This window comes from Pseudomonas shirazica, from assembly GCF_015168335.1.
Lineage (GTDB): Bacteria > Pseudomonadota > Gammaproteobacteria > Pseudomonadales > Pseudomonadaceae > Aquipseudomonas > Aquipseudomonas asiatica.
In genome coordinates, this window is the sequence record NZ_CP063456.1 from 3131078 (window position 1) to 3238175 (window position 107098).

At 62.9% G+C, this 107098-nt stretch carries 127 protein-coding genes, 3 tRNA genes and 2 riboswitches (2 of these 132 cut by a window edge); of the genes, 69 read left to right on the forward strand and 61 right to left on the reverse strand.

Going from position 1 to position 107098, the window contains the following annotated elements:
* The 16 genes from IMX18_RS14310 to IMX18_RS14385 form a co-directional block, all read right to left on the reverse strand.
* On the reverse strand, window positions 1–188 hold the 5' portion of the coding sequence (locus IMX18_RS14310) for a response regulator transcription factor (protein WP_096010387.1). 112 nt of this gene lie to the left of the window's left edge; 188 of the gene's 300 nt are visible here — the first part of the coding sequence; it begins with the start codon at window positions 186–188; its stop codon lies beyond the left edge, outside the window.
* Window positions 185–655 carry a NinB/YbcN family protein gene (locus IMX18_RS14315; RefSeq protein WP_217190649.1) on the reverse strand — a complete coding sequence of 157 codons (471 nt, stop codon included), beginning with the start codon at window positions 653–655 and terminating at the stop codon, window positions 185–187. Before IMX18_RS14315 ends, IMX18_RS14310 begins: the two co-directional genes overlap by 4 nt.
* The gene (locus IMX18_RS14320) at window positions 652–846 is read right to left on the reverse strand and encodes a hypothetical protein (protein WP_217190646.1); all 195 of its coding nucleotides are present in this window, start codon (window positions 844–846) and stop codon (window positions 652–654) included. Before IMX18_RS14320 ends, IMX18_RS14315 begins: the two co-directional genes overlap by 4 nt.
* The gene (locus IMX18_RS14325; RefSeq protein WP_024086965.1) at window positions 843–1052 is read right to left on the reverse strand and encodes a MarR family transcriptional regulator; all 210 of its coding nucleotides are present in this window, start codon (window positions 1050–1052) and stop codon (window positions 843–845) included. The genes IMX18_RS14320 and IMX18_RS14325 overlap by 4 nt, the downstream gene beginning before the upstream one ends.
* Window positions 1049–1360, reverse strand: coding sequence for a phiTE_015 family protein (locus tag IMX18_RS14330; RefSeq protein ID WP_217190644.1), 312 nt, complete (start codon window positions 1358–1360; stop codon window positions 1049–1051). The genes IMX18_RS14325 and IMX18_RS14330 overlap by 4 nt, the downstream gene beginning before the upstream one ends.
* Entirely contained in the window at window positions 1360–1593 is a 234-nt protein-coding gene (locus tag IMX18_RS14335) for a hypothetical protein (RefSeq protein ID WP_217190642.1), read from the reverse strand. The genes IMX18_RS14330 and IMX18_RS14335 overlap by 1 nt, the downstream gene beginning before the upstream one ends.
* Window positions 1590–1781 carry a hypothetical protein gene (locus IMX18_RS14340; RefSeq protein WP_217190641.1) on the reverse strand — a complete coding sequence of 64 codons (192 nt, stop codon included), beginning with the start codon at window positions 1779–1781 and terminating at the stop codon, window positions 1590–1592. Before IMX18_RS14340 ends, IMX18_RS14335 begins: the two co-directional genes overlap by 4 nt.
* Window positions 1778–2149 carry a DUF2493 domain-containing protein gene (locus IMX18_RS14345; protein ID WP_217190640.1) on the reverse strand — a complete coding sequence of 124 codons (372 nt, stop codon included), beginning with the start codon at window positions 2147–2149 and terminating at the stop codon, window positions 1778–1780. Before IMX18_RS14345 ends, IMX18_RS14340 begins: the two co-directional genes overlap by 4 nt.
* Window positions 2149–2955, reverse strand: coding sequence for an ATP-binding protein (locus IMX18_RS14350; RefSeq protein WP_217190638.1), 807 nt, complete (start codon window positions 2953–2955; stop codon window positions 2149–2151). Before IMX18_RS14350 ends, IMX18_RS14345 begins: the two co-directional genes overlap by 1 nt.
* On the reverse strand, window positions 2945–3709 hold the full coding sequence (locus tag IMX18_RS28075; RefSeq protein ID WP_225903896.1) for a helix-turn-helix domain-containing protein: 765 nt from the start codon (window positions 3707–3709) through the stop codon (window positions 2945–2947). The genes IMX18_RS14350 and IMX18_RS28075 overlap by 11 nt, the downstream gene beginning before the upstream one ends.
* The gene (locus IMX18_RS14360) at window positions 3706–4266 is read right to left on the reverse strand and encodes a DnaJ-like cysteine-rich domain-containing protein (protein WP_217190636.1); all 561 of its coding nucleotides are present in this window, start codon (window positions 4264–4266) and stop codon (window positions 3706–3708) included. The genes IMX18_RS28075 and IMX18_RS14360 overlap by 4 nt, the downstream gene beginning before the upstream one ends.
* The gene (locus tag IMX18_RS14365; RefSeq protein WP_217190634.1) at window positions 4263–5111 is read right to left on the reverse strand and encodes a Rha family transcriptional regulator; all 849 of its coding nucleotides are present in this window, start codon (window positions 5109–5111) and stop codon (window positions 4263–4265) included. The genes IMX18_RS14360 and IMX18_RS14365 overlap by 4 nt, the downstream gene beginning before the upstream one ends.
* A gap of 129 nt (window positions 5112–5240) precedes the next feature.
* Window positions 5241–5450: a hypothetical protein gene (locus IMX18_RS14370; RefSeq protein ID WP_217190632.1), complete on the reverse strand. Its 210-nt coding sequence runs from the start codon at window positions 5448–5450 to the stop codon at window positions 5241–5243.
* Window positions 5451–5469: 19 nt separating this feature from the next.
* A complete protein-coding gene (locus tag IMX18_RS14375) occupies window positions 5470–5676 on the reverse strand; it encodes a hypothetical protein (RefSeq protein WP_019097751.1) in 207 nt (68 codons plus the stop codon).
* Between the two features lie 290 nt (window positions 5677–5966).
* Window positions 5967–6170 carry a hypothetical protein gene (locus tag IMX18_RS14380; RefSeq protein ID WP_027907145.1) on the reverse strand — a complete coding sequence of 68 codons (204 nt, stop codon included), beginning with the start codon at window positions 6168–6170 and terminating at the stop codon, window positions 5967–5969.
* Window positions 6171–6202: 32 nt separating this feature from the next.
* Window positions 6203–6412 (reverse strand): transcriptional regulator, encoded by a 210-nt coding sequence (locus tag IMX18_RS14385; RefSeq protein ID WP_061302598.1) that lies wholly within the window; start codon window positions 6410–6412, stop codon window positions 6203–6205.
* Window positions 6413–6500: 88 nt separating this feature from the next.
* Between IMX18_RS14385 and IMX18_RS14390 the strand changes: the two genes are divergently transcribed.
* The 5 genes from IMX18_RS14390 (at window position 6501) to IMX18_RS14405 (ending at window position 8892) form a co-directional block, all read left to right on the forward strand.
* Window positions 6501–7166, forward strand: a complete 666-nt coding sequence (locus tag IMX18_RS14390; RefSeq protein WP_061302606.1) for a LexA family protein — start codon at window positions 6501–6503, stop codon at window positions 7164–7166.
* Window positions 7167–7174: 8 nt separating this feature from the next.
* The gene (locus IMX18_RS28080; protein ID WP_225903898.1) at window positions 7175–7414 is read left to right on the forward strand and encodes a hypothetical protein; all 240 of its coding nucleotides are present in this window, start codon (window positions 7175–7177) and stop codon (window positions 7412–7414) included.
* Between the two features lie 227 nt (window positions 7415–7641).
* On the forward strand, window positions 7642–7968 hold the full coding sequence (locus tag IMX18_RS14395; protein WP_061302600.1) for a type II toxin-antitoxin system HicB family antitoxin: 327 nt from the start codon (window positions 7642–7644) through the stop codon (window positions 7966–7968).
* A 9-nt stretch (window positions 7969–7977) separates the two neighbouring features.
* Complete coding sequence (locus tag IMX18_RS28510; RefSeq protein WP_061302602.1) at window positions 7978–8214, forward strand: type II toxin-antitoxin system HicA family toxin; 237 nt, start codon at window positions 7978–7980, stop codon at window positions 8212–8214.
* Window positions 8215–8400: 186 nt separating this feature from the next.
* The gene (locus tag IMX18_RS14405; RefSeq protein WP_059395562.1) at window positions 8401–8892 is read left to right on the forward strand and encodes a hypothetical protein; all 492 of its coding nucleotides are present in this window, start codon (window positions 8401–8403) and stop codon (window positions 8890–8892) included.
* A 51-nt stretch (window positions 8893–8943) separates the two neighbouring features.
* Here IMX18_RS14405 and IMX18_RS14410 read toward each other — a convergent pair whose 3' ends face one another.
* On the reverse strand, window positions 8944–9552 hold the full coding sequence (locus IMX18_RS14410; protein ID WP_064590645.1) for a hypothetical protein: 609 nt from the start codon (window positions 9550–9552) through the stop codon (window positions 8944–8946).
* A gap of 746 nt (window positions 9553–10298) precedes the next feature.
* Here IMX18_RS14410 and IMX18_RS14415 point away from each other — a divergent pair.
* On the forward strand, window positions 10299–10511 hold the full coding sequence (locus IMX18_RS14415; protein WP_061302610.1) for a hypothetical protein: 213 nt from the start codon (window positions 10299–10301) through the stop codon (window positions 10509–10511).
* A 64-nt stretch (window positions 10512–10575) separates the two neighbouring features.
* A complete protein-coding gene (locus IMX18_RS14420) occupies window positions 10576–10785 on the forward strand; it encodes a hypothetical protein (RefSeq protein ID WP_061302611.1) in 210 nt (69 codons plus the stop codon).
* A 132-nt stretch (window positions 10786–10917) separates the two neighbouring features.
* Here the strand turns inward: IMX18_RS14420 and IMX18_RS14425 are convergent, their stop codons facing one another.
* On the reverse strand, window positions 10918–11259 hold the full coding sequence (locus IMX18_RS14425) for a hypothetical protein (RefSeq protein WP_060498333.1): 342 nt from the start codon (window positions 11257–11259) through the stop codon (window positions 10918–10920).
* Window positions 11260–12010: 751 nt separating this feature from the next.
* On the opposite strand from IMX18_RS14425, the gene IMX18_RS14430 reads away from it, so the two are divergent.
* The 12 genes from IMX18_RS14430 (at window position 12011) to IMX18_RS14485 (ending at window position 17427) form a co-directional block, all read left to right on the forward strand.
* Window positions 12011–12412 carry a hypothetical protein gene (locus IMX18_RS14430; RefSeq protein WP_150124374.1) on the forward strand — a complete coding sequence of 134 codons (402 nt, stop codon included), beginning with the start codon at window positions 12011–12013 and terminating at the stop codon, window positions 12410–12412.
* Window positions 12413–12432: 20 nt separating this feature from the next.
* On the forward strand, window positions 12433–12678 hold the full coding sequence (locus tag IMX18_RS14435) for a hypothetical protein (RefSeq protein WP_061302615.1): 246 nt from the start codon (window positions 12433–12435) through the stop codon (window positions 12676–12678).
* Window positions 12679–12690: 12 nt separating this feature from the next.
* Window positions 12691–13110, forward strand: a complete 420-nt coding sequence (locus tag IMX18_RS14440) for a hypothetical protein (protein WP_217190630.1) — start codon at window positions 12691–12693, stop codon at window positions 13108–13110.
* Window positions 13107–13310, forward strand: coding sequence for a hypothetical protein (locus IMX18_RS14445; protein ID WP_060489037.1), 204 nt, complete (start codon window positions 13107–13109; stop codon window positions 13308–13310). The genes IMX18_RS14440 and IMX18_RS14445 overlap by 4 nt, the downstream gene beginning before the upstream one ends.
* A complete protein-coding gene (locus IMX18_RS14450; protein WP_217190627.1) occupies window positions 13307–13522 on the forward strand; it encodes a hypothetical protein in 216 nt (71 codons plus the stop codon). The genes IMX18_RS14445 and IMX18_RS14450 overlap by 4 nt, the downstream gene beginning before the upstream one ends.
* Window positions 13519–13785: a hypothetical protein gene (locus tag IMX18_RS14455; protein WP_196143455.1), complete on the forward strand. Its 267-nt coding sequence runs from the start codon at window positions 13519–13521 to the stop codon at window positions 13783–13785. The genes IMX18_RS14450 and IMX18_RS14455 overlap by 4 nt, the downstream gene beginning before the upstream one ends.
* A 122-nt stretch (window positions 13786–13907) precedes the next feature.
* Window positions 13908–14213 (forward strand): hypothetical protein, encoded by a 306-nt coding sequence (locus IMX18_RS14460; protein WP_217190625.1) that lies wholly within the window; start codon window positions 13908–13910, stop codon window positions 14211–14213.
* Between the two features lie 186 nt (window positions 14214–14399).
* Window positions 14400–15212, forward strand: coding sequence for a PD-(D/E)XK nuclease-like domain-containing protein (locus tag IMX18_RS14465; RefSeq protein ID WP_217190623.1), 813 nt, complete (start codon window positions 14400–14402; stop codon window positions 15210–15212).
* A complete protein-coding gene (locus IMX18_RS14470) occupies window positions 15209–16036 on the forward strand; it encodes a hypothetical protein (RefSeq protein ID WP_060489032.1) in 828 nt (275 codons plus the stop codon). Before IMX18_RS14465 ends, IMX18_RS14470 begins: the two co-directional genes overlap by 4 nt.
* Complete coding sequence (locus IMX18_RS14475) at window positions 16033–16539, forward strand: hypothetical protein (protein ID WP_100413186.1); 507 nt, start codon at window positions 16033–16035, stop codon at window positions 16537–16539. The genes IMX18_RS14470 and IMX18_RS14475 overlap by 4 nt, the downstream gene beginning before the upstream one ends.
* A gap of 256 nt (window positions 16540–16795) precedes the next feature.
* On the forward strand, window positions 16796–16984 hold the full coding sequence (locus tag IMX18_RS14480; protein WP_060489025.1) for a hypothetical protein: 189 nt from the start codon (window positions 16796–16798) through the stop codon (window positions 16982–16984).
* A gap of 59 nt (window positions 16985–17043) precedes the next feature.
* A complete protein-coding gene (locus tag IMX18_RS14485; protein WP_217190621.1) occupies window positions 17044–17427 on the forward strand; it encodes a hypothetical protein in 384 nt (127 codons plus the stop codon).
* Window positions 17428–17465: 38 nt separating this feature from the next.
* On the opposite strand, the gene IMX18_RS14490 is transcribed toward IMX18_RS14485, so the two are convergent.
* On the reverse strand, window positions 17466–18254 hold the full coding sequence (locus IMX18_RS14490) for a hypothetical protein (RefSeq protein WP_217190619.1): 789 nt from the start codon (window positions 18252–18254) through the stop codon (window positions 17466–17468).
* 43 nt (window positions 18255–18297) lie between these two features.
* Between IMX18_RS14490 and IMX18_RS14495 the strand changes: the two genes are divergently transcribed.
* From IMX18_RS14495 to IMX18_RS14550, 13 genes are all read left to right on the forward strand, one after another.
* Window positions 18298–19221, forward strand: a complete 924-nt coding sequence (locus tag IMX18_RS14495) for a DNA cytosine methyltransferase (protein WP_217190618.1) — start codon at window positions 18298–18300, stop codon at window positions 19219–19221.
* 13 nt (window positions 19222–19234) lie between these two features.
* Window positions 19235–20125, forward strand: coding sequence for a hypothetical protein (locus tag IMX18_RS14500; RefSeq protein WP_217190710.1), 891 nt, complete (start codon window positions 19235–19237; stop codon window positions 20123–20125).
* Window positions 20122–20346, forward strand: coding sequence for a hypothetical protein (locus tag IMX18_RS14505; RefSeq protein WP_217190616.1), 225 nt, complete (start codon window positions 20122–20124; stop codon window positions 20344–20346). The genes IMX18_RS14500 and IMX18_RS14505 overlap by 4 nt, the downstream gene beginning before the upstream one ends.
* An 83-nt stretch (window positions 20347–20429) precedes the next feature.
* Window positions 20430–20996 (forward strand): hypothetical protein, encoded by a 567-nt coding sequence (locus tag IMX18_RS14510; protein WP_217190614.1) that lies wholly within the window; start codon window positions 20430–20432, stop codon window positions 20994–20996.
* Entirely contained in the window at window positions 20993–21244 is a 252-nt protein-coding gene (locus IMX18_RS14515) for a hypothetical protein (protein WP_217190612.1), read from the forward strand. The genes IMX18_RS14510 and IMX18_RS14515 overlap by 4 nt, the downstream gene beginning before the upstream one ends.
* 274 nt (window positions 21245–21518) lie before the next feature.
* Window positions 21519–21914 carry a DUF2591 domain-containing protein gene (locus IMX18_RS14520; protein ID WP_217190611.1) on the forward strand — a complete coding sequence of 132 codons (396 nt, stop codon included), beginning with the start codon at window positions 21519–21521 and terminating at the stop codon, window positions 21912–21914.
* Window positions 21911–22066, forward strand: coding sequence for a hypothetical protein (locus tag IMX18_RS14525; RefSeq protein WP_217190610.1), 156 nt, complete (start codon window positions 21911–21913; stop codon window positions 22064–22066). Before IMX18_RS14520 ends, IMX18_RS14525 begins: the two co-directional genes overlap by 4 nt.
* 49 nt (window positions 22067–22115) lie before the next feature.
* Complete coding sequence (locus IMX18_RS14530) at window positions 22116–22289, forward strand: hypothetical protein (protein ID WP_217190609.1); 174 nt, start codon at window positions 22116–22118, stop codon at window positions 22287–22289.
* A 128-nt stretch (window positions 22290–22417) separates the two neighbouring features.
* Window positions 22418–22894: a hypothetical protein gene (locus IMX18_RS14535; protein ID WP_217190608.1), complete on the forward strand. Its 477-nt coding sequence runs from the start codon at window positions 22418–22420 to the stop codon at window positions 22892–22894.
* Between the two features lie 37 nt (window positions 22895–22931).
* Window positions 22932–23669 carry a metallophosphoesterase gene (locus tag IMX18_RS14540; RefSeq protein WP_217190607.1) on the forward strand — a complete coding sequence of 246 codons (738 nt, stop codon included), beginning with the start codon at window positions 22932–22934 and terminating at the stop codon, window positions 23667–23669.
* A gap of 15 nt (window positions 23670–23684) precedes the next feature.
* A complete protein-coding gene (locus tag IMX18_RS14545; protein WP_217190604.1) occupies window positions 23685–23861 on the forward strand; it encodes a hypothetical protein in 177 nt (58 codons plus the stop codon).
* Window positions 23862–23880: 19 nt separating this feature from the next.
* Window positions 23881–24285 (forward strand): helix-turn-helix transcriptional regulator, encoded by a 405-nt coding sequence (locus IMX18_RS28085; RefSeq protein ID WP_225903899.1) that lies wholly within the window; start codon window positions 23881–23883, stop codon window positions 24283–24285.
* Window positions 24171–25334, forward strand: a complete 1164-nt coding sequence (locus tag IMX18_RS14550) for a tyrosine-type recombinase/integrase (RefSeq protein WP_225903943.1) — start codon at window positions 24171–24173, stop codon at window positions 25332–25334. The genes IMX18_RS28085 and IMX18_RS14550 overlap by 115 nt, the downstream gene beginning before the upstream one ends.
* A gap of 79 nt (window positions 25335–25413) precedes the next feature.
* On the opposite strand, the gene IMX18_RS14555 is transcribed toward IMX18_RS14550, so the two are convergent.
* From IMX18_RS14555 to thrS, 9 genes are all read right to left on the reverse strand, one after another.
* Window positions 25414–25490 (reverse strand) — tRNA-Pro (locus IMX18_RS14555).
* A gap of 113 nt (window positions 25491–25603) precedes the next feature.
* The gene (locus IMX18_RS14560; protein ID WP_003250681.1) at window positions 25604–25960 is read right to left on the reverse strand and encodes a MerR family transcriptional regulator; all 357 of its coding nucleotides are present in this window, start codon (window positions 25958–25960) and stop codon (window positions 25604–25606) included.
* Window positions 25941–26243, reverse strand: a complete 303-nt coding sequence (ihfA, locus tag IMX18_RS14565; RefSeq protein ID WP_003250679.1) for an integration host factor subunit alpha — start codon at window positions 26241–26243, stop codon at window positions 25941–25943. The genes IMX18_RS14560 and ihfA overlap by 20 nt, the downstream gene beginning before the upstream one ends.
* A gap of 4 nt (window positions 26244–26247) precedes the next feature.
* Window positions 26248–28629: a phenylalanine--tRNA ligase subunit beta gene (pheT, locus tag IMX18_RS14570; RefSeq protein WP_217190601.1), complete on the reverse strand. Its 2382-nt coding sequence runs from the start codon at window positions 28627–28629 to the stop codon at window positions 26248–26250.
* Window positions 28630–28660: 31 nt separating this feature from the next.
* A complete protein-coding gene (gene pheS / locus IMX18_RS14575; protein WP_013972006.1) occupies window positions 28661–29677 on the reverse strand; it encodes a phenylalanine--tRNA ligase subunit alpha in 1017 nt (338 codons plus the stop codon).
* Between the two features lie 109 nt (window positions 29678–29786).
* The gene (rplT, locus tag IMX18_RS14580) at window positions 29787–30143 is read right to left on the reverse strand and encodes a 50S ribosomal protein L20 (protein ID WP_003250671.1); all 357 of its coding nucleotides are present in this window, start codon (window positions 30141–30143) and stop codon (window positions 29787–29789) included.
* A gap of 27 nt (window positions 30144–30170) precedes the next feature.
* A complete protein-coding gene (rpmI, locus tag IMX18_RS14585; protein WP_003250667.1) occupies window positions 30171–30365 on the reverse strand; it encodes a 50S ribosomal protein L35 in 195 nt (64 codons plus the stop codon).
* Window positions 30366–30426: 61 nt separating this feature from the next.
* The gene (gene infC / locus IMX18_RS14590; protein ID WP_013972005.1) at window positions 30427–30978 is read right to left on the reverse strand and encodes a translation initiation factor IF-3; all 552 of its coding nucleotides are present in this window, start codon (window positions 30976–30978) and stop codon (window positions 30427–30429) included.
* On the reverse strand, window positions 30978–32900 hold the full coding sequence (gene thrS, locus IMX18_RS14595) for a threonine--tRNA ligase (protein WP_054572421.1): 1923 nt from the start codon (window positions 32898–32900) through the stop codon (window positions 30978–30980). Before thrS ends, infC begins: the two co-directional genes overlap by 1 nt.
* A 338-nt stretch (window positions 32901–33238) precedes the next feature.
* On the opposite strand from thrS, the gene IMX18_RS14600 reads away from it, so the two are divergent.
* Complete coding sequence (locus IMX18_RS14600; RefSeq protein WP_013972003.1) at window positions 33239–33544, forward strand: hypothetical protein; 306 nt, start codon at window positions 33239–33241, stop codon at window positions 33542–33544.
* 162 nt (window positions 33545–33706) lie between these two features.
* Window positions 33707–33919 carry a cold-shock protein gene (locus IMX18_RS14605; protein ID WP_003250656.1) on the forward strand — a complete coding sequence of 71 codons (213 nt, stop codon included), beginning with the start codon at window positions 33707–33709 and terminating at the stop codon, window positions 33917–33919.
* Window positions 33920–34126: 207 nt separating this feature from the next.
* Here the strand turns inward: IMX18_RS14605 and IMX18_RS14610 are convergent, their stop codons facing one another.
* Complete coding sequence (locus IMX18_RS14610; protein ID WP_023660761.1) at window positions 34127–34447, reverse strand: I78 family peptidase inhibitor; 321 nt, start codon at window positions 34445–34447, stop codon at window positions 34127–34129.
* A 276-nt stretch (window positions 34448–34723) separates the two neighbouring features.
* Between IMX18_RS14610 and IMX18_RS14615 the strand changes: the two genes are divergently transcribed.
* Window positions 34724–34936, forward strand: a complete 213-nt coding sequence (locus IMX18_RS14615; RefSeq protein WP_003260960.1) for a hypothetical protein — start codon at window positions 34724–34726, stop codon at window positions 34934–34936.
* On the opposite strand, the gene IMX18_RS14620 is transcribed toward IMX18_RS14615, so the two are convergent.
* The 7 genes from IMX18_RS14620 to IMX18_RS14650 form a co-directional block, all read right to left on the reverse strand.
* Window positions 34908–35909, reverse strand: a complete 1002-nt coding sequence (locus IMX18_RS14620) for a nucleoside hydrolase (protein ID WP_217190599.1) — start codon at window positions 35907–35909, stop codon at window positions 34908–34910. The genes IMX18_RS14615 and IMX18_RS14620 overlap by 29 nt on opposite strands.
* Before the next feature lie 156 nt (window positions 35910–36065).
* A complete protein-coding gene (gene rbsD, locus IMX18_RS14625; RefSeq protein ID WP_100413114.1) occupies window positions 36066–36464 on the reverse strand; it encodes a D-ribose pyranase in 399 nt (132 codons plus the stop codon).
* Entirely contained in the window at window positions 36461–37369 is a 909-nt protein-coding gene (gene rbsK / locus IMX18_RS14630) for a ribokinase (protein WP_015269788.1), read from the reverse strand. The genes rbsD and rbsK overlap by 4 nt, the downstream gene beginning before the upstream one ends.
* A gap of 15 nt (window positions 37370–37384) precedes the next feature.
* Window positions 37385–38407, reverse strand: coding sequence for a LacI family DNA-binding transcriptional regulator (locus IMX18_RS14635; protein ID WP_015269787.1), 1023 nt, complete (start codon window positions 38405–38407; stop codon window positions 37385–37387).
* 4 nt (window positions 38408–38411) lie between these two features.
* On the reverse strand, window positions 38412–39407 hold the full coding sequence (locus IMX18_RS14640) for an ABC transporter permease (protein WP_015269786.1): 996 nt from the start codon (window positions 39405–39407) through the stop codon (window positions 38412–38414).
* Entirely contained in the window at window positions 39404–40957 is a 1554-nt protein-coding gene (locus IMX18_RS14645) for a sugar ABC transporter ATP-binding protein (RefSeq protein WP_217190597.1), read from the reverse strand. The genes IMX18_RS14640 and IMX18_RS14645 overlap by 4 nt, the downstream gene beginning before the upstream one ends.
* A gap of 21 nt (window positions 40958–40978) precedes the next feature.
* Window positions 40979–41935: a sugar ABC transporter substrate-binding protein gene (locus IMX18_RS14650; protein WP_013971996.1), complete on the reverse strand. Its 957-nt coding sequence runs from the start codon at window positions 41933–41935 to the stop codon at window positions 40979–40981.
* A 404-nt stretch (window positions 41936–42339) separates the two neighbouring features.
* Here IMX18_RS14650 and IMX18_RS14655 point away from each other — a divergent pair, with 404 nt between their 5' ends.
* Both IMX18_RS14655 and IMX18_RS14660 read left to right on the forward strand, forming a co-directional pair.
* Window positions 42340–43428, forward strand: a complete 1089-nt coding sequence (locus IMX18_RS14655) for an asparaginase (RefSeq protein WP_015269784.1) — start codon at window positions 42340–42342, stop codon at window positions 43426–43428.
* 125 nt (window positions 43429–43553) lie between these two features.
* The gene (locus tag IMX18_RS14660; protein WP_003260955.1) at window positions 43554–43796 is read left to right on the forward strand and encodes a DUF1654 domain-containing protein; all 243 of its coding nucleotides are present in this window, start codon (window positions 43554–43556) and stop codon (window positions 43794–43796) included.
* Window positions 43797–43808: 12 nt separating this feature from the next.
* Here the strand turns inward: IMX18_RS14660 and IMX18_RS14665 are convergent, their stop codons facing one another.
* From IMX18_RS14665 to IMX18_RS14680, 4 genes are all read right to left on the reverse strand, one after another.
* Window positions 43809–44234 (reverse strand): HD domain-containing protein, encoded by a 426-nt coding sequence (locus tag IMX18_RS14665; RefSeq protein WP_061302673.1) that lies wholly within the window; start codon window positions 44232–44234, stop codon window positions 43809–43811.
* Between the two features lie 240 nt (window positions 44235–44474).
* Window positions 44475–45044, reverse strand: a complete 570-nt coding sequence (locus IMX18_RS14670; protein ID WP_003260952.1) for an SPOR domain-containing protein — start codon at window positions 45042–45044, stop codon at window positions 44475–44477.
* A gap of 131 nt (window positions 45045–45175) precedes the next feature.
* Window positions 45176–45252, reverse strand: a tRNA-Val gene (locus IMX18_RS14675).
* 166 nt (window positions 45253–45418) lie between these two features.
* Window positions 45419–45495: transfer RNA gene (locus tag IMX18_RS14680), tRNA-Val, on the reverse strand.
* 203 nt (window positions 45496–45698) lie between these two features.
* Here IMX18_RS14680 and IMX18_RS14685 point away from each other — a divergent pair.
* Window positions 45699–46982 carry an NAD(P)/FAD-dependent oxidoreductase gene (locus IMX18_RS14685; protein WP_013971994.1) on the forward strand — a complete coding sequence of 428 codons (1284 nt, stop codon included), beginning with the start codon at window positions 45699–45701 and terminating at the stop codon, window positions 46980–46982.
* A 111-nt stretch (window positions 46983–47093) separates the two neighbouring features.
* Here IMX18_RS14685 and IMX18_RS14690 read toward each other — a convergent pair whose 3' ends face one another.
* Window positions 47094–47828 carry a peptidase C39 family protein gene (locus tag IMX18_RS14690; protein ID WP_013971993.1) on the reverse strand — a complete coding sequence of 245 codons (735 nt, stop codon included), beginning with the start codon at window positions 47826–47828 and terminating at the stop codon, window positions 47094–47096.
* 165 nt (window positions 47829–47993) lie between these two features.
* Here IMX18_RS14690 and IMX18_RS14695 point away from each other — a divergent pair, with 165 nt between their 5' ends.
* Window positions 47994–48170 (forward strand): hypothetical protein, encoded by a 177-nt coding sequence (locus tag IMX18_RS14695; RefSeq protein ID WP_015269782.1) that lies wholly within the window; start codon window positions 47994–47996, stop codon window positions 48168–48170.
* Between the two features lie 132 nt (window positions 48171–48302).
* On the opposite strand, the gene IMX18_RS14700 is transcribed toward IMX18_RS14695, so the two are convergent.
* Window positions 48303–49055 carry a TerC family protein gene (locus tag IMX18_RS14700; protein ID WP_003260907.1) on the reverse strand — a complete coding sequence of 251 codons (753 nt, stop codon included), beginning with the start codon at window positions 49053–49055 and terminating at the stop codon, window positions 48303–48305.
* Window positions 49056–49084: 29 nt separating this feature from the next.
* Complete coding sequence (locus IMX18_RS14705; protein ID WP_085663444.1) at window positions 49085–49324, reverse strand: hypothetical protein; 240 nt, start codon at window positions 49322–49324, stop codon at window positions 49085–49087.
* A gap of 134 nt (window positions 49325–49458) precedes the next feature.
* Here IMX18_RS14705 and nhaR point away from each other — a divergent pair, with 134 nt between their 5' ends.
* The 13 genes from nhaR to IMX18_RS14770 all read left to right on the forward strand — a co-directional run bounded on the left by nhaR (window position 49459) and on the right by IMX18_RS14770 (window position 66516).
* On the forward strand, window positions 49459–50352 hold the full coding sequence (gene nhaR / locus IMX18_RS14710) for a transcriptional activator NhaR (protein WP_054572694.1): 894 nt from the start codon (window positions 49459–49461) through the stop codon (window positions 50350–50352).
* A 34-nt stretch (window positions 50353–50386) separates the two neighbouring features.
* A riboswitch (cobalamin riboswitch) is annotated at window positions 50387–50594 on the forward strand.
* Window positions 50595–50703: 109 nt separating this feature from the next.
* On the forward strand, window positions 50704–52830 hold the full coding sequence (locus IMX18_RS14715) for a TonB-dependent receptor (RefSeq protein WP_191472912.1): 2127 nt from the start codon (window positions 50704–50706) through the stop codon (window positions 52828–52830).
* Window positions 52831–53120: 290 nt separating this feature from the next.
* On the forward strand, window positions 53121–54287 hold the full coding sequence (locus tag IMX18_RS14720; RefSeq protein ID WP_137137329.1) for an acetyltransferase domain-containing protein: 1167 nt from the start codon (window positions 53121–53123) through the stop codon (window positions 54285–54287).
* Between the two features lie 28 nt (window positions 54288–54315).
* Window positions 54316–54513, forward strand: a riboswitch (cobalamin riboswitch).
* 111 nt (window positions 54514–54624) lie between these two features.
* Window positions 54625–55635 carry an ABC transporter substrate-binding protein gene (locus IMX18_RS14725; protein WP_015269777.1) on the forward strand — a complete coding sequence of 337 codons (1011 nt, stop codon included), beginning with the start codon at window positions 54625–54627 and terminating at the stop codon, window positions 55633–55635.
* Window positions 55635–56651 carry a FecCD family ABC transporter permease gene (locus IMX18_RS14730; RefSeq protein ID WP_054572697.1) on the forward strand — a complete coding sequence of 339 codons (1017 nt, stop codon included), beginning with the start codon at window positions 55635–55637 and terminating at the stop codon, window positions 56649–56651. Before IMX18_RS14725 ends, IMX18_RS14730 begins: the two co-directional genes overlap by 1 nt.
* Window positions 56648–57436: an ABC transporter ATP-binding protein gene (locus IMX18_RS14735; protein WP_191472914.1), complete on the forward strand. Its 789-nt coding sequence runs from the start codon at window positions 56648–56650 to the stop codon at window positions 57434–57436. The genes IMX18_RS14730 and IMX18_RS14735 overlap by 4 nt, the downstream gene beginning before the upstream one ends.
* A gap of 16 nt (window positions 57437–57452) precedes the next feature.
* On the forward strand, window positions 57453–58790 hold the full coding sequence (locus tag IMX18_RS14740; protein ID WP_217190595.1) for an OprD family porin: 1338 nt from the start codon (window positions 57453–57455) through the stop codon (window positions 58788–58790).
* Window positions 58791–58998: 208 nt separating this feature from the next.
* Complete coding sequence (locus tag IMX18_RS14745; protein WP_217190593.1) at window positions 58999–59478, forward strand: hypothetical protein; 480 nt, start codon at window positions 58999–59001, stop codon at window positions 59476–59478.
* A gap of 78 nt (window positions 59479–59556) precedes the next feature.
* Entirely contained in the window at window positions 59557–61128 is a 1572-nt protein-coding gene (locus IMX18_RS14750) for a sensor domain-containing diguanylate cyclase (protein ID WP_054572701.1), read from the forward strand.
* A gap of 228 nt (window positions 61129–61356) precedes the next feature.
* Complete coding sequence (locus tag IMX18_RS14755; protein WP_217190590.1) at window positions 61357–62133, forward strand: ParA family protein; 777 nt, start codon at window positions 61357–61359, stop codon at window positions 62131–62133.
* 84 nt (window positions 62134–62217) lie between these two features.
* Window positions 62218–62628, forward strand: a complete 411-nt coding sequence (locus tag IMX18_RS14760; RefSeq protein WP_013971980.1) for a DUF2946 family protein — start codon at window positions 62218–62220, stop codon at window positions 62626–62628.
* Window positions 62629–62698: 70 nt separating this feature from the next.
* Complete coding sequence (locus IMX18_RS14765; RefSeq protein WP_217190588.1) at window positions 62699–64849, forward strand: TonB-dependent receptor; 2151 nt, start codon at window positions 62699–62701, stop codon at window positions 64847–64849.
* 329 nt (window positions 64850–65178) lie between these two features.
* Window positions 65179–66516, forward strand: a complete 1338-nt coding sequence (locus IMX18_RS14770) for an MFS transporter (RefSeq protein WP_015269770.1) — start codon at window positions 65179–65181, stop codon at window positions 66514–66516.
* A gap of 134 nt (window positions 66517–66650) precedes the next feature.
* On the opposite strand, the gene IMX18_RS14775 is transcribed toward IMX18_RS14770, so the two are convergent.
* From IMX18_RS14775 to IMX18_RS14785, 3 genes are read right to left on the reverse strand one after another with little or no spacing between them, the layout of a single operon-like run.
* Window positions 66651–69797 carry an efflux RND transporter permease subunit gene (locus IMX18_RS14775; protein ID WP_054572703.1) on the reverse strand — a complete coding sequence of 1049 codons (3147 nt, stop codon included), beginning with the start codon at window positions 69795–69797 and terminating at the stop codon, window positions 66651–66653.
* A gap of 16 nt (window positions 69798–69813) precedes the next feature.
* Window positions 69814–71013: an efflux RND transporter periplasmic adaptor subunit gene (locus IMX18_RS14780; protein WP_015269768.1), complete on the reverse strand. Its 1200-nt coding sequence runs from the start codon at window positions 71011–71013 to the stop codon at window positions 69814–69816.
* Entirely contained in the window at window positions 71006–72259 is a 1254-nt protein-coding gene (locus tag IMX18_RS14785; RefSeq protein ID WP_015269767.1) for a TolC family protein, read from the reverse strand. Before IMX18_RS14785 ends, IMX18_RS14780 begins: the two co-directional genes overlap by 8 nt.
* A 215-nt stretch (window positions 72260–72474) precedes the next feature.
* On the opposite strand from IMX18_RS14785, the gene aroQ reads away from it, so the two are divergent.
* Entirely contained in the window at window positions 72475–72924 is a 450-nt protein-coding gene (aroQ, locus tag IMX18_RS14790) for a type II 3-dehydroquinate dehydratase (RefSeq protein ID WP_013971975.1), read from the forward strand.
* A complete protein-coding gene (locus tag IMX18_RS14795) occupies window positions 72921–73769 on the forward strand; it encodes a shikimate dehydrogenase (protein ID WP_015269766.1) in 849 nt (282 codons plus the stop codon). Before aroQ ends, IMX18_RS14795 begins: the two co-directional genes overlap by 4 nt.
* A gap of 115 nt (window positions 73770–73884) precedes the next feature.
* Here the strand turns inward: IMX18_RS14795 and IMX18_RS14800 are convergent, their stop codons facing one another.
* A complete protein-coding gene (locus tag IMX18_RS14800; protein ID WP_225903900.1) occupies window positions 73885–74421 on the reverse strand; it encodes a thioredoxin family protein in 537 nt (178 codons plus the stop codon).
* Window positions 74411–74686, reverse strand: a complete 276-nt coding sequence (locus tag IMX18_RS14805) for a DUF2790 domain-containing protein (protein WP_054572704.1) — start codon at window positions 74684–74686, stop codon at window positions 74411–74413. The genes IMX18_RS14800 and IMX18_RS14805 overlap by 11 nt, the downstream gene beginning before the upstream one ends.
* A 220-nt stretch (window positions 74687–74906) precedes the next feature.
* On the opposite strand from IMX18_RS14805, the gene IMX18_RS14810 reads away from it, so the two are divergent.
* The 4 genes from IMX18_RS14810 (at window position 74907) to IMX18_RS14825 (ending at window position 78299) form a co-directional block, all read left to right on the forward strand.
* On the forward strand, window positions 74907–75647 hold the full coding sequence (locus IMX18_RS14810) for a response regulator (protein WP_003250463.1): 741 nt from the start codon (window positions 74907–74909) through the stop codon (window positions 75645–75647).
* Window positions 75644–76930, forward strand: coding sequence for a sensor histidine kinase (locus IMX18_RS14815; RefSeq protein WP_015269763.1), 1287 nt, complete (start codon window positions 75644–75646; stop codon window positions 76928–76930). The genes IMX18_RS14810 and IMX18_RS14815 overlap by 4 nt, the downstream gene beginning before the upstream one ends.
* 248 nt (window positions 76931–77178) lie before the next feature.
* Window positions 77179–77796, forward strand: a complete 618-nt coding sequence (locus tag IMX18_RS14820; RefSeq protein WP_015269762.1) for a ferric reductase-like transmembrane domain-containing protein — start codon at window positions 77179–77181, stop codon at window positions 77794–77796.
* A gap of 14 nt (window positions 77797–77810) precedes the next feature.
* Window positions 77811–78299, forward strand: coding sequence for an HvfX family Cu-binding RiPP maturation protein (locus IMX18_RS14825; protein ID WP_054572705.1), 489 nt, complete (start codon window positions 77811–77813; stop codon window positions 78297–78299).
* Window positions 78300–78449: 150 nt separating this feature from the next.
* Here IMX18_RS14825 and IMX18_RS14830 read toward each other — a convergent pair whose 3' ends face one another.
* The 7 genes from IMX18_RS14830 to IMX18_RS14860 form a co-directional block, all read right to left on the reverse strand.
* Window positions 78450–79148 (reverse strand): HvfC family RiPP maturation protein, encoded by a 699-nt coding sequence (locus IMX18_RS14830; RefSeq protein WP_015269760.1) that lies wholly within the window; start codon window positions 79146–79148, stop codon window positions 78450–78452.
* Window positions 79141–79989 carry an HvfB family MNIO-type RiPP peptide maturase gene (locus IMX18_RS14835; protein ID WP_015269759.1) on the reverse strand — a complete coding sequence of 283 codons (849 nt, stop codon included), beginning with the start codon at window positions 79987–79989 and terminating at the stop codon, window positions 79141–79143. The genes IMX18_RS14830 and IMX18_RS14835 overlap by 8 nt, the downstream gene beginning before the upstream one ends.
* A gap of 76 nt (window positions 79990–80065) precedes the next feature.
* Complete coding sequence (locus IMX18_RS14840; protein WP_013971966.1) at window positions 80066–80557, reverse strand: HvfA family oxazolone/thioamide-modified RiPP metallophore; 492 nt, start codon at window positions 80555–80557, stop codon at window positions 80066–80068.
* Window positions 80558–80720: 163 nt separating this feature from the next.
* Window positions 80721–81275 (reverse strand): DUF4174 domain-containing protein, encoded by a 555-nt coding sequence (locus tag IMX18_RS14845; protein WP_015269758.1) that lies wholly within the window; start codon window positions 81273–81275, stop codon window positions 80721–80723.
* A 199-nt stretch (window positions 81276–81474) separates the two neighbouring features.
* Complete coding sequence (locus IMX18_RS14850) at window positions 81475–85962, reverse strand: NEL-type E3 ubiquitin ligase domain-containing protein (protein ID WP_217190586.1); 4488 nt, start codon at window positions 85960–85962, stop codon at window positions 81475–81477.
* Window positions 85963–86043: 81 nt separating this feature from the next.
* Window positions 86044–88404, reverse strand: a complete 2361-nt coding sequence (locus IMX18_RS14855; RefSeq protein ID WP_191472929.1) for a DNA polymerase II — start codon at window positions 88402–88404, stop codon at window positions 86044–86046.
* 154 nt (window positions 88405–88558) lie between these two features.
* The gene (locus IMX18_RS14860; protein WP_003260436.1) at window positions 88559–89479 is read right to left on the reverse strand and encodes a LysR substrate-binding domain-containing protein; all 921 of its coding nucleotides are present in this window, start codon (window positions 89477–89479) and stop codon (window positions 88559–88561) included.
* 159 nt (window positions 89480–89638) lie between these two features.
* Here IMX18_RS14860 and IMX18_RS14865 point away from each other — a divergent pair, with 159 nt between their 5' ends.
* The 8 genes from IMX18_RS14865 (at window position 89639) to IMX18_RS14900 (ending at window position 95370) form a co-directional block, all read left to right on the forward strand.
* A complete protein-coding gene (locus IMX18_RS14865) occupies window positions 89639–90427 on the forward strand; it encodes a YqcI/YcgG family protein (RefSeq protein WP_015269755.1) in 789 nt (262 codons plus the stop codon).
* Between the two features lie 2 nt (window positions 90428–90429).
* Window positions 90430–91056 carry a LysE family translocator gene (locus IMX18_RS14870; protein ID WP_015269754.1) on the forward strand — a complete coding sequence of 209 codons (627 nt, stop codon included), beginning with the start codon at window positions 90430–90432 and terminating at the stop codon, window positions 91054–91056.
* Window positions 91057–91095: 39 nt separating this feature from the next.
* On the forward strand, window positions 91096–92178 hold the full coding sequence (locus IMX18_RS14875; protein WP_137137323.1) for a hypothetical protein: 1083 nt from the start codon (window positions 91096–91098) through the stop codon (window positions 92176–92178).
* 138 nt (window positions 92179–92316) lie between these two features.
* Entirely contained in the window at window positions 92317–93012 is a 696-nt protein-coding gene (locus IMX18_RS14880) for an SEL1-like repeat protein (RefSeq protein ID WP_015269752.1), read from the forward strand.
* A gap of 224 nt (window positions 93013–93236) precedes the next feature.
* Window positions 93237–93929, forward strand: a complete 693-nt coding sequence (locus tag IMX18_RS14885) for an AzlC family ABC transporter permease (RefSeq protein WP_013971958.1) — start codon at window positions 93237–93239, stop codon at window positions 93927–93929.
* Window positions 93926–94240, forward strand: coding sequence for an AzlD domain-containing protein (locus IMX18_RS14890; RefSeq protein ID WP_046615691.1), 315 nt, complete (start codon window positions 93926–93928; stop codon window positions 94238–94240). Before IMX18_RS14885 ends, IMX18_RS14890 begins: the two co-directional genes overlap by 4 nt.
* Window positions 94237–95070 carry an AraC family transcriptional regulator gene (locus IMX18_RS14895; protein ID WP_015269750.1) on the forward strand — a complete coding sequence of 278 codons (834 nt, stop codon included), beginning with the start codon at window positions 94237–94239 and terminating at the stop codon, window positions 95068–95070. Before IMX18_RS14890 ends, IMX18_RS14895 begins: the two co-directional genes overlap by 4 nt.
* A 72-nt stretch (window positions 95071–95142) precedes the next feature.
* Window positions 95143–95370: a hypothetical protein gene (locus IMX18_RS14900; protein ID WP_003260451.1), complete on the forward strand. Its 228-nt coding sequence runs from the start codon at window positions 95143–95145 to the stop codon at window positions 95368–95370.
* Between the two features lie 44 nt (window positions 95371–95414).
* On the opposite strand, the gene IMX18_RS14905 is transcribed toward IMX18_RS14900, so the two are convergent.
* From IMX18_RS14905 to IMX18_RS14925, 5 genes are all read right to left on the reverse strand, one after another.
* Entirely contained in the window at window positions 95415–95897 is a 483-nt protein-coding gene (locus IMX18_RS14905; RefSeq protein WP_015269749.1) for a copper chaperone PCu(A)C, read from the reverse strand.
* Window positions 95898–96506, reverse strand: a complete 609-nt coding sequence (locus tag IMX18_RS14910; RefSeq protein ID WP_024086651.1) for an SCO family protein — start codon at window positions 96504–96506, stop codon at window positions 95898–95900.
* A 221-nt stretch (window positions 96507–96727) separates the two neighbouring features.
* Window positions 96728–97312 carry a Fe-S biogenesis protein NfuA gene (gene nfuA, locus IMX18_RS14915; protein ID WP_003250416.1) on the reverse strand — a complete coding sequence of 195 codons (585 nt, stop codon included), beginning with the start codon at window positions 97310–97312 and terminating at the stop codon, window positions 96728–96730.
* A 58-nt stretch (window positions 97313–97370) separates the two neighbouring features.
* Window positions 97371–98405 carry an acyltransferase family protein gene (locus tag IMX18_RS14920; protein ID WP_217190583.1) on the reverse strand — a complete coding sequence of 345 codons (1035 nt, stop codon included), beginning with the start codon at window positions 98403–98405 and terminating at the stop codon, window positions 97371–97373.
* Window positions 98406–98614: 209 nt separating this feature from the next.
* On the reverse strand, window positions 98615–100915 hold the full coding sequence (locus IMX18_RS14925) for a fatty acid cis/trans isomerase (RefSeq protein ID WP_217190704.1): 2301 nt from the start codon (window positions 100913–100915) through the stop codon (window positions 98615–98617).
* A gap of 183 nt (window positions 100916–101098) precedes the next feature.
* On the opposite strand from IMX18_RS14925, the gene metH reads away from it, so the two are divergent.
* Together metH and IMX18_RS14935 are read left to right on the forward strand one after the other, a co-directional pair.
* Complete coding sequence (gene metH / locus IMX18_RS14930) at window positions 101099–104806, forward strand: methionine synthase (RefSeq protein ID WP_100413125.1); 3708 nt, start codon at window positions 101099–101101, stop codon at window positions 104804–104806.
* Window positions 104807–104966: 160 nt separating this feature from the next.
* Window positions 104967–105182, forward strand: coding sequence for a DUF2970 domain-containing protein (locus tag IMX18_RS14935; protein ID WP_003256398.1), 216 nt, complete (start codon window positions 104967–104969; stop codon window positions 105180–105182).
* Window positions 105183–105445: 263 nt separating this feature from the next.
* Here the strand turns inward: IMX18_RS14935 and IMX18_RS14940 are convergent, their stop codons facing one another.
* A complete protein-coding gene (locus IMX18_RS14940; protein WP_015269746.1) occupies window positions 105446–106522 on the reverse strand; it encodes an ABC transporter substrate-binding protein in 1077 nt (358 codons plus the stop codon).
* 213 nt (window positions 106523–106735) lie between these two features.
* On the opposite strand from IMX18_RS14940, the gene IMX18_RS14945 reads away from it, so the two are divergent.
* Window positions 106736–107098, forward strand: partial view of a nitrite/sulfite reductase gene (locus IMX18_RS14945; protein WP_013971944.1) — the 5' portion only. It continues 1290 nt past the right edge of the window; only the first 363 of its 1653 coding nucleotides appear in the window; its start codon is at window positions 106736–106738; its stop codon lies off the right edge, out of view.

Consider the following 107098-nt stretch of genomic DNA (forward strand, 5'->3'; position numbering starts at 1 on the left):
CTGGTGACCGTTCCCGGCGAAATGCCGAGCTCGCGAGCGATCTGCTTTCCGCTCTTTCCTGTTGCGGCGAGAACCACGCACTGCACCCCGCGCCGCGTCAGGCCATGGCCATACAGCCCTCGCCAGCCGGGCGCTGCGAAAACGCCTTGGTCCTTGTTGCGCTTGAGATTTGCTTCCTGGCTCTTCATGCCGCCTCCTCGCTCAGCAGATCACTGAACACCACGCCCTGCGGCGCGAACTCGGCCACGATGCGGTCCGTGTACTGGCAGCCCTGGGCCCGGTCGAACAACCGAGTGACCGGGAACCCATCTGGCCCGAACATGGCGCACGGCCCCATCAGGCGCAGCTTCACCTCATACGGCAGGTGGATGAACGACTCGGCCCAGCCGGTGCGGAACTCATCGCAGCCAGCGCGCATGATCGGAACGCCGAAGTGCAGCTTGCAGTACCGGCGCACATCCTCGATGTCGCCCATCTCGGTGCTCTTGGCGATGCGGTCGTACATGGCGAACCACAGGGCGTTCTGGTCCAGGGTGCGGTCCTTGCCCGGGCGCATGGTGACCACGACGAACTTCTTGTCGCGGAACAGGCGGGTGAGCATGGTTACGGCCTCGGAGAGCTTGGCCTGGCAGTTGACGCTGATCTTCTCGCTCATGCGAACCTCCCGTGAGCACCATGCCCGCGCAGCCATTCGCCGCGCTCATAACCCTGATTCGCGCCGGTGTAAGGGCATTGTGTCCAAGCGGTACCGGATGAAGCGGCCTCAAGACCCTCTGCAAATGGCGATTTGTACGGCTGATCTTTGCCAGTTAGCGCCTTGATGATTTCGGCTTTGTCGATGGTCATGGCGCCACCTTCCAATAGCTTCCCTCAGCTACCACCAGTCCGCGCCGCTTAAGACGCTGAAGCGACTTGCTGATAAGGCTTCTGTCGAGCCCTAAGTGCGTGGCGCAGTAATGGGCGCATGCGCCATCTCTGCCTCGGTAGTAATCCAAAACGGCGTTGTCGATTCGCTCGCGGCTGATTTCGCGCATCTTTTTCGTGTCAGTCATGGCTTCACCTCGACCTTCAGGCCCTGGGCCTCGATGGCCGCGCGCACAGCCTTCATCAGCTCGACATCGTCCACGTGCAGGAAATCGCTGTGGTCGTTGTACACCTCATAATTCGCAGGATTCGGCAGTTCCACCACCACGGACTCGCGGGAGGCCTGCCAGAACACCCAGGCTTCACCCGTGGAGCCCCAGTAGTAGGACTTGCCATCAGATGCCAGACGAAACTCATCGTCTGACCAATCCAGGACATCGCGGGCGAAGCTCTCGAACTGCTCGCGGCTGATGTCGCGCATCTTGTTGGTGTCCATCAGTGCTTCTCCTTGCTGCAGTCGTTGCAACCTGGGCGGCAGATCCATTCGAGATGAGGGTCACCTTCGTGGCGCTCGATGCGCTCCACCGTGTCACCCCGGCGTACGCACTTGGCCACGAATTTGGCGGTGTCCTTCTCCTGGCCCTCGTCATCCCAGCAGGAAGCCGACACCTTTCCGCAGGCGCGGCGGGCGATGTACTGGTGACCCAGGAATTTGCGCTGCTCGGTCATACGCCCTCCCCGGCCGGCTGACCGGCGCGCTCAAACTCAACGTGATACCCGCGCTTCTGGGTGCCATCGGCCATCACGACACGGCGGTCTGCGCCCTTGGTCATGCGGACAATTTCCCGGCCTTCCACAACCTGTGCAAAGCCCTCGCTCTTGAGCTGGGCAACTGTGATTTCTTGTGCAGGGGTCATTGGACTGGCTCCCAAACTTTCACGCTGGCTTTCTGGCTCTGGCGCTTCATGTCCGCAGTTCCGGCGCCGCCGGCAAAGGCAACAACCCCTACCGTTTCGCCAAGTTGTGCGCCGATACTGATCGCCGCTTTAAGCATCTCGGCATTTCTCCTCGGGCCAGCCGCCCTACCGTGCTTCTTCCAGTTGGCGTGATAGGTGATGTGATCAACCCCAGCAGAGGCTGCCCATACCAAGGCGTGGCGATCAGCACCAGGGGCTCCTCCGTTGAGCAATACGCTGATCGGGGTTTTACGGTGCAAAGCGTCCAGCACACTTACAACGAACGCGCCATCAGCGAAATCTCGGCCACCACATGCGATAACGATCATCAGACTCCCTCCTTGCCGCGGTGCGATTCCCACTCGAACGGGACAACGATCATTCCGCCCTCGCGCAAGCGGTCGACACAGCGCTCGCCCATGGCCATTGGAAGCTGGCTGCCATCCAGGTTGGAGATCACCACGGTGGGCTTCACCTGCTCGTACCGACCGTTGATGATCGCGAACAGGGTCGTCAGCTCGAAGTCGCTCGGCTGCTCCTTGCTCACGCCGACTTCGTCCAGCACCAGCAGGGATGGCTCGATGAGGCTGGCCAGGATGCTCGCCTCGGTCGCCTCGCTGGAGCGGTCGTAGGTGGCGCGGATGGCCTGCAGGATCGAACCTACCGTGCGGTACACGGCTGAATGCGAGGTGTTGCGCATCAGGTCGTTGGCCATGCCGGCGCCCAGGTGGGTCTTGCCGGTGCCTGGCTTGCCCAGCAGCACCATGCAGCGCCCGTTCTCGGCGATCTGGTCGAAGGTCTTCACATAGTGGCGGCAGAAGCGCAGGGCCTCAGCCTGGCCCTTGTGCTCGGCCTTGTAGTTCGCCAGCGAGCGATCAGCGAACCGCTTCGGGATCAGCGAGTCGCCCAGCTTGCGGGAGATCGCCAGGCGCACGTTCAGGGCCTGCTCGGCCTCTGCGCGGGCTTCGCGCTCCTCCTTGGCGATTCGGGCGCACTCAGGGCAGTGGCTTCGCAGTGCCTTGCCCAGCAGCATGGTGACCTTCTGCTCGAAGGCGCCGTGCTTCTCGCACTCGGCTGGCTGGATGCGATCAACAAGGGATGACTGGTTGATCGGGGTGACTTTCTCAGAGCGCATAGCTGCCATCCTCCCGGCGCTTGAGGCCGCTGGTGTAGTCCTTGTCGTTGAAGCCGTGGTGGCGGCTACTGCCATTCGCCTGAGCACCCGGCAGCACCTTCTCCGGGAACAGGCCGGTCCAGCCGTTGCTGATCGACTGGTTGATCACGGCGTCAGGTGCGTGGTGGCCGGCCAGGGTCTTGGCTTGGCGGTCGCAGGTGGTCTTGGTCAGGCGCTTGCCGATCTCGCGGCGGTGCTGGCACCAGTCGGCCCATACGGAGGGGGTAACGTTGGTCGGGCAGGCAGTCAGAGGGTCGAACTTCGAAGCCTTGCGCGAAGCGGTCGAGGACGCCTTGGCGGCCGCGCGCTCACCCTCATTTGTACTGTTGCTCTTTGTATTACTCTCCTCCGCCTTTTCCGAATAGGGGTCACCGCCTTTTCCGAATAGGGTCACCGCCTTTTCCGAATAGGTATTCGACTTTCCGAATAGGTTCGAAAGGCGCACCCGGCGCTCGACGACCTGCCGACCGTCGCGGATCAGCTCGACCCGCAAAAGGCCCTTGGCCGACAGAGCGCTGATGATCTCGGACACACGGGAGCTCGACAGGCCGAAGAACCTGGCGAAGTGGCTATTGCTGGCATAGCAGCCGCGCACAGGGTCTTGCAGGCTACCGATCTCGACCATCATCACCTTCTCGGTTATCGACAGAGAGTGATCGAGCCAGACTTCGGCAGGGATCCAGACGCCTTTGAATTGACGAGGGATGTCGGTCATTGGCCGCGCTCCTTGGCCATAGCAGCGTCGATGGCTTCGTCGAGGGTTTCCTCGTTGAGAACCAAGTTCTGCGGGGTTTGGCCGGCGAACACGCCGCCCTGACTGATCGTGTCGAGGTTGCGGTGACGGATCCAGCGATAGCGATCTGCGTATCGCTTGAGCCCAGCATTCTCCGCTTCGAGTCGGTCATGGTCGGCCCGCATGAACAAGAGCTTTCCGCCAGCTTCGGTCAGGCGCTCGGCGTAGCTGTCGCGCTGGAGCTTTGCTGTTTGATAGGCACCTTGCATGGTTCCAGATCCAGAGCACTCACCGCACGTGGCCTCGACGTAATGCGCGTCAGGGGTTGAGTCGGAAAGAGTCCATTCCTCACCCGAGCCGTTGCATGCCGGGCAGTAGTAGCCGAGCGCCGCCTTCGACGCATCCCAGCCATTCCAGGCCGATCCTACGTCTGGAATGGAATCCCAAACGGTATGGCCGGCATCCGATATGGCGTCATCCAGCCACTTGTTGAAGTCAGGGTCATTCCACCGCTGACGATCTTGCTCGCGGCTTCTCATGCTGCACCCCGCACGGCCTTGTCGTGGGTGTGCAGGCCGTCCCAGTTCTTCTTCATGGGCAGTTGGCCGGCCAGGTACAGCTCGTACAGGCGTACAGCGCCCTTGCGCAGCAGCACAGGCGTGAAGGAGATGAACGGCTCTTTGCCGTGTGGGGCGACCTCGTGCTGATGCTCGGTCATGTACTTGTCGCGGGCGTACGAGCCGACCCGCCAGCGGGTGCCGGACTTGCTCTCGTTGTAGAGCCAGCTGCGGCCTTCGAGGAAGTGACCCACCTGCATCACATTGACCCCATTCAGGCCCTTGCAGAACTGGACATGGCTCATGCCTTCCTTGAACAGGTTTTCCAGGTGGTCGATCTTCTTGGCCTGGGCCTCGACTTGGACGGTGAGCAGGACGCGGGCTTTCTCCGACTCCAGGGCCATCTGGAGGATTTCCAGCTTGCTGAGATCGGCGGGCTGGGCCGGGGCGGCTTTCGCCAAGCGCCAGAACTCCTTGACCAGGCGCTTCTTGAAGTCGCGGACTATCGAGGTGTTGCGCATGTAGGTGAGCAACAGGGTCGCTTGCTGCTCGTTAAGCAACGCGATCTCGCGGTACTGGGCGCCGCCAGCGGTTTCAAAGGGTTCGATTTGAAATCTGACCCCTCCGAATTCGCTGAAATCGGCCTGATACTTGCGAACCAGCGCGATCACGCTGGCGTGCTCGTTGTCAGTTTCGCGGGCGACGGTGACGGTGCTGGTGACAGCTTCGCCATCGAACACCGTGACAATTTCCGTGCGCGCCACGAAATCGCGGTTCGCATTTTGTGGCGCCGCCCTGGACAGGGCCTGTACACTTTGGGTCTGCATAGGTAAGATTCCTCAACAGAGTTTTTCGTTATGCAGAGAGCCGGGCCGCAATCCCGGCTTTTTTGTCTCTGCGATTTGGCGTCCCTTATGAGGGACTGGCGCCCGGGTCCCTAATTAGGGATCGGACGGTTACCTCGGCGCCGCGAACGGCACCACGTTGTTGCTCTTGGGCTGCCCCCGCTGCGCGAGGAAGTGCGTGGCCTTCTTCAGGATCTGCGCGGCAAGCTCGTCGGTGCTGACACCAACCTCCTCCGCCCAGGCCTCCAGGTCCGCGAAGTCATTCCGGCGGAATCTGGCAATCTCCACGTCGTGCTGCACTGCTTCATTCGCAGGTGACATGCGTCCTCCCATGACCTATTCAGGCCCTGGCCTTCTTCTCGTGGATCAGCGGCAGGTGGCCGTGCTCTTTCTTGAACGCCAGCGCGGCCAGGATGATTTCCCGGGCTAGTACGCTGTGCTGAGCCTTGAGCTCCAGGGCGTACCCCTTCAGTTCGTTGAAGTCCTCGTCATCCAAGCGGACCTTGACCTGGTGGTCGTGTCGGTGTGCTTTGTCGTCGTAGGCCATCGGGCGATCCCCTGGATGCTTCGGTCGTTTGTGGTTGAGTGTTATGAGGGCCTCCGCCCTACCCTGAAGAGTCCCTCGCAGAGGCCCTCATTGGGGTCACCAACTGCAAGACTTTGGCCTTCCTGCGGCCAACCACTGATAAGGCCCCACTGGCTACAGCCGCTTCGAACACCTGGTTCATCGCTGTGCTGAAATCCCAGCCATTGGCCCTCATCAGCCCCTCTACTCGCTGCCGCACATCTGGCGACAGCTGATCAAGCTGTACGGTCATTTAGGCCTCCAAAGGGCCTTCAGCCCGCGATATCTTCTTGCTGCTTGTCCTGCATCAGCTCCTCGATAACGCCGTTGGCTACGGCCCATTCGATGATTTCGTACAGATAGGTGGCGTGCTGCATGCGGGTCTTGCTCGCAGCCTTGCGGAGGATCCGGTCGAGCACGGGCTCGAAACGGACCTTCACCGGGATGGCGCGCTTCTGATTCGGGTCTTGGTACATGCTTGGTTGGCTCCTTGCGGCTATGAAATGGGTTAAGCGGCGGATTTAGCTGTTTGCCGAACGCACAGTTCGCGAGCAGTGATCACGCCGGATGTGAGTTCTTCTGCCTTGAACGCCTTCTCGGCGCTCATGAAATGGATCCCGGCCACCCAGTACGAAACCGCAGCCTGGGATACGCCGAGAGCCAATGCTGTTTTGGTCTGGCCGCCGAAGAATTCGACGAGCCTTTCGATGGGGGTCATACGAGATCCCTCCTGATAAGCCTGCTTATATCGTATGAATAAGGAGCCTTATTTGCAACCCCATAAGGCAACTTATAAATTGCTGTGCATGACGACACTCGCCCAACGCATGAAAATCGCCCGCTCGCACGCCAAGCTCACCCAGAAGCAACTGGCTGAAAAAGCAGGCGTAGAGCAGCCAGCCATATCGCAGCTGGAAACAGGAAAGAGCCTTAAAAGCGCTCACATAGCGGCTATCGCAAAGGCCTGTGGGGTTAGCGCTATTTGGCTCGATAAAGGCATTGGCGAAATGACTGACGATGCTTCTGGCTTCGACGCTAACGTTGAGCCAGCATCGGGGCCTTTCAGGTATTACGAGTACCCAGAAATAAGCTGGGTCCAGGCTGGGATGCCCGTGGAAGCTGTAGAAATTTCAAACGTGGCCTCTTGCGAGGTTCACCCTTCAGACGCCTGGGCTGGGCCAAACGGGTTCTGGCTCAAGGTAAAAGGCCCCTCGATGACCTCGCCAAGCGGCATGTCGTTCCCCGAGGGTATGGTGATCCTGGTGGCACCTGGTTTCGACGTTGAAAGCAGCCAATTTGTGGTGGCCAAGATGACCGACACCAATGAGGCCACCTTCAAGCAGTTCATCTGGGATTCTGGCCGGGCCTTCCTTAAGCCGCTCAACCCTTCGTTCCCGACCGTCGAGATGGATGGCGAGTGGGTGCTTGTGGGGCGAGTGGTCGATGCCAAGTGGCCGCGATCAGCTCTGTGAGGTTTGTCATGCCCCTAACCAAGCCCAACCAAGAACTCCGCCGCGACCTTCAAGGCCTGGCCTCTGACCTGAAGTGGTCAGCGGTCGAGCTGATGCGCATTGCGGTACGCCTGAGCGAGGCCGGAAACGAGCACGACGCCCAGGCAGTGATCAGGATCTGCCAGGTGATGCAGGCTGGGGAGGACAAGCTATCAAGGTACGGGGAGGAGGTGAACGCTGGTAGCATTGCGCGAAAGCAATTGCCCTAGAGGCCTTCGGGGCCGTTAGTTTCCCTCATTATCCCGATAGCCTCCGATCGGTCGAACCAGTGGCGCCTTTGGCTGCCTAACCTATAGTCACCATACGCGCCACAAAATCGTTAGCTTCGGTTTCGTGGCGCGGATTTCAGTTGACTTATACGGCGACGTATCCATAATCGCCATCCAGTGTTGTCTGTGGATAACCTGTGCACCAGTATTGTCGGAGGTTTTGCATCATGTCTAACAACCCGTTCGTTCTCCGTTGCTACGCAGAGAAGAAGGATGGTTATTGGATTGCTGCCTGCCCGCAATTTACCCTGGCCGCTCAAGGTGAAACCTTTGAAGAGGCCAAGGAAAAACTCGAAGGACAGATCAAGTCCTACGTGGTGGAGGCTCTCACTGTCGACAAGGAGCATGCAGCTGAGCTGCTTGGTCGGCGCGCCCCACTATCCATGCGGTTGGGTTATAGCATTAAGGCTTTCTTCTGGTCTCTGGCTCAGCGCCGAAGCGCCAAGCAGAAGGTTCGATTCTTCAACGAGCCAACGCTTCAGTACGTTTGCTAAGGATTGTGAATGGGCTTTGGGCGCCATCGTCCCCTTACCTATAGAGAAGTCATCGGCGTCCTTAAGAAACTAGGATTCCGCTTCCGAAACCAGGAAGGAAGCCACGAGCAGTGGGTGAAGGACGGAAACCCTTTTCGAAAGGTAACCGTGGACAAGCCCAAGGCCCCATTCCATGGGGATCTCATTAAGTACATGAGCCTACAGGCAGGCGTGAGCAAAAAAGAGTTCTACAAGCTTGTTGATTAGTTGAAGCCCGCCTCGGCGGGCTTTTTCATGCCTTCACGCTTTTTTCACGCCCTACTCTGCACAGTGAAGGCTCATCCGATTTCCCTACGTTAGCCCGCGCTTCCCAGCGGGCTTTTTTACGCCTGCGTGATGGCTCAGGGCCAGAGTGGTAGGATACGAGCTTAACCAACACAGGCCTGTTTCACGATGAAAAAAGTATGGATGCCTTTGGCGCTGTCTCTTGCCCTGTCCGCATGCGCCATTCCTCAGCAGCAAGCCGTACCACGAGTCCCATTCCCAGTAGCCGAGTACGATGCACTTCCCAAAACCGGGACCGGATCGCTGACCGGGCAAGTCTTCATGCGCACCGTAGGCGGCGACGTTAAATTTGGCGCCGGCAGTGATGTCCATCTGCAGCCCGTTACCTCCTACTCACAGCAGTGGTATGACACAAATTACCTAGGCGGCCAGCCTCTAGCGCCGGCCGACCCGCGGGCATCTCAAGGGCTGCTAACCACGCAGGCTGATGGCAACGGAAACTTCAGTTTCTCTAACGTGCCGCCTGGGAAATACTTCCTTAGCTCGACCGTAAGCTGGCAAGCTCCATCCCAGTATGGTTTGCTTCCGCAAGGCGGCGTGGTTGCCAAGATCATTACAATATCGAATGGCTCGCAAGCCCGAGAAATGCTTACGAAGTAGCCTCTCAAAAAGCAGAAGCCCGCCATCGAAGCGGGCTTTTTGCTGCCTGGTTTATAGAGAGGCAGGATCTATACCGATCAGCCGGAGAGACTCGGCAAGCGATGGGTCTATCACTGTCTCTCCGGTGGTTGATGCGGCCTGGTTGATGCCTACAGTCCGGTACTTCAAGTTTTGCCCAGACAGCATTTGCTTCAGGATCTTCCTGGCCTTCTCACCACCGGTAACCGTATACGGGCTCATCATCTGGGTGATGTTGAGCATTGCCTGGTCCTGTGTCTGCTTGACTAGCGCCGCCTGCTCGGGAGGTAGATTAAGAGCATATTGAGGCGCGGCAGGCATCATGCTGACAGGTGTCTCTTGGGGCGTAATGGTCCATGCCTCGTTCTGATCGATCCGCAGTTGGACGGTGCCAACCGGGATTTTGAAGCGACCGCCAGACATCAAGCCGACATAGATCTCATCGCCCTCCTTCCGAACCACCGGATAGAAGTGAAGCGACCTGGTCACGATTGAACCCGAGGCCGGGAACTCGCTCGTGGTCACCATCATCGTGGTTTTATCCGTGAACTCGTCAGTGGTTCCAGTTGCCTGCCACGTTGGTCCAGCTGCGCATCCACCCAGCGCAACAGCTGCCGCCAATACCGCGATGATCCCTTTCATTCCCATCTCCACGTTTTTGGTTGGCGCATTGTAGCAAAGCGCCACTGCTGCCAACCGGTCGCACGGTGCGGTTTTGTGGGCGCGATAAAAAATATAAGCATGCTTATTGACAGTAAAAATAAGCGGACTTATATTTCCCCTCAAGCAGTCACTCACCAGGGACTGCAGAGGCCCTCAAGCCTCACCGCTCTTTCACATTGATGGGAACCTCGCGGATCGATCCCGGCAACGGCACAGCGCGAGCAATAAATTCGATCCCCATGCCAGCTCTGGAACTGGCCAGCTCAAAGCCATGCGGCGCGCTCCCTCACTGAAAGCGTCAAGCGGGCCAAGGGTTGAGCTGCAAACGCTCCCTGCCGGGATGCCCTTAGAACGGGCGTCGGTACCTGGCACAGCGCGAGCAGCGATTAACCAAGAGGAGGAACCTGCCCATGAAGTAGATAGACCAGCCGGAACGCGGACCGGCAACCCACGACGGACTGCCCCACCCAACGGGCCACAGAGCTGCAGTCGGCAGTCGTGTAGCGAACACCTTACCCAACGACCACCCCGCCGAGGCCGATCGACGCGAGGTGATAGGGAAGCTCAAGGCCAACCGAACTGAGAGCAGGGCCGTCGGCGGCTGAGCTCGAACGACCACCACTGACGCAATACCCCGGCCTGTCGCCAGTAGCGAGGCCGGGATTTCACCAGGTGCCATTCAGCGAGTGGTATCCGGGAAATCAACCGCCCAGGAGGGCAACGCGATGTCACAGACATTTGAACAAGGCTGGGCAGCGCGGCCCTTCGCGCAGCAGTTCCCAGAAATGAACGCCGACGAGGCCAAGCGCCTCGACCACATCAACACGTCGATCACCACGCTGTATCTGGCGGGCCTGCTTACTGACAAGCAGGCGAACGAGATCCGCACCAAAAAATTCCCCAAGGTCGTCACCAAGGCGGTCTTGGGCAAGCGCTGAGCGATTTCACTGGCTGGCCTTGGCGACAGGGCCAGACGGGAAATCAAACGCCCAGGAGGGCAGCATGTACGCAACTGACGATGAGATGAAGATCCGTAAATTCGGGCGCGTGACCATCACCAAGGAAGGCATCAGCGTTGAAGGCTTCGACGTGAAGGGCGCCATGTGCCGCGACATGGCCGTTGTAGCGGCGGCCTGGGCGATCGGTGAGTTGCAGCGCGAGATGCTGAAGACCATCCAGAAGCCCGGCGGCGGAAAAATCAGCGTCGATTAATCAACCACCCTGAGAGAAATACGCGGCCAGCCTTTAGCCCAAGCTAGACAGGGGTTCAACGAGGGGCAGCCGGCATCACATACGCATGACCACAGCTGCCCAAATCAAACTTAAACTCAGCGCATCACGCGCTCAACCTAGCAGCTGATCAATCGCATTGCGCAGACGTTCAGCCGAAGACGAGTTCTCCAGCGAGATTTTTTCTCGGATGTTCCGAAGAGAGCGGCGGGCGCTCTCGTCTTTCTCGAGGAGTTGACGAGCTTGATACGAGCCGGCCATTGCTGCCAGAGCCATAGCTCGATTCATGCTGTTGTTCTTCTCACGAGTATTGTTCTGCTCGTAGTAATCCATGAGCCGTGATTCTGGAGCGCTTCTGACCTTGTCCCACATCGACAATGTGTTCTTGATCATCGAATCGTTCATTGCCTTGCCTGCCGCTTTTCCGAGGCCGGCAACAATATCGAGAAATCCCATGTTTCAGAATCCTTTGAGTGATTGGCAGTTAGTAGGTCGGCCTTAATGTTAAAAACTTGAGGCTTAACCACTGATTCCAGGAAACACAAAGCTATCCGATGCCCTCACCCACTCACCAGGCTGCATCGGGGTGTGATCTGAAAGCGCAGGCAAGCGCACAACTGGAAGTGGTCAGCCCGTCTGACGTATGTCGGGGTAGCACCAGCGGCGACCAGGTAATGCTGAGTCGAAAAAATGACCCCGGCACCGAGCCGGCCAGATCACACCCCGATGCTGCTTGCATCGATTTAAAGCTCATCACTGTAAGCCTTACGCAAGTTAAGGATCACCGCAGTAAACATTAATCGACGAACACGCAGGCGAATCCGGGGCCTACCCGGCCAGACCAGATGCATGTGAGGTAGCGCTCACCGCCTGCACCCTTCCCTTCACTTCGACCGCATTGGCAGGCGCCAGGCCACCTTTCACGGTGGGTTTGGTCACCTTCGCCTGAGGAGCAACTCAAGCTCAGAGGTTTTCCATGAGCCACCCACTTGTCTTTGGCGTTGGCGTGAACGACGCCGATTACGTGGTATCCCCGTCTCGAAGCGAAAACGGGAAGATCACCTTCAAGTACATATGCCCTATCTACGCCCGGTGGATAGCAATTCTCAGGCGCTGCTACCACGCGCCGAGCAGGCCTAGCAGGCCGAGTTACGAAGGCTGCACTGTCGCCAATGAGTGGCATCGGTTCAGCTCATTCAAGAGCTGGATGGAAAGCCAAGACTGGCAGGGCAAGGATGTAGATAAAGACCTGTTGGTTAAAGGGAACAAGGTTTACGGCCCTGATACCTGTTGCCTGATAAGTCGGTCAATCAATTGCTTGGTAAGGGAAATCGCCAAGAACGCCAAGAACGAGCACGGCCTTCCGCCTGGGGTCGATTTCGATCCGAAGCTCCAGAAATACCGCTCACGGGCTCACTGCGTAATCACCGGGAAAAGAAACCATCTCGGGTATTTCGTAACGCCAGCCGAAGCGCATTTGGTCTGGCTCGGATTCAAGCGCGATCAGGCCGAGATCCTGGCGCAAGAACAAGCAGACCAGCGAGTAGCTAACGCTTTGAGGGGGCTCTATGCGAGCGATCAGCCCCTCCCTTCCCCACCCACCGAGTAACCCACCACCTGGAGGCGATCATGGCCGTCACAGTCGAGACTGCTGCCGTCTTCCGTGGCGGCGGTCGTCGCTGGTTCACGCTGCGCGCTGCTTGTGCTGCTGAGGCACGGGCGATGCTCAAGAAGCACTGCGATTGCGACTACTGCGAAGACGACATTGGCCGCTATGAACTGCCATGCCGGCTTCACCACCCCGACCGATACCCGCGAATCATGAAGCGCCTGACGCAAGGCCTCATGCGGCGCTATCGAGCATCCCAACCGTAACTGGAGGCGACCATGGGCGCACTTCGAGCAGCACAATGGCAGTACGACAACCAGTTGCCGCCGGCGGTGAGCGAGAGCGCGGCTGAGGAAGCTGAGGCGCGCTGGATCGACGACGGCATTGCCGAGCTGATGGCGCGCCGCGACTTCGTGTTCCAGAGCAACCTCCGCCAGCGTGGCGTCACCTATGAGCGCTTCGCCCAGGCTGTTGATGAGTTCGTGATGGGCCAGCTTGGGCTGTCTGGCATCAGCAATTCGGTGCTTGGCCGGCTGGTCCTGGCCGCGCGCTGCAAGGTCACCAGCGATGCCGCGGCAGCAGCCGACGAGATCTTGAGCGTGGCCAAGCCTGAGTCGGCGCTGGAAGAGATCGCCCGCCAGCTGCTCACGCCCTTCGCCAAGGAAGCAGTGGCGGCCCAGGCCGAGGGCGCGGAATGAATCCTCACAGCGTGGCGGTTCGCGCCATCGAGGCCGCAATCGAGACGATGCTTCTGCCGGGCTCTGGCCCGGTGGAGGATGCGAAGGCCGAGACGATGGTCGTCGCCTACTTCTCCATCCTCGTCATCGACGCCGAGGAGTTCAAACACTACTGCGAGCGCATTCGGCGTATTGCCGTTCGGCGCAAGGAGGCTGCATGACTACGCCGATCTTCCTGTCGATCATCGACGACCAGGTGGCCGAGGCTGCCCAGGCCGTGCCAGACGATCGAATCCTGCTGGTGTTCAAGGGCCTGACCATGGAGGACGCCATGAACCAGGCGCGCCTGGCTCACATCGAGAACCCGGCGGCCTGGTCTGGCCGGGCTTACCTCTGCGGTATGTGCACGCTGGCCTATGAGGTGCGGACATGAGGGATATCGAGCGCACCACCGAAATCGGCTGGCAGGCTGAAAGCGCTGAGCGGCGGGCCAAGAACCGCCAAGGCAGCGCCGAGATCCTCGCCGAGCGTGGCGTCCAGTTCGAAACCAAGAACATGGGCGCGCACCTGATCGTTTCGCATGAAGGCAAGGTCGCCGACTTCTGGCCTGGCACCGGCAAGTACATCCCGCGCGGCGGCGGCAGACCGGGTCGCGGCGTTTTCAATCTGTTGAAGCTGCTGGGCGTCAAGCCATGACTACCCGCCAGCAAGCACGTCGCTGGGCATTCTGGCGCGGCAGCTTCACCACCCTACTCATCTGCACCGCCTGGATGCTTGCGAGCGCCTGGGCCGGCTCTATCACCTCCTGAGGAAATCGAATGAGCAGCATCACTTTCCGAGCGCACGACGTTCAACTTCAAGCTTATTGCGGCGACACGATGCTGGTGACGGTTGAGGCGGATTTGACAGCCGTTGTCGAGGACATCCCAGTTTCAGATCGCCTGCACGATGTTGAGCCGTCTGACATCGTAGAAACCGCCGGCCCAATCAATCTGCTCAATGCCATGGGCGAACAGCATTTCTCTGCATGGGTTGAAGCCAATGGCGATTTCTACGAAGCCCTGAATGCCATCGGCATCGAGCGAATTCAGGAATGGATCAGCGACTACACCAGCGGCGAATGACCCCCTGACCCGAATCACGTAGCCGAGCACGGCGGCCCTTCGGGATAACCGTACCCCTTCGGGAGCGTAAGCGGCGAGAGCGCGCAACCATCCACCGCAGCCAGGGCCTGGAGCGTACCTCCGTGCCTGGGTGACCTGGCATTCCCTATTCCAACTGACGGCGCCGGCCTGGCGCGAGGTTTTCCTATGCAACCTGGCTACTACCGCGACCTCAGCAATGAGGCCTATCACGGCGGCGAAGGCGTGTCCAAATCGCAGCTTGACCTAATCGCCAAGGCTCCAGCCTTGTTCCAGTGGAGCAAGGCGGCGCCGGAAGATCCAGAAAAAAAGAAGGCGCTGGACCTTGGCGATGCAGTGCACGCCTTGCTGCTTGAGCCGGATCGGTACGCCGCTGAGTACGCAGTCGGCCCAGCCGATGCACCACGCAACACCAAGGCCGGCAAAGAGAAGTGGGAAGAGTTCGAGTCAACGCTCACTGGCCAGATCGTTCTGTCGGCAGAGGACGGCAGGAAGATCGCCCTGATTCGCGAAAGCGTCATGGCTCACCCGCATGCCCGGTTCCTGCTCGAAACACAGGGTGACGCCGAGGCCAGCATCTACTGGAACGATGAACGCGAAGGTGTGCTGTGCCGCTGCAGGCCGGATAAGACCATCGAGCGCCTTGGCTGGATTCTGGACCTCAAGACCACGGCTGACATGAGCAAGTTCGCCCGGTCATTCTACGACTACCGCTATCACGTTCAGGACAGCTTCTACAGCGACGGGTACGCAGCGCACTTTGGTGAGGCGCCTGCCGCATTCGTGTTCCTGGTCGTGAGCACCAGCATCGAATGCGGCAAATACCCGGTTCGCCTATTCACCATGGACTTCGAGGCCAAGGCCGCAGGCCGAACCGAATATCACCGCAACATCGAAGTCTACGCCGACTGCCTTCGACACAACGAGTGGCCGGCCATAGAAACCCTCACGCTGCCCTACTGGGCGAAGGACAAGCTATGACAGAGGTAAACCCATTCGCCCCACGTGGCATGGCGGAGCACGTCAACCACGGCACGGTGAACATCGAACAGAGCCGGGCCGTCACCGAAGCCCAGGGCAAGCTCCTGCTGGCCAAGCGATTCCCGCGTGATGAAGCCCTGGCCTACAGCAAGATCATGAACTCGTGCAGCCGGCCAAGCCTGGCAGCTTCCGGCGAGTACGCCTACCCGCGGGGCGGACAAACCGTATCTGGCCCTTCTATCCGCCTTGCCGAAGAGCTGGCCAGGTGCTGGGGCAACATCGAGTACGGCATCCGCGAGCTGAGCCGCCAGCAAGGCAACAGTGAGATGGAGGCCTATGCCTGGGACCTGGAGACGAACACTTACTCGTCGCAGAAATTCACTGTTCGCCACATCCGTGACAAGCGCGGCGGCGGCCAGGCCCTGACTGAAGAGCGCGACATCTACGAGATCACCGCGAACATGGGCGGTCGCCGCCTACGTGCACGACTGCTGGCTATCCTGCCGCCCGATCTGGTCGAAGCAGCCGTCTTCCAGTGCCGGAAGACGCTGGCTGGCGACACCAGTTTGCCACTTGCTGACCGTGTCCGCGCCCTGGTCGACGCATTCGCCCAGCAAGGCGTTACCGAGAAACATCTGCGCGCCTACCTCAACAAGAGCCTGGACGAGATCCTGCCCGAGGAAATCGCCTCTCTGCGCGGCGTGTTCAACAGCATCAAGAATGGTCAGGCTGCTGTTGGCGACTTCTTCTCGATCAAACCGGCCGAAAGCCAAACCGCAGACCTCAACGCCGCCCTCACCGAGGCGCAAAGGAGTGAAGGGTGAACCCATCAATCGACCTGGAGGCCGCAAAAGCGGCCTTCTTCGCGTCTGGCGGCCAGCTGGTTGTGCTGGAGGGTTTCACCTACCGGCCGCTTCCCCAGCGCAAGCACCCTGAGCCCGCACCTAAAAAGCGCCGAGGGCCGCCCCCAGTGCAGCACGGTACCCGTCAGGAAAAGGCTCAGGCCCGCGCCGACATGGTGGCGAAGATGGCCGAGACCATGACCTGCCGAGAAGCGGCCCAGGAACTCAAAGTATCCCAGTCCTCGCTATGGGATATGGCCAAGCGCCACGGCTTCGCGTTTGTCTCGGGCAACCGCGGCAAACACATCGAAAAGCCAGACGTCGAGGCCCGTGACGCCAAGCTGGCCGATCGAATCCGGGCACTCAGGGATGCAGGCCTATCGCGCAATAGCGCAACTCTGAAGCTCGAGATCGGCCACACGACGATGAGTCGGATCATCAAGAAGTTCGGCATCGACTTCCCGCTCAAAAAGCGCAGGAGGTAGCGATGCGACCGCGAAAGCACAAGAAGGTCTTCCCGCTCCCCTACTACCAGGGCCGGACCGCCCGGGCCGCGGGCCGGTGCCGCGCATCCCAGCCCTACCCCGAAATGACCGTAGACAGCGCCTGGTGGCTGGGAGGCTGGCACGATTGCGACATGGAGCTATCTGATGAACCGAAGAATTACCCGATCGCTGCAGCTGCACAGGCGGCGTGAGCAGTTCAACCTACCGCCCAGCGGTTTGCGCGAAGGAACCAGCGATGCGAATCGACCTTCCAGGCCAACTAGACCTGACTATCCAGGTAGCCCATCAATCGCCGCCGACTCCCACCGGTAGCAAAGAGCAACTGGCCGAGCAGATAGCCAAGGCCCTGATCAAGTACGAAGCTCGGCCATCATCAGCGCTTTGGATTGAGATCCAGGCCTGCGCAAAAGCCATCCTGAAGTAACCACCTATTGCCACCATGCCGCCACCAGAAAGGAGGGCGGCGCATGCATGGAGAAAGCCATGAGCAACTACAACTGCGACTACGTCCGCCGCCATTACGACGTGCCGGCCGAGATCGGGCGCCGCGTGATCGCCAATGGCGAGCCAGGCGTGATCATGGCCGACCGCGGCCACTACATCGGCGTGATCCTCGACGAAGACCCGAAGAAGCGCATCCGCAACTACCACCCCACGTGGGAAATGCAGTACGGCGAGATGGCCGAGAAGCTGCCGCTGAAGAGCTACCAGGTGCTCGTCGCTGGCTGGGACTGGTGGGACATAACCAATCGAACAATCGTCCATGTGTTCGCCAGCACGCCGTCGCAGGCCAAGTACAAGGCCTACGAGCGGTGCGAATACCACGACATCGAATGCATGTTCGGCTTCAAGGTTCGTCGGGCCTGACCCTCCGGCGCTGCCCGCCAGCGCCTATTGATTAGGAGTCAATCGATGAAGCAGAAGTCGCCAATTAAATTCCACAAACCTATTGGGTTGAGATAGTCCATCTGACAAGTATCGAAGAATTTTTCTTCTATTAAAGTCTCTCGCACCCAGCTGTGATGAGGGGAAAATGTTGCAAACAGAAGGAAAACCGAGAGCTCAGAATCTGAAAGATTAGAAGAAATGGTGCCAAAGGCAAACTGCTTCAAAGACTTTGGAACATTCGCATCAACAACAAAAGCAATCATATTAGCTACAGAATGGCAATATCCGTCAAACTTATTACCACCATTTTGATACCAAGAAATGTACTTATCAAGGTACTGCGGGCCCTCAGAATTATTTAGATCCCAGCCGTGTATGAAGTCAAGCATTGCAACATGAAACGCTTCCTCTCCAACATGCTTTTTCCCGTAGCCGTACGTAGCCAAATTCGCTTGAGTACGATTCAAGGCAATGAGCTGAAAAAATGCACTACTGAACTGCTGCTTTGCATTGTGTTTATTTTGCTTTTTTAAAGCTTTAGCAGATGCTTTCAGCTCTTTAGTAGAGCGTTTCAGCTCCTTAACCTGAAGAACAATTGTATGTAGAAGTGCCAACAAACCAATAATCGAGAACAGTGGATTGAGAATACCACCTAAAAAATCCCCAAACTGCCCCCAAGTCTCTTGCGAGTCCGATGGATTCAGCCCGAACTTAACGACGAAAGCTGAAAGCAAAAGGCAGGCAATGGTTATTGCGGTTGCGACCAAAGCTAACAGCCATTGAGGAAGTCCCTTGATTTTTCGCACGTCCGCCATCCATTTTGAAATGAGCGGATTCTATGGAGGAACAATGGTATCTGCAATCGACCTGTTCGCCGGCCTCGGCGGATGGAGCACAGGCGCGCGCGCCGCAGGCGTCCAGGTCCTCTGGGCGGCAAACCACTGGCCTGAGGCCGTGAAGTGGCACAGCGCCAACCACCCCAACACACAGCACGTTTGCCAGGACCTGCACCAGGCACGCTGGGAGCAGGTGCCGTCGCACGACATCCTGCTCGCCTCACCCTGCTGCCAAGGGCACGCAAAGGCCCGCGGCAAGAAGTCGGGTAACCCTGAGCATGATGCTTCGCGCTCAACGGCATGGGCGCCGGTATCGGCCCTTGAGTTTCACCGGCCACAGGCGGCGGTGGTAGAGAACGTGCCCGAGTTCACCGACTGGGTTCTCTACCCGGCCTGGCTGGAAGCAGTGCAGGCGCTGGGGTATCAGGCTGCCCCGCACATCGTGGACTGCGCCGACCTTGGCGTGCCGCAGCACCGGGTGCGCCTGTTCATGGTCCTGACGCGCAGCAAGGCCCCGCTGATGCTGCAGTTACCGCAAGAGCGGCATGTGCCGGCAAGCAGCTTCCTCGACTTCGACGCCGGCCGCTGGTCACAGATCGAGAAACCAGGCCGGGCCCAGGCCACGCTCGACCGGGTGCGCAACGGCCGACAGCGCTTCGGCGATCGCTTCATCATGCCCTACTACGGCAAAGGCTCCGGCACCACCGGCCGAGACATCAACCGGCCGATCGGCACCATCACTACCCTGGACCGCTGGGCCTTGGTCGACGGCGACCGCATGCGGATGCTGAGCGCCAGCGAGGCCTTGGCCGCGATGTCGTTCCCGGCTGACACCCTGCGGCCGGACAACCACAGGCTGACCATGCACATGGCCGGCAATGCGGTACCGCCACTGGCAGGCCAGCGAGTAATTGAAGCCCTTTTGAAAGCCGCATAGGCCGGAGCTACCCATGCCCACAGAAAACCGATCCAGCAACACCGACCCACGCGATGTTTTCATCAGGCTCAACCCGCTCGGCCTGGGAGAGGCGGAACTGCGCAAGGACAGCACCGGATTCGAAGACCAGCGCACCCACAGCGACTACCTGCTGTTCCTGGCGGGCTACCGCGAAACGCATGCAGAGCCGCAGCCCCACCCCGAGCCTATAGCCTGGATGGTTGGTACTGCCTTCTGGTGGACCAAAGAAGAGGCAGAGAGGGATGCGGCGGAGACTGGGCTGCCGATTGTCGGCCTGGGGGCGATGACCGGCGCAGCGCCTGCCGAGCAGCACCAGGGCGAGCCGGTAGCATGGATGGACCCGCGCTCACCTCAAATGCACGCGACGATCTCGAATGAGGTCAAGCAGCACAACGTCAAGTTCGGCGGCGCCCCTGCCTCGGCAATCAACGGCTACACCGTCCCCCTCTACACCCACGCCGACCCTGGCGATCTTGAGCGATGCGAAGCGAGACTGCATGAGGTTGCGAGCCTATGCGCCAGCGTCGAGCAAGAGCGCGACGCCCTGCGCGCCCAGCTGGCGGAGTGCGAAGCCATGGCCGCGATGATTGCCGAGCGCGAATGGGCGGAACACGCCGGCACCGGCCCGGTGTCCAGCAAGGTCGAAGCCGCATTCACCCAGTTGCACGACGATCTGCATGAGGTCGGGGAAAAGCTGGCCGAGCGGGATGCGCTGCTGCGCGAACTGGCGGACGCGCCGCCAGCCGCTATGGAGTTCAGGTTGCAGCAGAGGGTGAAAGCGGCCCTATCCGCCAGTGCAGAGCCGAGCGCGCCGGGGGTTCTGCCGCGAGCGCATGACGTCAACATGTTCCAGCGCACCGCACAGCCAGGAGCGAAGTCGTGAAAACGCACTTCGCACCATTCACTGACCTGGAAGATATCGAACAGGCCCCATGCGGTACCTGGCTGGGCGAATCCCCTGAGTTGTCAGGCGACTGGTCTAAAGTCGATTGCCTGCTCTGCCAGAAACGCAAGAACAGGATCATCGCAGCCGCAGCAGACGAAGAGCGCTTCATCGTTGAGCAGATGGGCGACATGGCAGCATTCATGCGCGCCCAGGCCTAGGCCTCGCAAGAGTACATCTGTACCCCCGCTGTAACCCCTCTCCCCTCTATTCACTGCCGCGATATGGCGGCCAAGGAACGACCGTGCCTCTAGAAAAAACTGCTCTCGACCCCATCGATCTGGACGCCCTACATGCCGCAGCCAAGGCCGCTACCGAGGATGTGATCCGCTCCCACGGCTGGAAGGGAATGGTCGAAGACGCCGACCTGCTGGGAACCGATGAGCGTTATCTGGTCCTGGCTGACCCAGCCGTGGTTCTGGCCATGATCCAAGAGGTGCGCAACTTGCGCCAGATTCTGCAGCAGCCCCGTGTGCCGGACGGCTTCGCTTTGGTGCCGCAAAGCATGTTGCTCAGCAAGGATGTCATCGGCGTCATCAATTTCCACTGCGGCGACACCGACCAGGAAGAAGGTGGCCAGTTCGGGCAGTACACCGATGGCCGGCTGTGGGTCGGCTACGTGCTGGACGACGATGGGAACAAAGTCCACGGGCTACACATCGCGACCGATGAATACCCGGAGGAAGGAAGCACGACGCTGATTGAGTTCACGGCGCCTGGCATTCAGCAGCAATCCAAGGAATGTGGCGCCTGCGGTGGTTGTACCAACGGCTGCCAACTCGACAAGGACAGCCCGGCGGTGCAGCCATGACCCGCCTAGCCCTCTGCCTCCTGCTGCTGGCCACCGGCGCCAGCGCAACCGAGAACATCATCGACGTACAGCACGACAGCCAGCGCGGCGTCACCTGCTACCTGCTCAATGGGGTCGGGATCAGCTGCATCCCCGACAGCCAGCTGCAGGCCGGCAACGAGCGCCAGCTCTCCCCGCACGAAACCCAACCCGAACCTACACCCGCTCTGGCGCCTGGGCGCTGGATTGATGAGAGGTATCAACTGTGAAAATTGGAAGGCTCTTTATCGGACTGAAGTGGTGCTACGGCGCGAAAGACCAAGCTGTGATCTTGAGCTGGGAGCTGAAGTGCGGCTACTGGCGGTGGGCGATCTGGTGGCGTAAGCCAAAGAAAGCGCTGTGCCTTCCGGCCTTCGGGCCATCCATGGCGGCAGGTACCAAGTACTTCGTTGGCCATGGCCACTTTGGCGCCTGGGCGCGGCTTCCGCTGGTCGGCTCGTTGTCCATCTCAACCCAACCGCCCTACCCGGCGCAGGTGCAGCCATGACCGACCTGATCGAAGTGAGGGTATCCAACCTGGTCGGCGAGTCCTTGGGCTGGGCAGTAGGAAAGGCCGAAGGGCTGGACGTGTACTTGGAGCCGCCCGGATACAACGGCGTGCCCTGGCGGGTGTTCGCACGGTTCCAGGGCGAGGCCATCGCGCACACCAAGCGCTACAACCCGTGGGAAGACTGGACGCTGGGCGGGCCGATGATTGAGAAGCACATGGTCAGCCTGCATTGCCCCCAGAGCACCGACGATGTCTGGGCTGGCTGGGTCATCACCGACAAGGGCGAGTTTTGCCAAGCCGGTGACAGCGCCCCGATCGCCGCGTGCCGCGCCATCGTCTCCGCCAAGCTCGGCGATACCGTCCAGGTGCCGAAGGAACTGTGCCAATGACCAACTACCAGTTCTGCCTGATCCTGTCGCTACTGTTCTTCATCGCGGCCAATGGCGTCGGCTCGAATGGCCCGGAGGCTCTTGGCTACCTACTGGGTATTGCCTGCGCCTTTGCAGCGCTCGTCTGGTGCATCTTGGAGCGAAAATCATGATCCTGCCCCTGATGTACATGGCCTACCTGATCTACAAAGGACCGAGACCATGAAAGCACGCATGACCTACTGGAACGGCTCCTGGTGGTGCCGCCGTATGGGCTGCACCGGCCAGGGCGCCACCATGAAGGAAGCCTGGGACGACATGTGGAACCTCTACTTCGAGGCTGTCCGCCCAGCTCGTCCGCAGACGCTCCACTCGCCGCGCGTCCGCTGCGGCTGATTCCAGCCTAACCCCTCCCCCAACTACTCAAACCCGCCAGCCAGGCGGAACCATATTGTCGAAGCCGACGAAATGGTCACACCCAACTACTACTCAAGCCCGCCGACATGCGCGGGCGAGGATTCCCTATGTCCGCAACTCAGCAATTTCATCAAACCGCCAATGACTGCCTGGAGCGCATCGCGGCCGACCTCTGGCCAGAAGCCAAGCTCGCCCTGGTCATCTACACCCCGAACAAGCCAGACCTCGACATTGTGCTCAAGGATAGCGGCCTGAACGTTGACGAGGTCGTCAGCACTCTGCGCCGACGCGGTGGCCTGGGTCTGGATGGCGAGAACATCTACAAGCGGCTGCTCTGTGACGCCATTATCGGCGCCATGGCGTTCGGCAAGCAGAACAGCAACCCGCCGCCGGAAGGCCATTGGGGCAAAGAGTTCTGGGATATCGGCCGCGCCGAGGGCAAGCAGCGCGATGAGCTTGTGGCCGCTCTTGAGCACCTGGTTGCCGTGACCACGCCTGATGCCAATGGACAAATCGGTGCCGAGGAAGAACACCTGGCATCCCTCGAGCATGCCCGCGAAATGATCAGGCTGCACCGCGGCTGACCACCAACCTGCCGCCACCGGCGGCGTGGAGAAATCAATGCTCGAACACATCAAGGTGGTGCGGATCAAGCGCTTCGCCAGGAACACTGCTGGCCGCGATTTCGCGGTCGGTGACATCCATGGCCACTTCGCCCGACTCCAAGCCGCCCTGGACGCCGCCGGCTTCGATCCGGCAACTGACCGGCTCTTCAGCGTTGGCGATCTGGTCGACCGCGGGCCAGAGTGCCGCGACGTGCTCGGCTGGCTGGCCAAGCCCTGGTTCCACCCAGTGCGCGGCAACCACGATGACTACGTCTGCCGGTTCGATACCTGCGACGTGGACAACTGGGTCTACAACGGCGGCGCCTGGTTTGCCGGCCTGGCCTGGGATGAGCAGCGCGAGTTCGCTGCCCAGTTCCGCGAATTGCCGATCGCCATCGAGGTGGAAACGCCCGGCGGCCTGGTCGGGGTCGTGCACGCCGACTGCCCATTCCCGTCTTGGGATCATCTGCGGGCCGCACTGGAAGCGCCCGAGACCGCCAAGCAGCTCCGGCTGACGCAGAACACCTGCATGTGGTCGCGCAGCCGCATTGAGCTTGGCGAGACCGAAGGAGTGCACGGCCTGCGGGCGCTGGTGGTCGGACACACCCCGCTACACAAGCCGGCGGCGCTCGGCAACGTCATCCACATCGACACTATGGGCTGGCGGCCGCAGGACGGCGGGTACTTCACTCTGCTCGACCTGGTCAGCCTTGAGACCATTCCGCCCACACCGGCGAAGCTCAGCTGGGACTGAGCCAGGAGACCATCCATGAACCTGATCGACTGCTACGTCACGAAGATCCTCGGCGAGCCGTACCGAAAGTTCGGCGCCTGGTGGGTTGATGTCGAGTACAACAGCTGGGGCAGCACCAGCAAAACCCAGCTCATGTTCCGAACCGAGGAAGCCGCCCGGGCGGCGAAGGTCGGATACCACTTCACGGCCTGATTTGCCGAAGGAGAACCACATGGCAAACGCCAGCGCGGCACCGGCCGCTCGCATTCAGCCGCGCATCATCCGCGCTGGCGATGCACCCCACTACCTCGGCATGTGCCGATCAGAATTCAACAAGACCGTCAGGCCGCATGTGAGCGAGTTCCCCATCGGTGAGCGCGGCATCGGCTTTGACCGGGAAGAACTGGACGCCTGGGTGAACGACTACATCCAGGCCATGGCAATTGCGAAAGAAGGCGCTCAGGGACGACAATCACCCGGCAGCGAGCGCCCATCAGGAGATAAGGGATGGCGCGAAAGACAATCACAGGCCTTTCCCAAAGGAACGGCATCTGGCACATCGACAAGAGGATCAACGGCGAGAGACTTTACGAAAGCACTGGAACTTGTGACCGGGCGGAAGCGGAAAAGTACCTGATCCACCGACTCGAGCAGATCCGCCAGCGCAAAGTGTATGGTGTTCGGCAGGTTCGGACGTTCCGGGAGGCGGCTACCAGGTACCTGCTCGAGCACAAGGATCAGCCGTCAATCAAGCTGACTGCCCTGTGCTTCCAGCAACTTGATCCATACCTGGGCGACCTGCCGCTGACGCACATCGACGACCAGGCGCTGGCCCCGTTCATTCGGGACCGGCAGACGGACGAAGATTTGCCGAATGGGAAAGTGAGGAAGGCGGTCAGCAACCGGACGGTGAACATCGCGATCGAGCGGGTGATTCGCGTTCTGTCGCTGGCTTGCCGGAAATGGCGGGATGAAGAGCGCAGGCCCTGGCTCGACAGCATTCCGCTGCTTGCCAAGCTGGAGGAAAAGAGAGCAAGTCGAAAGCCCTACCCGATGTCATGGGACGAGCAGTCGATTCTCTTTGGGGAGTTGCCGGAGCACCTGCATAAGATGGCCCTGTTCAAGGTGAACACGGGCTGCCGCGAGCAGGAGGTCTGCAAACTGAGGTGGGACTGGGAGATCTCGGTGCCCGAACTGGGTACCAGTGTGTTCCTGATACCTGCCGATTTCGGCGGCCGGCACGAGAACTCAGGCGTGAAGAACCGAGACGAGCGCCTGGTGGTGCTGAACAGCGTGGCAAAGTCGATCATCGACGGTCAGCGCGGGATTAGCCGGGAATGGGTGTTTCCCTACAACGGCACCGGGATGCACAGGATGAACGACTCGGCCTGGAAGAAAGCGAGGGTGCGCGCGGCAAAGCTCTGGCAGGAGCAACACTTGCGGCCGGCGCACCCTGGGTTCGCTTCGATCAGGGTTCACGACTTGAAGCACACTTTCGGCAGGCGCCTGAAAGCAGCTGGTGTAACAGAGGAAGATCGGAAGTCGCTTCTTGGCCACAAGAACGGCAGCGTGACCAGCCACTATTCTGGCGCGGAGCTTGGACAGTTGATAGAGGCGGCAAACAAAGTTTCAGCGACGGACTCGCGTGGGCCGGTGCTGACGATTTTGAAGAGGAGGCAGGCGTAAAAACCTGAGAAGTCACGCAAAAGTCACGCACATGAAAAAGGCCACTCCTTTCGGAAATGGCCTAAGTCATTGAAGTATATGGTCGGGACGGAGTGATTCGAACACTCGACCCCTTGCACCCCATGCAAGTGCGCTACCGGGCTGCGCTACGCCCCGACTGGGCTTTGAAGCAAGTTCTCAATCCTACCGAGAACGTTGAAGAATGTACCCTAACCTCCTGATAAATGAAAGCTTTTTCTCAAAAAAATTTCACTCACCAGCAACCCAGATCACTTCTTCAACACCACCAACACATCCTCCAACTCGACTATCATCTGCCGAATCAGCTGCTTGTACTGGCTCGACTCATCCTTGGCCTCATCACTGGAAAGCCTCAACCGAGCCCCGCCAATGGTGAACCCCTGGTCATAAAGCAGCGCACGAATCTGGCGAATCATCAGCACATCCTGCCGCTGATAATACCGCCGGTTCCCCCGCCGCTTCACGGGATTGAGCTGATCGAACTCCTGCTCCCAATACCGCAGCACGTGCGGTTTTACCGCACAAAGCTCACTCACCTCACCAATGGTGAAGTACCTTTTGCCCGGTATGGGGGGCAGTTCGTCGTTATGGCTTGGTTCCAGCATAGGCCTCAACCCGGGCCTTCAACTTCTGCCCTGGACGAAAGGTGACGACGCGCCGTGCAGTAATCGGGATTTCTTCCCCTGTCTTGGGGTTGCGGCCCGGCCGCTGGCGTTTGTCGCGAAGGTCGAAGTTGCCGAAACCGGACAGCTTGACCTGCTCGTTCTCTTCAAGTGCGTGCCGAATTTCTTCAAAAAACAGCTCGACCAGCTCCTTGGCCTCACGCTTGTTAAGCCCCAGCTCCTCGTACAGCCTTTCGGCCATCTCAGCTTTCGTCAGAGCACCCATGCCGTTATTTCCTTAACGTGGTGTTCAACCTTTGTTCGAGCGAGGTGAGGATGTTTTGCAGGGTAGTGTTCACCTCATCGTCGTTAAGAGTGCGCGATGGATGCTGCCAGGTCAAGCCGACGGCAAGGCTTTTTCTATCAGGATCAATGCCTTTACCTTGGTAGACATCAAACAGCCTGAGGTCTGTGAGCCATTCGCCTGCATTGTCACGAATTACTTCAAGCACCGAGCTAGAAGCTACATCACGTCCTGCGATCAAAGCCAAGTCGCGGCGGGTTTCCGGGAACTTGGACAGCTCGCTGAATTTCGGCAGGCGGCCTTCGACCACATCGCCCAGCACCAGCTCGAACAGGAACACCGGGCGGTCCAGGTCCAGGGCTTTTGCCAGCTCTGGGTGGATGGCGCCGAGGTAGCCGACCAGCTTGCCGTCACGCTCGATGGCGGCGGTCTGGCCTGGGTGCAGGGCTGGGTGCTTGCCGGCGCTGAAGGTGAAGTCGCTCAGGGCGCCGGAGTAGCCCAGCAGGGCTTCCACGTCGGCCTTCACGTCGAAGAAGTCGACGCCGTCGCGGCCGTTGGCCCAGCCTTCTGGCAGGCGGCTGCCGGTGACAACGCCGGCGATCATCGGCTGCTGCTTCAGGTCGCCGAGCTGGCCGACGAAGCGCAGGCCGCTTTCGAACAGGCGCACGCGGTCTTGCTGGCGGTTCAGGTTGTGCTGCAGCGCCTTGACCAGGCCCGGCCACAGGGACGCGCGCATGGCGGCCATGTCGCTGGAGATGGGGTTGGCCAGCAGCAGCGGCTCTACGCCCGGGCTGAACAGTTCGAACAGTTTCGGGTCGATGAAGCTGTAGGTGATGGCTTCCTGGTAGCCGCGGGCAACCAGCAGGCGGCGCAGGGTCGGCAGGTCACCGCGGGTTTCCGGCTTGCCCTGGGGGGCCAGGCGGGCTTGCGGGTAGCGAACCGGCAGGTTGTTGTAGCCGTACAGGCGGGCCAGCTCTTCGATCAGGTCCACTTCCAGGCTGATGTCGAAGCGGTGGCTTGGGACATTGACGGTCCACTGCCCTTCCCCGCTCTTGGTGGTGGTCAGCTCCAAGGCGTTGAGCAGCTGCTCGACCTGGGCTGGGTCCATTTCCATGCCGAGCATCTGGGTGATGCGTTCGGCGCGCAGGGTGACCGGGGCCACTTGCGGCAGGTGCTGTTCGCTGACGGCTTCGACGACCGGGCCGGCTTCGCCGCCAACGATGTCCAGCAGCAGCTGGGTGGCGCGCTCCATGGCTTCGCGGGCCAGCTGCGAGTCTACGCCGCGCTCGTAGCGGTGCGAGGCGTCGGTGTGCAGACCGTAGGAACGGGCTTTACCGGCGACGGAGATCGGCTCGAAGAAGGCGCTTTCGAGGAACAGGTCGCGGGTTTTTTCGGTGTTCACACCGCTGTGCTCGCCACCCATGACGCCGGCGATGGCCAGGGCGCGGGTGTGGTCGGCGATTACCAGGGTGTCGGCGCGCAGGGCAACTTCCTGGCCGTCGAGCAGGACGAGCTTCTCGCCCTCTTCGGCCATGCGTACGCGGATGCCGCCGTTGATTTCTGCCAGGTCGAAGGCATGCATCGGCTGGCCGAGTTCGAGCATCACGTAGTTGGTGATGTCGACGGCGGCGTCGATGCTGCGCACGTCGCTGCGGCGCAGGCGTTCGACCATCCACAGCGGGGTCGGCTTGCTCAGGTCGACGTTGCGGATGACGCGGCCCAGGTAGCGTGGGCAGGCGGCCGGGGCGCTGACTTCGACCGGGCGCACTTCGTCGTGGGCAGCCGGTACGGCTGGCACTACCGGGCGGGTGACCGGGGTGTCGTACAGGGCGCTGACGTCGCGGGCGAGGCCTGCGATGGACAGGCAGTCGCCGCGGTTGGGGGTGAGGCCGATTTCGATGCTGGCGTCGTCCAGGCTCAGGTACTGGCGAATGTCTTCGCCTACCGGGGCGTCGGCAGCCAGTTCCAGCAGGCCGTCGTTCTCTTCGCTGATTTGCAGCTCGGCAGCCGAGCACAGCATGCCGAAGGACTCGACGCCGCGCAGCTTGGCCTTCTTGATCTTGAAGTCGCCTGGCAGTTCGGCGCCGATCATGGCGAACGGGATCTTGATGCCTGGGCGGGCGTTAGGGGCGCCGCACACGACCTGGAAGGTTTCCTGGCCGTTGCTTACCTGGCACACGCGCAGCTTGTCGGCGTCCGGGTGTTGTTCGGTGGCGAGGATTTCGCCCACGACGATGCCGCTGAACTGGCCGGCAGCGGGGGTAACGCTGTCGACTTCGAGGCCGGCCATGGACAGGCGGGCGACCAGTTCGTCACGGGAGACTTGCGGGTTTACCCAACCGCGCAGCCACTGTTCACTGAATTTCATGCTGTTCTCCTAGAATGTGCGTCGATTGGGCCTAGCGGAATTGGGCAAGGAACCGCAGGTCGTTATCGAAGAACAGACGCAAATCGTTGACGCCGTAGCGCAGCATGGCCAGGCGCTCGGCGCCCATGCCGAAGGCGAAGCCCTGGAACTCTTCAGGGTCGATGCCGGACATGCGCAGCACGTTCGGGTGCACCATGCCGCAGCCCATCACTTCCAGCCAGCCGGTCTGCTTGCACACGCGGCAGCCTTTGCCGGAACACATCACGCACTGGATGTCGACTTCGGCGGACGGCTCGGTGAAGGGGAAGAACGATGGGCGGAAACGTACCGCCAGTTCTTTTTCGAAGAACACGCGCAGGAACTCTTCGATGGTGCCCTTGAGGTCGGCGAAGTTGATATCGCGATCGATCAGCAGGCCTTCGACCTGGTGGAACATCGGCGAGTGGGTGATATCCGAGTCGCAGCGGTATACGCGGCCCGGGCAGACAATGCGGATTGGCGGCTGGGTGGACTCCATGGTCCGCACCTGCACCGGCGAGGTGTGGGTGCGCAGCAGCATGTTGGCATTGAAGTAGAAGGTGTCGTGCATCGCCCGGGCCGGGTGGTGGCCTGGGATGTTGAGCGCTTCGAAGTTGTGGTAGTCGTCTTCCACCTCTGGCCCTTCGGCAATGCCGTAGCCGATGTGGGTGAAGAACTGCTCGATGCGCTCGAGTGTACGGGTGATCGGGTGCAGGCCACCGGTTGCCTGGCCGCGGCCTGGCAGGGTGACGTCAATGCATTCGGCAGCCAGGCGAGCGCTGAGCTCGGCTTCTTCGAAGGCGGCCTTGCGGGCATTGAGCACAACGGTGACGCGCTCTTTGGCGTCGTTGATCAGCGCGCCGACTTTCGGCCGCTCTTCGGCTGGCAGGTTGCCCAGGGTCTTCATCACCTGGGTCAGCTCGCCTTTCTTGCCGAGATAATTCACCCGGATCTGTTCCAGGGTATTGATGTCTTCAGCGCGCTCCACGGCCTCTAGGGCTTGGGAGACCAACGCATCCAGGTTTTCCATGTACAGACTCCAGATACGAAAATAGGGGAAGAGCTTTGAAGGCTCTTCCCCTATCGATGACGTTCAATGCCCGACGGCGCTAGCGCCGCCGGGTGATTGTCGCGGGTACTTAAGCCAGAACGGCTTTAGCTTTCTCGACAATCGCAGCAAACGCCGCTTTTTCGTTCACTGCCAGATCGGCCAGAACCTTACGGTCGATTTCGATCGAAGCCTTTTTCAGGCCAGCAATCAGACGGCTGTAGGACAGACCGTTGGTGCGGGCACCGGCGTTGATACGAGCGATCCACAGTGCGCGGAACTGACGCTTCTTCTGACGACGGTCACGGTAGGCATATTGACCTGCCTTGATGACAGCCTGCTTGGCAACGCGGAATACGCGCGAGCGTGCACCGTAGTAGCCTTTAGCCAGTTTCAGAATTTTCTTGTGACGCTTACGAGCGATGACGCCACGCTTAACACGAGCCATGAGTAACTTCCTCTATCTAAACCAGAATTAACGTACGCGCAGCATGCGCTCGACTTTTGCCACGTCAGACGGGTGCAGCAGGCTGGCACCGCGCAGTTGACGCTTACGCTTGGTCGACATTTTGGTCAGGATGTGGCTCTTGAAAGCGTGCTTGTGCTTGAAGCCGGAAGCGGTCTTCAGGAAGCGCTTCGCAGCACCGCTCTTGGTTTTCATTTTTGGCATGTTGGAACTCCGCATTCGATAAAATTACACAATAATCATCAGGCCTGCCGTGCCCGGGAGATTACTTCTTCTTTTTGGGGGCGATGACCATCATAAGCTGGCGTCCTTCCATCTTCGGATGCTGCTCAACAGAGCCGTATTCGGCGAGGTCGGCTTCGACCCGCTTCAACAGCTCCATGCCCAGCTCCTGGTGGGCCATCTCACGACCACGGAATCTCAGAGAGATCTTGGCCTTGTCCCCATCGGTAAGGAAACGTACCAGGTTGCGTAGTTTTACCTGGTAATCCCCTTCTTCCGTCCCTGGACGAAACTTGATTTCTTTGATCTGGATCTGCTTCTGGTTTTTCTTGGCTTCGTTGGCCTGCTTCTTCTTCTCGAAGAGGTGCTTGCCGTAGTCCATCACCTTGCAGACGGGCGGTTGCGCGTCTGCAGAGATTTCCACCAGATCCAGCTTCGCTTCATCAGCGATACGAAGCGCTTCATCAATCGAGACGATGCCAATCTGCTCGCCGTCAGCGCCAATTAACCGAACCTCGCGTGCCGAGATATTCTCGTTGATCGGGGCTTTCGGTGCAGTTCGTTTATCGTTTCTCATTTCACGCTTAATAGTCATTACTCCGATTCTAGGCGACCGCGCTGGGCAACAGCGCTGTTGAGCAGCTGCGTGAATTCAGCCACCGGCATGGAGCCGAGGTCTTTGCCTTCACGGGTGCGTACGGCGACGGTCTGCGTTTCGACTTCGCGATCCCCTATAACCAAAAGGTACGGGACCTTGAGCAAAGTATGCTCGCGGATTTTAAAGCCGATCTTCTCATTTCTCAAGTCCGACTTGGCACGGAAACCGCTACCGTTCAGGGTATTTTCCACCTCGAGGGCGAAATCGGCCTGCTTGTCGGTGATGTTCATGATCACGGCCTGGGTTGGGGCCAGCCAGGCCGGGAACACGCCGGCGTAGTGCTCGATCAGCATGCCGATGAAGCGCTCGAACGAACCGAGGATGGCGCGGTGCAGCATGACCGGGCGAACTCGGCTGTTATCTTCGGCGATATAGCTGGCATCCAGGCGTTCTGGCAGGTTCGGGTCGTACTGCAGGGTACCGCACTGCCAGTTACGGCCGAGGCAGTCGCGCAGGGTGAACTCGATCTTCGGGCCATAGAAGGCGCCCTCGCCCGGCTGGTATTCCCACTCCAGGCCCGATTCGTTCAAGGCGTCGGCCAGTGCGCCTTCGGCACGGTCCCACAGCTCTTCGGAACCCACGCGCTTGGCCGGGCGGGTCGACAGCTTCATGGCGATGTCGGTGAAGCCGAAGTCCTTGTACACGTCCAGGGTCAGCTTGATGAAGTCGGCGGCTTCTTTCTTCACCTGTTCTTCGGTGCAGAAGATGTGCGCGTCGTCCTGCACGAAGCCACGCACGCGCATGATGCCGTGCAGGGCGCCGGACGGCTCGTTACGGTGGCAGGCACCGAACTCGGCCAGGCGCAGCGGCAGGTCGCGGTAGCTCTTCAGGCCCTGGTTGAACACCTGCACGTGGCACGGGCAGTTCATCGGCTTGACCGCGTAGTCACGGCTTTCCGAAGAAGTGGTGAACATGTTCTCGGCGTAGTTGGACCAGTGGCCGGAACGTTCCCAGAGAATGCGGTCGACAACCTGCGGGGTCTTGATTTCCTGGTAGCCGTTGACGCGCTGGACCTGGCGCATGTACTGCTCGAGTACCTGGTACACGGTCCAGCCGTTGGCGTGCCAGAACACCATGCCCGGGGCTTCTTCCTGCAGGTGGAACAGGTCGAGCTGCTTGCCGATCTTGCGGTGGTCGCGCTTTTCGGCTTCTTCGATGCGCTGGATGTACGCAGCCAGCTGCTTCTTGTCGGCCCAAGCGGTGCCGTACACGCGTTGCAGCTGTTCGTTCTTGGCATCGCCGCGCCAATAGGCGCCGGACAGCTTGGTCAGCTTGAATGCCTTGAGGAAGCGGGTATTCGGCACGTGCGGGCCGCGGCACATGTCGACGTATTCTTCATGGTAGTACAGGCCCATGGCCTGCTCGTCCGGCATGTCTTCGACCAGGCGCAGCTTGTAGTCTTCGCCACGGGCCTTGAACACGTCGATGACTTCGGCGCGCGGGGTCACCTTCTTGATGACGTCGTAGTCCTTGTCGATCAGCTCCATCATGCGCTTTTCGATGGCGGCCATGTCTTCAGGGGTGAAGGGGCGCTCGTAGGCGATGTCGTAGTAGAAGCCTTCGTCGATGACCGGGCCGATCACCATCTTGGCGGTCGGGTACAGCTGTTTCACCGCGTGGCCGACCAGGTGGGCGCACGAGTGACGGATGATCTCCAGTCCCTCTTCATCTTTAGGGGTGATGATCTGCAGGGTGGCGTCGTTGCTGATCAGGTCGCAGGCATCGACCAGTTTGCCGTCGACCTTGCCGGCCACGGTGGCCTTGGCCAGGCCGGCGCCGATGGAAGCGGCGACTTCGGCTACGGATACGGGATGATCGAACGAACGTTGACTGCCATCGGGAAGAGTAATAACGGGCATGGCGCCTCCTCTCCTAGTGGTGACCCCTACCAAAGGTCACGTGGGTTGGGATGAGCCAGTACAAGATCCGACCTGCCTTCCCGCAACGGGAAGCCTGCCTCACAGTGGCAGAAGCCTTTCGGCTTGCCAGGGACGAACCAGAGTGACTGGAAAGAAAAAAGATAGCTGCAAGCTGCAAGTTGTCAGCTGCAAGCCGGGCATGCTAGCACGCGGGTTGCACGCCAGGCAGAAATATTTGGAAATTACGCCGCAGCGGTGAACTAACGCGGAAAAATTCCTATCAGACCTTGGGAAGCAACCTACTCTTGATGAGACCTTAACCCAAGGAGTAACTGGTTATGCGAGTTCCGTCTCTTCTGGCACTGGCGGCCGCTGGGGCCCTGCTGCTGCCCATGGCTGCGAACGCCGGCAACTTCCCGGCCGGGAAGGAAGCCGCCTACATGACCCAGTGCACGCAAGTGGCTCAAGGCCAAGGCGTTGACGCTGCGACCGCGAAAAAGCACTGCGACTGTGGCGCGCAAACCATCAAAAAGAATTTCACCGACGCGGAAATTGCCGACCTCGACAGCAACGATGGCGTGGACGCCAAGCTGATGCAGAAGGCCCAGATGGTCGTGAAACAGGCCTGTGCACCGAAGAGCTGAAACCTTAAAGCCAGAGCAGACCAGCCATTCTTTGAGCTGGATCAACATCCTGCGAAGGTAAAAGGCGCTAGATGCGCAGAATTAGACTATGATGTGTTCCGTGCTCCGTAGCCTCGGCCGCATTGCACCACTGAAAAAACTAAATGTTCTGGAGATTCACCCATGTCCAATCGCCAACAAGGCACCGTCAAATGGTTCAATGATGAGAAAGGCTACGGCTTCATCACCCCAGCAGGCGGCGGCGACGACCTGTTCGTTCACTTCAAGGCCATCGAATCTGACGGCTTCAAGAGCCTGAAAGAAGGCCAGACTGTTTCCTTCGTCGCCGAGCGCGGCCAGAAGGGCATGCAGGCTGCACAGGTTCGTCCGGAGTAATTCGGATAGCTGTAAAAAAACCCGCCCTTGTGGCGGGTTTTTTTATGGGCGTTTACCAGGCTGCACGCGCTCGCTTTTTTTGTAGGAGCGGCCTTGTGTCGCGACGGGGCGCGAAGCGGCCCCTGGGTTTCAGCTTCGCAGCATCAATGGCCGGGGCCGCTTTGCGGCCCTTTCGCGACGCAAGGCCGCTCCTACAAGGACCGCGTGTCAGCCGCAGTTGACGCGAACCACCTTGCCCTGCTCGTCCACATTCAGGTTCAAGCGCTCGGAACGGTACTCGAGGGTAACCACGTCGTGCGGCTTGAGAATGCGGGCCATCTGCGAGCCACTGGCCTTGCGCGCCTGCTCCAGCAGCTCGGCGCTGGCAAGCTTGCCAATGGCGAAATCGGCGCCGCTGGCTTCGCAGCGGCCATCGTTGCCTGCCGGCGTGGCTGGCGCAGCGCCACCAGCAGAATTGCCACCAGTGCTGCAACCAGCCAGGACAGCAGCCACCGCCAGGGTTGCCAGGTAAGCACGGGTACGGAACATGAAGCCTCCTAAATCGGTCCGGGAACTGTCTGATCCGACAGTTCCGCTGATCTTTTGTTGCAAAACCGGTCAAGTCTGCCTGAACTCGCCAGCCGAGGCGAAAACGCAATCGTGACCGGATTTTGCACAAGCCGCTGCGTTTGCCATATGCTTAAGCCGCAAGGTCACTGACGCAAAGTCATGATTTAGTGCAAGAAGTGGAGCGCACCCCGCCTCCATCGAACACCAGGGTCAGGTGTTCGCCCCTTCGTCCCGGGCCCCAAGCGAGAGCCTTTCATGAGCAGCCACAGCATCGAAGCCGATATCAAGGTCAAATGGGCCGAAGGCCAGAGCGCCTACAGCCCTGGCACGCCGGAGGAGTTGCTGCTGATTGCCATCGACCTGCTGGTGCGCGATCGCGGCGCCGAGGCGGCACGCAGCTTCTTCGACCAGGTGTTCGAGCGCTACGCGCCGCACACGGCTATTCCAATCGCGCCAAACGGGCGCTGAGCAGGTCGAACAGGCCCTGGGCATCGCCCTCGTCCACCCACATCACGTTGGCTGGCTGCTTGAGCACGCCATACCAGTCGGCAAGGGTCTGGCCGAAGCTGGGGCCTTCGCGGCTGTCGATGGTCATGTGGATACGCCGGCCGCTGAACAGTTCGGGCTTGAGCAGGTAGGCGATGACGCTGGCGTCGTGCACCGGGCCGCCGGGCATGCCGTACAGGTCCATGTCGTGGGTAATGTAGGCGTTGAGGATATCCACCACCCGCTTGCTGGCCTGGTTGTTCACCGCCGCCAGTTGCTTGAGGCGGGCGTCGCTGGTCAGCAGCTTGTGGGTGACGTCCAGCGGCAGGTAGGTCAGCGGCACGCCGCTGGCCAGCACCACTTCGGCGGCATGCGGGTCGGCATAGAGGTTGAACTCCGCCGCCGGGGTGATGTTGCCACCGTTGAAATGGGCACCGCCCATGACCACCACTTGCTTGATGCCTTTGGCGATGTCCGGGCGCTGGATCAGCGCCAGGGCCAGGTTGGTTTGCGGGCCGAGCATGGCGATGGTGATGCTGTGGGGCTTGGCGGCGCCCAGGGTGTCGACCAGGTATTGCACGGCATTGCCCTGGGCCAGCGGCGCTTTCGGTTCGTGAACCTGGATGCCGGTGAGGCCTTCTTCGCCGTGCACCTCGGCGGCGTAGATCGGCTTGCGAACCAGCGGGCGGGCGGCGCCGGCGTACACGGGGATGTCTTCGCGGCCGGCCCATTCGCGGGCCAGGCGGGCGTTGCGCGAGGTCTTGTCCAGGCGCACGTTGCCGGCCACAGTGGTGATGGCGCGGATGTTCAGTTCGTCGGGCGAGGCCATGGCCAGGAACAGCGCGACCACGTCGTCGGCGCCGGGGTCGGTGTCGATGATCAGGTCGATGGGGGCGGCCTGGAGGGTGGTGGCTGCGGCCATGAGGGCGATTCCTTGTAGCAGGGGTTTGAGCATGGGTGGCACTCCTGTTGCCTGGGTGGTGGTTTCTGGGGCCGCTTTGCGGCCCAATCGCCGGCAAGCCAGCTCCCACAGGTACTGCATCGGCCTCAAGCATTGTGCAGTACCTGTGGAAGCTGGCTTGCCGGCGATTCGGGGGCGCAGCCCCCGCCTTCAGAAAGTCACGCCGGAAATCAGCGCGATGTTGCTGTAGGGCTGGCACTCGCCGGTGCGCACTACCGCACGGGCACTGCGTGACAATGCCTTGAAATCTTCATGGCTCAGCCATTCGCGCTTGCCCAGCTTGCCCTTCAGCCGCTCGATCTCGACCAGCGCCGGCGGCACCACTTTCTGCATCTCTTCGGCCAGCACGTGGCGCGCTACCTGCAACTCGCTCAGCACAACCCGCAACACGCTGGCGAAATCCGGCAGGCCAGGCGTGACGGCCAGGTCGATCAGTTCGACGCCCGGCGGCACCGGCAGCCCGGCATCGCCGATCACCAGGATGTCGCCATGCCCCATGCCGGCGATGGTCCGCGACAGGGCAACGTTCAGCAGCGGGGTTTTCTTCATGGCGCAAGCTCCGCCAGGTAGGGAATCGACGGCTGGGCACCGGCGCGGGTAACCGACAGGGCCGCGGCGCGCTGGCCGAAGGCGATGGCTTCGCCCTCCTCCAGGCCGCGCACCAGGCCTGCGGCAAAGCCGCCGATGAAGGTGTCGCCGGCTGCCGTGGTGTCCAGCGGCTGCACCACCGGCGCGGGGAAGTGCTGGTGGCCCCGAGGGGTGACCAGCAAAGCCCCTTGCGCGCCCAGGGTGATGATCACTTTGCCCGCGCCCAGTTTCAGCAAGCATTCGCCGGCACGTCGGGCGCTGTCCAGGTCAGTCACCGCCACGCCGGTCAGGGCTTCGGCCTCGCTTTCGTTGGGCGTCAGGTAGTCGATGCGGGCGAACCAGTCCGCCGGCAAGGGGCCGGTCGCCGGCGCCGGGTTCAGGATCACCCGCTTGCCCAGTTCATGCCCCCGGGCCAAGGTCCAGGCCACGGTGTCGGCCGGTACTTCCAACTGGCAGATGATCACCTCGGCCGCCTGCAGCAGCGCATCGAACCGCTGCACCGACTGCGGCGTCAGCAGGCCGTTGCCACCGGGGACGATGACGATGCAGTTCTGGCTGGCGGCATCCACGGTGATCAGCGCCACCCCGCTGGACACGCCCTGGCAGGTGCTGACGCCCTGGCAGTCGATGCCTTCCACATACAGGGCCCGGTGCAGTTGTCGACCATAGTCATCGTCGCCAACGTTGCCGATCATCGCCACGCTGCCACCCAGGCGCGCCACGGCCACTGCCTGGTTGGCCCCCTTGCCGCCCGGCACGGTGAAAAAGCTTTCGCCGGGGAGTGTTTCGCCGGCCCGGGGCAGGCGCTGCGCGCGGGCCACCAGGTCCATGTTGAGGCTACCGACTACCACAACCTTGGCATTCATGACATTTCCTTAGCATCAGCGGTAATCGTTGAACAGGTCCGGACGCGGCCCGGTGGACTCGCGCAGCACAATGCGCGGGGCGACGATGCGTTGCTCTGCCGCGCCCTGCCGGGGGGTGCCGATACGCGCCAGCAACAGCGACGCGGCGCTCTCGCCCAGCTCGCGAATCGACTGGCCCACCGTGGTCAACGGTGGGTACACATAACGGCTGAGCTCGATGTCGTCGAAGCCGATCACCGACAGCTCGCCGGGCACGTTGATATTGCGTTCGGCCGCGGCACGCAACACACCGAAGCCGATCATGTCGTTGCCGGCAAAAATCGCCGTAGGCCGCTTGCCCTCCAGCAGCCGGCCTGCGGCTGCATGGCCGCCGGGGCTGGTGAAATCGCAGTGCAGCACGCGGTCGTTGCGCACCGGCACACCGGCTTCGGCCATGGCGCGGCGGAAGCCGCTCAGGCGCAGCTGGGTCACACCGGTCTCGGCGGGGCCGCCGATGTAGGCGATGTCATGGTGACCAAGTTCCAGCAGGTGCTGGGTGGCCAGGAAGGCGCCCTGCTCGTGGTCGATGCGCACCAGGTCGGCATCGACACCGTCCAGTTCGCGGTCGACGATCACCATGGGCGTGCGCACGCCAGCCAGGCTTTGCAGCAGGTCGCTGTCCTGCCCTACCGAAGCCACTACCAGGCCGTCGATGCGCTTTTCCAGCAGCACGCGCAGGTAGCTGCGCTGCTTCTGCGGGTTGTCGTCGGAGTTGCACAGGATCACGCAGTAGCCGTTGCGCTCGCAGGCGTCTTCGATGCCCCGCGCCAACTCGGCGAAGTACGGGTTGACGCTGTTGGGTACCAGCAGGCCGATGGTGGCCGTGCTGCGCGCCTTCAGCGAGCGGGCCACGGCGCTGGGTACGTAGTCGAGTTCGGCGATGGCGGCTTCGACTTTCAACCGCACCTGCTCGCTGACCGGCCGGGTCTTGTTCAGCACATGGGACACGGTGGTGTAGGAAATGCCCGCCAGTGCCGCGACGTCTTTGATGGTTGCCATGTTCTCAGTTCCGCCGGCCTGCACGCCGGCTACGGTAGGTGTCGAGCACCACGGCGATGACGATCACCGCCCCGGTGATGATGCGTTTGGTCGGTTCGCTGGCACCGATCTGCGCCAACCCTGCGGCCAGCACCGAAATGATCAGCACGCCAAAGAAGGTGCTGATGACCGAGCCGCGCCCGCCCATCAGGCTCGTGCCGCCAATCACCACGGCGGCGATTACCTGCAGCTCCAGGCCGGAGCCGGCATTGGGGTCGGCGGCTTCCAGGCGCGAGATCTGGAACAGCGCGGCCAGGCCGGCGAGCAGGCCCATCAGGGCGAACACCAGCACCTTGTACGGGCGCGGGTCGATGCCGGCCAGGCGCACGGCCTCTTCGTTGGTGCCGATACCGATCAGGTAGCGGCCGAACACCGTGCGGGTCAGCACCAACTGGGCCAGCACAATCACCAGCAAGGCGATGATGAACGCCGGCGAGATGCCGAATGCGATGGGGTTGGAGAACCAGGCATAGGCATCACCGATATAGGCGGTGCGCGAGTCGGTGAACTGGTAGGCCAGGCCGCGGGCCATTTCCAGCACCCCGAGCGAAACGATGAACGACGGAATGCGCCAGGCCACAGTGACGCCGCCGGTGATGCTGCCGGCCAGCGCGGCCACGGCCATGCCCAGCAGGGCCGAAGGCAGCACGCCCCAGCCCCAGCCGAGGATCGCCACGCTGACCGTGGAGGCCGCCAGCGCCAGTACCGAGCCCACCGACAGGTCGATGCCGCCGATGATCAGCACGAAGGTCATGCCCACCGCCAGTACCATCAGGTCGGGGATCTGGTTGGCCAGGGTACTGAAGGTGTTGTACGACCAGAAGTGGCTGCTGAGGAACGAGAACAGCACGATCATCGCCAGCAAGGCGCCGGCCAGGCCCAGGTAGGTACCCAGGCCAAGATAGGTGCCACTGCGGCGCACCGGTGCGGCGCCTTGGCTGTCGAGCGGGGTGGTTTTCATGCATCCATCCTGGGAGCTGCTTCATGCAGCAGTGCGTCACGTTTCTGATAACCGGCAAAGGCCGCGGCCAGCAACTGGTCCTGGCTCCAATGGTCACGCTCGAAGGTGTCGATCAGGCGACCGGCCGACAGCACGGCGATGCGGTCGCATATCAGCATCAGCTCGCGCAGGTCGCTGGACACCACCACCAGGGCCTTGCCCTGGCGCGCCAGCTCGGCCAGCAGGCCATAGATGTCGAACTTGGCGCCGACGTCGATGCCACGGGTGGGCTCGTCGAACAGCAGCACCTGGCAGTCGCGCTCCAGCCAGCGGCCGATCACCACCTTCTGCTGGTTGCCGCCAGACAGCTCGCCTACCACATGCTGCGGGCCGGCACTGCGAATGCGCATGGCCTGGATCTGGCGTTCGGCCAATGCCGCTTCGGCTTCGCCATCGAGCACCCCGGCCCGTGATACCGCGCCGAGGTTGCCCAGGGCGATATTCGCGCTGATCGACTGCGTCAGCAGCAGGCCCTCGCCTTTGCGGTCTTCGGTGATCAGCGCGATACCGGCCTGCACCGCAGCCTTGGGCGAGTCGATGGTGACAGCCTTGGGCGGCTGGCCGAGGGCGATGCTGCCGCTGTCGGCACGGTCGGCGCCGTAGATCAGGCGCAGCAGTTCGGTACGGCCGGCACCGATCAGGCCGGAAATGCCGAAGATCTCCCCTGCCCTGACCTCGAACGACACTTCACGCACCTTGTCGGCACGGCTTAGCCTGTCGACCTTGAGCAGCGGCGCGCCGATCTGCCGGCGGCCTAGGTCGATATGCTCGCCCAGCTCGCGGCCGACCATCAGGTTGACCAGTTCGGCGCTGCTATAGCGCTGTATCGGCTCATCGCACACCAGTTTGCCGTCGCGCAGCACGACGATGCGCTGGGCCACGCGCTGCAGTTCTTCCAGGCGATGGGAGATGTAGACGATGGCCACGCCACGTTGGCGCAGGCGCTCGATCTGGGTGAACAGCAGCTCCACTTCGCGCGCGGTGAGCATGGCGGTGGGCTCGTCGAAGATCAGCACATGGCAGTCGCCAATCAGGTTGCGGGCGATCTCGACCATCTGCTGATGGCCGATGCCCAGCTCGCCGACCGGGGTGTCCGGGTCGATGGCGTCGAGGCCGACCTGGGCCATGGCGGCCGTGGCCAGTTGGCGCAGGCGCTTCTGGCTGATCCAGCCGAAGCGGCCGGGCAGGTTGTCGAGGAACAGGTTTTCCGCCACGGTCAGCGTGGGCAGCAGGTTGAGTTCCTGCATGACCATGCGCACGCCAAGGCGCTCAGCCTCGCTGCGGCTGCCAGGCGCGTAGGCCTGGCCGCGGTAGCGCATGTGCCCGGTGGTGGGGGTTTCCAGCCCACTGATGAGCTTGGACAAGGTGCTCTTGCCGGCGCCGTTCTCGCCGGTCAGGGCCAGCACTTCGCCGGCACGCAGGTTCAGGCTGACCTCGCCGAGCACGGGCTGGGCGTAGGTCTTGCCCAGGCCACTGGCGGCGAGCACTACTTCGTTGGCCGATGCAGGCATGGCCGTTTCTCCTGCCAGCGATCAGGGCTTGGTGATGAGTTGGACCGGGGTCTGGATGACGTTGTCGGCATCCACGTCGGGTTTCTCGCCCTTGACCATTTTCAGCGCCGCCTGGATGCCGTACACCGCCTGCTGGCTGGCCGCTTGGTCGAGGGTGGCAAGCACACGGCCATCGGCGAGCATCGGCTTGATGGCGTTGATGTTGTCGTAGCCCACCACTTGCACCTGGCCGGTCTTGCCGGCGGCACGCACGGCCGACACCGCGCCCAGGGCCATGCTGTCGTTGCCGGCCAGCAGGGCTTTCAGGTCGGGGTATTCGTTGAGCATGGAGGCGGCGACGGCGTTGCCTTTGTCGATTTCCCAGTTGCCGCTCTGCACCGAAACGATCTTGATCTGCGCGGCGTCCATGGCGTCCTTGAAGCCGGCGGTACGCTGCTGGGCGTTGGTGGTGGTCGGCACGCCTTCGATGATGCCGACCTGGTCGCCGGCCTTGAGCTTCTCGTTGGCCAGGTAGTCACCGACCAGGCGCGCGCCCTTGCGGTTGTCGGGGCCCACGAAGGGTACGCTGATGCCTTTGCTCTTGAGCAGTTCAGGGTCCAGACGGTTGTCAATGTTGATCACCACAACGCCCTGGTCCATGGCCTTCTTCACCGCCGATACCAGCGCCTTGGAGTCGGCCGGGGCAATGACCAGGGCCTTGGCGCCCGCGTTGACCATCTGCTCGACGATGCGGATCTGCTCGCCGGTATCGGTCTCGTTCTTGATGCCGTTGGCGATCAGCTCGAATTCATCGGCGTGGGCTTTCTGGTAGTCCTTGGCGCCGTCTTCCATGGTGCGGAAGAACTCGTTGGCCAGCGACTTCATGACCAGGGCGACCTTGGGCTTGTCTTCGGCGTGGGCGGGGGAAAATGGCAGGGCCAGGGACAGCGAGGAAATGACCGCGAGGGCCAGCAGACGACCGGGGAACGGCAGTTTCATGGACGATGACTCCGAATCTTGTGTTTTTTGTCGGATCGCAAACGTTTGCGTTGCCTAACTATGGAAACAGGACCGGGGTTTGTCAAATCCGTTTGGCTGTCGGAGGTCAAGTCGAACTTGGCGCAGTTTATCCGGATTTTTTCCGAAAAGCCGAACGTCTTTTCCTGCATTTGTTCGGAATCTCGAATGGAACGCACCTTCATGTGGGGGCGGCCTTGTGTCGCGATGGGCTGCGCAGCAGCCCCGGCAATTTGTGCATTTGCCAGTGAATCCGGGGCCGCTACGCGCCCCATCGCGACACAAGGCCGCTCCTACAGGCAGCGCACACATGCCTGGTACGAAACCTGCCTTGCACCCTGTGCGACAAAACAACCATCTCATTAGGAAGAGAGAGAACAATAACGATGAATGCCGCACTGAAAATCTTCGCCCCCAGCGCACTCGCCGTGCTGCTGGCCATTCCAGCCACCGTTTCGGCCAAAGAGGCTGAAACCCAGCAGAAGCTGGCCAACGTGGTCATCCTCGCCACCGGCGGCACCATTGCCGGCGCTGGCGCCAGCGCCGCCAACAGCGCCACCTACCAGGCCGCCAAGCTGGGCGTCGACAAACTGATCGCCGGTGTGCCGGAGCTGGCCGACCTGGCCAACGTCCGCGGCGAGCAGGTCATGCAGATCGCCTCTGAGAGCATCTCCAACGACGACCTGCTCAAGTTGGGCAAACGCGTTGCCGAACTCGCCGAAAGCAAGGACGTCGACGGCATCGTCATTACCCACGGCACCGACACCCTGGAAGAGACCGCCTACTTCCTCAACCTGGTGGAAAAGACCGACAAGCCGATCGTGGTCGTCGGTTCGATGCGCCCGGGTACCGCCATGTCCGCCGACGGCATGCTCAACCTTTACAACGCCGTGGCCGTGGCCAGCGACAAGCAGTCGCGCGGCAAGGGCGTGCTGGTGACCATGAATGACGAGATCCAGTCCGGGCGCGATGTCAGCAAGGCAGTGAACATCAAGACCGAAGCCTTCAAGAGCGCCTGGGGCCCGATGGGCATGGTGGTGGAAGGCAAGTCGTACTGGTTCCGCCTGCCGGCCAAGCGCCACACGGTCAACTCCGAGTTCGACATCAAGCAGATCAGCAGCCTGCCGCAGGTGGATATCGCCTATGGCTATGGCAACGTCACTGACACCGCCTACAAGGCACTGGCGCAGAATGGCGCCAAGGCACTGATCCATGCCGGTACCGGCAACGGTTCGGTGTCGTCGCGGGTGGTGCCGGCGCTGCAGGAGCTGCGCAAGAACGGCGTGCAGATCATTCGCTCGTCGCACGTCAACCAGGGTGGCTTCGTGCTGCGCAACGCCGAGCAGCCGGATGACAAGAACGACTGGGTCGTGGCCCATGACCTGAACCCACAGAAAGCGCGGATTCTGGCGATGGTAGCGATGACCAGGACCCAGGACAGCAAGGAGCTGCAGCGCATCTTCTGGGAGTACTGATCGCCAGCCGCCCCCGGAAATGCAAACAGCCCCGCTGCCCAGGCGGGGCGTTTGCTGTCTGACTGTTGCGAAATTACTTACAGTGAAATACTGTATGCGCATACAGCAAAAACAAGGAAACACTTGTGTCCAGCACCGCCTCCGCCACCCCAAGCAGCTATGAACAACTGGGTATGCGCATTCAGAAAATCATCAACAGCCCCACCGCCCAGCGCAGCCGTGCGGCGTTGATTTTCCGTCTGGAGCAGGAAACCCCGGAAGATTGGGAAACCCTGCTAGAGGAAATCGCCGAAAACGATAACGTCACCCTCGCCCACCGCGACGATGGCGGCGTGCAGATTTTCTGGACGGTACCGAAGGAAGACTGACTGCATTCAGCCTCAAGCCAAGGCCTGCAGGTAGGCGCTGGCTTCGCGGTAACGCGCCAGCCGTGCCAGGTCGGTGGGGCTTGGGCACGGGATGCGCGAAAGGTCGCTGTTGTCGGCCAGATCGGCCAACTTGACGGTGCGCGCCAGCGGGTCACCGCCCAGGCGCACCACGAAGTCCTGGTAGGCCTCGCCCTCACGGCGGCTGAGCGCCAGCAAGGCGGCAAGGATTTTCAGCGCGAAACCCTCGCGCGCCAGGTCGGACAGGGTCAGCGGGGTGTCTTCGATCACATCGTGCAGCACCGCGACAATCCGTTGTTCGGTTGTGGAAACCCGCATCATCACGCGTAGCGGGTGGAGGATATAAGCGGCCCCACCCTTGTCGTATTGCCCTTCATGCGCCCTGGCGGCCACGGCAATGGCCCGCTCCAGTGTAGACATGAGGCCCTCCCCGTTCGGCTTCTTCCTGACAAGCATAGCCAAAACTGTGCGGACAATGTCTAGCGCGCGTGTGACTGCTCGAAATCCGGAAGCTGGCGCATGCCCTGTAGGAGCGGCCTTGCGTCGCGACGGGCTGCAAAGCAGCCCCGGGATTCGGCATCACAGCAGATTCTGTGGGGCTGCTTCGCAGCCCGTCGCGACACAAGGCCGCTCCTACAGCCCCCCACTCACACAGAGTTTTCAGCGCGCTGCGCCGTGCTGAATCACCACCGAATCGGTACCCAGCTTGGCCATCACCTCGGCCTTGCGCGCTTCGGCTTCCTCACGGGTGGGGAATGGCCCCATCAGCACCACCGGCTTGCCGTCGCGGTACTCCACCGAGGACGGGATGCCCTTTTCGATCAGGCGTGCGGTCATGTCGCTGAGTGCGCCCATGTTTGCACCCTGGATCACTTCCACATCCCAGCCTTGCGGGGCCGGCTGGCCAGCCAGGGCCTCGGCGCGGCGCTGCAGCTCGGCGCCGCCGCACATTTCGCGGATGCGCAGGTTGTTGCCGCTGTCGTCGACGATGATTTCGTACTGGCCATCGCGCTTGATGGCCACGTAGCTGCGGTAGGCCTCGTACTGCCCGGCATCATCCTTGCCACGGACCTGGCCGCAGATGGTGCCCTGGGTGTCGATCCGCACGTTGCCGAACTTGGCGGTCTTGGGGTTGTGCAGGTGTTCGGCCACCTGTTTGTGCACGCCTTCGACTTCGTTCTCACAGCCCGCCAGGGCGAGCACTGCCATTACCACAGCCAGTTTGCGCACGCGTGTACCTCCAGATTCGAAGGGGCGGATTCTAGCACGCCGGGCAATGCCCCGAACCGCGACCAAACGTTACACGCTGCTTCATGCGCACAGCAAAAAGGGCGATCATTACTGATCGCCCTTTTTCGATTTGGTAGGCACAATTGGACTCGAACCAACGACCCCCACCATGTCAAGGTGGTGCTCTAACCAACTGAGCTATGTGCCTGTCGTGTGGTGCGCATATTAGTGATCAAATGCGTACCTGTAAAGCGTTTTTTTCAGAAAAATCAAAAACTTTGCGAGTTCGTGCATAAGGGCCTGCTGCGCAGCACCAGGCCGCGAGAACCCAATGAAAAAAGGGGTGACCCTTGCGGATCACCCCTTCTTCGATTTGGTAGGCACAATTGGACTCGAACCAACGACCCCCACCATGTCAAGGTGGTGCTCTAACCAACTGAGCTATGTGCCTGTCGTGTGGTGCGCATTCTACCCATTCCAAAAACCCTGTCAACACTTTTTTTCGCGCTAACCTACTGAATCTTAAACTCTTTATAGAAAAGTGCGCTGGCGGGGACCGAGTAAAGGATTTTCAACGGACGACTAGCGGGTGTTTATTATTATTGATAGCATCGGTACATTCGTTAAAAATATAAAACACGAGGTTCCTGCAGCATGGCTAACACCCCCTACCCCCAGTCCTACTACGCCGCCTCGGCCAACCCGGTGCCGCCACGTCCGGCGCTGCAGGGTGAGGTGGAAACCGATGTGTGCATCATCGGCGCCGGCTACACCGGCCTGTCCAGCGCCCTGTTCCTGCTGGAGAACGGCTTCAAGGTGAGCATCGTCGAAGCAGCCAAGGTCGGCTTCGGCGCATCGGGCCGCAACGGCGGCCAGATCGTCAACAGCTACAGCCGCGACATCGACGTCATCGAGCGCACCGTCGGCCCCAAGCAGGCTCAGCTGCTGGGCCACATGGCCTTCGAAGGCGGGCGCATCATTCGTGAGCGCGTGGCCAAGTACAACATCCAGTGCGACCTGAAGGACGGTGGCGTGTTCGCTGCCCTCACCAGCAAGCAGATGGGCCACCTGGAGTCGCAAAAGCGCCTGTGGGAACGCTTCGGTCACAACCAGCTGGAGCTGATGGACCAGAAGCGCATCCGCGAAGTGGTCGCCTGCGACAACTATGTGGGCGGCATGCTGGACATGAGCGGCGGCCACATCCACCCGCTGAACCTGGCCCTGGGCGAAGCCGCTGCGGTCGAGTCGCTGGGCGGCATCATCTATGAGCAAACCCCGGCCGTACGCATCGAGCGCGGCGCCAACCCGGTGGTGCACACCCCGCAGGGCAAGGTCCGCGCCAAGTTCATCATCGTCGCCGGCAACGCCTACCTGGGCAACCTGGTGCCGGAGCTGGCCAGCAAGTCCATGCCATGCGGCACCCAGGTGATCACCACCGAACCGCTGGGCGACGAGCTGGCGCGCACCCTGCTGCCGCAGGACTACTGCGTCGAGGATTGCAACTACCTGCTCGACTACTACCGCCTGACCAGCGACAAGCGCCTGATCTTCGGTGGTGGCGTGGTGTACGGCGCGCGTGACCCGGCCAACATCGAGGCGATCATCCGTCCGAAGATGCTCAAGGCCTTCCCGCAACTGAAGAACGTGAAGATCGACTACGCCTGGACCGGCAACTTCCTGCTGACCCTGTCGCGTCTGCCACAGGTTGGCCGTATCGGCGACAATATCTACTACTCCCAGGGCTGCTCGGGTCACGGCGTGACCTACACCCACCTGGCGGGCAAGGTGCTGGCCGAGGCCATGCGTGGCCAGGCCGAGCGTTTCGACGCCTTCGCCGGGCTGCCGCACTACCCGTTCCCGGGTGGCCAGATGCTGCGCGTGCCGTTCAGCGCCATTGGGGCCTGGTACTACAGCCTGCGCGATCGCCTGGGCTTCTGATGTAGGCAGGCTTGGCCTCTTCGCGGGCACGCCCGCTCCCACAGGATTTGTGCTGGTTGCACGGTCCCTGTGGGAGCGGGCGTGCCCGCGAAAGGGCCGGTACAGACAAAGCTATTTGTTCAGGCTACTCACAGCCTGCTTCGCCGCAATCTCCTGCCCCGCCCGGGCCAGTTCATCGGCAGCCTGCAACCAGCGCTGGCGGTCCACCTGGGCTGGCAGCTGCCGAGGTGGCTGCACCAGCACCGCCCAGCTCCCAAGCTTCGCCCACGCCGAGGCAAAGTCATCGAACGCCATCAACTGCCGCCGGTGCATGCCCGAGCGCAACAGCACCCGCTGCTTGTAGCGGTCGTAGCCGATCAGCACGGCGTAGCGTGGCTCGCTCCACCAGGCCGAACCATCCTCGTAACGCAGCAGCACCGGGTTGCCCGCCGCCACCTGGGTCAACAGCGCGTCCAGCTGCTTGTCCAGCGGATACACCACCATGCCGTAGTCGCGCGCCACCCGGGGGATGCCGGTGTCCAGGGCCTCGGCGCCCTGCGGCAGGTTCAGCGGCTTGTCCAGCAGCCCCGGCGTGATCGGAGCCCCCTGTTGCGACAGCACCGCCGCCAATGCCATGGCCCCGCTGTGGTTGGCGTTGCCACGGTAGAACGGCACGCTGCTGATCTCGACCCGCTGCGGCAGGCCCTTGAGGTTGCCGGAGGGTGCGCTGGCGCAACCGGCCAGGCTGGCTGCAACCAGGCAGGCAGCCAGCAGCCGACGAGGGATGGTCTTGAAGGAAGGTTGCTGCATGGACACTCGCTTGCTCCAACGCCGGGCAGGCAGCGCCCGGCTCTGGCCACCGATCATAGGTCGGACAGCGGCGCGGGTATAGTCCGACACCGCTTAGGAGCAAATCGGACCAAGCAATAGACCTTTGGTCAATGGAACGTCACAGGCGAAAGACTAGACTAAAGCAGTGTCTGGAAGGCCAGCGTCGGCGACCGAGCGCGGCCCGTAGAGATGGAGGCACAAATGAGCCTGACCATGGCAATCCTCATGCTGGTTGGCATGTGGCTGAGCGTTGCAGCCGCCATGCTGTGGGGTGTACTGCGTATCGTGCGGCGTCATTCCCACCACCACCTGCCACCGCAGGCCCCCGCCAAGCCACAGCCTGTGCGCCGGTCGCGGCGGCATGCCGGGGTGCACTGACTACAGATTTTCCCTACCCCCATTCGCGGGCTTGCCCGCTCCCACTGGGGCCGCGTAGCTATCTGGCTGACGCGGCACCTGTGGGAGCGGGCAAGCCCGCGAATGGGGCGCGAGCGCCCCGCATTTTTTACATCAACCTTCAGCCGCCTCACGCTTCAACCGTGCCCGACGGGCCAGGATGTTGAGGATCTCGATCGCCGTCGAGAAGGCCATGGCCGCGTACACATACCCCTTCGGTACATGGGCGCCGAAACCTTCGGCGATCAGCGTCATGCCGATCATGATCAGGAAGCCCAGGGCCAGCATCACCACGGTCGGGTTGTCGTTGATGAAGTTGGCCAACGGGTCGGCGGCCACCATCATGACGATCACGGCAGTGATAACGGCAATGATCATGATAGGCAGGTGCTCGGTCATGCCCACGGCGGTGATGATGCTGTCGACCGAGAAGACGATGTCCAGCAGCAGGATCTGGAAGATCGCCGCGGCAAAGCCCAGGGTAACCGTCGACGACACCTTGGCTTCTTCCTTGGCCCCGTGCGGGTCGACGTTCTCGTGGATTTCCTTGGTCGCCTTCCACAGCAGGAACAGGCCACCGGCAATCAGGATCACGTCCTTCCAGGAGAAGGCATTGCCGAATACTTCAAACACCGGGTCCGTCAGCTGGACGATCCAGGCCACCGTGCTGAGCAAGGCCAGGCGCATGACCAGGGCCATGCTGATACCGATACGGCGCGCCTTGGAGCGGTACTCCACCGGCAGCTTGTTGGTCAGGATGGAGATGAAAATCAGGTTGTCGATGCCCAGCACGACTTCCATGGCCACCAGCGTAGCCAGGGCAACCCAGGCGGTAGGGCTAGCGACGAGTTCCAGCAAGTATTCCATTGTTCAAATCCTGCAGCAGCGGTTGGGGGTCAGATTTCCTGGGTGTCTTCTTTCTTGTCGGCGTCCTTGGGCTTTTGCCCTTCGCTGCCGATGGCCTCGCTCAACGCCTGCTGTGCGGCCTTGTTGGTGTCGTCGATGGCCTGCTTGGCCGACTGCGCGGCCTGGTCGAGCATCTGCTGGGCGGATTTCTCGGCCTGCTCGCAACCGGCCAGGGTGAACAGGGCCAAGGCCAGCACCAGCGGCGTGCCGATGGATTTTAGTTGCAGCATGGGTTCCTCGCTTTTCATGTTCCGGCGGCGCACACGGCGCCTGATGGAGTCGCATTCTAAAGAGCGCAACACATCCGGAAAATTCGTATTTTCAGCGGTTATACTTCGGTTTTTACGAATCCGGAACGATACCGATGCTCAACTATCGGCAGTTGCACTACTTCTGGGCCGTGGCCAAGACCGGCAGCATCGCCCGCGCCAGCGAACAGTTGAACCTGACCCCGCAAACCATCAGCGGTCAGATCAGCCTGTTCGAGCAGACCTATGGCCTGGAGCTGTTCCAGCGCGTGGGGCGCCAGCTGGAACTGACCGAAACCGGGCGCCAGACGCTGATCTATGCCGAGCAGATGTTCCAGCTGGGAAGCGAGCTGGAGGCCATGCTGCGGGCCGGCCCGCAGGAGCAGATCCTGTTCCGCGTGGGCGTGGCGGACGTGGTGCCCAAGTCCATCGTCTACCGCCTGCTGGCACCGACCATGGAGCTGGACGACGTTCTGCGCATCAACTGCCGCGAAGACAAGCTCGAACGGCTGCTGGCCGACCTGGCAATCCAGCGCCTGGACCTGGTGATTTCCGACAGCCCTATGCCCAGCCACCTGGACATCAAGGGTTATAGCCAGAAACTGGGCGAGTGTGGGTTGAGCTTCTTCGCCACCCCGGCGCTGGCACACCGCCTGGAAGGCCCCTTCCCCGCCTGCCTGCAGGATGCGCCATTGCTTATCCCCGGGCAGGAAACCGTGGTACGCAGCCGCCTGCTGCGCTGGCTGGGTGAGCAGCAGGTGCAGCCACGCATCGTGGGCGAGTTCGATGACAGTGCCTTGATGCAGGCATTCGGGCAGTCGGGCAGCGGCATCTTCGTCGCGCCCAGCGTGATCGCCGAGGAGGTGTGCCGCCAATATGGCGTGGAGCTGATCGGGCAGACCGAGGCGGTGCATGAGTCGTTCTATGCCATTTCGGTGGAGCGCAAGGTCAAGCACCCGGGAATCGTGGCGATTACCGAGGGGGCACGACGAGAGTTGTTTAACTGGTAACAGGCAGAATTGACGCCCCCGCGTTTCAATGGTCATATGCCCGCCAGTTTCAGGTGCCCTGCGCCGCCGCGCGCAGGGTGAAACGGGAAGCCGGTGCGTCGTGTTGCCCACGACAAGTCCGGCGCTGCCCCCGCAACGGTAAGCGAGCGAACCCTTCGAGATACCACTGTGCACATGCATGGGAAGGTGAAGGTTTCATGCCCCTCGCAAGCCCGGAGACCGGCCTGGAGCTTCACTTGGCAACCCGCGGTGGGCGGGCGCAGGCCGGTATCCGTGCGTGCGCCTGCGTGCACGGTGCGCCTTTGCGTGTTTTCCACCGGGATCCATTCATTCCTGCAGTAGTGGAACGACATGTCCCGTATCTTCAAGCTTCACCCCTTGGCGGCCTGCCTGGCCGTTTCCCTGCCGGCCCTGGCCGATGACCTCGAGCGACAACCACTGGCCCTGCCCTCCACGGCCATCACCGACACCCTAGACAGCCACGCCATCGACCTGACCACACCGACCCAGGCTGGTTCGCGCCTTGGCCTCAGCGCCCTGGAGACACCGGCCAGCACCAGCAGCATCAGCGCCGAACAGATCCAGCAGCGCAACAACCTCACTGTGCAGGACGCGGAGACCCGCTCAGCGGGCATCAGCTACATCGGCTCACCGGGCGACGGCGGCACGGGCCTGTCCGCCCGCGGCTTTACCGGGCACGGCTCGGTGATGACCTTGTTCGACGGCGCACGCCTGTACACCGGTGCCGGCACCCAGACGTTCCCGGTCGACCCGTGGATGGTCGAGCGCATCGATGTCATTCGCGGCCCGGCTTCGGTGCTGTATGGCGAAGGCGCCACCGGGGCGGTGGTCAACGTGATCCCGAAAAAGCCGTTTGCCGGCGAGGTACGCAACCACCTGCGCCTGGGCTACGGTTCGTGGGACCGCCAGCAGCTCGGCCTGGACAGCGGCGGCAGCCTCGGTGAGCGCCTGAGCTACCGCCTGGCCCTGAACCAGCAAACCGGTAACGGTTGGGTCGACCGCACCCCGTCACGCAGCCTGGCGCTGAGCGCCGCGCTGCGCTTCGATGCCAGCGACGACCTCAGCTTCACCCTCGCTCACGACCGTGGCGATGCGCAGCCTGCCAACTACTACGGCACCCCGCTGATCGACGGCCACTACCGCAGCAGCCTGCGCAAGAAGAACTACAACGTGCAGGACGACGTGCAGCACTACGTCGATGAATGGACCCGCCTGAATACCGACTGGACGTTGAACGACCACCTCAGCGCCAGCAACCAGCTTTACTACATCAAGAGCCGCCGTCACTGGCGCAATGCCGAGGAATACAGCTGGGATGCCGGGCGCCAGCAGCTGCTGCGCGGCAGCTATCTGCAGATCAAGCACAACCAGGAACAGTTCGGCGACCGACAGGCCTTCACCCTCGACCACAGGCTGTTTGGCCTGGCCAGCAAGACCGTGGTCGGCGCCGAGTACAACAAGGTCCGCTTCAACGTCGACAGCAACGCGCCCTACAACGATGTGGGCGGTGACTACGTCGAGCCTTGGCAGCCACAACCGGGTTGGTTCCACAGCGCCTCGCCGCTGCGCCCGCAAACGCTCTCTACCACCCACACCTTTGCCCTGTTTGCCGAAAACCGCCTGCAGTTGAGCGATCGCCTGTCGCTGGTCACCGGCGTGCGCCGCGACCAGAACCACATCGACCAGGAAAAACTGACCACCGACAGCCGCAGCGACCGCAGCCTGCAAGGCGGCAACTGGCGTGCCGGGCTGGTGTTCGCGGTCAGCGACGACCTGTCGCTGTATGGCCAGTACTCCACCAGCGAGGATGGGGTCGACAACCTCATCAGCCTCAGCGCCAACCAGATGCACTACGACCTGACCGAGGCCAGGCAGACCGAAGTGGGCCTGAAGCAGCGCTTCTGGGAAGGGCGTGGCGAATGGACATTGGCGGCCTACCACATCGTCAAGAAGAAGCTGCTGGTGGATGACCCGGTCACCCACGAGAAGCAACAGGCTGGCCAGCAGACGTCCGACGGCCTGGAGGCAACCCTGGAACTGGCGCTGGCGCACCAGTGGCAGGTGTCGGCCAACGCGGCGATCGTGCGCGCAAGGTACGACGACTTCGACGAAATGGTCGGCGGCGTGGCGCAGGATCGTGCGGGCAATCGCCCGGCCAATGTCCCGCGGCGTACCGCCAACCTGTGGCTGAGCAAAGGCTTCGGCCAGCGGCTGGAGGCCGGCATTGGCGCGCGTTATGTGGACGAGCGCTATGCCAATACCGCCAACACCCAGAGCGCCCCCGGCTACACCGTGGTCGATGCCGACATCGGCTGGCAGGTGTTGCCGGATGTACGGCTGGGGTTGCAGTTGAACAACCTGTTCGACCGTGAGTATGTGCAGTCGGCGTTCAGTGGCCAGCAGTGGCTGATGGGGATGCCACGGTCGTACTTTGCGACGGTGGATTACAGCTTCTGATCTGAACTGCCTGCACCGGCCTCTTCGCGGGCTTGCCCGCTCCCACAGGAGTACCGCTGCCCTCAGGCCCGATGAGAAACCTTTGTAGGAGCAGCCTTGTGCTGCGAAGAGGCCATAACTGCCACAGAAAAGCTTCTGTCATGCCGCCCCCTTCGCAGCACAAGGCTGCTCCTACAGGTCCGCTGGGTAGCCGCGAAGAGATCGCTCAACACAGAAACCACTACCCGACGCCGAACAAATAGTTATAAGATAACGTTTCAGTTGACATCCATTCCTATCAGCGACCTCCCATGACAAGCGCCAGCGCCAACCCCACCCTGGTCACCCAGCGCCTGCAGAGCATCGACGCCCTGCGCGGCCTGGTAATCCTGTTCATGCTCCTGGACCACGTTCGTGAAACCTTCTTCCTGCACCGCCAGGTCAGTGACCCGATGGCCATTGATACCACCGAGCCCACGCTGTTCTTCAGCCGCACCCTGGCCCACCTGTGCGCGCCGGTGTTCGTCTTGCTGACCGGCCTTTCAGCCTGGCTGTACGGCGAGAAACACCAGGGCCGCGGCGATGTCTCGGCGTTCCTGTTCAAGCGTGGTCTGTTCCTGGTGGTGCTGGAGTTCACCCTGGTCAACTTCGCCTGGACCTTCCAGCTGCCGCCCAGCGTCATCTACCTGCAAGTGATCTGGGCCATCGGCGTGAGCATGATCGCCCTGTCGTTGCTGGTGTGGTTGCCACGTGCCGCCCTGATCGCCGTGGGCGCAATCATCATCGCCGGCCACAACCTGCTCGATGGCCTGCACTTCGGCGTCGAATCCGCCCTGCACGTGCCATGGGCGATCCTGCATGACCGGGGCTGGCTGGAGTTCTCCGAAAACCTGCGCCTGCGCACCTCCTACCCGGTGCTGCCGTGGATCGGGGTCATCGCCCTGGGCTACGGCCTGGGCCCTTGGTTCGCCCGTGCCAGCGAGGCCGGCCAGCGTCAGCATCGCCTGCTGCTGGCCGGGCTGATCGCGCTGCTGGGCTTTGTCGTGCTGCGCCTGGTCAACGGCTACGGCGAGGCGCCGTGGAGCGTTTACCCGACCGTCACGCAAACCCTGATGAGCTTCTTCAACATCACCAAGTACCCGCCATCGCTGCTGTTCCTGGCCCTGACCCTGGGCTGTGGCCTGCTGTTGCTGCGCGCCTTCGAACGCGCCGGCCAGGCCCGCTGGATCAGTGCCCTGGCGGTGTTCGGCGCGGCACCGATGTTCTTCTACCTGCTGCACCTGTATGTGCTGAAGCTGCTGTACCTGGCCAGCGTGGCGCTGTTCGGCCGCAACCATGGTGACTACTTCGGCTTCGATGGCATCGCCGCGGTGTGGCTGGGGGCAGTGCTGCTGGCAGTTTCGCTGTACCTGCCGGTGCGCTGGTTCGCCCGCCTGAAGGCGCGGCGGCGCGACATCACCTGGCTGAAGTACTTCTGAAAAGCGTTTTCACCCGGCGGCACGATGGTCTACCATGCCGGCCGCCGGTTTCCACCACGGAATCAATAGGGAATCCCAGGCCCGCCAGTTCGGGCCAAACGGAACTGCCCCCGCAACTGTAGGTGCCGAGCCTGCTCCATCAATGCCACTGGGCCACGAACCCGGGAAGGCCGGAGCCAGGCCATGACGCACCAGTCAGGAGACCTGCCGGCCCACATTCACCAACCGGCGGGGTGTCCGGGATTGGCCATCAGTGTTGCCCCTGCCGCCAGCTGGGGCTCGGCGATGCCTGTCCGTGCGTTCCTCACCCGAACTGTCCGATAGGAGATCGCCCAGCATGCTGCCCCGTTTTGCCACCCTGCTCGCCGGCCTCGGCCTTACCGGCCTGGCCCAGGCTGCTGCCACCCACTACCCGCTGACGGTCGACAACTGCGGCAAGCCGCAAACCTTCGCCCAGGCGCCGCAACGCGCGGTCACCATTGGCCAGGCCAGTACCGAGATGCTCTACGCGCTGGGGCTGGGCGACAAACTGGCGGCCACCTCGCTGTGGTTCAACAATGTGCTGCCCGAGTACCAGGTGCAGAACGCCAAGGTGCCGCGCCTGGCCGACAACGAGCCCAGCTTCGAGGCGGTAGTGGGCAAGCGCCCGCAACTGGTGACGGTGCAGTTCGAATGGATGGTCGGTGCCCAGGGGGCGGTCGCCACCCGCGAACAGTTCGATGAACTGGGCATCCCCACCTACCTGCTGCCATCGGACTGCGAAGGCAAGGACAACCTGGTGGGTGCCGACGGTACTCGCCTGCAGGCGTTTCAGGTCGACACCCTCTACAAGAGCGTCAGCCAGCTGGCGGCAATCTTCGACGTGCAGGACCGTGGCACAGCCCTGAATGCCGAGCTCAGAGGCCGCCTGGACAGTGCCAAGGCGCAACTGGCCGACAAGGACCTGTCCGCCACCTCGGCGCTGTTCTGGTTCTCCAGCGCCGATCTGCACATCGACCCCTATGTGGCGGGCCGTCAGGGGGTCGCCGATTTCATGCTGCGCACCCTTGGCGTGCGCAACGTGGTCGAGTCCAGCGAAGAATGGCCGACCGTAGGCTGGGAAACCCTGGCCAAGGCCAACCCCACCTGGCTGATCATTGCCCGCATGGACCGCCGCCGCTACCCCGCCGACGACTACCAGAAGAAGCTGGCATTCCTGCGTAGCGACCCGGTAACGCGCAACATGGACGCGGTGAAGCACGACCGCATCATCATCCTCGACGCCGACGCCATGCAGGCCGGCATTCGCTTGTTCAGCGGCCTGCAGACGCTGGCCGCTGCCTTCGCCAGCGGCAAAGCAGCCCAGTAATGATGCGCCTGCTACCCTGCATCGCCGTTGCCCTGGCCGCCCTGTTGGCGGCCCTGCTGGCCGGCACCGCCATCGGCGAAACCAACCTGTCGCCCGGCGTGGTCGGCCAGGTACTGGCCAACCACCTGTGGCAGGCCGGCTACCCGGTCGACCCGATCGACGCCGGCATCGTCTGGAACTACCGCCTGCCCCGCACCCTGGTTGCCGCAGCCTGCGGCGCCGGCCTGGCCACCTGCGGCGTGATCCTCCAGGCACTGTTGCGCAACCCGTTGGCCGAGCCTTACCTGCTGGGCCTGTCTGCCGGCGCCTCGACCGGTGCGGTGCTGGTGGGCCTGCTGGGCTTCGGCAGCCTGGCGCTGAGCATGTCCGGCGGCGCGTTCATCGGTGCCCTGGCAGCGTTCGCTTTGGTTCTGATGCTGGCCCGGGCAGCCGGCCCCAGCAGCAACAATGCCCAGGTGATCCTTGCCGGGATCGCCGGCTCGCAACTGTTCAACGCCCTTACCGCCTTCCTCATCACCATGTCGGCCACCGCCGAGCAGGCGCGCGGCATCCTGTTCTGGCTGCTGGGTAACCTCAGTGGTGTACGTTGGCCTTCGGTGTGGCTGGCCGTGCCAGTTGTACTGTTTGGGCTGTTGGTGTGCCTGTGGCATCGCCGTGCCTTGGATGCCTTCACCTTCGGTGCCGACTCGGCGGCGTCGCTGGGCATCCCGGTGCGGCGTACCCAGTTGCTGCTGATCAGCTGCGCGGCGCTGGTGACCGCGGTGATGGTGTCCATCGTCGGCGCCATCGGTTTTGTCGGGCTGGTGATCCCCCATGCCCTGCGCCTGCTGCTCGGCCCCGGGCACAGCCGCCTGCTGCCCGCCAGCGCATTGGGCGGGGCACTGTTCCTGATTGCCGCCGACATCCTGTCGCGCATCTTGATCCCTGGCCAGGTGATCCCCGTGGGCGTAGTCACGGCGCTGCTCGGCGCACCGGTCTTCGCGCTGATCCTGGTCAGCCGCCGGGGGCGCCCATGACGGTCATGACGGCGCTACAGCTGGCCCCCTTGAGTTGCCAGCACCTGGGGCTGCAACTGGCCGGCAATACCGTGCTCAGCGATATCGAACTGAGCGTTGTCGCCGGTGAAACCCTGGGCATCGTCGGCCCCAACGGTTCCGGCAAGTCCTCGCTGCTGAAGGTGCTGGCCGGGCTGCGCAAGCCAGGCAACGGCAGCGTGCAGTTGCTGGGCGAACCGCTGGCACGGTTGCCCCGCCGCCGTGTCGCCCAGGCCTTGGCGCTGGTCGAACAGCAGGCCGACACCCTTGATGCGATCAGCGTGTTCGATGCCGTTGCCCTGGGCCGTACCCCCTGGCTGTCGGCGCTGGCGCCGTTCTCCGGGGAAGACCGCGCGATCGTCGAGCAGGCCCTGGCCGACCTCGACGCTTTGCACCTGCGCGCACGCCTTTGGGGGTCGCTGTCCGGGGGCGAGCGCCAGCGGGTGCACATCGCCCGAGCCCTGGCACAGCGGCCGCAGGTGCTGCTGCTGGACGAGCCGACCAACCACCTGGATATCCAGCACCAGCTGAGCCTGTTGCAACAGGTGCAGGCCCTGCCGGTAACCACCCTGGTGGCCCTGCACGACCTCAATCAGGCGCTCACCTGCGACCGCGTCGCGGTGCTCGACAAAGGCCGCCTGGTCGCCCTCGGCAAACCGCTCGAGGTGCTCACCCCCGAGCGCCTGCTGAACACTTTCGGCGTGCATGCCCACTACCTCATCGACCCCTTCGACGGCGCGCACATCCTGCGTTTGCGCGCCCCCTGAACAGGAAGTTCTGCCTATGTCGCGCCCTGTCGCCCTGCTGCTCGCCAGCGCCCTGCTCGCGCCCCCTGCGCTGGCCGACTCCGCCCAGTCGCAAAGCAACGGTTTTGTCGAGGATGGCCGCTGGAGCCTGCTCAACCGCAGCGTATTCGACCAACGCGACTACAAGCATGGCGGGCGCAACAGTGCCGGGCGCAACGCCTACAAGCCGCGCGATGAACGTAGCGGCAAGGCCGAGGAATGGGCCTATGGCCTGATGGGCACCTTCCGGTCCGGTTTCACCCAGGGGCTGATCGGTGTCGGGGTCGACGCCCACGCCTACCTGGGCGTGCAACTCGACAGCGGCGGCGGGCGCGTGGGCAAGGCACGCTTGCTCGGGGTGGATAACGAGGGGCACCCGAAGAACGAATACAGCCGTGCCGGCGCGGCATTGAAACTGCGCGTGTCCAATACCGTGCTGTCCTACGGCGAGCAACGGGTCAAGACCCCGGTGTTCAGTTCATCCGATAGCCGCCTGCTACCCGAGACAGCGACCGGGTTCTTCCTTGACAGCACCGAGTTCGACCACCTCAGGCTGGTGGCCGGGCACTTCAACGAAAACACCGACCGCAATGCTTCCAGCCACGATCAAGGCTTCGTGGTGAACTACTCCAATGGCCGCCAAGGCAACAGCTTCGACCTGGCCGGCGTGGTGTGGAACCCCGGCGCCGCCAGCGGTAGCCTGTACACCTCACGTTACCAGGACAGCTGGAACCAGCATTACCTGGGCAGCACCCTAAGCCATGCCCTGGATGAGCGACGCAGCCTCACCCTCGACCTCAACCTGTACCGCACCACCGACACCGGCAAGGCGCTGTCCGGGCGCATCGACAACACCACCTGGAGCCTGGTCTCGCGTTACGACCATGGGCCGCACGGTTTCAGCCTGGGCTGGCAGCAGGTGGACGGCAACACACCGTTCGACTACGTGACGCGAGGGGCGATCTTCATTGCCAACGCGGTGCAGATGTCGGACTTCAACGCGCCAAACGAAAAGTCGTGGCAGGCGCGCTATGACCTGAACATGGGCGCCTACGGCGTGCCGGGGTTGAACCTGACGGCGTTGTACGTGCGCGGGTTCGATATCGACGGCAGCCATGTCGACCCTGCGGGAGGGTATGCCTACCTGGGGTATGGCAAGGGGGGCAAGCATTGGGAGCGCGACCTGGAGGCACGCTATGTGGTGCAGAGCGGCAAGGCCAAAGGCACCGCGTTTTCGCTGCGGCATAACGTGCATCGGGGCAATACGGCACAGGCGGAGCTGGATGGGGACCAGATACGCTTGGCGGTGGAATGGCCGTTGGGGGGTGGGTTCTGATGTTTCGCGTTGCCTGAATGGGGCTGCATTGCAGCCCATCGCGACACAAGGCCGCTCCTACAGGGGATTCGCGCAAAGATCCGGCCAGGCGCGCTCCCTGTAGGAGCGGCCTTGTGTCGCGATGGGCCGCACAGCGGCCCCCAAAATCCATCAGGCGACCACAACTGCCGTATAATCGGCAGCACTCACTGCCCAACCAGGCCACACCATGCCTCGCCTCCAGAAGTTGCTGTTGCCCCTGCTGCTGACTGCAGCCCTCACCGCCTGCGACCAGAAACCCTCCCGCGAAGAACAGATCCTGGCCCAGCTGCCGCTGCAGGATGCCTACACGCACAACATCGGGCGCATGGCCGCGCTGCTCGGCCGCACGCACCCGCAGCTGTCGCAGGCGACCATCCAGGGCGTGCTGCGCAAGCACCTGACGGTCGAGGACCAGCGCCAGGACCTGTTCCGCCTGTACAGCGAAAAGAACTTCAGCGATGCCGAGTTCGCCACCATCGTCGAGGCCACCCGGGACCCGGCGAAGGCCCGCGCCCTGGAAGACACCGAGGCCGGCAAACGCCTGAGCGAGAAGCTCACTGCCCTGATGCGCGAATCGGCCCGCGACGCAAAGGTGCAGGCCTTGGCGCAGCAGCGCATGCAACAGGTTGAAGACGAGCTGGACGCGCTGGAAAACGCAGGCTCCTGAACGCAGTTCCCCACTGCGCCCATAACGCGTAATGTTGCCCACATTTCGTAGCCGGTTTTTGATCACTCGAGGTCAGGATTGCCACACACCAAGCACGGACTGCGCCTGGATCTACGCACACTCATTCTGGTGCTTTGCGCCCTTACCGCCGTGGTGATGCTGTGCGCCAGCTATTTCGCCAGCTACCGGGTGCAACGCCAGTTGCTGATCGACCACGCCCTGGAAGCCAACCGGGTGTATGCGATGAAGCTGGCCAGCATTACCGAGACTTTTATCGACAACGCCTTGCAACAGCTGTCGTTCAGCGCGGGCGTGCAAGGCCGCCAGCTGGGTGACGCCGTCGCCCTGCAGGCGGAGGCCGAGCGTGTCCTGAGCCAGAGCATGGCCTTCAATTCCACGTTCGTGATCGATGCAAACGGGGTGCTGCTGGCGATTTCTCCCGCCCCCTTGCGGCACCTGGTCGGCAGGCACATGCATTCTCCCGGTGTCCAGGAAGCGCTACAGGCGCGCCGCCCACTGGTGTCGACGCCCTACATTTCGGCGGCCAACAACCTGGTGGTGGCGCTGTCGCAACCCATTTACGACAGCAACGGCCGCTACCTGGGGTATGTCGGCGGCAGCCTGTACCTGCGTGAACGCAACATTCTCAACAGCCTGCTGGGCGAGCATTTCTACAAGGACGGTTCCTACCTGTACGTGGTCGACCGCAACCGCCGTCTGCTGTACCACCCCGACAGTCAGCGGGTGGGTACGGTGGTTGAGGGCAATGCACTGATCGACCAGCTGGCGGGCCTGGGCAATGGTACCCGGCAATTGACCAACAGCCTCGGCGTGGAAATGCTCGCCGGATACGCCACCGTGCCCAGCGCCGGTTGGGGAGTGGTGGCGCAGCAGCCGCTGACCCAGACGGTGATGCCACTGAGCCATCTGATCCTCAACGTGGTCGGCACCTCCGCGCCGTTGGCACTCGTGGGCAGCATGCTGCTGTGGTGGCTGGCCATGACCATCGCTCGGCCGCTGTGGCAGCTGGCCGCCGGTGCCCGCTCGATGGATCGGGCCGGCACTGCCGAACGCCTGCATCGGGTACCGGCCTGGTATTTCGAGGCGGCCGAGTTGAAGCGTGCGCTGCTGTTCGGGCTGAACCTGCTGCATGAGCGCATCGGTCGGCTCAACCGCGACGCCCAGACCGACCCGCTGACCGGCCTGGGCAACCGCCGCAGCCTGGAGTTCAGCCTGTCGTTGCTGGAAGCCGAAGGCCGGGCGTTTGCGGCCATCGTGCTGGATGTCGACCATTTCAAGCGGGTAAACGACTGCCACGGGCACGAGGTGGGTGACCAGGTGTTGCGCCGGTTGGCGGAGCTGATGCGCCGCTGCTGCCGCGAGGGTGACCTGCTGTGCCGCACCGGCGGCGAGGAGTTCCTGATGCTGCTGCCAGGGGCTAGCCTGGACGTTGCTGCAGGGGTGGCCGAGCGGCTGCGGCTAACGGTGCAGGATACGCCGGTGGAGCCGGTGGGCGCGGTGACGGTGTCGCTGGGGGTGGCGCATTGGGATGGCGAGGCCGAGAGCGAACCGGGGGATGCGTTCAGCGAGGCTGACCGGGCGCTTTACCGGGCCAAGCAGGAGGGGCGCAATCGGGTGGTTGTTGCCTGAACGCCCTTGCTTGCCTGTTCCGGCCCTTTCGCGGGCACGCCCGCTCCCACAGATGATGCGCCACCCTTGGGGGCAACAGAGTTCCTGTGGGAGCGGGCATGCCCGCGAAAGGGCCGGAACAAACAATAATGAATGGGCAGGTTGTAACATTCATTGTCATGAAACTGTCTTGTTCCAGTCATAGGATTGACCCCAACCTGACATTTTCACTTCATGGATGAACGTCTGATGCGTCGTGTGGTTTTCAATCAGAAAGGTGGCGTCGGCAAGTCCAGCATCGCCTGCAACCTGGCCGCAGCCAGTGCCGCCGAAGGCTATCGGACCTTGCTGGTTGACCTCGACCCGCAGGCCAATGCCACCTACTACCTGACCGGGCTGGTCAATGACGCCATTCCTTCCGGCATCGCCGATTTCTTCCGCCAGACCTTGTCGCCGGTCACCGCTGCCGGCAAGAAGCACCGGGTGGCGATCACCGAGACCCGCTACCGCAACCTGCACCTGGTCACCGCCAGCCCCGACCTCAGCGACCTGCAAGGCAAGCTGGATCGCAAGTTCAAGATCAACAAGCTGCGCAAGCTGCTGGTGGAGCTGGGCGAGGACTACGAGCGGATCTACATCGACACACCACCGGCGCTCAACTTCTATACCTTCAGCGCGCTGGTAGCGGCCGAGCGGCTGTTGATTCCGTTCGACTGCGACAGTTTCTCGCGCCAGGCCCTGCGCAACGTCATGGCCGAGGTCGAAGAACTGCGCCAGGACCACAACCCGGCGCTGCTGGTGGAAGGTGTTGTGGTCAACCAGTTCGCCGAGCGCACCGCACTGCACCAGACCCTGGTCGAGCAATTGCGCAGCGAGGGCATGCCGGTGCTGCCGGTATACCTTAGCCATTCGATCAAGATGCGTGAGTCGCACCATGCCTCGGTGCCGCTGGTGCACCTGGCGCCGCGGCACAAGTTGGCGCTGGAGTTCGTCGATTTGCTGGATGTACTGGAGCGTGCGGCCTGACAGAACCCCAGGGCGCAAAGCGCCGCAAAAATATCAAGGCCGAAGCACTACCCGACCGTTCGTCCGGGTGGTAGATTCGCCGCCATGAAAACCACCCGGCACACCCGCACGCTGACCGCCTGGACGCTCTACGCCAGCGTCCTGTTCAGCCTGGTTCTGTGTGGCCTGCACCATGGCCAGATGGGTGGCCTGCGCCTGGCCGGCCTGGAAGGCGGTTTCTGCTCGATCAACAGCGAACACGGCGTAGCCATCGACCTGGAAGGCGCTGGCGGCGACCAGCACATGGCCCAGCTCGATTGCCCGGTGTGCTCCTCGTTCGGCCTGGCCGTGCCGCTCAGCAGCAGCGGCTGGTCGTTCACCCCGGCGCAAGCCGTGGCCACCTCGCCCATCGTGGTGCGCAGCTGGGCGCAACCGCCGCCGCGTTATCAGCGCCCCGCCCTCAACCCCCGCGCCTCCCCTGCCACCTTCCCCGCAGCCGTACCTCATTTCGCCTGACCTCAGCCGGGCGCGCCTGACTGTGCGCGTTCGCGGTCAGCCATGACCTTTGCGTGGAAGACACACCAACATGCTTCGCAAAACCTCCCTGGTGCTCCTCATGGGCACCTGCAACCTTGCCTGGGCGGATGCTGCCCCGGTAGAACTGAGCGCCACCACCATCGACGGTGAACGCGACGCCGCCAGCGGCGTGCAACTGGACGAGCCGATCCGCACTGGCTCGCGCCTGGGCCTCACCGCGCGGGAAACGCCAGCCTCGGTCAGCGTCTCGGACCGCCGCCTGATCGAAGAGCGCGGCGCCAAGGACAGCCAGGACGTGATCAACGCCATGACCGGCGTCAACGCCTCGGCCAACCCGGGCTTTGGCGGCTTCGTCGCCTACCGCGGCTTCACCCAGAACCAGGTCACCCAGTTGTACAACGGCATAAACCTGGGCTACAGCAGCGCCACCCGGCCAGTGGATGCCTGGGTACTCGACCGCGTCGAATTGATTGGCGGGCCGTCGTCGTTCCTGCATGGTGCCGGCGCGGTCGGCGGCTCGATCAACTACATCACCAAGTTGGCCAGCCGCGATCAGCAGACCATCGACGGCCGTATCCGCCATGGCAGCTTCGACGACAGCGAAGTGGCGTTCGGCATCAACCAGGCTCTGGCCAGCAACCCCGCCGATGCCCGCCACTTCATGCGCCTGGACTTCAGCCGCGGGCAGGGCAACGGCTACATCGACCGCAACGAACGGCACACAGACAGCCTGGTTTTTTCGTTGCTGAGCGACCTCACGCCCAACCTCACCCACACCCTGGCGCTGGAATACCAGGAAGACCGCGAAGACAGCCCTTACTGGGGCTCGCCGATCCTGCCCGGGCGCAGCACGATGAAGATCGACAACAGCCGTCGCTTCGAAAACTACAACGTCGGCGACGGGCGCTATGAGCAGCGGGTACGCTGGCTACGCTCGATCCTCGACTACCAGCTCAGCGACAGCACCAGCGTGCAGAACACGCTGTACCACTACAACGCCCAGCGCGACTACCGCAACCTCGAACGCTACAGCTACACCAGCGATGGCAAGGTACGACGCAGCAGCCCTTACCTGCAGCGCCACGACCAGAACCTGCTGGGCGACCGCATCGAGCTGCGCCACGACAACCAGCTGTTCGGCCTGGCCAGCCAGTGGTCGCTGGGGCTGGAGTACTCGCGCATGCGCCAGACCCTCTACCCCACCTCAAGCAGCTGGAGCGACGTGGTCGATGCCGAGCACTTCGCCCCCGGCAGCTTCGACGACATCCCCGGGGTGAATGCCGGCCTGACCAAGCAACGCCGTCACGAGGTGACCAACCGCGCGGTGTTTGCCGAAAACCGCCTGCAACTCACCGAACGCCTGGCCCTGCTGACCGCCCTGCGCTACGACTACCTGGACATGCAGGTGACCAACTACGGCGCGGTGACGCCAACCTCGCCGGCGTTCTTCGAACGCCGCTGGGAACCGCTTTCCGGGCGTATCGGCCTGACGTATGCGCTGACCCCGTCCGCCAGCGTCTATGCGCAGTACAGTACCTCTGCCGACCTGCCGGCAGGCTCGCTGGCGGCGGCGACCTATTCCAACGTCGGGATGTTCGACCTGTCCAAGGGCGAGCAGTGGGAAGTGGGCAGCAAGTTCGACTTTCTCGACGGGCGCGGTGCGGCCACGCTGGCGCTATACCAGATCGTGCGCAAGGACTTTGCCGTGCGCGACTCCAACGACGCCAACCTCACGGTCCAGGCAGGGCAGCAGACCTCCCGCGGCGTCGAGCTGTCCGGGCGCCTGCAGGTGACGCCGAAGCTGCTGGCCGAGGCCAACTATGCCTATGTCGATGCGCAGTACGACGAGTTCAACGAGGCGGTCAACGGCGTGTCGGTGTCGCGCAAGGGCAACGCACCGGTGAACGTACCGGCCAACGTCGCCAACCTGTGGCTGACGTACAGCCTGACCCCGGCGTGGTCGGTGGGGGCAGACGGGCGCTACGTGGGTTCGGTGTATGCCGACAATGCCAACAGCCTCAAGGCCCCGGCCTACACCCTGTTCGGCGCGTTCGCCCGCTACCGGCTGGATGAACACACCACGCTCACCGGTCGGGTACGCAACCTGACCGACGAGGTGTATGCCAAGCAGGCCTACAACAGCCAGTACTACATGGGGCCGCCGCGCACCTTCGAACTGGCGCTGGACATGCGCTTCTGAGCGCATGGCCTGTCTTGCATGAACATCCCGGCCTGCATTGGCTCTTGTGGGAGCGGCCTTGCGTCGCGAAAGGGTCGCAGAGCGGCCCCGGCGATGTCAGTAGCGAAGCTGCAATCGAGGGGCTGCTGCGCAGCCCTTTCGCGACACAAGGCCGCTCCTACAGTGGACCGTGCCAAGCGAACAGCTCGCGGTTGAATCAGGTATCCCGAGGTCGCCCTCGACAAAGCGTCCTCCAGCACCCGGCGATCTACTGGCAAGCACAACAATGATGGCGCGGCCCGACCGCGCCACTTTCATCATGCCTGCCCATGGAACCGGAGAGCACTCGCATGCCCACACCTCACGAGGTATCCCCCGCCACCCTGCGCCGGGTGATCGCCGCCTCGGCCATCGGCAATTTCGTCGAATGGTTCGACTTCGCCGTCTACGGCTTTCTCGCAACCCTGATCGCCAGCCAGTTCTTCGCCAGCGAAGACGCCAGCGTGGCCTTGCTGAAGACCTTTGCGGTGTTCGCCGTGGCCTTCGCCCTGCGCCCGCTGGGCGGCATCGTGTTCGGCGCGCTGGGTGACCGCCTGGGGCGCAAGCGCATCCTGTCGCTGACCATCCTGCTGATGGCCGGCTCCACTACCCTCATCGGCCTGCTGCCGACCTACGCCAGCATCGGCCTGGCAGCCCCCGCGCTGCTGACCCTGGCGCGCTGCCTGCAGGGCTTTTCTGCCGGTGGCGAGTATGCCGGGGCCTGCGCCTACCTGATGGAGCACGCGCCCAACGACAAGCGCGCCTTCTATGGCAGCTTCGTGCCGGTGTCGACCTTTTCCGCCTTTGCCTGCGCGGCGGTGATCGCTTATGGCCTGGAAGCCAGCCTGTCGGCCGAGGCGATGAATGCATGGGGTTGGCGCGTTCCGTTCCTGATCGCCGCGCCGTTGGGGCTGGTCGGCCTGTACCTGCGCTGGCGCATGGAAGAAACACCGGCGTTCCGCGAAGCCATCGCCCAAGGCAAGGAGCATGAACATTCGCCGCTCAAGGAAACCCTGCGCAACCATGGCCGGGCTATCCGCAACCTGGGGGCTTTCATTTCGCTGACCGCGCTGTCGTTCTACATGTTCACCACCTACTTCGCCACCTACCTGCAACTGGTCGGCAACCTGACCCGCGCGCAATCGCTGCTGGTAACCACCGTGGCCCTGCTGTTCGCCGCAGTCGGCTGCCCGCTGGCCGGAGCGTTCTCGGACCGCGTGGGGCGACGCAAGACCATCGGCTTTACCTGCCTGTGGGTGATGCTGTGCGTGTTCCCCGCGTACTGGCTGGCCAGTTCCGGCTCGATGCCCGGTGCACTGCTGGGAGTGATCCTGCTGGCGGTGGGAGCGCTGTGCAGTGGCGTGGTCACGGCGGCATTGCTGTCGGAAAGCTTCCCCACCCGCACCCGCTATACCGCTTCGGCAATTACCTACAACGTGGCCTATACGCTGTTTGGCGGCACTGCGCCGCTGGTGGCGACCTGGCTGATCGGGCAGACCGGCAGCAGCCTGGCACCGGCGTTCTACCTGGTGGTGATTGCGCTGGTGGCTTTGGTGGGTGGTTTGGCGTTGCCGGAGACTTCGCGGATTTCGTTGCATGATGAGGCTGGGGGCGACGGTGCAAGGGCTGGGGCTCGTCGTACTGTTTGAGAATTTGGGGCCGCTTTGCGGCCCATCGCGACACAAGGCCGCTCCTACAAGGGATCGCGTCAATTTGCGGCTGATGCGGTCCCCTGTAGGAGCGGCCTTGTGTCGCGATGGGCTGCAAAGCAGCCCCAAAACGCTCACCCCTCCTGCACCTCTTCGCGCCGATACGCCCACTGATACAACGCAGGCAACACCAGCAAGGTCAGTGCGGTGGACGACAGAATCCCGCCAATCACAACGGTCGCCAGCGGCCTTTGCACCTCGGCCCCGGTCCCGGTAGCCAAGGCCATCGGGATGAACCCCAGCGACGCCACCAGTGCCGTCATCAGCACCGGCCGCAAGCGCGTCAGCGCGCCCTCCTCGACCGCTGCCCGCAGCGTGCGCCCCTCCTCCCGCAAGCTACGGATAAAGGCGATCATCACCAGCCCGTTGAGCACCGCCACCCCCGACAAGGCAATGAACCCCACGCCAGCGGATATGGACAACGGAATGTCGCGCAACCACAGCGCCAGCACCCCGCCGGTAAGGGCGAACGGGATGCCGGTGAACACCAGCAGGCCATCCCTGAGGTTGTTGAACATCATCAGCAACAGCGCCATGACCAACAGCAAGGCCACCGGCACCACCACCTGCAGGCGCTCGGCCGCCGACTGCAGCTGCTCGAACTGGCCGCCCCAGCGGGTCCAGTAACCCGGCGGTATCTGCACCTGCTGGATCAGCGTCTGTTCTGCCTCCTCGACGAACGAGCCCAGGTCACGCCCGCGCACGTTGGCACTGACCACCACCACCCGCTTGCCATCCTCGCGGCTGACCTGGTTCGGCCCCAGCTGCAGGTTCAGCGTGGCTACCTGCGACAGCGGAATGAAGCCGATTTGCCCGGCACCCGCAGCAGCACTGGCCGGCACCGGAATCAGCAGGCTGGCCAGCCCGTCGACATCGGTGCGCAGGGTTTCCGAAAGGCGCACCACCATGTCGAAACGGCGGTCACCTTCGTACAGCGTACCGGCGGTGCGGCCACCCACGGCAATGGCAATGGCGTCCTGCACATCGCCCACGTTCAGGCCATGGCGGGCCGCCTTGTCGCGGTCGATATCGATGGTCAGCACCGGCAGGCCGGTAGTCTGCTCGACCTTTACCTCGGACGCGCCCGGCACGCCTTGCAGGCTGCTGGCGATCTGCGCTGCGGTGCGGTTGAGCACGTCCATGTCATCACCAAACAGCTTCACCGCCACATCGCTGCGCACACCGGAAATCAGCTCGTTGAAGCGCAGCTGGATCGGCTGCGACAGCTCGTGGTTGCTGCCCGGCACGCTGGCGGCGGCGCGTTGTACCTCGGCGATCAGCTCATCACGCGGCTTGCCCGGGTCGCCCCATTGCTCACGCGGACGCAGCATCACATAGGCGTCGGAAATGTTCGGCGGCATCGGGTCGGAGGCGATCTCGGCGGTGCCGGTGCGAGCGAACACCCGTTCCACTTCCGGCACCTGGGCGATGATCGCCTGTTCCAGGCGCTGCTGCATGTCGACCGACTGCGACAGGCTGGTGCCCGGCACGCGCAGGGCCTGCAGGGCAAAGTCGCCTTCGCTGAGGCTGGGGATGAACTCGCTGCCCATGCGGCTGGCCATCACCCCGGACAGCAACACCAAGGTAGCGGCGGCAGCGAATGCCAGCTTGCGCCGGCCCAGCACCCAGGCCAGCACCGGGGCATAGCGCTGACGCGCCGTGCGCATTACCAGGCCCTCCTCTTCCTTGACCTTGCCGGTGACGAACAGGGCAATGGCCGCCGGCACGAAGGTGACCGAGAGGATCATGGCACCAAGCAGGGCGATGACCACGGTAAAGGCCATAGGGTGGAACATCTTGCCCTCCACCCCGGTCAGGGCAAAGATCGGCAGGTACACCACCATGATGATCAGCTGGCCGTAGATCAGCGGCCGGCGCGCCTCACGGGCGGCAGCGAACACTTCATGGAAGCGCTCGGTGCGGGTCAGCATGCGGCCATGGCGTTGCTGGGCGTGGGCCAGGCGGCGGATGGCATTCTCCACGATCACCACCGCGCCGTCGACGATGATGCCGAAGTCCAGGGCGCCCAGGCTCATCAGGTTGGCGCTGACCTTGTTGCTGAACATGCCGGTGAAGGTAAACAGCATCGACAACGGAATGACCATGGCGGTGATCAATGCAGCGCGGATGTTGCCCAGGAACAGGAACAACACGGCGATGACCAGGATGGCGCCCTCGACCAGGTTCTTCTTCACCGTGGCGATGGCTTTTTCCACAAGGTTGGTGCGGTCGTACACCGTCACCGCGACCACGCCCTTGGGCAGGTTGCGGTTGATCTCGACCAGCTTGGCGGCGACCGCCTGGGCCACCGTGCGGCTGTTCTCGCCAATCAGCATGAACACCGTGCCCAGCACCACTTCCCGGCCGTTTTCGGTGGCCGCGCCCGAGCGCAGCTCTTCGCCCAGGCCGACCTGGGCAACATGGCTGACGCGGATTGGCGTGCCATCGACACTGGAGATGACGATATTGGCGATGTCCTCGGCCGACGCCACCTGGCCTGGCGCGCGAATCAGCAACTGCTCGCCATTGCGCTCGATGTAGCCGGCGCCGACGTTGGCGTTGTTGCGTTCCAGCGCCGCGATCAGGTCGTTGAGGGTGAGTTTGTAGGCCGCCAGGCGCTTGGGCTCCGGCGCAATCAGGTACTGCTTGGCATGGCCACCGATGCTGTTGACCTCGGCCACCCCGGGCACGTTGCGCAACTGCGGCTTGATGATCCAGTCCTGGATTACCCGCAAGTCGGTCGGGGTGTAGGGTGTGCCGTCTTCCTTCAGCGCGCCCTGCTCGGCTTCCACCGTCCACAGGAAGATTTCACCTAGCCCGGTGGAAATCGGCCCCATACCCGCTTCGATGCCGGCGGGCAACTGCTCACGCGCCACTTGCAGGCGCTCGTTGACCAGTTGGCGGGCGAAGAACAGGTCGGTGCCGTCGTCGAAAATGACCGTGACCTGCGACAGGCCCGAGCGCGACAGCGAGCGGGTCTGCTTGAGCCCGGGCAGGCCGGCCATGGCGGTCTCGATGGCGAAGGTGATGCGCTGCTCGGTCTCCAGCGGCGAATAGCCAGGTGCGGCGGTATTGATCTGCACCTGGACGTTGGTGATGTCCGGTACAGCGTCGATCGGCAGTTTCTGGTAGCTGTGGATACCCACCGCGGCCATCAGGACCACGGCCAGCATCACCACCAGGCGTTGCTCGATGGCGAATTGGATCAGGCGTTCGAACATGCAGGTGTCCCCGTGATCAATGGCTGTGCTCGGCCGAGCCCTTGCCCAGCTCGGACTTGAGGACAAAGCTGCCGGCAGCGGCCACCTGGGTTCCGGCGGCAAGGCCGGTGGTGATTTCCACCAGGCCGGCGTCGCGGCGGCCGGCCTTCACCGGGCGGGCCTCGAAGCCTTCCTCGGTACGGGCAAACACCACGGTCTGCTCTTCCCAGGATTGCAATGCGCTTTCCGGTACCACCACGGCGGCGTTGAAGCGTTCGACGCTGACCGCGACGTTGACGAACAACCCAGGGCGCCAGGCGCCGTTGGGGTTGGCCAGCGTGGCGCGGACAGTGGCGGCACGGTTCTGCTCGCCGAGCAGGCTGCCGACGTAGTTGACCTTGCCCTCGACCCGGGCACCCAGGTCCGGCGCGCTGACCGTGACATTGCGGCCGGTGGTCACCTTGTCCAGGTCGCGCGGGGCGACGGCGAAGGTGGCCCAGACCCGGCTCAGGTCAGACAGGGTGAAGGCATTGCTGGTCTCATCGACCACCTCACCCACGGTCAGGTGCTTTTCCACCACCACTGCATCGAACGGCGCGCGCAGTTCATAGCGGTTGCCGGCACCGGCCGGGCCCACGGCGGCGACCTTCTGCCGGGCGTTGGCCAAGGCAATCTCTGCTTCCTGCAACGCCTGACGGGCCTGCAGGTAATCCTGCTCGGCGCTGATCCGCTCCTGCCACAGCTGCTGTTCGCGCTGGAAGGTCAGGCGCGCCAGTTCCAGGCGGCGCTGGGCAGCCTGTTGTTCGCTGCGCAGGTCGGAAATCTGCTGGCTGGCAATTACCGCCAGCACCTGACCACGCTTGACCGCCTGGCCCAGTTCGGCTTGCACCGACTCGACCACACCGGGCACACGTGGCACGACGTGGGCAGTGCGATCCTCGTCGAAGCGGATTTCACCCGGGAAGCTGATGGCGGTGCCCAGTTCACGAGGGCCGGCATCGGCCAGTTGCACACCGGCAGCTTCGATCTGGGCGATGGACAGGTGCAGCTTGCCCGCCTCTTCTTCGTGACCTTCGCCGGCCTGTTCCTCGCCGTGGCCGTGGCTGTCTTCGCCGTGGTCGTCGTGCCGGGCTTCAGTGCTTGATGCGTTGCCGAGGTTGCCGGTCCAGGCCAGGCCACCCAGGCCAAGCGCGGCAATGGCGGCAGCCAGAAGGGCTATCTTGCGTGGATTAGTCATTGTTGCTCCTGCTGTTCAATTTGTTGCTCAGCTCATCGAGGTCGCCATAGATCCGCTCGACCTGTGCCCGCGCGTCGGTCGCCGAGGCCAGCGCCTCGAGGTACAGCCCGCGTGCCTCGATCAGCGTGCGCTGGGCGTCGAGTACATCGAGAAAGGCGAACTTGCCCATTTCGAAACCGCGTGTGGCGGTGTCCACGGCCTGCTGGGCAGAAGGCAGGATGGTGCGGTCATAGGCCTGCACTTCCTGCATGGCCGTGGTCCACTGGCTGACGGCGCTGCGGGTTTCACTGCGCAGGCGCAGCTCCACGGCGTTGCGCAGGTCACGCGCCTGGTCGGCACGGCGGGCCGCGGCCAGCACGTTGCCCTGGTTGCGGTCGAACAGCGGCAAGGGCATCGACAGGCCCACCACATTGACCCGCTCGCGGTCTTCGCGGCTGTATTGGCTGCCAAGGCTGACGGTGAGGTTGGGAATACGCAGGGCCTTTTCCGATCCCAGGGACGCTTCGCCGCGCTCGACCTGGGCGGCGGCCAGGCGCCATTCGGCCGTTTGCTCGACCTGGTCGAGCAGAGCATCGGCGCTGGGTGCATCACCGGGGGACAGGTTGGCTGCCTGCAACTGGTCGAAGCTTGCCAGCGGGCTGCCGGTCAACCGTGCCAGGGCCTGGTAGGCCACACTGCGCTGGGTTTGCGCACGGCGCACTTCAGCCTGGGCCTGGGCCAACTGCACCTGGGCCCGGGTGGCCTCGACGGGCGATGACTGGCCAGCGGTCACCCGCCCCTGCACCACTCGCAGCCCACGCTCGGTCAACGCCTGCGATTGCTGCGCCAAATCCAGCGCGGTCTGTGCGCGCAGGGCCGCGTGGAAGGCCTGTATCACATCGGCGCGCAGGCCGTTGCGCTGGCGTTCCAGGTCCAGCAGGGCAATGGCCTGGCCAGCACCGGCCACGGCGATGCGTGCGCCGCGCTTGCCGCCCAACTCCAGCGGTTGGCTGAGGGTGACAGTGGTGGTGCTGGTGTCACGGCGGGTGTCCTCGACCTCCCAGGACAGCTCCGGGTTGGGGATCAGCCCGGCCTGGCGCCGTTCGCCATCGGCAATGCCGATTTCCCGTCCGGCTGCGGCCAGCTCCGGGTTCTGAGCAAAGGCGGCGTCTAGCGCCTGGGGCAGGCTCAGGCTCTGGCTGGCCTGGGCAGTGCCGGCGCCAGCCAGCAACAGGCAGAGCAAGGCGGTCTTGCGGGGGATGGGCACGAAACAGTCCTCGTCGGCGAGATTTGCCGAGGGACTGTAGAAAGCCGCGCTTATCGGGGCGGTGGCGGGAAAATTACAATTTTGTAATCCAGTCTGAGTTGCTGAGGGTTCGATAATCGCCCACTTTCCCGGAACAGCGGTTTAGTCCAATTGACTAAACTAACCAGGCGGTACAAAACTAGGAAGCATCCAACAACAACAAAGCGATGCCCGTCATGAAGCCCCTTATTCTCGTACTCAACGGCCCCAACCTGAACATGCTGGGCACCCGCGAGCCTGCCCAGTACGGCCACGAAACCCTCGCCGACCTGGCCCAGGGTTGTGCCGACACCGCCCATTCCCTCGGCCTGGAAATCGAATTCCGCCAAACCAACCACGAAGGTGAACTGATCGACTGGATCCATGCCGCCCGTGGCCGCTGCGCCGGCATCGTGATCAACCCCGGTGCCTGGACCCACACCTCGGTGGCCATCCGCGATGCCCTGGTGGCCGGCGAAGTGCCGGTTATCGAAGTGCACCTGTCCAACGTGCACAAGCGCGAACCGTTCCGTCACCTGTCGTTCATATCGTCCATCGCCGTCGGGGTCATCTGCGGCCTGGGCAGCCATGGCTATCGCATGGCCATCAGCCACTTTGCCGAAATGTTGCAGGAGCGCAGCGCATGAGCCAGCAAGCCATCCTCGCCGGCCTGATCGGCCGCGGCATCCAGCTGTCGCGCACCCCTGCCCTGCACGAACACGAAGGTGATGCCCAGGCGCTGCGCTACCTGTACCGGCTGATCGATGCCGACCAGCTGCAACTGGACGACAGCGCCCTGCCCGGCCTGCTCGACGCTGCCCAGCACACCGGTTTCACCGGGCTAAACATCACCTACCCGTTCAAGCAGGCGATCCTGCCGTTGCTCGACGAACTGTCGGACGAAGCCCGCGGCATCGGCGCGGTGAACACCGTGGTACTCAAGGACGGCAAGCGGGTGGGTCATAACACCGATTGCCTGGGCTTTGCCGAAGGCTTGCGCCGTGGCCTGCCGGATGTGGCACGGCGCCAGGTAGTGCAGATGGGTGCCGGTGGCGCAGGTTCGGCCGTGGCCCATGCCCTGCTGGGTGAAGGGGTCGAGCGGCTGGTACTGTTCGAAGTGGACGTGGCCCGTGCACAGGCCCTGGTGGACAACCTGAATGCCCATTTCGGTGCCGGGCGCGCCGTTGTCGGCACCGACCTGGCCACGGCCCTGGCCGAGGCGGACGGGCTGGTCAACACCACACCGGTGGGCATGGCCAAGCTGCCGGGCACGCCGCTGCCGGTGGAGCTGCTGCATGCTCGCCTGTGGGTGGCGGAGATCATCTACTTCCCGCTGGAGACCGAACTGCTGCGCGCCGCCCGGGCACTGGGGTGCCGCACCCTGGATGGCAGCAACATGGCCGTGTTCCAGGCGGTGAAGGCGTTCGAGTTGTTCAGCGGGCGCCAAGCGGATGCGGCGCGGATGCAGGCGCACTTTGCCAGTTTCACCTGACAGACAGGTGTCGGCTTCTTCGCGGGCTTGCCCGCTCCCACAGGTACTGCGCAAATTTCACTGATTACGCAAATCCCTGTGGGGGCAAGCCCGCGAAGAGGCCGGCACAGACAACTCACCCTTTCTCATCCAGCAACGTCTGTATCACCTGCTCCTGCCCACCATAATCCCCCTCGCCAAAGTGCACATGGCGCACCTGCCCCTTGCGGTCGACAAAGTAGTGTGCCGGCCAGAACTGGTTGCCCCAGGCATTCCACACCTTGTAGTCGTTATCCACCGCCACCGGGTAAGCGATCCCCAGGCTGGCCACCTTGTCACGCAAGGTGCCTACATCGTGCTCGTAGTCGTACTCCGGGGTGTGCACGCCGACCACCACCAGGCCCTGGTCGGCATAGCGCCGCGCCCATTCGTTCACATGCGGCAGGCTGCGCCGGCAGTTGATGCAGTCCCAGGTCCAGAAGTCCACCAGCACCACCTTGCCCTTGAGCCCGGGGCCATCCAGCGGCGCCGAGTTAAGCCACTGGCTGGCGCCGGACAGCGACGGCATGGCACCGTAGCTGTCGCGGGCCATCAGGTGCCCGCCCAGACCCAGGCCGGCCAGCGCCAGGGCAATGCCGCCAACCTTCAACAACAAGCGGCGATCAATTCTCATGGCAACCGCCGGTGGCATAGGTGCGGTACTGCACGCTCTGCCGCTGGCCCTTGGAGTCGAGGTAGTCCATGCGGGTGTTCACCAGGCCGCAGGCGTCGCTCTGGTCATCCTGTATCGACAGCACTTTCTTCACATCCAGGTGGTCACCGTAGCGGTACTGCATGACCCCGCTGTCGTCCATCGGCATGGTGGAGGCCTGGGCGGCAATGGCGCCGAAGCTGAGCACGGCAAGCAGGCTGGCACGGGCGAAGGTATTGAAGTTCATGGCATCTCTCCTGTGTAACGCTTGAGGGTGGGGAGTTGCGCTCCCCGGTCGAGAGCCATTTCACGCCGGCCAGGTATCCCGTATGTGTCGCCCGAAGCTGTGATGTGCTTCCTCCTGTGTCTGTACGCATGGCAGATACACTGCAATACAAACCCCCGCAGGCAAGCGCGAACGCGCTCGGTACACTGCGCCCATCCCCTCTTGAACAGGAACGCAGCGCATGGAACACGTCGATCACATCCTGATCGTCGACGACGACCGCGAAATCCGCGAACTGGTCGGCAACTACCTGAAGAAGAACGGCCTGCGCACCAGCATCGTCGCCGACGGCCGGCAGATGCGCGCCTTTCTCGAAGCCAACAGCGTCGACCTGATCGTTCTGGACATCATGATGCCCGGCGACGACGGCCTGCTGTTGTGCCGCGAGCTGCGCGCCGGCAAGCACCGCAACACCCCGGTGCTGATGCTGACCGCCCGCAACGACGAAACCGACCGCATCATCGGCCTGGAAATGGGCGCCGACGATTACCTGACCAAGCCGTTCTCGGCCCGCGAACTGCTGGCCCGCATCAACGCCGTGCTGCGCCGCACGCGCATGCTGCCGCCCAACCTGACCATCAGCGAAAGCAGCCGCCTGCTCGGCTTCGGCCAGTGGCGGCTGGACACCACCGCGCGCCACCTGCTCGACAGCGAAGGCACCCTGGTAGCCCTGAGCGGTGCCGAATACCGCCTGCTGCGGGTGTTTCTCGACCACCCGCAGCGGGTGCTCAGCCGTGAGCAGTTGCTCAACCTGACCCAGGGCCGCGAAGCCGACATCTTCGACCGCTCCATCGACCTGCTGGTCAGCCGCCTGCGCCAGCGCCTGGGTGACGACGCCCGCGAACCCAGCTGCATCAAGACCGTGCGCAGCGAGGGCTACGTGTTCTCGCTGCCGGTGCAACTGCTCGAGTCACCATCATGAAGTGGCCACGTACCCTGGCCTCGCGCCTGGCACTTATCTTCTTCACCGGCCTGGTGCTGGCCTACGGCCTGTCGTTCGGCCTGCAGGCCTACGAGCGCTACATCAGCAGCCGCTCGATGATGCTCAGCACCCTGGAGCAGGACGTGGCCACCTCGGTGGCCATCCTCGACCGCCTGCCCGCGGCCGAGCGCCCCGCCTGGCTGCCGCGTCTGGAGCGGCGTACCTACCGCTACCGGCTGGACCAGGGCCTGGCGGGCGAAGCCATGCCGACCAGCGACCCGCCCATGGCCGCGGACTCGATCGTCAAGGCCATTGGCGCCGACTATCGCCTTTCCTTCCAGGAAATCCCCGGCCCGAATGCGCACTTCCAGGCCCACCTGACCCTCGCCGATGGCGCTCCGCTGACCATCGACGTAACCCCGTCGCCGCTCCCGGTGGCACGTTGGCTGCCCGTGGTGCTGCTGATCCAGTTGGCCGTGCTGTTGCTGTGCACCTGGCTGGCGGTACGCCTGGCGATCGGCCCGCTGACCCGTCTGGCCCGCGCGGTGGACAATCTCGACCCGGACAAGCCTGGCGTGCAGCTGGATGAAAGCGGCCCGCGCGAGGTGCGCTACGCCGCCGTGGCCTTCAACGCCCTGCAGGCGCGCATCGCTGCCTACCTCAAGGAACGCATGCAGTTGCTGGCGGCCATTTCCCACGACCTGCAAACACCGATCACGCGCATGAAACTGCGTGTCGAAGTGATGGACGAAGGAGTAGAGAAGGACAAGCTGTGGAACGACCTTGGCGAGATGGAGCATCTGGTGCGCGAAGGCGTTGCCTATGCCCGCAGCATGGATACCAGCACCGAGGCACCGTGCCGGGTCAACCTCGATGCCTTTCTCGACAGCCTGGTGTTCGACTACCAGGACAGTGGTGCCCAGGTGCTGCGCCATGGCAGCAGCGGCAGCCTGCTGGAAACCCGCCCGCATGCCCTGCGTCGGGTGCTGGTGAACCTGGTGGACAACGCCCTCAAGTTTGCTGGTGCTGCCGAGCTGGAGGTATGCCGCGAAGGGGACCTGACCGTGATCCGAGTGCTCGACAACGGGCCAGGCATCCCCGGTGGCGAACTGGATGAAGTACTCAAGCCGTTCTATCGCGTGGAAGGCTCACGCAACCGCAGCACCGGCGGCACCGGGCTGGGGTTGGCGATTGCCCATCAGCTGATCCAGGCCATGGGCGGCCGACTGACCCTGAGCAACCGCGCAGGCGGCGGGCTGTGCGCGCAGATCGAGCTGAAGTAAGGCAATCTCAGGTAGGAGCGGCCTTGTGTCGCGATCGGGCCGCAAAGCGGCCCCGGCAATTCATGCGGCGAAGCTGAAAACCTGGGGCTGCTTCGCAGCCCATCGCGACACAAGGCCGCTCCTACAGGGACTGCGGCGCTTGAGCGACTTCTACAATCCGATACACAACCCCACCACCGCCGACACACTGCAGATACCCCACCCCGACACACTCCCGGTCACACAACCACACCCCGGGAGCCTCCCTGATGAAACCCCTCACCCTTCCCTCCGGCTGGAAGCTGTTCGCCACGCTCGCCGGCCTGACCCTGGCGATGACCGCCGTGGTCCTGGCCAGCCAACCTGATCCGGACGGCCTGCGCAGTGCGATCCGTGCCACTGCGCGCAGCTCCTTCGCGCTATTCCTGCTGGCCTTTCTGGCCTCGTCGCTGGTGACCTTGCTGCCTGGCACCAGCAGCCGCCGCATCCTCCAGGAACGGCGCTATCTGGGGTTGGCATTCGCCTTTTCCCACACCGTGCACGGCGTACTGATCTACCGCTATGCCCAGCAATTCCCCGAGCTGTTCTGGGCCGGCCGCACGTTTACTTCCAGCCTGCCCGGCACCCTCGGCTACCTGTTCCTGCTGCTGCTCACCATCACCTCGTTCAAGGCCCCGATGCGCCTGTTGGGTGGCCATGCCTGGCAGGCCCTGCACAGTACCGGCATGTGGGTACTGGCCGCGGTGTTCTGCCTGTCGTTCTACAAACGCATCCCCATGGGCGGCTGGTACCCGCTGGCGTTCGCCCTGATGTTCAGCGCCATCGCCGTCAAGCTCACCGCCAAGCTGGCCCGTCAGCAACGCCGTAACGCCCGTGCCCTTTCCTGAAGAGAGAATCCAGCATGACCACCTTGACCCGCACCCTGACCACCTTCGACCGCTTCGGTACCTGGAGCGCCGACCTGCCATTGCGGCTGTTTCTGGCCTGGGAGTTTTTTGAATCCGGCTGGGAGAAATTCAATGGCAGCAACTGGTTCGCCGACCTGCAGGCGAACTTCCCGTTCCCCTTCAACCTGCTGCCTGCAGAGCTGAACTGGCAGCTGTCGATGTGGGCGGAGCTGATCCTGCCGTTACTGCTGTTGTTGGGGCTGGGTACCCGGCTGGCCTCGTTTGGGCTGATGGTGGTGACCGTGGTGGCGATTGCCGCGGTGCATTGGCCGGCGCACTGGTCGAGCCTGGCCGAACTGGCCCAAGGTTATGCGATTACCGACCAGGGCTTTGGCAACTTCAAGCTGCCGCTGATCTACCTGGTGGCGTTGCTGCCACTGCTGCTGAAAGGGGCTGGGCGGTTGAGCCTGGATCATTGGCTCAGAGGGCGGTTCTGCAGGTGATATCGCCGGGGCTGCGTTGCAGCCCATCGCCGCGGTTCGTCGCCACGACAAGCCAGCTCCCACAGGTACTGCGCAAGATTCTGGGCATGCGCTGTACCTGTGGGAGCTGGCTTGCCGGCGATTGGGCGCAAAGCGCCCCAATACCACGATTCAACATGTACCGATGATGACCCCCTGCTCGCGCAGCCCCTCCAGCAACGCCAGCCCCTCCTCCACAGCACCGCCCAACGCCTGCAACCGCGCCCGCCCACTGCCCTGTTCCAGCGCCAGCAACCGGTACGCCAGCGGCGCCAGGCGCGCGAAGCGCACCTTCAGCCCCGCATCGCGATAAACCAGCAACAAGGTCGGCGCCTCTGGCGCGACCGCTGGCTGGTAATCCGCCCCGATCCGCTCCACCGGCCAGCGATAGGCCAACACCCGCGCCACACACGACAACAGTGGCTCCCCTTCCAGCAGGTCGCCTGCCGGGTCATGGGGCGGGTCCTGCGCATCGCTCAGATACAACTGCGCCTCGACCCACTCATAGTGCGCCAGCTCCAGCTGCCAGGGTGCATCCAGTTCGATGCCTTGCAGGTAATCGACGAACGCTTCGGCAATCTCGGTGAACAACGGTGTCTGGCTGCGATAGTTGGCATAGAAGTCTCGCACTCGGGCATGCCAGCGCGGTTCACCCAACGCCTGGCGCATCACCGGAAAACTGCCGGCCAGCAAACCTTCGATAGCACCATAGAACAGCTCGCGGTAAACCTTCAGGCGCCGGGCCTCCACGCCCGGCGGCGGCGCATGGCGCTGCGGGTCACGCAGGTGTCGGGCCAAGGTGTACTGCTGCTCACGCAAGGCCTCATTCATCTGCATGCCCTCCAGAAGCACGCTGCACAGCACGGATGCGCGCCGTTTCGGCGAGCAGTTCGACCAGCGGCGGGTAGTTGAAATCACGCTCGAGTACCGTCGGTTGCACACCGAAACGCTTACAGGCGACCGCGTACAGCGCCCACACATCCTCCTTCACCGCAGCCCCATGGGTGTCTACCTTGAGGTCCGGCGCTTCATCGTAATGGCCAGCCACGTGCATGCCGGTGACCCGCGCCTGGGGCAAGCCCGCCAGGAATTCGCGGGCGTCGTAGCCGTGATTGCAGGCGTTGACGAATACGTTGTTGACGTCCAGCAGCAGGTCGCAGTCGGCCTCATCGAGGACCGCACGGATGAAATCGAGTTCGCTCAACGCCTGGTACGGCGCCGCGTAGTAGCTGATGTTTTCCACGGCAATACGCCGCTCCAGGTGTTCCTGGGCCTGGCGAATCCGCGCGGCCACATGGTGCACCGCTTCGTCGGTGAACGGAATGGGCATCAGGTCATACAGGTGCCCGTCATCACTGCAGTAGCTCAGGTGCTCGCTGTACAGGCGCACCTGGTGGCGATCGAGAAACTGGCGGGTCTGGCCAAGGAAATGGCGGTCCAGCGGCTCGCTGCCACCCAGCGACAACGACAGCCCGTGGCAGGTAATGGCAAAACGCTCGGCCAACTGCGCCAGGCCCTTGCCATAGGCACCACCCACGGCAATCCAGTTTTCCGGTGCGCATTCCAGGAAGTCCACGGCGCCAGCCTCCATGGCCAGCAGTTCCGGCAACAGGCCGCGGCGCAGGCCAAGCCCGGTCTGTAACGGTGCAGGGGGCAAAGATGTGGGGTGCATGAACAGGTCTCCGCAACAGGCACAACGCCCCGCCTGACCAGCAGGAGGGGCGTTGCGCGGTTCATGGGGCAGAAGGTCAGGACTTGCCGGTCAGGTGGCTGAACAATCCTTCGGGCATGGCCTTGCCATTAGCCTGGTAGATCGCCTTGAGGTGATCCGCCGCCTCCTGTTCGGAGATGAAGCCATCATGGTTGCTGTCGATCTTGTCGAAGTCGCCGGCACGGTCCTTGGCCACCGCCAGGAACTCGTCGCGAGAGACCTTGCCGTCGTGGTTGCTGTCGGTCTTGGCGAACGAGGCATCACCACACTTGCCCTCGCCACACTTGCCTTCGGCCCCGGCCTTGGCGCTGGCGCCGCACTTGCCCTCACCGCATTTGCCTTCGCCTTGGGTGGCCTTTGCGCTGCCACCACATTTGCCTTCACCACACTTGCCCTCGCCTGCCACCTTGGCCGAAGCCAGCTGGTAACCCTGGGCCAACGGCTCGACGGCAAAAGCGCTGCTGCTCAAAGCCATGCTGCCGATCAGGGCAGCGCCGAGCAGGCCGAGGGTGTTTCGTACTTGAGTCATGGTGTCGCTCCACTGTGGTTGGAATGTGGAGCCATTAGGCCGTTGCGGTATGTCGTGGATGTATCGCGCGGGGTGCGGTTTTGTATGGGAATGGGTCTGCAGCGTGGGCAGATACAGTGGGATACACAACGGCCCCAAGGTGCCTCGGGGCCGTCGTGCAGGGTCAGTCTTCCAGCGGCTTGGGCGGCGCGGCAGGTTTGGCGGGCTTGGCGGGCTTGCTGTCCTTGGCCTTGGCTTCCGGTGCCGCTGCAGCCACAGGTTCGGGCGCCGTCATGGCTTTTTCGCTGGCAGGCAGCTCATCGACCGCCTTGAAAATAACCTGCGGGTCAATGGCCCCGCCCTCCTCATCGTCCTTGAGCATGTGCCGTTCACCGTCCTTGCCCACCAGGATCACCTTGGTGCCTTTGCTGGCACCCAGCTTCAACTCGCGGATCAAGGCCATGGTAGTCTGCTGCTCCAGGTTCTTGTCCTCACGCTTGCCCATCATGTTGGCAACGCTGTAGAGCACCAGGTTTCGCTCCTTGAAGGCGGCCTGGGTGGCCGGATCCTTGAGAGCCTCGTTCAACCCACGCAACGTCGGGTCGGCGCTGCTGGGCGCAATGACGACCAAGGGCCTGGCCTTGCCCAGTTCCTTGGCCAGCGGCGCGTCACTGTCGGCAGCAAACACAGGGCCGACGAGCGCGAGCAAGGTGGCGAGGGTCAGTGACCGGACGAGCATGCGTATCTCCTTATTCTCTCGATAAACCAGAAGACTACAGATCAGGGCGAAAGATCCGACAAGCGAGCGTAAACCAGCAAAAGGCCTCCATGTTTGAATGAACAGTAACCGGCGGTTACCAAGTGCGGTCGCTCCCCGTCCCGAGCCCGAAAAAGTACCTCTATCACTTGTAGCTTGAGCATAGTCCAATGCGCCCTGGTCATACCGGCCGTTGCAGAGCCTCGATGGTCAGTTGGAGTTCGGTCTTCTCGGTCCAAAGCCTGATTTCCGCCATCAACCTGGCGGCGTCCTCGGCATCTGCATCCTCTGCCAACTGGTTCTGAAAACTGGCCGGCACTTCCAGTTCGCGCACGTAGCGTTTCTCGAGATAATTTCTCCAGAACGGTTGCTGGACCATCCACACTGCCACCGATTGGTCTGTCTCGTTACGCCTGACTTGATCAGCCGCGCGCATCACCGAAGCGTCATCCAGGTCCGGGATGCCCGCGTGTAGCATGCTCCGCGCGTTGCCAGGGAGGCCCAGGTCATCGCGCAAGCGGATCGAGTAGGCCAGCGCCCATTCGATCGACTCATTGCCCGCACCTGCAGCCTCAGCCTCGCGCAAGGCGATGAAGTCAACCTCCTGTTGCCTCCACAACTGCCGCGCCAGTTTCACCAGGGCTTGTTCCTGGCTCCCAGAGGGGGCAGCCTGCTCGGCGTCCCACACAAGGCATCGGATTTCAAGCTGCTGGAAGACCACCGTGGCATTGTCGGCGCAGTTCTCGACCAGTGCATGGGCGAAAATTTCATTGGCCAGTGCTGCTGACTTGTCCACCTTTTCCATCATGGCCAGAACGCGTGAGGCCAGCATTTCCCCATATCGAGGATGGGTGAAGTCTTGCGAGCGCGTAAGCTGTTTCAGCAGTTGCATGAAGTTCGTCACCCCATCCATTTGCTCGATAGTGCTCCAGCGGATACCCAGATTTTCGCGTTCCACACCGTCCAGGCGGTCCATCCAACGAAACCTGTGAGGGACTGAACTGTCCTCCGGAATGTTCCAGGCCTCCTGCACATCTTCAGCCTGTTGCAGCAGCACAGGATTGCCTGACAGCGCCACGTAGCCTTCCCGCCACAACCGGGACTGGATGAAGTTAGGGGGCAACAGATTGATGAAGTTGTTGGAAGCATCGAGCATGTACAACGTCTGACAATCCGTGATGCCCTCGGGCAGCAGTACCAACCCGGCATTGCGCAAACGCAGTTCGGCCAACTGGTTCATCTGCGCCACAGAAAAGGTCATGTTCAAGCGGTTGTGCGAAAGGTTCAGGTAACGTAACCGGCTGCATTGCGCCAGCACTTGAGCCTGGGACTCGTCCAGAGAGATGCGATTGCCGGACAAGTCGAGTATGCGCAAGTCATTGAGCAACGACAGGCTCTCTGGCAGACGTTGCAACTTGTTGTAGCTCAGTTCCAGCGAGCTCAGATTGGGGAATGAAAGCAGGAATTGCTCTGGTACCTCCTTCAGCAACAGGCTACGCAGGGAAAGCTCGGTAACGTGCGGGAAGCTGAAGAGTGGGCCCAATTCAGGCAATGAGCGCAGGTCATACGCGCTGAACTGCCAAGTTACCGTCAGACGTTCATGCTGAGCGAGAACCTGAGCGGGCACCCGTTCCCGCCAGCATTGCATGAGTGCTTTGCGAAACCGTTTGCGCTCGGGTCGATCGCGATTCAGCAACCCTCGCCACTCCCAGCTTTTCAGGTGGTCGTTCAACCTGCGGGCTTGCTCTTCGAGCACACCGAGTTCGGTGTCGGTATCACGCCCCGAAGCATGCAAGGTGGTCAGCCAATCTTCGATCTGCTCGTCACTGTACGCTGGGTAAAGGTCGCGCAGACGCGCCTCGAACGCCCGGGGTCGAGACGCAGACCGGGCAAAGCATCCCTGGCAGCCGCCCAGCGGGTATCCGACCCTGCCATCCTCCAGGCGCACTGGCGCCAGCATCCATGGCTGTCGAGGGTTTTTGCCCAACACCTGGGCGAGTACCCTGCTGTGCCCGGGCATTTGCCGAGCCAACACTGCTCTCAAACTCGGTGCGTAGGGTTCAGTGATACCGAGTGCCGCATGATCGGCCGGGGCAAACGCTTCCGCCAAGGTCTCGAACAGCTCGCCGGGGCCGCGCAGCTCGAGGCCTAACGCGTCCTCAAGCTCGAACCGCCCGTTGTCATGCACAAGCCTGTAGTTCTGCCCGTCACCAGCAGTAGTCATTATCGGCTGCGGGCTACCGCCATCGTACAGCCGCCAGCGCGGCCTGGTCTCCCTGACATCCAGAGTCTCCAACAGTGTCAGCGCGACCTTGGCCTGGTCCAGGGTCTGGGGCGTCTCGATGAACAGCGCCTCGCAGGCACGCGCAACGCGTATGCGCAGTACGCTCAGCCTGGCCCTTTCGACCAACCGGAGCGGCACTGTGCCGCCGACCAGTGCCTGAAATTCCGCACCTTCTGCCGACAGCTCGCCCACAAGCTCGCGCGCCGCTCGGCAATGCAGGCTCGGGAACGCCTTGCGCAAGGTTGCCACCGCCGCATCGTCTGGCTCCTGCTGCCCGTCATACACCTGTTGAAACAGCTGGCGCCGCCTTGCCGAGACCTGCGCCGCCAATGCTGGCCCGCCCTGCTCGGTGACGCCAGGCAGGGCGCGGGCCTTCGCCAGCAACGGCGCGTCCTCCGGCACCCGCCCGAGCTTCAAATCGTCCAGCAGGGTTTGCAGCCGGCGATCGATCAGCAGGCGCTCTACGGTATCGACCAGCTCGGCCTCAGGTGGCCGGCCGTACACATGCAGCGCCCGTAGATGGTCTGCATCCAGAGCATGGACGGCCATGGCCTGGTCAATCTGTTCATCATCCAGGCGAGCGAAACGCTCACCAAGGCGGCGGAACATCCTGTGCTTGTCTGTCCAGCTGGCCGGTTGCTCGGTCCATAGCCGCCAGGCACCGGCGTCATTGTGACGCAACAAAGGTCCATGACCACCTCGTGGTGCCAGTTGCCACTCTTCATCTGCGCGCTGGACGATTTCGTAGTTGTGGCCGTCCATGATCATCCAGCTTCTGTCCTGGGCACGGTAGATGCCCATTGCATCGGCCACTTCCCCAGCGGGAGGTGCAGCGCTGCGAAACGGCACCAGGTCTCCATTCCAGAGCTTCTCGCTGCCGTCTTCCAGGCGCGCTGGCACCCACTGGTCCAATGCGGCCCAGGCCCGGCTCGCTTCCCGCCATACCACGGCGGTGACACCGATCACGGCCAGGTCTTTGGTCACGTTGAGCACATGCTCCATTGCGGCGCTGGTATCGCCCTCGCGCCAGTCTTCAACGGCCTGGAACAGCTCGCCCAGCAGGTCCCAGACCATTACCGCCAGCAGCAGTGCATTGAGTGCGGGGATGAACACGCCCGCCACCGTGGCCAGGGTCCAACCCTCGGCAACCAACCTTTGCCGATGGGCTTCCTGGGCCTTGCGGTCAAGGTCTGACACCGGCGTTGCAATCAGCGCAGCATCGTCCTTGATATGGGCAATGCGCGCGGCGGCAAGGTGGGCGAACAACGGCAGCGGGTAGTCCCGCATGTGCTGGTCCATTTCCCGAGTTGCCCAATCGGCGACGCCCACCAGTTCCTTGGCAACCCTGGAGAAGAACTGCTGGCTGTCGCGCCGGCGTACGAAGCGTTTGAAGAAATCCTGATAGCGCTTGTCTCGCAGACGCTTGCCCAAGACCTTGCGGGTGAAGCTTTCCAGGTCGGGGCTTGCGGTCCAGGGACCGTGGGGGTCATCGGGAATATAGACAATGATCTTGCGGCTGACTTTGTCATGAAATACATCGAGTATCACGATCTGTTGCAAATCGCAGCCGAACGCCTTGAGTTGCCGGGCCACCACTTTCGACTCGTACAGCGTGCCAGGTCTCCCGTGCTTGCATAGCTCTAGCACCAGGTCCAGTTCGGCAGCACTCAGTACTCCATCGCCTTTAGCCTTGCACGCATCGATCAGCATGACCGAGCTGTAAAGCTGGGCAAGCGTCGAAGCCATGCTGCGCCAGCCGCTTGCCTGGCTGCTCGGCGCTTTGAGCACGGTGTCCAGGTGCTGTTGATAGCGCCTGCCCAGATCCAGCTTGCGGCACAAGCGTGCGAAGGCTGGCGCGGTTGGTGCGGCGAGCCGTTGCGACAGGCTGTCGACGATGCAGTTGTCCTTGTGCTGTTCGTTCCGCCCCTCGCCCGGCGTGAAGTTGTCCAGTGCCGCCTCGATCAGCGGTACGTCGAAATAGTCCTTTTCCACCACCGGGTAGCGCCCCCACACGGTGCCCTGGCTGGGAGCGGTGTAGGTGTACCAGCGCCTGAAATACAGGCCATCGACATTTTCCGTGGTACCGAATTCTTCCTGCATGGCGTGTCGAAGCAGCGGCTTGACGAAACGGTCGACGCCCTCGATTCGCGCAAGCTCCTTTTCCAGCCACTGTCGACAGGCCAGGCTGTCTTTCAACGCGTCGCGTAATGCAGCATGCTGCGATTCATACAGACCGTTGGCCGGGATGTTCTGCTCGGTCAGCGATACGATTCGCAGCCGGCGAATCCATCTGGGCAATCGCTTGACGATGAGGTTGTCCTGATAGGCCTGCTCCATGGCCAGCGTATCGGCAGTTGGCGGTTGTTCCTGGCTGGGTGTAGTCACGTTGTTGCGCCTCGGGCTGATCAAAAGGCCCGACACTAGACGCAGGCTTGCCAAGCGATAAGCTAGATAGGTACCACCTCTTCAGAACAGCGCCAGCTGCTGGCCGGTCAACCCTTCGAAACTGTCGCCAACAAAAGGCAGGATGGCATCGGCCACCGGCTGCAGCTGCCGCGTCAGGTAATGCTCGTAGTCCACCGGCGCTTGCAGGTTTTCCAGGGGTTCGGGGCCCGCCAGGGTGATCAGATAGCTGATCCAGCCGCCGCGCTGGTATTGCAACGGGCGGCCAAGGCGGCGGTTGTAGTCATCGGCCAGCCGGGCCGCACGCACGTGCGGTGGCACATTGCGCTGGTAATCGACTAGCGGCCGGCGCAAACGCTTGCGGTACACCATCAGCTCATTCAGCTCGCCCGCCAGGGTGCGCCGTACATAATCGCGCACATACGCCTGGTAAGGCTCCCCGCGGAATATCCGGCGATAAAGCTCCTGCTGGAACTCCCGGGCCAGCGGCGACCAGTCGGTACGCACCGACTCCAGGCCCTTGTAGACCATCTGCTCGCTGCCATCGGCCCGCTGCACCAGCCCGGCGTAGCGCTTCTTGCTGCCTTCGTCCGTACCGCGGATGGTGGGCATCAGGAAGCGCCGGTAATGCACCTCGAACTGCAGCTCCAGCGCGCTATCCAGGTTCATCTGCTCGCGCAGGTGTTCGCGCCACCACTGGTTGACCTCGGCCACCAGCTCACGGCCGATGCGTGCTGCAGTCTCCTCGCCGTGGGCGCCCTTGAGCCAGACGAAAGTGGAGTCGGTATCGCCGTAGATCACCTCGTAGCCCCTGGCTTCGATCAGCGCACGGGTCTGGCGCATGATCTGGTGGCCGCGCATGGTGATCGACGAAGCCAGGCGCGGGTCGAAGAAGCGGCAGCCGCTCGAACCCAACACCCCGTAGAAGGCATTCATGATGATCTTCAGCGCTTGCGACAGCGGCGCATTGCCCTCGCGCTTGGCTGCTTCCCGGCCCTGCCATACCCGCTCGACGATGGCCGGCAGGCAATGCTCGCTACGGGAAAAACGCCCACCCCGGAAGCCTTCCACCGAGTGTTCATCGTCGGGCAGGCGCAAACCTTCGACCAGCCCCACCGGGTCGATCAGGAAGGTACGAATGATCGACGGGTACAGGCTCTTGTAGTCCAGCACCAACACCGAGTCGTACAGGCCCGGGCGCGAATCCATGACGAAGCCACCGGGGCTGGCTTCGTCGGGGCGGCTACCGAGGTTGGGCGCGACGAAGCCCAGGCGGTGCATCTGCGGAATGTACAAGTGGCAGAACGCAGCCACCGAGCCACCGCTGCGGTCCACCGCAAGGCCGGTGACCGAGGCCCGCTCCAGCAAGAATTCGAGCAGGCGGGTGTGGGCGAAGATGCGCGTCACCAGCTCGCAATCCTTGAGGTTGTAGCGCGCCAGCGCCGGCTTGTCCTCGGCGAAGCGGCGGTTGATTTCATCCATGCGCTGGTACGGCGTATCGATGGCCTTGCCTTCACCGAGCAAGGTCTGGGCGACACTTTCGAGGCTGAACGACGGGAAGCTCCAGGTCGCCGAGCGCAGCGCCTCGATGCCGTCGATCAGCAGCCGCCCCGGGGCATCGGCGAACACGTGGCCACCACCGGCATGGCTGCGCAAGGTCATCGGCGCGCCATTGCGTCCCAGTGCCAGTGGTACCTGCAGCAGCTTGGCGTGCTCGTGCAGCAGGCGCAGGTCGAACTGGATCAGGTTCCAGCCGATGATTGCATCCGGGTCGTGCTCGGCCATCCACAGGTTGAGGCAGGCCAGTATATCGGCGCGGTCGGCGCAGTAGTGCAGGTCGAAGTCCAGGCCATCAGCCGTGCCGTTGGCCGGCCCGAGCATGTACACCTGGCGCTGGCCACAGCCTTCCAGGGCAATGCTGTACAGCTCGCCCCGCTCGCTGGTCTCGATGTCCAGCGACACCAGGCGCAGCGGCGGGCGATAACCCGGCAGGGGCTTGAGCTGGGCATCGCAGAGCACGCCTTGGGCATCCGGTTGGCCGGTGAACTGCACCGGGGCGGTGATGAAGCGCTCCATCAGGTAGCGCTCGGGCGGGCGAATATCGGCTTCGAACACCTCGATACCGGCCGTGCGCAGGCGTTGCTCCAACTGCATCAGTTGCCGGTGCTGGCGGCAGTACAGGCCCAGCACCGGGCGGTGGTCAAAGTCCTTCAGCTGCAGCGGCCGCAGCTCGACACCGGCTTCGTTGGCCAGCAGCACCCGTGCGTGCGCTTCCTGCGCCTGGGGGATGAATGCCACCGATGCCTGTGGCGCCAGGCGCAGCTGCCGTGGCCCCTGGTCGGTGGCCAGCCAGAACTCCACGAAGGTGCCTTCGGGCGCGTCATGCCAATGTCGGGTCAGGACAAAGCCCTGCTGCAACTCCACCGCGTCGACCTCTGAATCGTTTGTTGTGCTGATTGCGGCGATTCTACCGCTGACGCACCGTCGCAGCGCATTTTGTTGGGGCCAGCAGGTGTTTGCCGAAATATTTTCAGCGCCGGGCGCTTGCCGACGGCCGGGCGCATGCTCGAACGCGTGTTCAGCCGTACAGGTAATTGATGTCCTTGCAGGGCAGCGGTGGCACCTGGCCAAGCAGGAACTCGCGCAGCTTGTGCATCTGCCGCGCCTTGGGGCTGGCCTTGAGCCAGGTCATGTAATAGCCGTCGCCGGTGGCCACCGCGTGCTTGAACGGCGTAACCAGGCGCCCGGCCAGCAGGTCGGCACTGGCCAGCACCAGGTCGACCACCGAAATACCCAGGCCTTGCTGTGCGGCCGAGATGCCCTGGTCGAGGGTATCGAACACTTGCCCGTGGTCGATGCTGATGTCCAGCGCGTCCATGCGAGCCAGCCAGCGCCGCCAGTCGCGCCGGTCAGGGGACGGGTGCAGGAATTCGCACTGGGCCAGATCGGCAAGGTCCGGTTGCGCCTGGGCCATGTAATCCGGGTGGCACACCGGGATCAGCCATTCATCGAACAGCTTGAAACTCTCGATATCGGCGGGAAAACGCCCGTTGGCCAGGAGGATCGCACAGTCGTAGGGCTCGGAATAGAAGTCCACGCTGTCGATGTCCATCCACACGCTGGACAGCTGCACGCTGCAGTTGTCCTCGGTCTTCTTGAACGCATCCAGCGCACGCAGCAGCCAGCGCACGGTCAGCGTGGACGGTGCCTTCAGACGCAGGCCGTAGCGGTCCTGGCGCAACAGGGCGCAGGCATTTTCGATGATCTTGAAGCCAACCTTGAGTTCCTGCGCCAGCAGGCGGCCGTGCTCGGTCAGGGCCAGCTTCGGCCCGCGGCGTTCGAACAGGTCGCAGCCGAACATGGCTTCGAGGGTCTTGATGTGGTGGCTGACGGCGCCCTGGGTCAGGGCCAGCTCTTCCGCGGCACGGGTAAATGAGCCATAGCGAGAGGCTACCTCGAAGGCACGCAGCGCGTGCAAAGCCTGAATCCGTTCCGACATGGCGACGCCCCGAGCATGAGTAAGACTAATAGTAGGTCATAGTTCCACGCGTTTTACAACGTCAAGGACGTCTCGGAAAATGCAGGTAAATAATAAACATAACCAAGATCCTGCCTGCATGTGACTTGAACGTTCATCAAATTTACGCCTGGGGAAATCATGTCGACGGGTTATGGAACTTGCTATCGCCTGGATGCGCTAGAGCTGGCCGCTGACCATGTGCGCAACACGCGACATTGGACCTACAAAGCCGTAGAACATTTTCGCAGTGTCCTCGCCAACCCCGAGTTTCCCTGCCTGTTCGGCCGCAAGGCGGTAAACGGCGCAACCTGCCACATCCTCTTCGCCCGAGCCGGGCAACTGGCCGATGACATCGCCATGGGCCTGGCCGACTACGTGCGCACCGTCGCACCTATCCCACCCAAGCAGCGTATCGGCAGCCCACTGGTGGTGTTTCTCGAAACCGCCGCCGACTACACACTGGCCGAGCAACAGGCGCTGGCCTGGAAGGTGTTGCGTGGTGTGCACGCGCGCGACCCGCATCCCTGGCCGCAGGGCATCCCGACCGACCCCGACGACAATGCCTGGTCGTTCTGCTTTGCCGGCATGCCGCTGTTCATCAACATGAACTTCCCCGGCCACCAGCAGATGAAAAGCCGCAACCTGGGGCCACACATTACCTTCGTCATCAACCCGCGGGCGAACTTCGACGAAGTGGCCAACGTCAACACCGAAAGCGGCCATCGTATCCGCGAACGCATCCGCGAGCGCGTGCACCACTACAACGACGGCGTCATGCCCGACACCCTTGGCTTCTTCGGCGATGCCGACAACTACGAGTGGAAGCAGTACCAACTGCAGGAGGCAGGGTCGCTCAACCCGTCCCGCTGCCCGTTCCACGCCCATGCCGTACAGCCGGCAACACCCGACATACTGATCGAGACCTGACCGTGAATACCGCACTCACCGCTACCTACGCCCTGACTGTCCTGCTACTGATCGCCACCCCCGGCCCGGTGGTGGCACTGATCGTCAACACCGCGGCCGCCTCCGGCTCACGCAAGGCCATGTTCACCGCTGTCGGCACCAACTGGGCATCACTGGTGCTGATCGGCGCAGCGGCCTGGATCATTCTCACCAGCGCCGCCATCGACAAGGCCTGGCTCAGCGCCATGAGCCTCCTGGGTTGCCTGTTCATCGGCTACATCGCCGTCGGCACGTTGCGGGAAGCCCTGCAGGCGCCTGCAACCGAGGCGCCAAGCGACCTCGCCAAGCCTGGCCGCGGCGGGCTGCTGCAAGGTTTCATGGTGGGCATCTCCAACCCGAAGGACATCATCTTCTTCATCGCCTTCTTCCCGCAGTTCATCCAGATCACCGAGTCATTCGGCAAGAGCATGGTGGTGCTGTCGTTGCTGTGGGTGGCCATCGATTTTGCCGTGCTCAGCCTTTACATCTTCGCCATCGGCAAGATCGCCTCGCAACGCAGCAACCGCATGATCAGCCTGGCCTCGGGGGTCGCCCTGCTGCTGATTGCCGCCGGCGGCCTGCTGTACAACGTCAGGGAGCTGGCGGCCTGAATGTGATGCACGGTGCCCGCTGCGAGAGAAGGAGAACCCATGACTGCGATTGACACGAGCCCTTCACCTTCGCCGTTGCAACAGGACTACCAGCGCTTTCTGCTGCTGGGCAGCCGGCGTGCACCGCACACCGTGCGTGTGCACGAAACCGGCTACCGCTCCGGCACCATCAATACCGATGCCCTGGGCCTGCGATACAGCCATTGCGCCGGCAAGCGTTTTTCGGTGGCCGAACGCGGTGGTGCATCACGTGTCAACCTGCTGGTCGGCGGTTCCGCGGCGCTGGGCATCGGTGCCAGCTCCGACGAACACACGGTGGCCTCGCACATGTCGATGCTTACTGGCGAAGTCTGGCTGAGCCTGGCCGGCTGCGGGCTTAATGCGAGCCAGGAGCTACTGATGTTCCTGACCCACCAGCACCGCCTTGGCCAGCTTGGCCATGTGGTGGTGCTCAGCGGCCTCAACACCCTGGCACACGAAGCCCTCTGCGAAGTCCTCGAAAACCTGAACGACCCGCGGCACGCCAAGGCCTATCAGGACTTTCTCAACAGTTTCAGCGAAGGCATGCAGCCCACGACAACGCCACGTCGGCAATCGCTGTGGCGGCGCATCGGTCAGGCGTTGGTCACGCCCCCGGCCGCGATATCTGCCACCTGGTCGCTGTCGCCTCCGGAAAAGCGCCTCACCCGAGCCGCCGACAACATTGGCCGGACCTTGCGCCAATGGGACCGGCTGCTGGCAGACAGCCACTCCACCCTCACCTTCATCCTGCAGCCGTTGCTGCCCTGGTGCCGGGATAGCGTGCCCGCTGGCGAGGAGGCGATGCTGGATGCGCTTCAGCGGCAACCGGCGAATTTCGACCGGCTGCTGGACGGCGCATTCGACAGCCAATTGCACTCGGCCTTCTTCCGCCGTATCAAGAGCCAGGCCGACCCGGTGCCTTGCTACGACATGAATTGCATGCTCAGCAGCTCGCCGGTGTTCGGCGCCGACCTGTTCATCGACCGCCTGCATTTGAACGACCTGGGCAACAATGCCCTTGCCAAGGTCATTACCGCCAAGCTTGGCCTGGCCCAGGAAAAACATGCCCAGCGCAAGGTCACGCCGATCAAGCTCGTCTGAGAATTGCCGGGTGGTCTTTCGGCCAGGCCCCTTGGGTGGCTAGAATAGGCCGTCGTTCCGATCTGCCCGAGGCGCACGCTTGACCGCCATGAACATCGAAGCCTTCCATCAGTACCTGGCACCCTCTGGAGCTTGCCTGTGAGCCGCATGCTTCGCTTGCCCCCGCTGTTGATCGCCCTGATGCCACTGGCTGCGCACGCGCTGGAGGTGCGCATCGACCCTCATGCCGACCTGCTCTACCGCCAGGCCTTGCCCCTGCTGGAGCAGGCCGACAACCAGGACGACGGCGCCAGCACGCTGCGCACGGCCATCGGCGGCGACCCGGAGCTCAGCCGCCAGGGCCAGGCAATGGCCCACACCCTGCCGACCGCGGTCGCCTTGCTGAAAAAGTCCGTGGAGCTGGGCCACCCGGTCGCACAGTACCGCCTGGCGCTGTACTACATGACCTACCTGCCCGCCGCGCAAATCCCGGATGCCGCCTGCCCGTTGCTCGAAGCCAGCCTCAGGCAGGGCTTTGCCGCACCGGCACCAGCCATCGCCACCTGGTGCCCTCCCTACAACGCCAGCAACGAGTACCGTACTGCGCTGGAGGCCATCCCCAACATGGCCACCGTGTATGCGCCCTACTACCCGCAACCGGCCACGCACCTGGCCTGCAACCGCAACCGGCCACAAGGCCTGGAAATGCAGTGGGGGCGCCAGCGTGACTACCAGGCCGAGGTATACCGCCTGCTCGGCGACCTGGACCCGCAGCACCGCCAGAGCCTGCTGCAGAAGGCCGTGGACACCAACGGCTGCGTGACGGCGCAGCAGCACCTGACCAGCCATCCGTAACACGGACGCGGTTTCTGTGTAGGAGCGGCCTTGTGTCGCGATGGGGCGCGCAGCGGCCCCAGGATTTCAGCTTCGCCGCAGATATTGCCGGGGCCGCTGCGCGCCCCATCGCGACACAAGGCCGCTCCTACAAGGGACCGTGCCCAGGCATAGCAAGATCGTTCAAGCCATCCCCCGCCCCGTCTGGCATGCTGGCCTGCCAACGTACACGCACTGCAGCCACCATGCCCCACATCGCCCGCCAAGCCTTTCTCCACGGCGCCATCGCCATTCTCCCGTTGTCCCTGGCCGTCGCCCCCTGGGGCCTGCTGGCCGGCTCCATGGCCATCGAGGCCAACCTCAGCGCCTGGGAGGGGCAAGGGCTGTCGGCCATCGTCTTCGCCGGTGCCGCGCAACTGGTGGCGATCGGCATGCTCAAGGGCGGCGCCAACCTGGCGTCGATCCTGCTGACCACCCTGCTGCTGACCTCGCAGCACCTGCTGTATGGCCTGACGATGCGCCCGGTGCTGTCCAGCCAGCCGCTGCGCTGGCGGCTGGGCCTGGGCTTCCTGCTCACCGACGAGTTCTTCGCCCTGACCAGCCAGTACGACCAGCAGCAGTTCAACCGCTGGTACGCCCTGGGCGTGGGCCTGACCTTCTACGTCGCCTGGAACCTGTTCACCCTGGCCGGCATCCTGCTGGGGCAGAACATTCCGCACCTGGACCAGCTCGGCCTGGACTTTTCCATTGTCGCCACCTTCGTCGCCCTGATCGCGCCGCTGGTGCGCAACCTGGCCACGCTGGTGTGCGTGGCGGTGTCGCTGTTCTGTTCGGTGCTGTTCAGCTACTGGCACTGGGAAACCGCCCTGGTGGCCGCAGGCCTGCTGGGCATGAGCGCCGGTTTCGTCTGCCAGAAATTCGCCGGAGCCCGCGCATGACCTGGGTCCTGATTCTTGCCATGGGCGCCATCGTGTTCCTCAACCGCTATGCGTTCCTGGAGCCGCGCCTGCCCTTGCGCCTGAGCTCCAACGCCCGGCAGTTCCTCGGTTTTGCCGTGCCGGGCATGCTCACCGCAATCTGCGGCCCGATCATCTTCATGCCCGAGCATCAGTTGAACCTGAGCCTGCTCAACCCTTACCTGCTGGGTTCGCTGGTGGCCATCGCCCTGGTGCTGTTGACCCGCAGCGTGTTGCTGAGCATGCTGGTGAGCATGTTGATCTTCTTCCTTTTGCGCAGCTGGCTGGCATGAGCACGCCCCTGCGCGAACAGACACACCTCTGGCAGGCGCCGGCACTGGGCGACGTCGAGATGCTGCACGCGCGTTATTTCCAGCAGCGCTTCGCCCCGCATGTGCATGAAGGCTATGTGTTCACCGTGATCGAGTCGGGCGCACAGCGCTTCTGGCATCGCGGCAGTGAGCACCTGGCGCCGGTCGGCAGCATGGTGCTGATCAACCCCGACGAGCTGCACACCGGTGCCACCGCCCACGAAGCGGGCTGGCGCTACCGTGGGTTCTACCCGGAACATGAACGGGTAACCGGGGTGCTCGACGAACTGGAACTGGGCCGCCACGGCATGCCCAGCTTCAAGGACAGCGTGATCCACGACCCGGCCCTGGCGCTTGCCTTCAGCCAGTTGCACCAGCTGTCCGAAGCCGGCGCCAGTGCCCTGCAGCAGCAGACCGCCTGGCGCCAGGCGGTGCTGGCCCTGGTGCAACGGCACGGGCAATGCGCCGATCCTGCCACCCCTGGCCACGAACCGCTGGCAGTGGCCCGCGCCCGTGAGCTGCTGGAAAGCCAACTGGCCGACCCACCCTCGCTCGAAGCTCTGGCGGCGGCGGTCAACCTGTCACCGTTCCACTTCGCCCGGGTGTTCCGCCAGGCCACTGGCCTGCCGCCACATGCCTGGTTGAAACAGCGGCGCCTGGCCCGTGCGCGGGAAATGCTCAAGCGTGGCTGGGTGGCCTCGGAAGTGGCGTTCGACCTGGGCTTTGCCGACCAGAGCCATTTGAGCCGGCAGTTCAAGCAGGCCTACGGGGTAACGCCAGGGGCTTATCGCAGCGCCTGCCTGCAAGGCTGAGCTGCGACAGCCGGCCTCAGGCAGGCCGGCCAGCCACTGCTACACTGACAAGGCTGAATGGAGGATCCTGCCATGTCCGAAAGAGAGCTCACCACCCTCCTGTCGCTGATGAACCAGCGCCAGGCCTGCCTGAGCAGTGCCTGCAAGGAGATAGCCGACTGGATCGACCGGCAGGGCGACGTGCCCGCCGCCGGCAAGATCCGCGCAAGCCTCAAGGCTCTGGAGGCTGATGAGGCCCAGGTCCGCAAGACCCTGACCTCGCTGACCCTGGACAGACCGCTGCCCAAGTTTCGCAGCTGATTGAACCGGGGGCTGCCTGGCAGCCCCCAAAGGGTTCAGCCTGATCAGTGCTTCATGTGCATGTGATCATGCCCGCCGCCCGCCTCGGCGTTGAGCGCACGCACTTCGGCCTGCACGTCCAGGGTTTCCTTGGCCCCCTTGGCATCTTCGATGGTCAGGGTCAGCGGCACTTTCTCGCCTTCCTTCACCTGGTTGTTCAGGCCCATCAGCATCACATGCAGGCTATTCGGGTCGAGGGTCACCGCCTTGCCGGCCGGTAACTCGACCGCCTTGACCTCACGCATGCCCATCACATCGCCGTTCATGGTCATCTCGTGCACCTGCACGGTCTTGGCCACAGGCGAAGCCACGCCCACCAGCTTGCTGTCGCTGCTGGCGGTCAGGGTCATGAAGGCACCGGTGGACTGCTGGTGCGGCACGGTCGCCCGCACCCAGGCGTCACTTACGGTGGTCTGGGCCAGGGCCGGCAGCGCCAGGCCCATCAGGACCAGGGCAGCCAGGCCGCGCTTGATCGGTTGCATCGACATTCAGCAGATCTCCATCAGGGTGACCAGGTCTTCGGCGCATTCCTGGGCGGTAAGGGAATGGCCCAGGCTCAGGCGCAGGGTGCCACGCGTATCGTAGACGTAGCTGGTGGACGAGTGAGAGACGGTATAGGTATCACCGGCCGGGACTTTCTCGTAGAACACCTTGAATTCCTTGGCCACCGCGGCGATTTCCTCGGGGGTGCCGGTCAGCGCGGTGAACGACGGGTCGAACGCCTTCACGTAGGCATCGAGCACCTCGGGGGTGTCACGTTCCGGGTCCAGGGTAATCAACACCACCTGGAACAGGTCGCGATCGCGGCCGCGCAGCAGCTTGCGGATTTGCGCCGCGCGCGCCAGGGTGGTCGGGCACACGGCCGGGCACTGGGTGAAGCCGAAGAAGATCATCGGCATGCTGCCGTAGAAACTCGACAGGGTGCGCACATTGCCTTGGGTGTCCTTGAGGCTGAACTTGCGCCCAAGGATTTCGTTGCTCATGTTCTTGCCGTACTTGAACTCGAGCCCCCGGGCCGGGCTGCAGCCTGCCAGCAGGCCAAGCCCGAGAACGCCCATCCCGGCGACAACTGCGCGCCGGGTATATAGATCATTCATGAAACCATCCTTTACAGGGAAGGTGCCGGCCCTCGGGACGGGCCGGTCGAAAAACCGGGGCATTCTGGCACGACACCCCGAGGGGTTCTACCCGACGAAGGCAAGGATCGGCTGCAGCCCTTTGAATACGGGCTGCGGCCTGTTGTCGCAGGGGTTGAAACAGTAACACTTTGTTGCTAAGGAAGAGGGTTCAACGCGATCCCTGTAGGAGCGCGTCAACCTCAGTAGTAGGCGTTCTCTTTCTGACTGTGGTCAGTCACGTCACGCACGCCCTTGAGTTCGGGAATACGCTCGAGCAGGGTGCGCTCGATGCCTTCCTTCAGGGTCACGTCGGCCTGGCCACAGCCTTGGCAACCACCACCGAACTGCAGCACGGCAATACCGTCGTCGACAACATCCACCAGGCTCACCTGGCCGCCGTGGCTGGCCAGGCCGGGGTTGATCTCGGTCTGCAGGTAATAGTTGATGCGCTCGTTGATCGGGCTGTCTTCGTTGACCATCGGCACCTTGGCATTCGGCGCCTTGATGGTCAGCTGGCCACCCATGCGGTCGGTGGCATAATCGACCAGTGCGTCTTCCAGGAACGGCACGCTGACCGCGTCCAGGTAAGCGGTGAAGCTCTTCAGACCCACGGCGGTGTCGTCAGGCTTCTCTTCGCCCGGCTTGCAGTAGGCGATGCAGGTTTCGGCGTACTGGGTGCCCGGCTGGGTGATGAAAATGCGAATGCCGATGCCAGGCGTGTTCTGCTTGGAGAGCAGATCGGCCAGGTAGTCATGGGCGGCGTCGGTAATGGTTATAGCGCTCATGTAGGTTCCTCACAGACTTGCGGCCAAGTGTACGCCAACCCGGCCTTCGAACAAAGTCCTAGTATTTGACTCGGGAAAGCGCATATTCAGGGGCCTGCCCCCGTGGCGCCGCCAGCCAGGCCTGCATGCGCCGGTACAGGCCGCGCTCCAGCCACTGGTAGCTGAACCACGACATTAGTCCAATGGACGGCACGCACAGGGCGAACACCAGGTACGGGTTCAACTGCAGGCGCTTGCTGGCGAACCAGCCGGCGTACAGCACCAGCACATGGACCAGGTACACCGAATACGAACAGTCGCCCAGCGCCTTGAGCACCCGGTTGCCGCGGAACACCGGCTCCAGGGCGACGAAGGCCAGCACGATCATTGCGCTCGGCACGCCCCAGTGCAGCAAGCGCCGGGAAGCGTCCAGGTGGTAGATGGCAAGGCCTGCCACCGCCAGCAACGCCAACGGCAGCCAGCGGCCCTGGTGAATCAGCCCGCGACGGTGCAGCACGCCCAGGCCGATGCCTAGCAGGAATTCGTAGATGATGTCGTTGCTATAGAAGCGACTGAGCACGCCCAGCCCGCCCAGTATCTCGCTGGCCAGCAGCAGCGCGGCGGTGACCAGCAACTGGTGATGACGCTGGCGCACCAGGAAGGCCAGGCCGAACAGCAGGTAGAAGAACATCTCGAAGTTCAGCGTCCAGCCCACGTTCAGGGTCGGGTACAAGCCGTAGCCACCGGGGTTTTCCGCCGGGATGAACAGCAGCGACAGCAGCAGGTGGTGCCAGGTGAATGCCTGGTGCGGCATCCATTGGCTGAAGGCCAACAGCAGGGTTGCCATCAGCGCCGTGTAGAACCAGTAGGCCGGGACGATACGCAGCGCCCGGTTGAGCAAGAACTGGCGGGTCTCAATGGCCTTGTCGCAAGTCGACAGGTAGATGACCAGCCCGCTGATGACGAAGAAGATGTCGACGCCTGCGGCGCCGCGGTCGGTGAGCAGTTGCCCGATGGGGCCGGAGGCTTGGAAGTCGAAGAAGATCTGCATGAAATGGTGGCAGACCACCACCCAGGCGGCGAACGCCCGCAGTGCCTGAAGCGAATACAGCATGGAGAACCCTGCAATTGCCGGTGCATTGAGGCCCGGCGAGCGCACCGCGCTCGATCGCGGGCTTGCCCGCTCCCACAGGGTTCATGCCATGCCCGAAAGCACCACATATCCTGTGGGAGCGGGCAAGCCCGCGAATGGGGCTGCACAGCAGCCCCCGGACCACCCACCGATTCCGACCGCAGGGTAATCGGAAAGGTCAGCCCAACCGATCAGAGGTTCTCGTAGCGGTTCATGTCCAGCACGCCCGCCTCGACCGGCTCGGTCTCCTTGATGAAGCTGTTCAGGTCATGGAAGTAGTGCCAGAACTCTGGGTGACTGCGACGCACACCCCAGCGCATGACGATGCGCTCGAACCTGGCCGGGTCATCTTTCGCATACTCCATATCCTCGACGAACTCCGGCACATCCCTGGTCGGGATGTTGAAGATGAAGTTGGGGTAGCTGCTGAGCACACCCGGGTACAGGGTCAGGGTATCCAGCCCCGGCTGGTAGCGGTACGCCTCGCCCAGCAGGAACGCCACGTTGCTGTGCGCGCGGTTGCGCAGCAGGCTGTACACCTGGCGCTGGCCGCCCTGCCCTTCGATGCGCAGCATGGTTGCCTCGGGCAACTGGTTGATCACCTTCAACCCGGCAGCCGGGCGCGACACCAGGCGGCTGAGCGACTGCTCGGCATTGCGGAACTCTTCGCTGACCTGCGGCCGAGAACAGAACGCGCCCTGGCAGCGGTTGATGGGGTCAGGCGCGGCATTCAGGCTGCCGGTACGCTGCAGAAGCTTCTGGCCGAAGTCGCGCTTGGGGTTGCGCGGGTCGAGCTGGATGCCGCTCGGGGTGTCGGTGTCGATTTCTTCATAATCCATCCACATCTTTACCTTGCCGCTGTTCTGGTACCAGTCGCCGAGGATCGCCTTGCGCTGGTCGGCCGGCATCAGGCGCAGGAAGTTGACCTCGGCGCCGTTGCGGATCAGGTCGAAGTACAGGCGCGTCTGCAACTGGTGCGAGACGTTGCCGAACACATCGAAGTTGACCGCCAGCTGGTAATAGGTGCGCTCGAACAACGGGTAGTCGAACAGCCACACGGTCAGCGGCACATCACCGATCAGGCCCTTGGTCACCGAGGCGCTGTCGAAGTGGCGGAAAATGCTCAGCAACGCGTTGTCGTTACCGGCCCATAGCGTCGCCCAGCCCGGGGCCGGCATGTCGGCATAGGCTTCGCGGCGCAGTTTTTCGTACTCGTTGCGCTTGTCACGGTAGGCGTGCCACAGGCTCAGCACGCTGCCCACGTCATCGATCTGCCCAGGCATGGCCAGCAGCGGCGTGGCCTCGCCACGGTACTTGGCATCGGTGATGTAGCGGTCGTGGGCCGGCTCCTGGAACAACGCCCAGAAGTTGTCGCGGATCACGTCGGTGGCAATCTGCCCACGGCATACCGGACCACGGATGAAGGTGCGCACGAAGTATTCGGCGTTATCCAGCATGAACTGGTAGCGCGCCACTGCCGGTATCGCTTCGAAGGTTTCGAACGGGTTGGCCCGGTGGCGCGGGCCGTAGCCTGGCAGTGCGGCGGCATGCCAGTCGCCGGCATAGAACAGTTGCTTGACCCGCTTGAGCTTCTGCGGCCCCATCGGGTAGGTGATGTGCGTCTTGTGCACGATCACGCCCTGCACCGGGATCAACCGGTAGTAGAAATCGGTGCCCGGCGGGTCATTGGGGCGGCGCGTGGCGATCAGGTCGACCGGCTGGCCGCTCGGTGTACGCGAACGTACCCATTGGAAGAAGTGGCCCTGCTCGCCACCGACGAAATAGATGTGCGCCAGGAACAGGTGCTCGTACAGCCAGCGGCCGACCAGCGCCTCGGTGGAACCCGGGCGGTTGAGCAGCTCTTCCCAGTCGGCAATCTGCTTGGCTTCGGCCGCACTTGGCTTGATCGGCTGGTACTCGACCGGCGCACCGGCGGCCAGCCAGCGGCGCATGGTGTCGTATTCCTTGTCGGTCAGGCCGGTCACCGCCAGTGGCATGCCTTCCTTGGGATGGGCGCCGGCATAGGCATCGAATTCTTGCGGCAACGGGCACATGTTGTTGCGGTTCAGGCCCAGGACGATTTCTTCGGGCAGCTTGGCATTGGGCGTGAGCGGGGTCTTGTGCCCGAGCTCCAGCATGCGCGCCATCAGCGCGGCCTGGCTACCCTGGTTGTCGAGGACCGAGTAAAAGCCCTTCTTGCGCCACTCGCCCTCGCTGTGGGCGTCGTAGAACAGCCGCGTGGTGGGCACTGCCTTGCTGCGCTCGCCCTGATACACCGGCACCTTGGTGGCGCCGCGCACCGCGCCTTCGGGGCTTTCCAGCTTCAGCTGGCAGGCGGCGTCGTTGCAGGCGTGGCAGGCCACGCATTTCTCGGTGAAGATCGGTTGAATGTCCCGGGTGTAGGAAATAGCCGGGCTCGACTGGGGGGCTTGCCCGAACGCCATACTGCTGATGAGCAGGGCGAAAACGCCGGCAAGAATACGATGCACCATGTGCGGAAAGTCCTGGGTATTGAAAGCCATCACGATTTGTTGCCTGGTCGTCCTTGGGTGCCCTGCTTCGCCGACGCCCGCCCAACATGAGCCATTTTCATGCAAATGGGCGATGCGCCTAAAAACCGCGCAGCTTTGTTATGATTCTGCACCTTCTGAAATTTGCCCGACCAGGTAGTTCCTATGTCCGACCGCAGCGCTCGTCTCCAAGCACTCCAGAACGCACTCAAGGAGCGCATCCTGATCCTCGACGGCGGCATGGGTACTATGATCCAAAGCTACCGGCTCGAGGAACACGACTATCGTGGCACGCGTTTCGCCGATTGGCCAAGCGATGTCAAAGGTAACAACGACCTGTTGCTGCTCAGCCGCCCGGATGTGATCGCCGCCATCGAAAAGGCCTACCTGGATGCCGGCGCCGATATCCTCGAAACCAACACCTTCAACGCCACGCAGATTTCCCAGGCCGACTACGGCATGGAATCGCTGGTCTACGAGCTGAACGTCGAGGGCGCGCGCATCGCCCGCCAAGTGGCCGATGCCAAGACCCTGGAAACCCCGCACAAGCCGCGCTTCGTCGCTGGCGTGCTCGGCCCTACCAGCCGCACCTGCTCGATTTCCCCGGACGTCAACGACCCAGGCTACCGCAACGTCACTTTCGATGAGCTGGTAACGAACTACATCGAGGCCACCCGCGGCCTGATCGAGGGCGGCGCCGACCTGCTGCTGATCGAGACCATCTTCGACACCCTCAACGCCAAGGCGGCGATCTTCGCCGTGCAGCAGGTGTTCGAGGAAGACGGCATCGAACTGCCGATCATGATCTCCGGCACCATCACCGACGCCTCGGGCCGTACCCTGTCGGGCCAGACCACCGAAGCGTTCTGGAACTCGGTACGCCACGCCAAGCCGATTTCCGTGGGCCTGAACTGCGCCCTCGGCGCCAAGGACCTGCGCCCGTACCTGGAAGAGCTGGCGACCAAGGCCGACACCCATGTCTCGGCCCACCCCAACGCCGGCCTGCCGAACGCCTTCGGTGAATACGACGAAACCCCGGCGGAAATGGCCGTGGTGGTCGAGGAGTTCGCCGCCAGCGGCTTCCTCAACATCATCGGCGGCTGCTGCGGCACCACCCCTGGCCACATCCAGGCCATCGCCGAGGCCGTGGCCAAGTACAAGCCGCGCGAGATTCCGGAAATCGCCAAGGCCTGCCGCCTGTCGGGCCTGGAGCCGTTCACCATCGACCGCCAGTCGCTGTTCGTCAACGTCGGCGAGCGCACCAACATCACCGGCTCCGCCAAGTTCGCCCGGCTGATCCGTGAAGAGAACTACACCGAAGCCCTGGAAGTCGCCCTGCAGCAGGTCGAGGCCGGCGCCCAGGTGATCGACATCAACATGGACGAAGGGATGCTCGACTCCCAGGCCGCCATGGTCCGCTTCCTCAACCTGATCGCCGGCGAGCCGGACATCTCGCGCGTGCCGATCATGATCGACTCGTCCAAGTGGGAAGTGATCGAAGCGGGCCTCAAGTGCATACAGGGCAAGGGCATCGTCAACTCCATTTCCATGAAGGAAGGCGTCGAGCAGTTCAAGCACCACGCCCGCCTGTGCAAGCGCTATGGCGCTGCCGTGGTGGTGATGGCCTTCGACGAAGTCGGCCAGGCCGACACTGCCGCGCGCAAGAAGGAAATCTGCCAGCGCAGCTACGACATCCTGGTCAATGAAGTGGGCTTCCCGCCGGAAGACATCATCTTCGACCCGAACATCTTCGCCGTCGCCACCGGCATCGAAGAGCACAACAACTACGCCGTCGATTTCATCGAGGCCTGTGCCTACATCCGCGACCACCTGCCGCACGCCCTGAGTTCGGGCGGTGTGTCCAACGTGTCGTTCTCGTTCCGTGGCAACAACCCGGTGCGTGAAGCCATCCACTCGGTGTTCCTGTACCACGCGATCCAGAACGGCCTGACCATGGGTATCGTCAACGCCGGCCAGCTGGAGATCTATGACGAGATCCCGCCTGCACTGCGTGAAAAGGTCGAGGACGTGGTGCTCAACCGTACCCCGCATGGCACCGACGCACTGCTGGCCATCGCCGACGACTACAAGGGCGGCGGCGCAACCAGGGAAGTGGAAAACGAAGAGTGGCGCTCGCTGCCGGTGGAAAAACGCCTGGAGCACGCGCTGGTCAAGGGCATCACCGCATTCATCGTCGAAGACACCGAAGAATGCCGCCAGCAGTGCGCCCGCCCGATCGAAGTGATCGAAGGCCCGCTGATGAATGGCATGAACGTGGTCGGCGACCTGTTCGGCGCGGGCAAGATGTTCCTGCCCCAAGTAGTCAAGTCGGCCCGCGTGATGAAACAGGCGGTAGCACACCTGATCCCGTTCATCGAAGCCGAGAAAGGCGACAAGCCGGAAGCCAAGGGCAAGATCCTGATGGCCACGGTAAAAGGCGACGTGCACGACATCGGCAAGAACATCGTCGGCGTGGTGCTGGGCTGCAACGGCTACGACATCGTCGACCTCGGCGTGATGGTGCCGGCCGAGAAGATCCTGCAAACCGCCCGCGACGAGAAGTGCGACATCATCGGCCTGTCCGGCCTGATCACGCCGTCGCTGGACGAGATGGTCCACGTGGCCCGCGAAATGCAGCGCCAGGGCTTCCAGTTGCCGCTGATGATCGGCGGCGCCACCACCTCCAAGGCGCACACCGCAGTCAAGATCGAGCCCAAGTACAGCAACGACGCCGTGGTCTACGTCACCGACGCCTCGCGCGCGGTAGGTGTTGCCACCCAGTTGCTGTCCAAGGAGCTGAAAGCCGGCTTCGTCGAGAAGACCCGCCAGGAATACGAAGAAGTACGCGAGCGCACCGCCAACCGCAGTGCCCGCACCGAGCGCCTGAGCTACGCCCAGGCTATCGCCGCCAAGCCGCAGTACGACTGGGCTGGCTACCAGCCAACGGTGCCCTCCTTCACCGGCGTCAAGGTGCTGGAAGACATCGACCTGCGCACGCTGGCCGAGTACATCGACTGGACCCCGTTCTTCATCTCCTGGGACCTGGCCGGCAAGTTCCCGCGCATCCTCACCGACGAAGTGGTCGGCGAGGCGGCGACGGCGCTGTACAAGGATGCCCGCGAGATGCTCGACAAACTGATCGACGAAAAACTCATCAGCGCCCGCGCGGTGTTCGGCTTCTGGCCGGCCAACCAGGTGGCCGATGACGATATCGAAGTGTACGGCGAGGACGGCCAGGCCCTGGCTACCCTGCACCACCTGCGCCAGCAGACCATCAAGCCGGACGGCAAGCCCAACTGGTCGCTGGCCGACTTCGTCGCGCCGAAGGCCAGTGGCGTTACCGACTACGTGGGCGGTTTCATCACTACCGCCGGCATCGGTGCCGAGGAAGTGGCCAAGGCCTACCAGGACAAGGGCGACGACTACAGTTCGATCATGGTCAAGGCCCTGGCCGACCGCCTGGCCGAGGCCTGTGCCGAATGGCTGCACGAGCAGGTGCGTAAAGAGCACTGGGGTTATGCCCGCGACGAACACCTCGACAACGAGGCGCTGATCAAGGAGCAGTACCGCGGCATCCGCCCGGCCCCCGGCTACCCGGCCTGCCCGGACCACACAGAGAAGGAAACCCTGTTCCGCCTGCTTGATGGCACTGCCATCGGTGAGACCGGGCCGAGCGGCGTGTTCCTTACCGACCACTTTGCGATGTTCCCGGCAGCGGCGGTCAGCGGCTGGTACTTTGCCCACCCGCAGGCGCAGTACTTTGCGGTGGGCAAGGTCGACAAGGACCAGATCGAGCGCTACAGCGCGCGCAAGGGCCAGGATGTGAGTGTCAGCGAGCGCTGGTTGGCGCCTAACCTGGGTTACGACAGCTAAGACCCTTGGGGCCGCTTTGCGGCCCATCGCGACACAAGGCCGCTCCTACAGGAGAATGCAATCCCTTGTAGGAGCGGCCTTGTGTCGCGATGGGCTGCACAGCAGCCCCAATAGCCACCTACACTGTCCCTGATTGCCTCTGATTTCCTCAGGAGCCACCATGGACGATTCCAGCCAGGGCAAGCCCCCTACCTTCTGGCAGATGCTGCACAGCATCCTCGCTGCCGCCTTCGGCGTGCAAAGCGGCAAGAACCGCGCCCGCGACTTCACCCACGGCAAGGCCAGCCATTTCATTGCGCTGGGGACGCTGTTCACCCTGGTGTTCATTGCCGTACTGATCGGCCTGGTGCAATTGGCCCTGCACCTTGCGCGCTAGCAAGAACGCCTGCGGGACTCCCTCCCGCAGGCGCTCTGGCTGCATCACGGTCTTGAATACAAGTCTACTGGTGGCTGACCCAATACACGGCAGTGACCACCACCAGAACGATCAGGCAGAGGATCGCCCAGGCATCGACGCTGCTGTCAGCTTTGCGGACCTTGGTTGAGTTTCCCATTGCATTGCCTCTTGTAGTGGTTATGGGAATGCACTTCACCACCAGCAGTTAAGACGAGCAATGCCCTTCCCTCAAGCAGGGTCTTTCAATAATTGATCGGTGATGTCAGAAATGGGTACTGGTAGTCGGGCGGCCGCCCTTCGGCACTGTAATGCTGGAAATCGATACCGTAGTCGGGCCGTTCCAGTAGTTTCAGCCAACGGGTTGCCTTGGCCTGGTCAATCGACTGCAACACCGGGATGCGATGCTCGCGCAGGCCGTCGCGGTTCACCGTCAGTCCCTGGGCATCATCGTGCAGCATCACCATGGCCCAGCCGCCGAGGGTGAAATGCCCGCCCATCAGCACGCTAAGACGCCCGTCGATACGGGCATGCAGGGCCTCGGGCGAGCTGTTGATGGCGCTGAACAGCACATCGCGCCCCGGCTTGCGCCCTGCCTCCTCGAACGCCTGCATGGCACCAAAGGCCATTTCGTCGTTGGCCGACCATACCAGGCGGGTGGCCGGGTAGCGCTCCACCAGTTGCTGCGCCTGCTCGTAGGCGCGCTGGCGGCTCCAACCACCATATACCACCTGGCGCAGGCGCACCTGGGGGAAGTCGGCCAGGGCGCGGCGCATGCCCTCCTCGCGCAGCTGCGAGGCCGGGGTGGTCTTGACCCCGGCAAACGCCAGCAGGTCCACCGGCCCACTGTCGCGGGGCAATTGCGCGACCATCTGGTGCAACATCTCAAAACCCGCTTGCTCGTCGTTGGCCGTCAAGGTGCCCAGCAGCTCGGCATACTTGTCCGGCTGGGCCTCGATGCTACGGGCCTGGCTGGCAGTCAGGCCGTTGTTGACCAGGAACAGTTTGACGCCGGTGCCACGCGACAGGCGGATGATCTCCGGCGCCACGTACCGCTCATTGACCAGGACCAGGTAATCCGGCCGCTGCGGTCCGCCCAGGATCGCCCTGGCCTGGGTCAGCGCCAGGTCGGCGCGGCGTTCGCTGTATTCCACGTGCAGGGTCATGCCCAGATCGTCTGCAGCGGCCTGCATGAAGCGGGTATAACTGGTCCAGAACGTTTCGGTGGACAGCCCCGGGTTGAGGAAAACCACCGAAGCCGGTTGCGCACTTGCCGCCAGCGGCAAGGCAAGACACAAGCTTTGGCACAACGCCTTGAGCATGGGCTGACATCCCTGCGAAGCAAACGCCGGATTATAAACGCCAAGCCACGCCCAGCGCACAAATGGCAGTCAGTCTCACATAGTCCATTTGGTTCTTTTCATATGCAAAAACATCACTTTAGCGCATAAACGCAACCTGCTATCGTTCCCCGGCTCCGAAGCGGAGTGCGCGGCCGTGCGCGCGAATAGCTGCATGCCTGAGACAGGACTTTTATGTACGTATACGACGAGTACGATCAGCGGATCATCGAGGACCGCGTCAAGCAGTTCCGTGATCAGACCCGCCGCTATCTGGCCGGTGAGCTGAGCGAAGAAGAATTCCGCCCTCTGCGCCTGCAGAACGGCCTTTACATCCAACGTTTCGCGCCGATGCTGCGCGTCGCCGTGCCGTACGGCCAGCTGAACGCCACCCAGGTCCGCACCCTGGCCAGGATCGCCCGCGACTACGACAAGGGCTACGCCCACATCTCCACCCGCCAGAACGTGCAGTTCAACTGGCCGGCCCTGGAGGACATCCCGGACATCCTCGCCGAACTGGCCACCGTGCAGATGCACGCGATCCAGACCAGCGGCAAC

What these genes read in the sequence shown, in the direction of transcription:
- IMX18_RS14315 (WP_217190649.1), bottom strand. Translation starts at nt 655, where the DNA reads ATGAGCGAGAAGATCAGCGTCAACTGCCAGGCCAAGCTCTCCGAGGCC.
- IMX18_RS14320 (WP_217190646.1), bottom strand. Translation starts at nt 846, where the DNA reads ATGACCATCGACAAAGCCGAAATCATCAAGGCGCTAACTGGCAAAGAT.
- IMX18_RS14325 (WP_024086965.1), bottom strand. Translation starts at nt 1,052, where the DNA reads ATGACTGACACGAAAAAGATGCGCGAAATCAGCCGCGAGCGAATCGAC.
- IMX18_RS14330 (WP_217190644.1), bottom strand. Translation starts at nt 1,360, where the DNA reads ATGGACACCAACAAGATGCGCGACATCAGCCGCGAGCAGTTCGAGAGC.
- IMX18_RS14335 (WP_217190642.1), bottom strand. Translation starts at nt 1,593, where the DNA reads ATGACCGAGCAGCGCAAATTCCTGGGTCACCAGTACATCGCCCGCCGC.
- IMX18_RS14340 (WP_217190641.1), bottom strand. Translation starts at nt 1,781, where the DNA reads ATGACCCCTGCACAAGAAATCACAGTTGCCCAGCTCAAGAGCGAGGGC.
- IMX18_RS14345 (WP_217190640.1), bottom strand. Translation starts at nt 2,149, where the DNA reads ATGATCGTTATCGCATGTGGTGGCCGAGATTTCGCTGATGGCGCGTTC.
- IMX18_RS14350 (WP_217190638.1), bottom strand. Translation starts at nt 2,955, where the DNA reads ATGCGCTCTGAGAAAGTCACCCCGATCAACCAGTCATCCCTTGTTGAT.
- IMX18_RS28075 (WP_225903896.1), bottom strand. Translation starts at nt 3,709, where the DNA reads ATGACCGACATCCCTCGTCAATTCAAAGGCGTCTGGATCCCTGCCGAA.
- IMX18_RS14360 (WP_217190636.1), bottom strand. Translation starts at nt 4,266, where the DNA reads ATGAGAAGCCGCGAGCAAGATCGTCAGCGGTGGAATGACCCTGACTTC.
- IMX18_RS14365 (WP_217190634.1), bottom strand. Translation starts at nt 5,111, where the DNA reads ATGCAGACCCAAAGTGTACAGGCCCTGTCCAGGGCGGCGCCACAAAAT.
- IMX18_RS14370 (WP_217190632.1), bottom strand. Translation starts at nt 5,450, where the DNA reads ATGTCACCTGCGAATGAAGCAGTGCAGCACGACGTGGAGATTGCCAGA.
- IMX18_RS14375 (WP_019097751.1), bottom strand. Translation starts at nt 5,676, where the DNA reads ATGGCCTACGACGACAAAGCACACCGACACGACCACCAGGTCAAGGTC.
- IMX18_RS14380 (WP_027907145.1), bottom strand. Translation starts at nt 6,170, where the DNA reads ATGTACCAAGACCCGAATCAGAAGCGCGCCATCCCGGTGAAGGTCCGT.
- IMX18_RS14385 (WP_061302598.1), bottom strand. Translation starts at nt 6,412, where the DNA reads ATGACCCCCATCGAAAGGCTCGTCGAATTCTTCGGCGGCCAGACCAAA.
- IMX18_RS14390 (WP_061302606.1), top strand. Translation starts at nt 6,501, where the DNA reads ATGACGACACTCGCCCAACGCATGAAAATCGCCCGCTCGCACGCCAAG.
- IMX18_RS28080 (WP_225903898.1), top strand. Translation starts at nt 7,175, where the DNA reads ATGCCCCTAACCAAGCCCAACCAAGAACTCCGCCGCGACCTTCAAGGC.
- IMX18_RS14395 (WP_061302600.1), top strand. Translation starts at nt 7,642, where the DNA reads ATGTCTAACAACCCGTTCGTTCTCCGTTGCTACGCAGAGAAGAAGGAT.
- IMX18_RS28510 (WP_061302602.1), top strand. Translation starts at nt 7,978, where the DNA reads ATGGGCTTTGGGCGCCATCGTCCCCTTACCTATAGAGAAGTCATCGGC.
- IMX18_RS14405 (WP_059395562.1), top strand. Translation starts at nt 8,401, where the DNA reads ATGAAAAAAGTATGGATGCCTTTGGCGCTGTCTCTTGCCCTGTCCGCA.
- IMX18_RS14410 (WP_064590645.1), bottom strand. Translation starts at nt 9,552, where the DNA reads ATGAAAGGGATCATCGCGGTATTGGCGGCAGCTGTTGCGCTGGGTGGA.
- IMX18_RS14415 (WP_061302610.1), top strand. Translation starts at nt 10,299, where the DNA reads ATGTCACAGACATTTGAACAAGGCTGGGCAGCGCGGCCCTTCGCGCAG.
- IMX18_RS14420 (WP_061302611.1), top strand. Translation starts at nt 10,576, where the DNA reads ATGTACGCAACTGACGATGAGATGAAGATCCGTAAATTCGGGCGCGTG.
- IMX18_RS14425 (WP_060498333.1), bottom strand. Translation starts at nt 11,259, where the DNA reads ATGGGATTTCTCGATATTGTTGCCGGCCTCGGAAAAGCGGCAGGCAAG.
- IMX18_RS14430 (WP_150124374.1), top strand. Translation starts at nt 12,011, where the DNA reads ATGGAAAGCCAAGACTGGCAGGGCAAGGATGTAGATAAAGACCTGTTG.
- IMX18_RS14435 (WP_061302615.1), top strand. Translation starts at nt 12,433, where the DNA reads ATGGCCGTCACAGTCGAGACTGCTGCCGTCTTCCGTGGCGGCGGTCGT.
- IMX18_RS14440 (WP_217190630.1), top strand. Translation starts at nt 12,691, where the DNA reads ATGGGCGCACTTCGAGCAGCACAATGGCAGTACGACAACCAGTTGCCG.
- IMX18_RS14445 (WP_060489037.1), top strand. Translation starts at nt 13,107, where the DNA reads ATGAATCCTCACAGCGTGGCGGTTCGCGCCATCGAGGCCGCAATCGAG.
- IMX18_RS14450 (WP_217190627.1), top strand. Translation starts at nt 13,307, where the DNA reads ATGACTACGCCGATCTTCCTGTCGATCATCGACGACCAGGTGGCCGAG.
- IMX18_RS14455 (WP_196143455.1), top strand. Translation starts at nt 13,519, where the DNA reads ATGAGGGATATCGAGCGCACCACCGAAATCGGCTGGCAGGCTGAAAGC.
- IMX18_RS14460 (WP_217190625.1), top strand. Translation starts at nt 13,908, where the DNA reads ATGAGCAGCATCACTTTCCGAGCGCACGACGTTCAACTTCAAGCTTAT.
- IMX18_RS14465 (WP_217190623.1), top strand. Translation starts at nt 14,400, where the DNA reads ATGCAACCTGGCTACTACCGCGACCTCAGCAATGAGGCCTATCACGGC.
- IMX18_RS14470 (WP_060489032.1), top strand. Translation starts at nt 15,209, where the DNA reads ATGACAGAGGTAAACCCATTCGCCCCACGTGGCATGGCGGAGCACGTC.
- IMX18_RS14480 (WP_060489025.1), top strand. Translation starts at nt 16,796, where the DNA reads ATGCGAATCGACCTTCCAGGCCAACTAGACCTGACTATCCAGGTAGCC.
- IMX18_RS14485 (WP_217190621.1), top strand. Translation starts at nt 17,044, where the DNA reads ATGAGCAACTACAACTGCGACTACGTCCGCCGCCATTACGACGTGCCG.
- IMX18_RS14495 (WP_217190618.1), top strand. Translation starts at nt 18,298, where the DNA reads ATGGTATCTGCAATCGACCTGTTCGCCGGCCTCGGCGGATGGAGCACA.
- IMX18_RS14500 (WP_217190710.1), top strand. Translation starts at nt 19,235, where the DNA reads ATGCCCACAGAAAACCGATCCAGCAACACCGACCCACGCGATGTTTTC.
- IMX18_RS14515 (WP_217190612.1), top strand. Translation starts at nt 20,993, where the DNA reads ATGACCCGCCTAGCCCTCTGCCTCCTGCTGCTGGCCACCGGCGCCAGC.
- IMX18_RS14520 (WP_217190611.1), top strand. Translation starts at nt 21,519, where the DNA reads ATGACCGACCTGATCGAAGTGAGGGTATCCAACCTGGTCGGCGAGTCC.
- IMX18_RS14525 (WP_217190610.1), top strand. Translation starts at nt 21,911, where the DNA reads ATGACCAACTACCAGTTCTGCCTGATCCTGTCGCTACTGTTCTTCATC.
- IMX18_RS14530 (WP_217190609.1), top strand. Translation starts at nt 22,116, where the DNA reads ATGAAAGCACGCATGACCTACTGGAACGGCTCCTGGTGGTGCCGCCGT.
- IMX18_RS14535 (WP_217190608.1), top strand. Translation starts at nt 22,418, where the DNA reads ATGTCCGCAACTCAGCAATTTCATCAAACCGCCAATGACTGCCTGGAG.
- IMX18_RS14540 (WP_217190607.1), top strand. Translation starts at nt 22,932, where the DNA reads ATGCTCGAACACATCAAGGTGGTGCGGATCAAGCGCTTCGCCAGGAAC.
- IMX18_RS14545 (WP_217190604.1), top strand. Translation starts at nt 23,685, where the DNA reads ATGAACCTGATCGACTGCTACGTCACGAAGATCCTCGGCGAGCCGTAC.
- IMX18_RS28085 (WP_225903899.1), top strand. Translation starts at nt 23,881, where the DNA reads ATGGCAAACGCCAGCGCGGCACCGGCCGCTCGCATTCAGCCGCGCATC.
- IMX18_RS14560 (WP_003250681.1), bottom strand. Translation starts at nt 25,960, where the DNA reads ATGCTGGAACCAAGCCATAACGACGAACTGCCCCCCATACCGGGCAAA.
- ihfA (WP_003250679.1), bottom strand. Translation starts at nt 26,243, where the DNA reads ATGGGTGCTCTGACGAAAGCTGAGATGGCCGAAAGGCTGTACGAGGAG.
- pheT (WP_217190601.1), bottom strand. Translation starts at nt 28,629, where the DNA reads ATGAAATTCAGTGAACAGTGGCTGCGCGGTTGGGTAAACCCGCAAGTC.
- pheS (WP_013972006.1), bottom strand. Translation starts at nt 29,677, where the DNA reads ATGGAAAACCTGGATGCGTTGGTCTCCCAAGCCCTAGAGGCCGTGGAG.
- rplT (WP_003250671.1), bottom strand. Translation starts at nt 30,143, where the DNA reads ATGGCTCGTGTTAAGCGTGGCGTCATCGCTCGTAAGCGTCACAAGAAA.
- rpmI (WP_003250667.1), bottom strand. Translation starts at nt 30,365, where the DNA reads ATGCCAAAAATGAAAACCAAGAGCGGTGCTGCGAAGCGCTTCCTGAAG.
- infC (WP_013972005.1), bottom strand. Translation starts at nt 30,978, where the DNA reads ATGACTATTAAGCGTGAAATGAGAAACGATAAACGAACTGCACCGAAA.
- thrS (WP_054572421.1), bottom strand. Translation starts at nt 32,900, where the DNA reads ATGCCCGTTATTACTCTTCCCGATGGCAGTCAACGTTCGTTCGATCAT.
- IMX18_RS14600 (WP_013972003.1), top strand. Translation starts at nt 33,239, where the DNA reads ATGCGAGTTCCGTCTCTTCTGGCACTGGCGGCCGCTGGGGCCCTGCTG.
- IMX18_RS14605 (WP_003250656.1), top strand. Translation starts at nt 33,707, where the DNA reads ATGTCCAATCGCCAACAAGGCACCGTCAAATGGTTCAATGATGAGAAA.
- IMX18_RS14610 (WP_023660761.1), bottom strand. Translation starts at nt 34,447, where the DNA reads ATGTTCCGTACCCGTGCTTACCTGGCAACCCTGGCGGTGGCTGCTGTC.
- IMX18_RS14615 (WP_003260960.1), top strand. Translation starts at nt 34,724, where the DNA reads ATGAGCAGCCACAGCATCGAAGCCGATATCAAGGTCAAATGGGCCGAA.
- IMX18_RS14620 (WP_217190599.1), bottom strand. Translation starts at nt 35,909, where the DNA reads ATGCTCAAACCCCTGCTACAAGGAATCGCCCTCATGGCCGCAGCCACC.
- rbsD (WP_100413114.1), bottom strand. Translation starts at nt 36,464, where the DNA reads ATGAAGAAAACCCCGCTGCTGAACGTTGCCCTGTCGCGGACCATCGCC.
- rbsK (WP_015269788.1), bottom strand. Translation starts at nt 37,369, where the DNA reads ATGAATGCCAAGGTTGTGGTAGTCGGTAGCCTCAACATGGACCTGGTG.
- IMX18_RS14635 (WP_015269787.1), bottom strand. Translation starts at nt 38,407, where the DNA reads ATGGCAACCATCAAAGACGTCGCGGCACTGGCGGGCATTTCCTACACC.
- IMX18_RS14640 (WP_015269786.1), bottom strand. Translation starts at nt 39,407, where the DNA reads ATGAAAACCACCCCGCTCGACAGCCAAGGCGCCGCACCGGTGCGCCGC.
- IMX18_RS14645 (WP_217190597.1), bottom strand. Translation starts at nt 40,957, where the DNA reads ATGCCTGCATCGGCCAACGAAGTAGTGCTCGCCGCCAGTGGCCTGGGC.
- IMX18_RS14650 (WP_013971996.1), bottom strand. Translation starts at nt 41,935, where the DNA reads ATGAAACTGCCGTTCCCCGGTCGTCTGCTGGCCCTCGCGGTCATTTCC.
- IMX18_RS14655 (WP_015269784.1), top strand. Translation starts at nt 42,340, where the DNA reads ATGAATGCCGCACTGAAAATCTTCGCCCCCAGCGCACTCGCCGTGCTG.
- IMX18_RS14665 (WP_061302673.1), bottom strand. Translation starts at nt 44,234, where the DNA reads ATGTCTACACTGGAGCGGGCCATTGCCGTGGCCGCCAGGGCGCATGAA.
- IMX18_RS14685 (WP_013971994.1), top strand. Translation starts at nt 45,699, where the DNA reads ATGGCTAACACCCCCTACCCCCAGTCCTACTACGCCGCCTCGGCCAAC.
- IMX18_RS14690 (WP_013971993.1), bottom strand. Translation starts at nt 47,828, where the DNA reads ATGATCGGTGGCCAGAGCCGGGCGCTGCCTGCCCGGCGTTGGAGCAAG.
- IMX18_RS14695 (WP_015269782.1), top strand. Translation starts at nt 47,994, where the DNA reads ATGAGCCTGACCATGGCAATCCTCATGCTGGTTGGCATGTGGCTGAGC.
- IMX18_RS14700 (WP_003260907.1), bottom strand. Translation starts at nt 49,055, where the DNA reads ATGGAATACTTGCTGGAACTCGTCGCTAGCCCTACCGCCTGGGTTGCC.
- IMX18_RS14705 (WP_085663444.1), bottom strand. Translation starts at nt 49,324, where the DNA reads ATGCTGCAACTAAAATCCATCGGCACGCCGCTGGTGCTGGCCTTGGCC.
- nhaR (WP_054572694.1), top strand. Translation starts at nt 49,459, where the DNA reads ATGCTCAACTATCGGCAGTTGCACTACTTCTGGGCCGTGGCCAAGACC.
- IMX18_RS14715 (WP_191472912.1), top strand. Translation starts at nt 50,704, where the DNA reads ATGTCCCGTATCTTCAAGCTTCACCCCTTGGCGGCCTGCCTGGCCGTT.
- IMX18_RS14720 (WP_137137329.1), top strand. Translation starts at nt 53,121, where the DNA reads ATGACAAGCGCCAGCGCCAACCCCACCCTGGTCACCCAGCGCCTGCAG.
- IMX18_RS14725 (WP_015269777.1), top strand. Translation starts at nt 54,625, where the DNA reads ATGCTGCCCCGTTTTGCCACCCTGCTCGCCGGCCTCGGCCTTACCGGC.
- IMX18_RS14730 (WP_054572697.1), top strand. Translation starts at nt 55,635, where the DNA reads ATGATGCGCCTGCTACCCTGCATCGCCGTTGCCCTGGCCGCCCTGTTG.
- IMX18_RS14735 (WP_191472914.1), top strand. Translation starts at nt 56,648, where the DNA reads ATGACGGTCATGACGGCGCTACAGCTGGCCCCCTTGAGTTGCCAGCAC.
- IMX18_RS14740 (WP_217190595.1), top strand. Translation starts at nt 57,453, where the DNA reads ATGTCGCGCCCTGTCGCCCTGCTGCTCGCCAGCGCCCTGCTCGCGCCC.
- IMX18_RS14745 (WP_217190593.1), top strand. Translation starts at nt 58,999, where the DNA reads ATGCCTCGCCTCCAGAAGTTGCTGTTGCCCCTGCTGCTGACTGCAGCC.
- IMX18_RS14755 (WP_217190590.1), top strand. Translation starts at nt 61,357, where the DNA reads ATGCGTCGTGTGGTTTTCAATCAGAAAGGTGGCGTCGGCAAGTCCAGC.
- IMX18_RS14760 (WP_013971980.1), top strand. Translation starts at nt 62,218, where the DNA reads ATGAAAACCACCCGGCACACCCGCACGCTGACCGCCTGGACGCTCTAC.
- IMX18_RS14765 (WP_217190588.1), top strand. Translation starts at nt 62,699, where the DNA reads ATGCTTCGCAAAACCTCCCTGGTGCTCCTCATGGGCACCTGCAACCTT.
- IMX18_RS14770 (WP_015269770.1), top strand. Translation starts at nt 65,179, where the DNA reads ATGCCCACACCTCACGAGGTATCCCCCGCCACCCTGCGCCGGGTGATC.
- IMX18_RS14775 (WP_054572703.1), bottom strand. Translation starts at nt 69,797, where the DNA reads ATGTTCGAACGCCTGATCCAATTCGCCATCGAGCAACGCCTGGTGGTG.
- IMX18_RS14780 (WP_015269768.1), bottom strand. Translation starts at nt 71,013, where the DNA reads ATGACTAATCCACGCAAGATAGCCCTTCTGGCTGCCGCCATTGCCGCG.
- aroQ (WP_013971975.1), top strand. Translation starts at nt 72,475, where the DNA reads ATGAAGCCCCTTATTCTCGTACTCAACGGCCCCAACCTGAACATGCTG.
- IMX18_RS14795 (WP_015269766.1), top strand. Translation starts at nt 72,921, where the DNA reads ATGAGCCAGCAAGCCATCCTCGCCGGCCTGATCGGCCGCGGCATCCAG.
- IMX18_RS14800 (WP_225903900.1), bottom strand. Translation starts at nt 74,421, where the DNA reads ATGAGAATTGATCGCCGCTTGTTGTTGAAGGTTGGCGGCATTGCCCTG.
- IMX18_RS14805 (WP_054572704.1), bottom strand. Translation starts at nt 74,686, where the DNA reads ATGAACTTCAATACCTTCGCCCGTGCCAGCCTGCTTGCCGTGCTCAGC.
- IMX18_RS14810 (WP_003250463.1), top strand. Translation starts at nt 74,907, where the DNA reads ATGGAACACGTCGATCACATCCTGATCGTCGACGACGACCGCGAAATC.
- IMX18_RS14815 (WP_015269763.1), top strand. Translation starts at nt 75,644, where the DNA reads ATGAAGTGGCCACGTACCCTGGCCTCGCGCCTGGCACTTATCTTCTTC.
- IMX18_RS14820 (WP_015269762.1), top strand. Translation starts at nt 77,179, where the DNA reads ATGAAACCCCTCACCCTTCCCTCCGGCTGGAAGCTGTTCGCCACGCTC.
- IMX18_RS14825 (WP_054572705.1), top strand. Translation starts at nt 77,811, where the DNA reads ATGACCACCTTGACCCGCACCCTGACCACCTTCGACCGCTTCGGTACC.
- IMX18_RS14830 (WP_015269760.1), bottom strand. Translation starts at nt 79,148, where the DNA reads ATGAATGAGGCCTTGCGTGAGCAGCAGTACACCTTGGCCCGACACCTG.
- IMX18_RS14835 (WP_015269759.1), bottom strand. Translation starts at nt 79,989, where the DNA reads ATGCACCCCACATCTTTGCCCCCTGCACCGTTACAGACCGGGCTTGGC.
- IMX18_RS14840 (WP_013971966.1), bottom strand. Translation starts at nt 80,557, where the DNA reads ATGACTCAAGTACGAAACACCCTCGGCCTGCTCGGCGCTGCCCTGATC.
- IMX18_RS14845 (WP_015269758.1), bottom strand. Translation starts at nt 81,275, where the DNA reads ATGCTCGTCCGGTCACTGACCCTCGCCACCTTGCTCGCGCTCGTCGGC.
- IMX18_RS14860 (WP_003260436.1), bottom strand. Translation starts at nt 89,479, where the DNA reads ATGTCGGAACGGATTCAGGCTTTGCACGCGCTGCGTGCCTTCGAGGTA.
- IMX18_RS14865 (WP_015269755.1), top strand. Translation starts at nt 89,639, where the DNA reads ATGTCGACGGGTTATGGAACTTGCTATCGCCTGGATGCGCTAGAGCTG.
- IMX18_RS14875 (WP_137137323.1), top strand. Translation starts at nt 91,096, where the DNA reads ATGACTGCGATTGACACGAGCCCTTCACCTTCGCCGTTGCAACAGGAC.
- IMX18_RS14885 (WP_013971958.1), top strand. Translation starts at nt 93,237, where the DNA reads ATGCCCCACATCGCCCGCCAAGCCTTTCTCCACGGCGCCATCGCCATT.
- IMX18_RS14890 (WP_046615691.1), top strand. Translation starts at nt 93,926, where the DNA reads ATGACCTGGGTCCTGATTCTTGCCATGGGCGCCATCGTGTTCCTCAAC.
- IMX18_RS14895 (WP_015269750.1), top strand. Translation starts at nt 94,237, where the DNA reads ATGAGCACGCCCCTGCGCGAACAGACACACCTCTGGCAGGCGCCGGCA.
- IMX18_RS14900 (WP_003260451.1), top strand. Translation starts at nt 95,143, where the DNA reads ATGTCCGAAAGAGAGCTCACCACCCTCCTGTCGCTGATGAACCAGCGC.
- IMX18_RS14905 (WP_015269749.1), bottom strand. Translation starts at nt 95,897, where the DNA reads ATGTCGATGCAACCGATCAAGCGCGGCCTGGCTGCCCTGGTCCTGATG.
- IMX18_RS14910 (WP_024086651.1), bottom strand. Translation starts at nt 96,506, where the DNA reads ATGAATGATCTATATACCCGGCGCGCAGTTGTCGCCGGGATGGGCGTT.
- nfuA (WP_003250416.1), bottom strand. Translation starts at nt 97,312, where the DNA reads ATGAGCGCTATAACCATTACCGACGCCGCCCATGACTACCTGGCCGAT.
- IMX18_RS14920 (WP_217190583.1), bottom strand. Translation starts at nt 98,405, where the DNA reads ATGCTGTATTCGCTTCAGGCACTGCGGGCGTTCGCCGCCTGGGTGGTG.
- IMX18_RS14925 (WP_217190704.1), bottom strand. Translation starts at nt 100,915, where the DNA reads ATGGTGCATCGTATTCTTGCCGGCGTTTTCGCCCTGCTCATCAGCAGT.
- metH (WP_100413125.1), top strand. Translation starts at nt 101,099, where the DNA reads ATGTCCGACCGCAGCGCTCGTCTCCAAGCACTCCAGAACGCACTCAAG.
- IMX18_RS14935 (WP_003256398.1), top strand. Translation starts at nt 104,967, where the DNA reads ATGGACGATTCCAGCCAGGGCAAGCCCCCTACCTTCTGGCAGATGCTG.
- IMX18_RS14940 (WP_015269746.1), bottom strand. Translation starts at nt 106,522, where the DNA reads ATGCTCAAGGCGTTGTGCCAAAGCTTGTGTCTTGCCTTGCCGCTGGCG.